Source organism: Streptomyces durhamensis (assembly GCF_000725475.1).
GTDB lineage: Bacteria > Actinomycetota > Actinomycetes > Streptomycetales > Streptomycetaceae > Streptomyces > Streptomyces filipinensis.
On the sequence record NZ_JNXR01000005.1, the window covers coordinates 167,031 to 281,371 of the forward strand.

Genomic DNA, 114,341 nt, shown 5'->3' on the forward strand with positions numbered 1-114,341 from the left:
TTGGCGTCCTCGATCATCTGCTCGATGCGGGCGCGGGACTCCTCGCTGAGGCTGACGCCCGCGTCCTCGATCTCGATGGCGATGCCGGCCTGCACCTCGGCGGCGGTGACGTGCACCTTGGTCGAGGGCGGCGAGTAGCGGGTGGCGTTGTCGAGGAGTTCGGCGGCGGCGTGGATGACCGGCTCGACGGCGGTGCCCTTGATGTTGATGTTGACGATGGAGTTCAGCTCGATACGGCGGTACTCCAGGATGCGCGACATGGCGCCGCGCAGGGTGCTGTAGAGGGAGACCGGCAGCGGCCACTGGCGGCCGGGGCGGCCGCCGCCGAGGACGGCGATGGTGTCGGCGAGGCGGCCGATCAGCGAGGTGCCGTGGTCGATGCGCAGCAGGTCGTCGAAGACCTCGGGGTTACGGCCGTGGTCCTCCTCCATCTCCCGCAGTTCGTTGGACTGCTGGTGGACGATGGCCTGGACGCGGCGGGCGATGCTCACATAGGAGCGCTCGGTCGCGTCGCGCATGTTGATCTCGTGGTCGGCACCGCGCAGCGCGACGCGGAACATCTCGCGGTACATCTCGGGCAGGCCGCGCAGTTCGGGGTCGGCGTCGTAGGCGTGGACCAGCACGTCCCGCAGGGGTTCGCCCGCGCGCAGCCGCTGCAGGCCGTACGGGATGACGTCGCCGGCGAAGCGCGCGATCAGCTGGTCGTGGGCGGCGAGCCGGTGCTCCAGATACGCGGTGTGACGGGCGTACCCGGCCTGTTCCTCGCGGAGTCTGCGGCCGCGGCGGGCGGCCTCCGCACCCGTGGCGAGGACCAGCAGCAGGGCCACTGCCCCGAGCGCGCCGACGGCGAGCCGGGCAGACGCCGGCGCCAGGGCGACGGCCGCCCCGGTTGCGGCGGCCATCACTATGGCCGGGGCCAACAGGACGCGCACATAGGGACGTTCACGGCCACCGGGAGGCTTCTGAACACTCACCATGGATGCCTTCTGGGACGAATCGGCTGGGTGTCGGGGGAGCTTTTGGGGGGAAGGTTCATGGAACTGATGGGATCTGTCGCACGTTTGGGAACAAGCGCACGAATTGCCTCAACTCGGTGCGCCGCGGGCGAGCTTAGTCCGACCGGATCATCGCCGTGTCATATTCGGCAAGCACCTGAAATCGCCCGCGCCACAGGAGTACGCTCAGATTCATTTATACGCTGAGCTGCTATTCGAACACGTTCGGTTACGGTGTCCGCGCATGCGAAAGTGACTCACCGTGATAAGTGAAAGGGGGGCCGAAACGGCCCCCCTCACTGACACCGGACAGGTGCCGGTCAGCCCACCGACGAGTAGGCGACCACACCCCGCAGCAACTGATCGACGGCCTTGCGCGCGGCCTTGGCCACGGTCGACCCCTCGACGGGAGCCGCTGCCGAGATCTGGCCCAGCACGTCGATGACCTGCTTGCACCACCGCACGAAGTCCCCCGCTGGCATCTCCGCCTCGCGCAGCACCTCGTCGAGCGCCTTGTCCGAGGCCCACATGTACGCGGCCCAGGCGAAGCCGAGGTCCGGCTCGCGCTGTCCGACACCCTCGGTCTGGTTGATCCGGAAGTCCTCCTCCAGAGCGTCGAGCCGGCCCCAGATCCGCACCATCTCCCCGAGCGCCGCCTTCGCCTTGCCGGAGGGCAGCTTGGGCGCCATCGCGTCGTCGCCGACCCGCGCCTCGTACACCAGCGCCGAGACGCAGGCGGCCAGTTCGGCCGGGCTGAGGCCCTCCCAGACCCGCTCGCGCAGGCATTCGCTGGCCAGCAGGTCGAGTTCGCCATACAGCCGGGCGAGCCGCTTGCCGTGCTCGGTGACCTCGTCGCCGCGCAGGTAGTCCAGCTCGGTCAGCAGGGCCACGATCCGGTCGAAGGTCCGCGCGATCGTGTTCGTACGGCCCTCGATCCGGCGCTCCAGCTGCGAGGTGTCCCGCAGCAGCCGGTGGTACCGCTCGGCCCAACGGGCGTGGTCCTCACGGTCGTTGCAGCCGTGGCAGGGATGGGCGCGGATCGCGGTCCGCAGCCGGGCGATCTCGCGGTCGTCGGCCGCCTGCGAACGCTTCTTGCGGGCCCGCTCCGGCGGGATGTGTCCCGCCTTGGTGCGCAGCGCGGAGGCCAGGTCGCGACGGGACTGCGGCGAGCGCGGGTTGAAGGACTTCGGGATCCGCATCCGGTCCAGCGGCTCGACCGGCACCGGGAAGTCCATCGACGCCAGCCGCTTGACCTGCCGTTCGGCGGTCAGCACCAGCGGGCGCGGGCCGTCGTGGTGGTCGAAGCCGCGATGGCCGTTGGAACGGCCCGCGGGCAGGCCGGGATCCAGCACCAGGGCCAGCCCGGCGTACTTGCCGGTGGGCACGTGGATGACGTCGCCGGGCTTGAGCCGCTCCAGGGCGCCGGCGGCCTCGGCGCGCCGCTGGTCCGCGCCCTGCCGGGCCAGCTCGGTCTCCCGGTCCTTCAGTTCGCGGCGCAGTCGCGCGTACTCCTCGAAGTCCCCGAGGTGGCAGGTCATGGAGGCCTGGTAGCCGGCCAGACCCTCCTCGTTGCGCTGCACCTGCCGGGAGATCCCGACGACCGACTTGTCGGCCTGGAACTGCGCGAAGGAGGTCTCCAGCAGCTCGCGCGAGCGATGCCGGCCGAACTGCTCGACCAGGTTGACCGCCATGTTGTACGACGGCTTGAAGCTGGAGCGCAGCGGGTACGTACGCGTGCCCGCGAGCCCGGCGAGGTGCTCGGGGCTCATCCCCCGCTGCCACAGCACGACCGCGTGGCCCTCGATGTCGATGCCCCGCCGGCCCGCCCGGCCCGTCAGCTGGGTGTACTCGCCCGGCGTGATGTCGGCGTGCTGCTCGCCGTTCCACTTGACGAGCTTCTCCAGCACCACCGACCGGGCGGGCATGTTGATGCCCAGGGCCAGGGTCTCGGTCGCGAACACCGCCTTGACCAGGCCGCGCACGAAGAGCTCCTCGACGACCTCCTTGAAGGTCGGCAGCATGCCCGCGTGGTGGGCGGCGATGCCCCGCTCCAGGCCCTCCAGCCATTCGTAGTAGCCGAGGACGTGCAGGTCCTCCTGGGCGATGTGGGCAGTGCGCTCCTCGACCAGGGCGCGGACCCGTTCCCTCGCCTCCTCGTCGTTGAGCCGCAGGCCCGCGTACAGGCACTGCTGGACGGCGGCCTCGCAGGCGGCGCGGCTGAAGATGAAGGTGATCGCCGGGAGCAGTCCCTCGGAGTCCAGGCGCTCGATGACCTCGGGCCGGCCCGGCGTCCACACGCGCGAGCGCTGTCTGCGCTCGCGTTCCCGGTCGGCCTCGCGCATCGCCCTGCCGCGCCGGCGGTCCTGGTACGAGGGCCTCGACGCCTCCATGCGGGCCAGCCGGACGAGGTCGGGGTTGACGGCCTTCTTGTGGCCCTCGCCCTCCTCGAACAGGTCGTACATCCGGCGCCCGGCGAGGACGTGCTGGAAGAGCGGCACGGGCCGGTGCTCGGAGACGATCACCTCGGTGTCGCCACGGACGGTGTCCAGCCAGTCGCCGAACTCCTCGGCGTTGGAGACCGTCGCCGACAGCGACACCAGGGTCACCGACTCGGGCAGGTGGATGATCACCTCTTCCCAGACGGCGCCGCGGAAGCGGTCGGAGAGGTAGTGCACCTCGTCCATGACCACGTAGCCCAGGCCGAGGAGGGTCTGGGAGCCGGCGTAGAGCATGTTCCGCAGGACCTCGGTGGTCATCACGACCACCGGGGCGTCGGAGTTCACACTGTTGTCGCCGGTCAGCAGGCCGACCTTCGCCGTGCCGTAGCGGCGGCACAGATCGGCGTACTTCTGGTTCGACAGCGCCTTGATGGGGGTCGTGTAGAAGCACTTCTTGCCCTGTTTCAGGGCGAGGTGGACGGCGAACTCGCCCACGATCGTCTTGCCCGAGCCGGTGGGGGCGGCCACCAGTACACCCTTGCCCGCCTCGAGTGCCTGGCAGGCCTCGATCTGGAAGGGGTCGAGGCCGAAGTCGTACATCTCGCGGAAGGACGCGAGCGCGGTGGCCTGCTCGGCTGCCCGACTGCGGGCCGCCGCGTACCGCTCGGCCGGTGAGAGGTCCTCTGTCATCGTGCTTTCGAGCGTACCGGGCCCCACTGACAACAGGACGATCATTATCCGGAACGTGCGCTGATCGACAGCGCCGGACCCGCGCGGGGGCGGTGAAGGCGGGCCGGTGAAGACGGATGCCCCCGCCCGGTGGGGGCGGGGGCATCGTGCGCGGGCTCGGTGCGGGCTCGGGCTCAGGTGACGTCGTCGTAGCCGTTGACCCGGTCCGTGCTCGGCTGCTCGGGCAGTGCCCGGGCGGCCGGTACGGGCTCGATCTCGCCGATGTCCTCGGGCGTGAGGTCCAGCTCGGAGGCCTCGTCGTCGGACAGGCCGCCTGCATCGCGGCGGGCCCGGCGCCGGTCGTTGAGCAGCGAGAAGGCCACGGCGATGAAGAACAGTGCCCAGATCGGCGCCGCCAGCGCCAGCATCGTTCCCGGGTCGGGGCTGGGCGTGGCCACGGCCGCGAAGGCGGCGATGCCGACGACCATGCCGCGCCACCAGCCGAGCATGCGCCGGCCGGACAGGATGCCGGTGAGGTTGAGCATCACCAGCAGCAACGGCATCTCGAAGGCGAGGCCGAACACGACGACCATGCGCGTGACCAGGTCGAGCAGGTCGTCCAGCGGGAGCAGGTTCTCCGCGCCACCCGGCGTGAGGTCGACCAGGAACTTCGCCGTCACGGGCAGCACGTGGTAGGCGAGGTAGCCGCCGACCAGGAAGAGCGGGAAGCCGAAACCGACGAACGCGTAGGCGTACTTCTTCTCGTGGCGGTGCAGGCCCGGCGCGACGAACGCCCACAGCTGGTAGAGCCACACCGGCGCCGCCAGCACCACGCCGGCCGTTAGCGCGGTCTTCAGAGCCAGGGTGAACGGCGCCAGCAGGCCGCTGACCGTGATGTGTGCGCAGTGGGCGTTCTTGGTCTTGGCCAGTTGCCCGAAGGACTGCCCGCAACCGACCGACTCGAGCACCGGCCGGGTGATGAAGTCGATGATGTCCTTGTAGAAGAAGGCGGACACCACCGCGACAACGACGATCGCCAGGACGCCCTTCGCGAGCCGGTTGCGCAGCTCACGCAAGTGATCCGCGAGCGGCATCCGCCCCTCGGGATCCTTCTCCTTATTGCGGGCAGACTTGAGCAACCCACATCCTCATCTCGTGCAACGGACCGGATGTCCCGGTCCTCGCGTCAGCGCTGGGTCGTGTCCGTCGGCTCGTTGACCGGCCGGGAGCTGGTCACGTCGCCGGGCGCGGCCTGGATGGTGCGCTGAGCCGGGGTCTGCTCCTCGGCGGGCTGGGCGGAGGTGGTGGACTGCTTGCTGCCGTCGTCCTTCATCGCCTTGGCCTCGCTCTTCAGGATGCGCGCGGACTTGCCCAGTGAACGCGCCATGTCCGGAAGCTTCTTGGAGCCGAAAACAAGGACGATCACCAGAACCAGGAGCACCAGGTGCCACGGCTCAAGTGCGTTGCGGAACATAAAGTCTTCACCTTCTCACTGAGGCGGGGCGGCGGGGCGTGTACGACCTGTCGGACAAGTGTCTGACCATCGTGCTGGCAGCGATCGTAACGCCCGGGGGTGAACGCAGGACAATCCCCGCGCGTACTCCCGCCGCCTCTGCGGACCGCGCCTCGTACTCCGGGCCGCGACCAGCAGCGTACCTGGCTGGACCGGCAAGGTGACAGGGCGAAGTGACCCAAAGCGCATGAGGTAAGGCAATCACAACGCGTCCACGGCCCGGCCCGCACGGACGGCCGCCCGCTCCAGGTCTTCCGCCGCCCTGGTGATACGGCGCCCGGAGTCCGCCACCTGCTGCCCGAGGCGCCGCGCCTCCAGGAAGACCCGGACGGCCAGCACCCCCAGCACCACGAGACCCAGGAAACCCAGCACTACCGCGCACATCGGCCAGAACATGACGTCGAGACTAGACGGTGGAGTACAGCCTCAGCGTCCGGACCCCGCCGCCGGTGAGCAGCTCGACGATGCGCTCCCCGGCGGGCTTGCGGACGGCGGCCCCGCACTCGGGGCAGGTGAAGGAGTAGAACGTCGTGCGGCTGCTGGCTCCGATGGCGAGGCGCAGCGCGCTCGCGGCGAGCTCGAAACGGCCCCGGCAGTCGGGGCAGCCCGCCGTGAACATCACGGGGGCCACTCTCTTCATCCCGGCGAAGGCGGCCGCCACCGTCATCTCACCCACACCGGACACCGGAGAGTCGCTCACAGGCCTCGCTCCTTCTCGTGGTCGTTCACCGGCCGGCGCCGCACGTTCTCGTCCGCGGCACCGTCGAGGCCGGCCGGGCCCCGTGGCGCAGCCGCCCCTCCAGGCCGGCCCACGCCCCGTGGGGGCGCCGCCTCAGGGGCACTGCCCCGCTTGCCCGGCGCCTGCCGACGGCTGCGTGTCATACGCCGCCAGGGCCTTTGCGGCCGCCCTGCGGGCGCTGTCGGCCAGCTCCGGCGGGGAGACGATCCGGCCGTCCCGGCCGAGCCGCAGCGCCAGCCGGCGCAGGGAGGCCGGATCGGGCGTACGCAGAGTGATACGCAGCCCGCCGTCGGGAAGCTCATCGGCGCTGTCGTGCGGGTAGTACTCGGCGACCCAGCGGCCGCCGGGGCCGACCTCCACGACGACCTCCGGGTCCTCGGCGGCCGGCTGCACCAGGGCCTCGGACAGGTCCCGCAACTCGATCTCGGGCGGCGCGGAGGGCTCGTCCAGGATCCTGATCTCCGCGACCCGGTCGAGCCGGAAGGTGCGCCGGGCCTCGGAGCGGCGGCACCAGGCCTCCACATAGGTGTGGCCGACGCTCACCAGACGGATCGGGTCGATCTCGCGCTCGGTGACCTCGTCCCGGGCCGGAGAGTAGTAGCGGATCCACAGCCGGCGCCGCTCGGAGATCGCCCGGTCCACGTCGGCGAACACCCCGCCCTCGGACTCGAAGGTCACCGACAGCCGGGAGCTGGCGCCGGCGGTCTCACCGGCGGCGGTCTCCACCTTGGCGGTGGCCCGCAGCAGCGCCTGGCGGTCGCCCTCGCGCAGCCCGGGCAGCGTGGCGACCGCGCGGGCGGCCACCAGCAGGGCCGTGGCCTCGTCGGCGGCGAGCCGCAGCGGCTCGGCCGCCTCCTCGCCGAGCGCGGCCGGGTTGTGCCACCAGATCCGCTCGCCGTCGGTGTCGATGTCCAGCAGATCGCCGCCGCGGAAGCTGGTGCCGCACATCGGCAGCAGATCGAGGTCGGCGACCAGCTCGTCCTCGGTGATGCCGAAGGCACGCGCGACGTCCGCGATCCGCGCACCCGGCCGCTCCCGGAGATAGGTCACCAGGGAGAGCATCCGCCGGGTCTGGTCGATGGCGTTCACCTGCCTGACCGGTTTGCCTGCCACAGTCCGCTCCCCCTCAGCCCTTCGCCACGGCACGCAGCCGGTCCACCACGTCCGCGCGCAGCTCGGCCGGCTCCAGGACCACCACGTCCGGTCCGAACTCCACCAGCCAGGCGTCCAGGCCGTGCCCGTACGGAATCTCCAACTCGTCCCAGCCGTCGCCGAGTTCCCGGACCCCGGTGGCCTTCGCCCGAAGCGGGTAACCGGCGCCGGAACGCAGCCGGATCAGGGCCGTACCCTCGGCGATCTCACCGGCCCAGCTCGCGACGGTCTCGCGCACCGTGACGACGTCGGGCACGGGAGCGGTGAAGCCCGTACCGCGCGCACGCACCCGGCCGGTGATCCGCGACAGCCGGAAGACGCGCTCGGCACCGCGGTCCCGGTCGAAACCGGCCAGGTACCAGTGCCCGCGCCAGCACTCCAGCGCCCACGGCTCCACGTGCCGGGGCTCGGGGTGGACGGCGGAGGCCTTGCGGTAGTCGAAGACGACCGGCCGGCGGTCCCGGCAGGCCAGCATCAGCGGCTCGAAGGCGGCCTCGTGCACCGGGATACGGGGCTCCAGGGCGCCGTGCGCCTCGTACGGGTCGACGTCCTCGGGGAGCCCCGCGGCACGCAGCTTCTGCAGGGCACCGCTGGCGGCACCGGCGAGGCGGGCCTGCTGCCACACCTTCGCGGCCAGCCCGAGCGCCGCCGCCTCCTCCGCGTCCAGGGTGATGGGCGGCAGACGGTTGCTGGCGCGGCGGGCGAGATAGCCGACCTCACCGTCCAGGTTCTCCACCGTCGCGATGACCAGGCCGAGCTCGCGCAGGTCGTCCTTGTCCCGCTCGAACATCCGGTTGAAGGAGTCGTCGCTTCCCGCTTCGAGGTAGGCCTCGATGGACTCGCGCAGCTCACGCTTGCTGAGCGGCCGCCGTGTGCCGAGCAGACACAGTGCGAGGTTCATCAGCCGCTCAGCCTTGGCAATGGCCATCGACGCCCTACGCCTTTCCTCCGGTGCTTCCGACCGATGACCGTACCGCTCCGCAGGGCGGTGGCAAAGCCGAGGGCCCATGCCCGTGCAGGCATGGGCCCCAGGTGATCGGATCCGGTCGCACCCGACCGGTCGACCGGACGGGAGGCGGCGTGGATCAGGCCGGCATCAGACGCCGAGCAGGTCCACCACGAAGATCAGCGTCTCGCCCGGCTTGATCGCCGGGGTCGGGCTCTGGTTGCCGTAGGCGAGGTGGGCGGGGATCGTCAGCTGGCGGCGGCCACCGACCTTCATGCCCTGCACACCCCGGTCCCAGCCCGCGATGACACGGCCCGCACCCAGCGGGAAACGGAACGGGGCGCCCCGGTTCCAGCTGGCGTCGAACTCCTCGCCGGTGCTGAAGGCGACACCCACGTAGTGCACGGTGACGGTCTGACCCGCCTGGGCCACCGGGCCGTCACCCTCCCAGATGTCCTTGATCTCCAGGTCCGCCGGGGGCTCGCCACCAGGGAAGTCGATCTCGGGCTTCTCGATGCTCACGTCAAAAGCTCCTGCTTGTGTACGACACGAAACGCGAACAGTCTTTCATCTCCGCACCCCCGCCGCCCGCCACGGACACCCCCGCTACATCGCCGCGAGAATGTCCACCGTGAACACCAGCGTCGAACCCTTCTTGATGACACCACCAGTGGGCGGGGTGTCGCCGTAACCCAGCTCCGGCGGCACCACCACCAGCACCCGGCTGCCCACCTTCTTGCCGGTCAGCCCCTGCGCCAGACCCTTGACCGCCTGCTGCATCTGCTCCAGCGAGAACTGGCTCAGCCGCCCCGAGCCGTACGTCCGCTGGAAGGTCTTCCCGCCCTCCCACACCAGCCCCTGGAACTGGCACAGCACCGCCTGGTCCGCCTTCAGCTCCGGACCGTCGCCCTCCAGCACATACGTCGACACCAGCTTCTTCGGCGGATCCGTCTTCGGGACGGTCACCTTGGGCACACCGCCGTCGGTGTTGGTGCCCACCTTGGGCAGCGCGGCGTCGGTCTGCGGGACCGGCTTGCCCGTGGCCGAGCTCTTGGAGTTGAACGACTCGATCACGTCGATCACGAACACCAGCGTGTCCGTGCCCTTGATACCCGCCTGCGCGTTGCCCTGCTTGCCGTACCCCCAGGTGGGCGGCACCGCGATCTGGACACGGCTGCCGACCTTCTTGCCCGCCAGCGCATACCGCCAGCCGTCGATCACGGTGCCCTGGGCGAGCTGCAGCACCAGCGGACGCTTCTTGTCGTAGGAGTTGTCGAAGACCTTGGCCGTGGCCCAGATCTGCCCCAGATAGTCCGCCCGGACGAAGTCGTTCTCCGCGATCGTCCGGCCGCTGCCCGCGATCACCGTCTTCACCGCCAGGTTCTTCGACGGCTCACCCGGCCCCTTGGCCACCGTCGGCTTCTCACCGAACTTCGTGCCCGCCGTGATCGCCGGCAACGGCCCCTCCACGATCTTCGGCGGAGGCGGCGTGGACACCGACGGCGACGGCGAGGCACTCGCCTTGCTGGAGTCGGACTTCCCGTCACCGCACCCGGCGACAGTGACCAGTCCTGCGGGTACGGCAGCGAGGAGGAGGGAGCGTCGGCGCACGGAAGAGCCTCGTAATCGGTCGATCCTGTGATGGCGTGCGCGCAACTCTACGGTGTGAGAAGGGCGCCGTACGGGAAACGTACGACGCCCGTGTGGCGTTCCGGCATTCACACCCGAAACGCTTGACTCACCCGCTTTCCGTTACATTCCGGCGATCAGCTTCTCCACCCGGTCGTCCACCGAGCGGAACGGGTCCTTGCACAACACGGTGCGCTGTGCCTGGTCGTTGAGCTTCAGGTGCACCCAGTCGACCGTGAAGTCCCGGCGCTGTTCCTGGGCCCGCCGGATGAAGTCACCGCGCAACCGCGCGCGAGTGGTCTGCGGCGGAACCGACTTGCCCTCGAAGATCTTCAAGTCGTTGCAGATCCGGGTCGCCTGACCCTTCTTCTCCAGCAGGTAGTACAGACCACGGCGGCGGTGGATGTCGTGGTAGGCGAGGTCTATCTGGGCGACCCGCGGATGCGACATGGTCATGTTGTGCTTCGCCCGGTACCGCTCGATGAGCTTGTACTTCATGACCCAGTCGATCTCGGTGGCGATCCGGTCGAGCTCCTCGCTCTCGATCGCGTCCAGCGTGCGGCCCCACAGCTCCAGCACCTGCGCGACCGTCCCCGTGCGGATCCCGCGGCGGTCGCAGAAGTCCACGGCCTTGTCGAAGTACTCGCGCTGCACCTCCAGCGCCGAGGCCTCCCGCCCACTGGCCAGACGCACCTTGCGGCGGCCCGTGATGTCATGGCTGACCTCGCGGATCGCCCGGATCGGGTTCTCCAGGGTCAGGTCCCGCATCACGGTGCCCGCCTCGATCATGCGCAGCACCAGGTCCGTGGCACCGACCTTCAGCAGCATCGTCGTCTCGGACATGTTCGAGTCCCCGACGATGACATGCAGCCGGCGGTAGCGCTCGGCGTCCGCGTGCGGCTCGTCACGGGTGTTGATGATGGGCCTCGAACGGGTCGTCGCCGAGGACACACCCTCCCAGATGTGCTCCGCGCGCTGACTGACGCAGTACACCGCACCGCGCGGCGTCTGCAGCACCTTCCCCGCCCCGCACAGCAGCTGCCGTGTCACCAGGAACGGGATGAGGATGTCCGCAAGCCGGGAGAACTCCCCGTGCCGCGCCACCAGATAGTTCTCGTGGCAGCCGTAGGAGTTGCCCGCCGAGTCGGTGTTGTTCTTGAACAGGTAGACGTCGCCCGCGATTCCCTCCTCGTGCAGGCGTCGTTCGGCGTCCACCAGGAGTCCTTCGAGAATGCGCTCGCCGGCCTTGTCGTGGGTGACCAGTTCGGTCACGTTGTCACATTCGGGTGTCGCGTATTCCGGATGTGAGCCCACGTCGAGATAGAGCCGGGCGCCGTTTCGCAGAAAGACATTGCTGCTGCGGCCCCATGACACGACACGGCGGAAGAGGTACCGCGCCACCTCGTCAGGAGACAGGCGCCGCTGTCCCCTGAACGTGCACGTGACGCCGTACTCGTTCTCCAGCCCGAAAATGCGGCGGTCCATGACTGAACATTACGCCCGATCCCCTGAGCTGAAACGGGGTTCGACAGCACGATTTGGATCATTTTCCGATGAAGACGCAACGACCCCGCCCCGCGCGGGAGCTGCGAGGACCCGCCCCGTGCCGAGCAGCACCAGCAGCGACACGGCCCCCGCCGCACCCGGAACCACGAAACCCCACACCGTGCCACCGGCCTGGACCACCGGCCCCGCCACCCCCGTGCCCACCGACGCACCCACCGTGAACGTCGTCACAAGCCAGGAGAAAGCCTCGGTGACCGTCCCGCTCGGCGCGTGCCGGTCCACGATGATGAACGCACACGCGATACACGGCGCCAGGAACACCCCCGACACCCCCGCCAGCAGCACCATGGCCACCGGACCCGGGGTCAGCGTCAACGGCAGATAACACACCGCCAGAAGCGCCACCAGCACCCGCAGTCGCCGCTCGGGCGCCCCCGCCCACTGACGAGCCCCGTACACCGTGCCGCCGACCAGCGCCCCCAGCCCGAGCCCCGCCAGCATCCAGCCGTAGACCGCGTCACCTCCATGACCGTCCGCGTACGACACCGACGCCACGGTGATCGAACCCAGCGCGACACCGACGAACAGGAACGCACCGAGCAGCACCAGCAGCCCCGGCGAGCGCAGCGCACCCAGCCAGTGCGCCTCACGCGGAGCCGACCGCCACGCGCGCGAAGGCGGCGAGGACACCACCGACAGCGCGCCCAGCACCCCCAGGAGATTCAGCACCAGCAGGGCGGCACGCTCGTCCCACAGTGCCGCGCACAGCGTCACCAGCAGCGGCCCCACCATGTACATGATCTCCTGCGCGATCGCGTCCATGGCGTACGCGGTGTGCACCTGCTCCTCCCGGCGCAGCACCGACGGCCACAACGCGCGCAGGCCGCCCTCCAAGGGCGGCGTGAACAGACCGGCCGCCGCCACCGCCCCGTACGCGAGCGGCAGCGGATCGGTGCCACAGAACGCGAAGAGCGTCATCGACAGCGCCGCCAGCACGGCCGCCGGCAACTGGACGCGCGGCTGGCCGTACAGGTCGACCAGCCGGCCCAGCACCGGCTGGCCCACGGCGTTCGCCACGCCGTAGACCGCGGCGAGAGCGCCCGCGAGGCTGTAGGTGCCGCCCTCGGCCCGGACGAACACCACCAGGGCGATCGCGGCGGTCGCGTTGGGCAGCCGGCCCACCAGCGTGCCGGTGAGCAGCCTCAGCGCGTGCCTCGCCCGGAGTATCTCCAGGTATCCCGTGGCCATGTGTGCTGCCCTCCAGCGGCTCACCCCGGGGCACTGGCACGCCCCGACGTTGTACGTATAACTTGCTCTCTCATACGTACCATGAGCGCTGTTCCCCGTCCAGACGAACAGGAGCAGGCCCACGGTGGCACGCAGCAGCACGCGCCCGACCAGCCGGGACGTCGCCCAGGCGGCCGGGGTCTCCCAGGCCGCCGTCTCACTCGTACTCGGCGACAAATGGCGCGGCCGCGTCTCCGAAACCACCGCCGAACGCGTCCGCGAAGCCGCACGCGACCTCGGCTACCGCCCCAACCTCGCCGCCCGCAACCTCCGCCTCGGCCACACCCGCACCGTCCTGCTGGTCGTCCCCGCACTGACGACGGAGTTCTTCGCCGGCGTCTACACCGGCGCCGCACGGGTCGCCGCCGAACACGGCTTCGGCGTCGTCCTCTACCCCTCCCCCGAGGGCATCGGCCCCGCCCGCGACCCCTTCGCCTCCGCGCAAGCCGCCCTGGACGGCGTCATCGCCTCCTCCATGGCCGCCGACGCCCTCACCGCGATCCGCGGCGACCAGCTGCCCCTCGTCATGCTCGACAGCGACCCCGCGGGCAGCCTCGGCGCCGCCACCGTCAACCTCGACATCACCGACGGCGTCCGCCAGATCACCGAACACCTCCTCGGCCTCGGCCACCGCCGTATCCTCCACCTCGCCGCCGACGTCCCCTCATGGACCTTCGAGATCCGCGCGAGCGAACTGGCGGCACGCATGGCGGCCGTACCCGGCACCGAGATCCGCACCACCCGCTCCCCCATCTCCATCGATGGAGCCCTGGCCGCCACCGAGGCCGCGCTCACCACACCCGGACCCCGGCCCACCGCCGTCGTCTGCGACGACGACAAACTCGCCGCCGGCGCCTACAAGGCCCTGCGCCGCCTCGGCCTGCGCATCCCCGACGACATCTCCGTCACCGGCTTCGACGACCTCGGCCTCGCCACCGCCATCGACCCGGAGCTCACCACCGTCCGGCTCGACGCCGAACGCTTCGGGGAACGCGGCATGCGCGCCCTCCTGGCCGTCCTGGAGGACCGCCGACCCGAAGCGGGGGACATCCCCGTCGAGCTCGTCGTACGGGCCTCCACAGCCCCGCCGAGCGCCGGCCAGGCCTGAGCGCCACGCCGCCGCCGCACAGCATGGTGCCCCGGCCGAAGACCCGGCCGGGGCACACACGAGCGGACGAAACCTCGGACTACTCCTCCTCGGAGTTCTCCTCCTCGGAGCTCTCCGCCTCCGTCGCCGCACCGTCCGCCTCCAGCAGACGCGCCAGCTGACGGCCGACGATCCGCTTGAACTTGCGCTTCTGCGGACGCGTCCGATCCAGCACCGCCACCTCCAGACGCTCCGCGGGAATCTCCCGCTCGCTGCCGTTGGTGTCACGCGACAGGGACTGGACGGCCAGCTTGAGCGCCTCCGCCAGACTCATGCCGTCACGGTGACGCTGGTCCAGGTAACCGCTGATCTGCTCCGCGTTACCGCCCACCGCGACCGAACCGTGCTCGTCCACGATCGACCCGTCGTGCGGCAACCGGTAGATCTGGTCGCCCTCCGGGGTCTCCCCCACCTCGGCCACGACCAGCTCCACCTCGTACGGCTTCTCGGCCGCCGAGGAGAAGATCGTGCCGAGCGTCTGGGCGTAGACGTTGGCCAGCCCACGCGCGGTCACATCATCACGGTCGTAGGTGTAACCACGCAGGTCGGCGTAGCGGACACCACCGATCCGCAGGTTCTCGTACTCGTTGTACTTGCCGGCGGCCGCGAAGCCGATCCGGTCGTAGATCTCGCTGAACTTGTGCAGCGCCCGGGACGGGTTCTCACCGACGAACACGATGCCGTCGGCGTACTGCATGACCACCAGGCTGCGGCCACGGGCGATGCCCTTCCGGGCGTACTCCGCCCGGTCGGCCATGGCCTGCTGGGGTGAGACATAGAACGGCGTCGACACCGGTTATCCGTCCCTTTCTGTCATGGTCACTGGATCACCTCGATAAAAACCGGGGCCCGCACTCAGAGCAGGGCGGCCTTGGGGCCGTCGGGCTCCTCCAGGCGCCTCTGCAGCACCGCGCGGGCGAGCTCGGAGGACTCGTCCTCCGTCAGCCGGCGGAAACCGTCCTCGGTGATCACGGTGATGATCGGGTAGATCCGGCGGGCGACATCGGGACCACCGGTCGCCGAGTCGTCGTCAGCCGCGTCATACAGGGCCTGCACCACCAGCGTGGTCGCCTGCTCCTCGGTCAGGTCTGCGCGGAACAACTTCTTCATCGCACCACGCGCGAAGATCGAGCCGGAACCCGTCGCCGCGAAGTTGTGCTCCTCGCTGCGGCCACCCGTCACGTCGTACGAGAAGATGCGGCCCCTCTCCCGGTCCACGTCGAACCCGGCGAAGAGCGGCACCACGGCCAGCCCCTGCATGGCCATGCCCAGATTGGACCGGATCATCGTCGACAGCCGGTTCGCCTTGCCCTCCAGCGACAGCTGGGCGCCCTCGACCTTCTCGAAATGCTCCAGCTCCAGCTGGAAGAGCTTGACCATCTCCACGGCCAGGCCGGCGGTGCCGGCGATACCGACGGCGGAGTACTCGTCCGCCGGGAACACCTTCTCGATGTCCCGCTGGGCGATCACATTGCCCATGGTCGCCCGCCGGTCACCGGCGAGCACCACGCCCCCGGGGAAGGTGACCGCCACGATGGTCGTGCCGTGCGGCGCCTCCAGCACACCCTGCGTGGGCGGCAGCTGCCGCTTGCCGGGCAGCAGCTCGGGCTGGTGCTCGGAGAGGAAGTCCATGAAGGAGGAGGACCCTGGCGTCAGGAAGGCAGCTGGTAGACGCCCGGTGCCACGAGAGTTGGCTTCCACAAGTTTCCTTCCAGATAGGCAACGGCCCGACGGCCAACCTCGGGTCGTCCCTCAAGTTGCCGATGGCCGAGTTGCAGTTGAAGCACAGTACGCCTCGGACCCTACCCGTCTTGTGGCAGTGATCCACATGCACGGGCGGAGCATCAAGACAGATCGCACAGAGGCCGTGCTGAGAGACGACCATCGCGTCGCGCTCGGCTTCGGTGAGGCCCGTCGGACGCGGTCGCGTTCCCATGCCACTCGCTGTGCGGCTTGACCTCTCCGCACATCCTGCAGAGCTTGTGCCCAGCCGGGACGTCCACCTGCTCCCGGACCGACTTCCCCATGGCCTCCCGGCAGCGCCGGTAGTGCGCGGCACTGTACTCCGCCACGCACTCCCGGCAGTGCGCCTGGAGGCCATCCCTGCGGTTCTTGTCCCGCGCGAAGGCCACGAGAGGCAGCTCCCGCCCGCATTTCGTGCATTGCTTCGCGTTCGGTTCCTCAGCCACCTAATTCCCCCGCAACCTTCACTTCGAAGGTAATGTGACCGATTCGCCTTTACTCTCCACCTTTTTGCACGAAGGACCGCACGAAGTCTTCGGCGTTTTCCTCGAGTACGTCATCGATTTCATCGAGGACGGAGTCCACGTCATCGCTCAGCTTCTCGTGACGCTCCTTGAGGTCTTCCGAAGCCTGCGCGTCCTGCGTCTGCTCCTCGACCTGGTCGGTGGAGTGCGTCGCCTTCTGCTGACCGCCGCCGGTGTCCTTGGTTGCCATAACCCTCACCCCGCTCAGTTCGCCTGCCGATCGGTGATGATCAGACCCTACAAGCCGGGTCCGACATCGGCCCCGCAGTTTCCACAACGTGCGGGGGCCATCTCGATGATTCCCGGGCGGGGGGATTTCCACCCTGTCCGCCCGGGGCGGTACGAGTACCCGCTGGTCTCGCCGTTGATCGCGCTCAGCCGCCCGACAGGACCCTGACCAGGTCTTCCGCCGTGCGGCAGCGGTCCAGCAGTTCCTTGACGTGATTTCGCGTTCCGCGTAGTGGTTCCAGGGTTGGGACGCGCTGGAGGGAGTCCCGGCCGGGCAGGTCGAAGATGACCGAGTCCCAGCTCGCCGCGGCCACGTCGTCGGCGTACTGCTCCAGGCAGCGGCCGCGGAAGTAGGCGCGGGTGTCCTCCGGGGGCTTCGTACGGGCCTGGTCGACCTCGGACTCGTCCAGGAGGCGCTTCATGCGGCCGCGGGCCGCCAGGCGGTTGTAGAGGCCCTTCTCGGCACGCACGTCGGCATACTGGAGGTCCACGAGGTGGAGACGGGCGGCGTCCCAGTCCAGGCCGTCCCGGCGGCGGTAGCCCTCCATCAGTTCGCGCTTGGCGACCCAGTCCAGTTCGCCGGCGAGGCTCATGGGGTCGTTCTCGAGCCTGGTGAGGGTGTCCTCCCAGCGGCTCAGGACGTCCTTGGTCTGTTCGTCGGCGTCGGCGCCGTAGCGTTCCTCGACGTACTTGCGGGACAGCTCGTAGTACTCCATCTGGAGCTGGACGGCGGTGAGGGTGCGGCCGCTGCGGAGGGTGACCAGGCGCTTCAGGCCGGGGTCGTGGGAGACCTGGTGGAGGGTGCGTACCGGCTGGTCCACGGCCAGGTCGACCGCGATGAAGCCGTCCTCGATCATGGACAGGACCAGGGCGGTCGTGCCCAGCTTGAGGTAGGTCGAGATCTCGGCGAGGTTGGCGTCGCCGATGATCACGTGCAGGCGGCGGTACTTCTCGGCGTCGGCGTGCGGTTCGTCCCGGGTGTTGATGATGGGCCGCTTCAGGGTCGTCTCCAGGCCGACCTCGACCTCGAAGTAGTCGGCGCGCTGGCTGAGCTGGAAGCCGTGCTCGTGGCCGTCCTGGCCGATGCCGACGCGGCCGGCTCCGGCGAAGACCTGGCGGGAGACGAAGAAGGGGGTGAGGTGGCGCACGATGTCCGAGAAGGGGGTTTCCCGCTTCATCAGGTAGTTCTCGTGCGTGCCGTAGCTGGCGCCCTTGTTGTCGGTGTTGTTCTTGTAGAGGTGGATGGGCTGGGCGCCGGGGAGCTGGGCCGCTCGTTCGGCCGCTTCGGCCATGATGCGTTCGCCGGCCTTGTCCCAGAGGACGGCGTCGCGGGGGTTGGTGACCTCGGGGGCGCTGTATTCGGGGTGGGCGTGGTCGACGTAGAGCCGTGCGCCGTTGGTGAGGATGACGTTGGCGAGGCCGATGTCCTCGTCGGTGAGCTGGCTGGCGTCGGCGGCCTCCCGGGCGAGGTCGAAGCCTCGCGCGTCTCGCAGCGGGTTCTCCTCCTCGAAGTCCCAGCGGGCCCGGCGGGCCCGGTGCATCGCCGCCGCGTAGGCGTTGACGATCTGGGATGAGGTGAGCATGGCATTGGCGTTGGGGTGGCCGGGGACGGAGATCCCGTACTCCGTCTCGATGCCCATTACTCGCCGTACGGTCATGCGGCCCTCCTTGCCCGGCGGCACCCTCGGTCGAGGGCGCCGCTCACGTACCGCTGGCGCTCCGGTGCGTGTGCGGTGCCCGTCCCCGCACTGCGCGACTCGGCGGTAGGAACGAGCCTAGAACGCCTTTGCGCTGGTGGGGAGATCATTTGCGTCATTGCCTGCTCCGGTCGTGGCCAGAAAAACAGTCGGCTGCGGGTACCCGGCGAGGGCACCCGCAGCCGCCCTGCTTTTACAGGTACTGACCGGTGTTCGCCACCGTGTCGATGGAGCGTCCGGTGTCCGCGCCCTGCTTTCCGGTGATGAGGGTGCGGATGTAGACGATCCGTTCGCCCTTCTTTCCGGAGATGCGGGCCCAGTCGTCGGGGTTGGTGGTGTTGGGCAGGTCCTCGTTCTCCTTGAACTCGTCCACGCAGGCCTGGAGGAGGTGGGAGACGCGAAGGCCTTTCTGGCTCTTTTCGAGGAAGTCCTTGATCGCCATCTTTTTGGCGCGTCCGACGATGTTTTCGATCATGGCGCCGGAGTTGAAGTCCTTGAAGTAGAGGACTTCCTTGTCGCCGTTGGCGTAGGTGACTTCCAGGAAGCGGTTCTCCTCGGATTCGGCGTACATCTGCTCGACCGCCGTCTGGATCATGCTCTGGACGGTGGTGGCCTTGTCGCCGCCGTGCTCGCCGAGGTCGTCGGTGTGCAGCGGGAGGCGCTCGGTGAGGTACTTGCCGAAGATGTCCTTGGCGGCTTCGGCGTCGGGGCGCTCGATCTTGATCTTCACGTCGAGGCGGCCGGGGCGCAGGATGGCGGGGTCGATCATGTCCTCGCGGTTGGAGGCGCCGATGACGACCACGTTCTGCAGGCCTTCCACGCCGTCGATCTCGGCGAGGAGCTGGGGGACGATGGTGTTCTCCACGTCCGAGCTGACGCCGGAGCCCCGGGTGCGGAAGAGGGATTCCATCTCGTCGAAGAAGACGATGACGGGGGTGCCCTCGCTGGCCTTCTCCCGGGCTCGCTGGAAGACGAGGCGGATCTGCCGCTCGGTCTCGCCGACGTACTTGTTGAGCAGCTCGGGGCCCTTGATGTTGAGGAAGAAGCTCTTGCCGGCGGCCTGGCCGGTGACCTCGGCGACCTTTTTGGCCAGTGAGTTCGCGACGGCCTTGGCGATGAGCGTCTTTCCGCAGCCGGGGGGGCCGTAGAGCAGGACGCCCTTGGGCGGGCGCAGCTCGTGCTCCTTGAAGAGGTCGGGGTAGAGGTACGGGAGCTCGACCGCGTCACGGATGGCTTCGATCTGGTTGCCGAGGCCGCCGATCTGCTCGTAGCCGATGTCGGGGACTTCTTCGAGGACGAGTTCCTCGACCTCGCTCTTGGGGACGACCTCGTAGACGTAGCCGGAGCGGGGTTCGAGCAGGAGGGCGTCGCCGGGCCGGATGGTGACGTCCAGCAGCGGCTCGGCGAGCCGTACCACCCGTTCCTCGTCGGTGTGCCCCAGGACGAGGGCGCGTTCGCCGTCCTCGAGGATCTCCTTGAGGGTGACGATGTCGCCGACGCGCTCGTACTCCATGGCTTCGACCACGTTGAGCGCTTCGTTGAGCATGACTTCCTGGCCGCGCCGCAGGTCGTCGAGGTCGACGCTGGGGCTGACGTTCACGCGGAGCTTGCGGCCGCCGGTGAAGATGTCGGCCGTGCCGTCCTCGTTGGCCTGCAGGAAGACGCCGAAGCCGGCGGGCGGCTGGGCGAGCCGGTCGACCTCTTCCTTGAGGGCCACGATCTGGTCGCGGGCCTCGCGGAGGGTGTTGGCCAGCCTTTCGTTCTGGGCGGACACGCCGGCCAGGTTCGTCTGCAGCTCGACGATCCGCTCTTCGAGAATCCTCGTGTGCCGCGGAGAGTCGGCGAGCTTGCGTCGCAGGACGGCGATCTCCTGCTCAAGGTAGGCGATCTGCCCGGCCGGGTCGTCGGACCCTCGTCCCGGGCGGATGCCGCGGTTCATGTCGTCGTCGTGGGCTGCCACGGTCCTCACCTCCTCCAAGGGGAGCTGGACGCTTCCAGACCCTACCTGGGTGGGTGTCGATTGAAACCCCTAGATCACAAAGACTGTCAAGGTGTGTCGTCGGTCACCCGGTGCGCTCTCCCTCGCACGGAGGGGATACCCACTCAACGTGATGGGGAAGCAGCTTGTTCCGGGCATTGCGTGGTCAAAACCCTTCAGGACTGGCCGGAGTTGTCCGGTGGGGCGGGTTGGCCCGGCGTGCGGGCAGCACTCGGCGCGCTCGCGCGTTCATCACGCAGAGCGACGGTTCGGGCGGGCGGTGTCACGGCCGGCCCGGCCGGAAGTGGTGGGTGCCGGGGCGGGGACGCCGTTGTGCTGGTCGGGCGCTGGTACCCGAGTGGGGCGGGAGGGAAACCCGTGGGCGGTGGAGTCCGGGTGGAGCGCGGGTGGAGAGCGGCCGGAGGTAGGGTCGGGGGTGTTCAACAGCCGCTGGTGCGGACCCGGCTGGCCCGTGCGGCGCCGGTTCCGTCCGGCGATTCGACGGCAGGAGAGGTGACCGTGCAGCAGGAGGCCCCGGGTGGGGAGGCGCTGGAGGTCTGGATCGATCAGGACCTGTGTACCGGCGACGGGATCTGCGCCCAGTACGCCCCTGAGGTGTTCGAGCTGGACATCGACGGGCTGGCCTATGTGAAGGGCGCGGACGAGGAGCTGCTGCAGGCCGCCGGGGCGACGACGCCGGTGCCGCTGCCGCTGCTCGCGGATGTGGTGGATTCGGCCAGGGAGTGTCCCGGCGAGTGCATTCATGTGCGCCGGGTCGGGGACGGGGTCGAGGTGTACGGGCCCGACGCGGAGTGAGTCCGGGCCGGGCCCGCTGTCAGACGCTGTGGGCGTCGGCGGGGGTGGAGCGGATGAACGCGCTGCCGTTCCAGTGCCATTCGACCGGGGTTTTCAGGTCGGGGCAGCAGTTGGGGACGGCGTCGGAGGAGTAGCCGAGCAGGGTGGCGCCGATGGTTCGTGCCCGCAGGGAGAAGTCGGTGACGGTGAGCCGGTCCTTGGGGTCGACGAGGGTGGCGACGATGCGTGGTGTGCCGTTGTCGGTGGCCCGGGTGAGGACGTAGACGCCGTCGGGCGGGGTGCCCATGGCGGAGTCGCAGTGCACGACCGCGACGGTTTCCGGTCTGCCGTCGCCGTCGAGGTCTCCGGTGGTCTTCTTGGCGACCACGGCTTTCACGGGTCCGCACTGGAGCGGGAAGTCCACGCCGGTGGTGCCGGGCGGTGGGACGGCGGCGTGGGCGGATGTGGTGTGTGTGCCGGGGGCGGCCTGGGCGGCCGTGGCCGAGCCGGGCTGTACGACGGAGGAGAGGGCCACGACACCGGCGACGGCTGTGGCGGTGGCGACCCAGTGGATGGGCCGGGTGTGGGTGTGGGCGAGCTCCGGAACGGCGGATTGCTGCACTAGGAGTGTCTCCTGTGAGGAGGGCTGTGCCGGTGGGGGGTGGCCAGCATGGTGCCACACGTCACAGTGCGGGGGAACGGCGGGGTCCGGGATTTCCGCAGGCGGGGGGCTCACCGGCGCTGCCGGGTGTTCTGGTGCTGTGTCAACGTGCGGGCGCCGTGCCCGAGTTCCCGTGTGCGGGGAACTCGGGCACGGCGCCCGTGCGTTGTGCGTCGTGCTGTGTGGGGGTCGGTCAGCGGCCGGTGCCGCCGTCGGCGTTGGGTCCGGCGTAGTCCTCGCCGTAGGCGCCCTTGGCGGGGCGGCGGCGGCGCATGGGGGGCTCGACGCCGTCGGCGAGGCGACGGGCGGTGAGCAGGAAGCCGGTGTGGCCGATCATGCGGTGGTCGGGGCGGACGGCGAGGCCCTCGATGTGCCAGTTGCGGATCATCGTCTCCCAGGCGGTCGGCTCGTTGAAGCAGCCGATCTCGCGGATGGACTCGACGGTCCGGGCGAGCTGGGTGGTGGTGGCCACGTAGCAGCAGAGGATGCCGCCGGGGACGAGGGCCTTGGAGACGGCCTCCAGGCATTCCCAGGGGGCGAGCATGTCGAGGATGACGCGGTCGACGTCGGTGTCGGACAGGTTGTCCTGGAGGTCGCCGACGGTGAGCTGCCAGGCGGGGTGCGGGCCGCCGAAGTAGCGCTCGACGTTCTGCTGGGCGATCTCGGCGAAGTCCTCGCGGCGCTCGTAGGAGTGCAGCATGCCCTGGTCGCCGATGGCGCGCAGCAGGAAGCTGCTGAGCGAGCCGGAGCCGACGCCGGCCTCGACGACGCGTGCGCCGGGGAAGATGTCGGCGAAGGCGAGGATCTGCCCCGCGTCCTTGGGGTAGACGACGGCTGCCCCGCGGGGCATGGACAGGACGTAGTCGGGGAGCAGGGGGCGCAGCGCGAGGTAGGCGACGTTGCCGGTGGTGCGGACAACGCTGCCCTCGGGAGCGCCGATCAGTTCGTCGTGCGGGAAGGAACCCTTGTGGGTGTGGAAGTTCTTCCCGGCTTCGAGCGTGAACGTGTAGTGGCGACCCTTGGGGTCGGTCAGCTGTACCTGGTCCCCGACCTTGAAGGGCCCGCGCCTGCGGGCGGCACCGGTCGGTTCGGACATGTGACCAGACTACCGGTTCCCTGCGGGGGTCTCCGACCAGTGGAGCGGGGGCGGGGGCCTGCGGTGCGTGCGCAGGGCGCGGGCCGCGGGTGGCCGGTCGCGCCCGTGCGGCGGTGCCCGTACGGGGGCACCCCCCCCGCGCCCGACGCGGGGCGCGCTCCGGTCGGGGGTGCTAGGGGGTGGGCCTTGCCATCGCCTTGACGAAGGCCCGCTCCACGTCTGCCGCCGACAGGACGCCGTAGATCTCGCCGGTCTCCTCGACCACCAGGTACTCGGTGGCGGGGGTCGCGCGCAGGACGTCCAGGAGTTCTTCTCCGGCCAGCTCGGCGGAGACCCGCATGCCGTCGCTCAGTTCCTGGGCGAGGCCGCTGACGGGGACCCATGGGCGGCGGTGTTCGGGTACGCCGACGATGGCGGACTCGCGGACCAGGGAGAGGGGGTTGCCGTGGGCGTCGACGACGACCAGGGCGCGGGCTCCGGCGGCGTTGGCGCGGCGCAGGGCTTCGGAGAGAGGGGTGTCGGTCTCGACCGGCACGGCGCGCCGGGTGAGGGCGCGGGCGCGCAGCTCGGGGAGGTGTTCGCGCAGGCGGGCCATGCGCAGGCTGTTGCCGGCGCCGGTCCAGATGATCGCGGCGAGGATGGCCGCGAGCAGGGCGTCGGTGACGGTGTCCATGCCGCGTGCGTCCGTGCTGTCGCCGCCGAGGGCGCCGGACTGGTTGAGCAGGGGCAGGCCGATCAGGACGCTGACGGCGAGGGCGCGGCCGACCCAGGCGGCGGCGACGGTGCCGCTCATGGGTTTGCCGGTGATCTTCCAGACGACGGCGCGGAGCATGCGGCCGCCGTCGAGGGGCAGGCCGGGCAGGAGGTTGAAGATCGCCACGATGAGGTTGGAGATCATCAGGCCGGCGAGCAGGACGCCGGGGACGGTGCCGGGCTCGACGGGCTTCATGGCGAGGTAGAACAGCCCGGCGAGGACGAGGGAGAGCAGGGGGCCGACGAAGGCCAGGACGAACTCGCGGCCTGGGGTCTCGGCCTCCTTCTCGATCTCGGAGACGCCTCCGAAGAACTGCAGCTGGATGCGGCGGACCGGGAGTTTGAAGCGGATCGCGGCGACCGTGTGGGCCAGTTCGTGGACCAGGACGGAGGCGTAGAAGGCGACGGCGAAGAAGAGGGAGACCAGGTAGCGGGCGGCGCCCAGCTCGGGCAGCACACGGTCGAGCTGGCCGCCGAAGACCCAGGTGATCAGGGCGGCGACGAGGAACCAGCTCGGCGCGACGTACACGGGCACGCCGAACGGCCGTCCCATGAGGATGCCCCCACCGGGCTCCTTGGGCCGCGGCTGCGGCGGCTCGCCCTTGGCGATCCCGGAGTGAGCGAGCGACCTGTGCTCGGGCTCCGGGCCGCGCGGGGTGCCGGTACCGGGTGCCGGGGCGTCTTCGGGAGGGGTGGGGGGCGGGGCGGGCGTGCCGTGGGCCTCGGTGCTCGTGCCGTCGGCCTGGGGTTTTGTGCTGCTGGTGTCGCCGGTCGCGGTGCCGGACCCGTCGGCGCCGGGGGTGCCGCCGGTGGTGTCGCCCGTCGCGCTGCCGATGCCGGTGTCTTCCGGGCCGTCGCCGTCGGGGGTCCGCTCCGCGGGCGGGGCGTCGCTGGTGCCCGTGGCCTTCGTGACGCCTGTCGTCCCGTCGGCAGCCGTGTCGGCGGTGGTTTCGGGGGCGCTCGGGTCACCGGTGTTCTCGGCGTCGGGTGCGGCGGCTGAGCGCGCGGGGGGCTCTTCGGGCTCCGGGCCGACGTGGTGGGTGGGGCCGGTCGTCGGGGCCGTCGGACCCGCGGGGTGCTCGGCCGGCTCGTCTTTGCCGGACCGCGGCTGCCCGCTCCCGCCGCTCACGTCCACGGTGTCCCCTCGTTCGAAGCGTCTTCCGCACCTGCCGGACGGAAGGGTCTCTGGTCGATGGTATGCGGCCGTGGTGGCGCGTTTCGCCCCGGCACCCCTTGTGTTCGCCCCGCGGTCGCGTGGCCGGGGCGGGCGACGAGCGGGTGACTGTCAGTGGTGGGCCGTAAGGTCTGTGGACATGGACAGCAGCATCGAGGACGCGGGAGCCCTGCCGGGCCGCGCCGAGCAGACGGATCCGGGCGAGGCGCGGCCGACGACGCCCATGACGGCTCCGACGGCCCCCGCGCCGGTGCCGAGCCCGCCGACGGCCGCGGAGGCGCACGGGGAGCCTCTGTCTGCGGACGTTTCCCCCGCTCCCGAGGGCGCATCCGCTTCGGAGGCCTCCCCCGCTTCGGGGGTGTGCCCCGCTCCGGAGGTGGCTCCTGACCCAGGTGCCGTAGCCGGGCCGGAGGTCGCGGTGGGGGGCGGGGCTGAAGGCGGTGCCGGGCGGGTGGCCGTGGCGCCGACGTCGCTGTCGCCTTCCCGGGCCAGTGACTTCATGCAGTGTCCGCTGCTGTACCGGTTCCGGGTGATCGACCGGCTGCCGGAGAAGCCGAGCGCGGCGGCGACCCGGGGCACGCTGGTGCACGCGGTGCTGGAGCGGCTGTTCGACGCGCCGGCGGCGGAGCGGACGGCGCCGCGGGCCAAGTCGCTGATCCCTGGTCAGTGGGACCGGCTGCGGGAGAGCAGGCCGGAGGTCACGGAGCTGTTCGCCGACGATCCGGACGGGGAGCGGCTGGCCGGCTGGCTGGCCGAGGCCGGGCGGCTGGTCGAGCGCTGGTTCACGCTGGAGGATCCGACGCGGCTGGAGCCGGCCGAGCGGGAGCTGTTCGTGGAGGCCGAGCTGGAGTCGGGGCTGCGGCTGCGCGGGATCATCGACCGGGTGGACGTGGCGCCGACCGGTGAGGTCCGGATCGTCGACTACAAGACGGGGAAGGCGCCGAGGCCGGAGTACGCGGAGGGCGCGCTGTTCCAGATGAAGTTCTACGCCCTGGTGGTGTGGCGGCTGAAGGGGGTCGTGCCGCGGCGGCTGCAGCTGGTCTATCTGGGCAGCGGGGATGTGCTGACGTACGACCCGGACCTCGCCGATCTGGAGCGGGTGGAGCGCAAGCTGCGCGCGCTGTGGGACGCCATCCGGCAGGCCACGGAGAGCGGGGAGTGGCGGCCGCGGCCGACCAAGTTGTGCGGTTGGTGCGATCACCAGGCGCACTGTCCGGAGTTCGGCGGCACTCCCCCGCCGTATCCGCTGCCGGTGCGGGCGGCCGAGTCCGGGACGGTGTGAGGCACGGAGCGCGGGCAGGGCAGAATGGTCCGGGACTAGCGAAGGAGTGTCACGTGGCCATCCGTGTCCTACTGGTCGACGACCAGCCCCTGCTGCGTACGGGTTTCCGGATGATCCTGGAGGCCGAGCAGGATCTCGCGGTCGTCGGCGAGGCCGGTGACGGCTTGCAGGCCCTCGATCAGGTACGGGCCCTGCAGCCGGACGTCGTGCTGATGGACATCCGTATGCCGCGGATGGACGGCGTGGAGGCGACCCGGCAGATCACCGGGCCGGGCCGGGACGGTCCGGCGAAGGTGCTGGTGCTGACCACGTTCGATCTGGACGAGTACGTGGTGGAGGCGCTGCGGGCCGGGGCGAGCGGTTTTCTGCTGAAGGACGCGCCGGCCAACGAGCTGGTGCAGGCGATCCGGGTGGTGGCGGCCGGTGAGGCGATGCTGGCGCCGAGCATCACGCGCCGGCTGCTGGACAAGTACGCCGGTCATCTGCCGTCCGGTGAGGAGCCGGTGCCGAACACGCTGAGCACGCTGACCGACCGTGAGGTGGAGGTGCTGAAGCTGGTGGCGCGCGGCCTGTCGAACGCGGAGATCGCGGCGGATCTGTTCGTCAGCGAGACGACGGTGAAGACGCATGTGGGGCATGTGCTGACCAAGCTGGGTCTCAGGGACCGGGTGCAGGCGGCGGTGTACGCGTACGAGAGCGGGCTGGTGCGTCCCGGCGCGCAGTAGCCGGACGGTCCGTCGTGACGGCGAAGGGCGCCCCTCCCGCGTGGAGAGGGGCGCCCTTCGGTGCTTCGGTGGCGTCAACCGGGTTCAGCTCTTGCTGAGTTCCCAGAACCGGAACACGGTGGAGGCGTCGAGGCAGTACTCCAGGCCGTAGACGCCGTCGCGGACGACCGCGTACTGCTTGGCCTGCCAGACGGGCAGGACGGGCAGTTCGGCGGCGACGATGCCCTGCAGGCGTGCGAAGTCCTTGTCGGTGGCGGACCGGTCGCTCTGCGCGGCGGTGGCGGGGATGAGGGTGCCGGTGATGGCGCGGTTGCGGTAGTTGTTGTCCAGCACGTTGCCCTGGCCGAAGAACGGCGCGGTGAAGTTGTCGGCGTCGGGGTAGTCCGGCACCCAGCCCTTCACGTAGACGCCGTACTTGCCGGCCGCGATGTCCTTCTCGTACTGGTCGAAGGCGGTGGACTTCACGTCGGCGTCGAACAGGCCGCTGGCGTTGAGCTGTCCGGCGATGGCCTTGAGTTCCTCGTCGGTGGCGGGGCCGTAGCGCGACGGGGTGGACCACAGGGTGAGCTTGACCTTGCCGGTGATGCCGTCGGCGCGCAGCGCGGCGGCGGCCTTGGCCTGGGAGGGGCGGGCGCCGTAGGTGTCGAAGAACGCGGTGTTGTGGCCGACGATGCCCGCCGGGATGATCGAGTACAGCGGGGTGGCGGTGCCCTGGTAGACGTTCTTGATGAGGGCGTCGCGGTCGATGAGGTAGGCCATGGCCTTGCGGACGCCGAGTTTCCCGGCGACCGGGTCCTTCATGTTGAAGACCAGGTGCTGGACTTCGGCGCTGGTGCCCTCGATGACGTCGACGCCCTTGCTGCCGTCCTGCTGGTCGAGGCCGGCGATGTCGGAGGCGGACAGGCCTCGGTAGGCGAGGTCGATGTCGCCGTCGAGGAGGGACTTCTTCAGGGCGGTGCGGTCGCCGTGGAAGAACTTCAGGGTGACGCCGGAGTTCTTGATCTTGGCGGTGCCCTTGTAGTTGCCGTTGACGGAGAAGACCGCCTGGTCCTTGTCGAAGGAGTCCAGCTCGTAGGGGCCGGAGCCGACGGCCTTGTCGTCGGTGCGCAGGCCGTTCGCGTCGTACTGGCGGTGGTCGACGACCGAGCCCGCGCCGGAGGCGATCTTGCTGGGGAAGGTGGCGTCGGAGGACTTCAGGTGGAAGACGACCGTCTTGGCGTCCGGGGTGTCGATGCCGCCGAGCATCGGGAACATGATCGCGGGCCCTGCGGGGTCGTTGATCTTCAGCATGCGGTCGAAGGAGAACTTCACGTCCTTCGAGGTGAGGGAGTCACCGTTGCTGAACTTCAGGCCGTCCTTGAGTACGCACCGGTAGACCGTGGCGCGGGAGTCGGTGAAGGAGCACTCCTTCGCCAGCTCCGGCTGCGGTTCGGTCGCACCCTTGGGGAAGCTGAGCAGCGACTGGAAGACGTTGTCGAACAACAGCCAGGAGCCGGGGTCGTAGCCGGATGCCGGGTCCGTGGCGAGGACGTCGTCGGACATCCCCATCACCACGGAGGAGCCGGTCCCCCCGGAATCACCGCTCTCCGAGCCGCAGCCGGTCAACAGGCCGGAGGCCAGCCCCGCCACGATGGGCAGGACTGGCCACTGGTTGCGCATGTTCACTTGAAATGTGCCTTGTCGTCGGTTCGTCACCCCAGGGCCGCCGTCCTGGCCCCGGGTTGTCCGGGGCAGCCGTCCCTGGCCCCCGGATGAGAGAGCCGTCAGCCGCTCACACCGCGGCCGAGCTCCCACAGCTGGAGCGTAGAGGAGGAGTTGAGGGCGTAGGCGACACCGGTGATGTCGTCCCGCGCGGCGACGTACTGCTTGCCCTGCCACAGCGGCAGGACGGGCACGTCCTCGGCGACGGTGTCCTGGATCTGCGTCAGGCTCTTGGCCGCGTTGAGCCGGTTGGCCTCGCGGCGCGACGCGGGGATCAGGGTGCGCTGGATGGCGCTGTTGGAGTACGGGGAGCCGAGGAAGTTGTCCTTGTCGAGGAAGGGCGCGAGGAAGTTGTCGGCGTCGGGGAAGTCGGGGAACCAGCCCATGCCGTAGACGTCGTACTGGCCCTTCTGCTCCGCCGGGCGGAAGGTTTCCCAGGTGTGGCCCTGGATGGAGACGTCGAACAGGCCGCTGTTGTTGAGCTGCTGCTGCAGGACCTCGAACTCCTTCTTGGTGGCGGAGCCGTAGTGGTCGGTGGTGTAGTGCAGGGTCAGCTTGACCGGGGTGGTGATGCCGGCCTTGGTCAGCAGGTCCTTGCCCTTGACGACACTGGGGTTGCCGTACTTGTTGAAGAACGAGTTGGAGTGGCCGGTGACGGAGGCCGGGACCAGCGAGTACAGCGGCTCGGCCTGGGTGCCGTAGACCTTGGAGACGAGGGCCGCGCGGTCGATGATCTGGGCCATGGCCTGGCGTACGGCCTTGGACTTCACGGTCGGCGCGTCGGTGTTGAAGGCCAGGTAGCGGATTTCCAGGCCGGGCATGTCGACGAGGTCGACGTTGTCGTCGCTGCCGGCGTCCAGCTTCTGGATCTGGGCGGGCGACATGGTGCGGCTCATGACGTCGATGTCACCCTTGTCGATCGCGGCGCTCATGGCGTCGGCGTCGGCGAAGGAGCGCAGTTCCACCTTGTCGTTGTTCACCTTCACGGCCCCCTTGTAGGCGGGGTTCTTGGTGAAGGTGGCGGTGGTGATCGCGTTGCCGCTGGTGTCGGCGTGGAAGGTGTACGGACCCGAGCCGTCGACGTCGAAGCCGTCGCGCAGCTTGCCCTTCTGGTAGTCCTTCGGGTTCACGATGCCCGCGACCGGGGTGGACAGCTTGTACGGGAAGGTGGCGTCGGCGGTCTTGAGGTGGAAGACGACCTCGCGGTCGCCCTGCGTCTCGATGGTGTCGATGGTGTTCAGCAGGGAGGACACACCGCTGCTCGCCTTGATGCGCAGGGCACGCTCGATGGAGAACTTGACGTCCTGGGCGGTCACCGGGTCGCCGCCGGCGAACGTCAGGCCGTCGCGGAGCTTGCACGCGTAGCGTTCGCTGCCGCTGTCGGTGAAGGAGCAGCTCTCGGCGGCATCCGGGACGGGGTCGCCCTCGCCCTTGGGCTGTGCCATCAGCGTCTGCACGGTCTGGCGCAGGATGTTCCAGGTGCCGACGTCGTAGGCGTAGGCCGGGTCGAGGGGCGCCGGGGCGTCGCTGGTGGCGGTGAACCGGTCCGTGGTGCCGACGACGATGGCGTCGCCGCTCTTGCTCCCGCCGTCGGATCCGCCGCACGCGGCGAGAACCGGGGTGAGCAGGCCGGCCACCGCCGGCAGCACCAAAGTCTTGCGGTTCATGCGGGGGTTTCTCCAGAGCTGTTCGGGTCCGTGTATCCGACACGCATGGGTGGTGCGGCGGATCACGGGGGGTTGCGGCGATGTTCTCGCGATGAGATTAGTCCGCGCCCGCAGGAGCGCTCACGGCCCCGCGAGTTGACCCGCCATCACGCAGTGAAACCAGGTGCGGACACACCGAAAACCCGACAGCGGCAGGATTAGTGCAGCTTCCCACCAATCGGGACACAAAGCCCCGCCACTTCCGCCTGAAGCGGGTCGGCCAGCACACTTGGCCCGGATTGTCGAGACCCCTGGGGGTGGGGAAGGTCACACTCCCAACTGTGTGGTGAGTCAGTGGAATTCGGCCGGGCGGCCTGGCCGGAATTCCACTCGGGTGTACTTCCCCGGAAATTTGTCCACCCGGGCCAATGGACATGGCACGCAGTGTGAACGGCTAGCGCATTTCCGTCATCAGGCCGCGCAGAAATGTCAGGTCGACCTCTTCCAGAGAGGTCACCACGGTGCGTCCCTCGGCCGGCGTGATGGGGGTGACGGAGGGGACGGCGACGACGCGGCAGCCCGCGGCCTCGGCGGCGGCGACACCGGTCGCGGTGTCCTCGACCACCGCGCATCTGTCCGGCCGTGCGCCGAGCCCGGCGGCGGCGAGCAGGTAGGGGTCGGGGAAGGGCTTGGTGCGCGAGACCTCGTCGCCGGCGACGGACAGGGCGAAGTGGTGCGGGCCGAGCACGCTCAGCACACGGTCGATGATGCGCCGGTGGGAGGCCGAGACCAGGGCCGTGGGGATGGCGTGCTCGTGGAGTTCGGCCAGCAGCCGCGCGGCACCCGGCATCAGCGGCAGGGCACGGTCGATGCGGTCCTCGAAACCCTCGTTGAGCAGCACGGTCAGTTCGGCGAGGGAGATGTCGGCGCCGGTGGCCTCCAGGAGGAAGCCCGCGCTGCGGGTCATGGGGCCGCCGACGACGACGTGCCGCCAGGACTCGTCCAGCGGGTGGCCGAGGCCGGCGAAGATCTCGGCCTCGACGTCCCACCAGAAGCCCTCGGTGTCCACCAGGGTGCCGTCCATGTCGAGGAGCACGGCCTGCAGGGCTGAGCCTTCCGCCGTACGGGTTCCGAGCGCGGGGACCGTGCTGGTCATCCGGGCGCACCTCCTTGAGGGACGAGCAGGCCGGCTCCCGGACAGGGAACCGGCCTGTGGTGGATCGACCAGTTTACGACTGTCGTGCCGGAAAGCGCCTCGTTTATCACTCGCGCCCAGGGGTATCCCTTGAAACACCCCCGGCGCAGCCCAGAGGGCCTTTGGCATGCCGGGTTGGGGGCGCCCCGAAGGGGCGCGGGGAACTGCGCGAGCAGCCACGCGCCCACCCGAGGTCGCACACGGCCTGACGCGACCCCCCGGGTGGGCGACCCGGCCGGCCCCCCGGAGGGCTCAGCGGGCGTTGAAGTACTTCGCCTCCGGATGATGGATCACGATCGCGTCCGTGGACTGCTCGGGGTGCAGCTGGAACTCCTCGGACAGGTGGACGCCGATCCGCTCCGGCCGGAGCAGGTCCGCGATCTTGGCGCGGTCCTCCAGGTCGGGGCAGGCGCCGTAGCCGAGGGAGAAGCGGGCGCCCCGGTACTTCAGGGCGAACATGTCCTCGATGTCGGCCGGGTCCTCGCCGGCGAAGCCGAGCTCGGAGCGGACCCGGGCGTGCCAGTACTCGGCCAGCGCCTCGGCCAACTGGACCGACAGACCGTGCAGTTCGAGGTAGTCACGGTAGGAGTTGGCCTCGAAGAGCTTCGCGGTCTCCTCGCCGATGCGCGAGCCGACGGTGACGACCTGCAGGCCGACGACGTCGGTCTCCCCGGACTCCTGCGGGCGGAAGAAGTCGGCCAGGCACAGCCGGCGGCCGCGGCGCTGGCGCGGGAAGGTGAACCGGGTCCGCTCGTTGCCGTGCTCGTCCAGGATGATCAGGTCGTCGTCCTTGGACACGCAGGGGAAGTAGCCGTAGACGACGGCCGCTTCCAGCAGGTTCTCCGTCTGGAGCCGGTCCAGGAGGCCGCGCAGCCGGGGGCGGCCCTCGGTCTCCGCCAGTTCCTCGTACGAGGGACCCTCGCCGGTGCGGGCCTGCTTCAGCCCCCACTGGCCCTTGAACAGCGCACCCTCGTCGAGCCAGCTCGCGTACTCCTTGAGCTGGATGCCCTTGACGATCCGGGTGTCCCAGAACGGCGGGGCCGGCACCGGGTTGTCGGTGGCCACGTCGGAACGGACGTTCCCTTCCTCCGGGCGCTCCTCGACCTCGGTGGCGGCCGTCGCGCGGACCCGCCGCTGCCTGAGTTCGGGCAGCTTGGCGCCGGGCAGGCCGCGCTTGACGCCGATGAGGGCGTCCATCAGGCGCAGGCCCTCGAAGGCGTCGCGGGCGTAGCGGACCTCGCCCTCGTAGATCTCGTGCAGGTCCTGTTCCACGTAGGCACGGGTCAGGGCGGCGCCGCCGAGGATGACCGGAAAGCGGGCGGCCAGTCCGCGCTGGTTCAGCTCCTCCAGGTTCTCCTTCATGATCACCGTGGACTTCACCAGGAGGCCGGACATGCCGATGACGTCGGCCCGGTGTTCCTCGGCGGCCTCCAGGATCGCGGAGACGGGCTGCTTGATGCCCAGGTTGACGACGTTGTAGCCGTTGTTGGACAGGATGATGTCGACGAGGTTCTTGCCGATGTCGTGCACGTCGCCGCGGACGGTCGCGAGGACGATCGTGCCCTTGCCCTCGGCGTCCGACTTCTCCATGTGCGGTTCGAGGTGGGCGACGGCCGCCTTCATGACCTCGGCTGACTGCAGGACGAACGGCAGCTGCATCTGGCCGGAGCCGAACAGCTCGCCGACGACCTTCATGCCGTCCAGCAGGGTGTCGTTGACGATGTCCAGTGCCGGACGGCCCGCGAGGGCCTCGTCCAGGTCGGCTTCGAGGCCGTTGCGCTCGCCGTCGATGATGCGGCGCTTGAGGCGCTCCTCCAGCGGCAGCGCGGCCAGCTCCTCGGCCTTGCCGGCCTTCAGGGACTTGGCGGTGGCGCCCTCGAAGAGCTGCATGAGCTTCTGCAGGGGGTCGTAGCCCTCGGACCGGCGGTCGTAGATCAGGTCCAGGGCCGTGCGGACCTCCTCCTCGCTGAACCGGGCGATCGGCAGGATCTTGGACGCGTGCACGATCGCCGAGTCCAGGCCCGCCTTCACGCACTCGTCCAGGAAGACGGAGTTGAGCAGGATGCGGGCGGCCGGGTTGAGGCCGAAGGAGATGTTGGACAGGCCGAGGGTGGTCTGCACGGCGGGGTGGCGCCGCTTCAGCTCGCGGATCGCCTCGATGGTGGCGATGCCGTCCCCCCGGGACTCCTCCTGGCCGGTGCAGATGGTGAAGGTCAGGGTGTCGATGAGGATGTCGTCCTCACGGATGCCCCAGTTGCCGGTCAGGTCGGCGATCAGCCGTTCGGCGATCTCGACCTTCTTCTCGGGGGTGCGGGCCTGGCCCTCCTCGTCGATGGTCAGCGCGATCAGGGCGGCGCCGTGCTCCTGGGCCAGCTGGGTGACCTTGGCGAAGCGGGAGTCGGGGCCGTCGCCGTCCTCGTAGTTCACGGAGTTGATCACCGCGCGGCCGCCGAGCTTCTCCAGGCCCGCCCGGATGACGTCGACCTCGGTGGAGTCCAGCACGATCGGCAGGGTGGACGCGGTGGCGAAGCGGCCGGCGAGTTCCTCCATGTCGGCGACGCCGTCGCGGCCGACGTAGTCGACGCACAGGTCGAGCATGTGCGCGCCCTCGCGGATCTGCTCGCGTGCCATCTCCACGCAGTCGTCCCAGCGGGCCTGGAGCATGGCCTCGCGGAACTTCTTGGAGCCGTTGGCGTTGGTGCGCTCGCCGATGGCCAGGTAGGAGGTGTCCTGGCGGAACGGCACCGACTGGTAGAGGGAGGCGGCGCCGGGCTCGGGGCGCGGGTCGCGCGCGGGCGGGGTGAGGCCCTGGACGCGCTCGACGACCTGGCGCAGGTGCTCGGGGGTCGTACCGCAGCAGCCGCCGACGAGGCACAGGCCGTACTCGCGGACGAAGGTCTCCTGGGCGTCGGCCAGCTCGGACGCGGTCAGCGGGTAGTGGGCGCCGTCCTTGCCGAGCACGGGCAGGCCCGCGTTGGGCATGCAGGACAACGGGATACGGGCGTTGCGGGCGAGGTAGCGCAGGTGCTCGCTCATCTCGGCCGGGCCGGTGGCGCAGTTCAGGCCGATCATGTCGATGCCGAGCGGTTCCAGCGCGGTGAGCGCGGCACCGATCTCGGAGCCGAGGAGCATGGTGCCGGTGGTCTCGACGGTGACCGACACGATGACCGGCAGGTCCAGTCCGAGGGCGGCGAGGCCGCGGCGGGCGCCGAGGACGGCGGCCTTGGTCTGCAGCAGGTCCTGGGTGGTCTCCACGAGCAGGGCGTCGGCGCCGCCGGTGACCAGGCCCTCGGCGTTGCGCTGGTAGGCGTCGCGCAGGGTGGTGTACGGGGCGTGTCCGAGGGTGGGCAGCTTGGTGCCGGGGCCGATGGAGCCGAGCACCCAGCGGGGGCGGCCGTCCTTGGCGGTGAACTCGTCGGCGACCTCGCGGGCGACCCGGGCGCCGGCCTCGGACAGCTCGTGGACGCGGTCGGGGATGTCGTACTCCCCGAGGGCGGAGTGGTTGGCCCCGAAGGTGTTGGTCTCGACGCAGTCGACGCCCACGGCGAAGTACGCCTCGTGGACGGAGCGGACGATGTCGGGGCGGGTGAGGTTGAGGATCTCGTTGCAGCCTTCGAGCTGCTGGAAGTCATCGAGCGTGGGTTCCTGGGCCTGGAGCATGGTGCCCATGGCTCCGTCGGCGACCACCACGCGGGTGGCGAGCGCCTCTCGGAGCGCGGACGCACGGGTCCGGCTGTCGGCGGAAGGGGACGGCGGCAACGAGGCCATGAAGGGGCTCCCTAGGTGCGACGGCTGTCGGCTATGCGGCGTCCCGGGCAGGCGGGGATGCCGCACGGCGCCAGAGTAACCGGGAGTCGGCGCGGATGGGCAGCGGCGTCCACGGGCCGGACGCGGATGGCCGTGCCGCCACGGCCGGACCACGTGTGATGTAACAGGTGTCGACCGACCATTAGCGGGAGGTCGACATGGACCGGTAGTGTTCGACATTGCCGAACGGCGGGTAACGAGACGTACGGCGGTGTACGACAGGTGTCGGCACCGATGGACGGCACGACTGCGTTCGGCGGCAGTCATAGGGGACGGAGGCAGGACGGCGATGGCACGGAACATCCAGTCGCTCGAACGGGCGGCCGCGATGCTGCGGCTGCTCGCGGGCGGCGAGCGACGGCTCGGCCTGTCGGACATCGCCTCGTCACTGGGCCTCGCCAAGGGCACCGCCCACGGCATTCTGCGCACCCTCCAGCAGGAGGGGTTCGTGGAGCAGGACGACGCCTCCGGGCGCTACCAGCTGGGCGCGGAGCTGCTGCGCCTGGGCACCACCTACCTGGATGTGCACGAGCTGCGGGCGCGGGCCCTGGTGTGGACCGACGACCTGGCCCGGTCCAGTGGCGAGAGCGTGTACCTGGGAGTCCTGCACCAGCAGGGCGTGCTGATCGTGCACCACGTCTTCCGGCCGGACGACAGCCGGCAGGTGCTGGAGATCGGCGCCATGCAGCCGCTGCACTCGACCGCGCTCGGCAAGGTGCTCTCGGCCTACGACCCGGTGGCGCACAGCGAGGCGCTGGAGGCCGACCGCAAGCCCTTCACGGACCGCACGGTGTGCGACATGGACGACTTCGAGCACCTGCTCGACATCACGCGTGCGCGCGGCTACGCGGCCGACGTGGAGGAGACCTGGGAGGGCGTGGCGTCCGTCGCCGCCCCCATCCACGACCGGCGCCGCATGCCCGTGGGCGCGGTCGGCGTGACCGGCGCCGTGGAGCGGCTGTGCCGGGACGGTGAGCTGCATCCCGAGCTGATCGCGGCGGTGCGCGACTGCGCCCGCGCGGTGTCCAGGGACCTGGGCGCGGGACGGTTCTGAGCCGCTGCGCGGCTCTCTGGTGGACAGACCGGGACGCCGGGCGGCGTTCCGGTTGTCGCCATACCCTGAAATGGACATATGGAGCAAAATCCATACGTCTGCGCGCGAAGAGTGATAACCGGCAGCGATCAATAACGATCCTGTTTTCGATAACAGAACCCTTGACGCATGCGTAACGCCGAAGCAAGACTCCCGTCCATCGGTCGGCATTGTCGAACACCTACCGGCAATACGCGCTAGAGTGTGACAACGCCAAGGACCGGCAATCGCTCTCACCCCCGAGGGCGCCAGAACCACCGGAGGGACCCGGGGTTCGGCTATCCCTGGACGAAGGACAAAGGAGTCGCGGGTGTCCAGCTCCGACATCTTCATCGGCGAGACCATCGGTACCGCCATACTCATCCTGCTCGGCGGCGGCGTCTGCGCGGCCGTCACACTGAAGGCCTCGAAGGCCCGTAACGCCGGCTGGCTCGCCATCACCTTCGGGTGGGGCTTCGCCGTCCTGACGGCCGTGTACATCTCCGGACCGCTGTCCGGTGCGCACCTCAACCCGGCCGTCACCGTCGCCCTGGCCATCAAGGACGGCGACTGGAGCAACGTTCCGACCTACCTCGCCGGCCAGCTGCTCGGCGCGATGATCGGCGCGACCCTGGTGTGGGTCGCCTACTACGGACAGTTCCACGCCCACCTGACCGACAAGGAGATCGTCGGCGGTCCGGGTGCGCAGGCCACCACCGCCAAGGCGGTCGAGGCCCAGGAGAAGGGCGCCGGCCCGGTCCTCGGTGTCTTCTCCACCGGTCCGGAGATCCGCAACGTGGCGCAGAACCTCGCCACGGAGATCATCGGCACCGTCGTGCTGATCCTGGCGGTCCTCACCCAGGGCCTGAACGACAAGGGCAACGGCCTCGGCATCCTCGGCGGTCTGATCACCGCGCTCGTGGTGGTCTCGATCGGTCTGTCCCTCGGCGGCCCGACGGGCTACGCGATCAACCCGGCCCGTGACCTCGGCCCGCGCATCGTGCACGCCCTGCTGCCGCTGCCCAACAAGGGCGGCTCCGACTGGGCTTACGCCTGGATCCCGGTGGTCGGTCCGCTGATCGGCGGCGCCATCGCGGCAGGCATATACAACGTCGCTTTCGCTTAGACACCACCTCGAAGCACGCGCCGTACGTAAAGCCCCTTCACCACGGATCTTTCAGGAGCACACAGTGACCGACGCCCACACCGCAGGCCCCTTCATCGCGGCGATCGACCAGGGCACCACCTCCTCGCGCTGCATCGTCTTCGACCGGGACGGCCGGATCGTCTCCGTCGACCAGAAGGAGCACGAGCAGATCTTCCCCAAGCCGGGCTGGGTCGAGCACAACGCCAACGAGATCTGGACCAACGTCCAGGAAGTCGTCGCCGGAGCCATCCAGAAGGCCGGCATCACCCGTGACGACATCAAGGCCATCGGCATCACCAACCAGCGCGAGACCACCGTGCTGTGGGACAAGAACACCGGTGAGCCCGTCTACAACGCCCTCGTCTGGCAGGACACCCGCACCGACGCCCTCTGCCGGGAGCTCGGCCGCAACGTCGGCCAGGACCGCTTCCGCCGCGAGACCGGCCTCCCGCTGGCCTCGTACTTCTCCGGCCCCAAGGCCCGCTGGCTGCTCGACAACGTCGACGGCCTGCGGGAGCGCGCCGAGGCGGGCGACATCCTCTTCGGCACCATGGACACCTGGGTCATCTGGAACCTGACCGGCGGTGTCAACGGCGGCAAGCACGTCACCGACGTTACCAACGCCTCCCGCACCCTCCTCATGAACCTGCACACCATGCAGTGGGACGAGAAGATCGCCGAGTCCGTCGGCGTGCCGCTGCAGATCCTGCCGGAGATCCGCTCCTCGGCCGAGGTCTACGGCGAGGTCACCGGCGGCAAGCTGGGCGACCTGCTCGGCGGCATCCCGGTGGCCTCCGCGCTCGGCGACCAGCAGGCGGCCCTGTTCGGCCAGACCTGTTTCTCCGAGGGCGAGACCAAGTCCACCTACGGCACCGGCACCTTCATGGTGATGAACACCGGTGACAAGATCATCAACTCCTACGCCGGTCTGCTGACCACGGTCGGCTACAAGATCGGTGACCAGCCGACGGTCTACGCCCTGGAGGGCTCGATCGCCGTCACCGGCTCGCTGGTGCAGTGGATGCGCGACCAGATGGGCCTGATCTCCACCGCCGCCGAGATCGAGACGCTCGCGCTCTCGGTCGAGGACAACGGCGGTGCCTACTTCGTGCCGGCCTTCTCCGGTCTGTTCGCCCCGCACTGGCGCTCCGACGCCCGCGGTGTGATCGCCGGTCTGACCCGGTACGTCACCAAGGCGCACCTCGCGCGCGCCGTCCTTGAGGCCACCGCCTGGCAGACGCGGGAGATCGCCGACGCCATGGTGAAGGACTCCGGCGACGAGCTGGTGACCCTCAAGGTCGACGGCGGCATGACCGCCAACAACCTGCTGATGCAGACCCTGTCCGACGTCCTGGACGCACCCGTGGTGCGCCCGATGGTCGCCGAGACCACCTGCCTCGGCGCCGCCTACGCCGCCGGCCTCGCCGTCGGCTTCTGGTCCAGCACCGACGAACTGCGCGCCAACTGGCGCCGGGCCGCCGAGTGGACCCCCCGTATGGACGCGGACACCCGCGACCGTGAGTACAAGAACTGGCTCAAGGCCGTCGACCGGACCATGGGCTGGATCGAGGACGAGGACTGAGCTGCCCCACGACAGCTCTGACGAGGAGTAAGTACCCGATATGACCAGTCAGTCCACCCTGCAGTCCGTGCCTGCCCTGGGGACGCACCCGGCCTCCGGCTCGAACCCGAGCCGGGCCGAGACCAGGGAGCAGCTCTCCAAGGCGTCGTACGACCTTCTGGTGATCGGCGGCGGCATCCTGGGCATCTCCACCGCCTGGCACGCCGCGCAGTCCGGCCTGAGGGTGGCTCTGGTCGACGCCGGCGACTTCGCCGGCGCCACCTCCTCCGCCTCCTCCAAGCTGCTCCACGGCGGTCTGCGCTACCTGCAGACCGGCGCGGTGAAGCTGGTGGCGGAGAACCACTTCGAGCGCCGTGCGGTCTCCCGCCAGGTGGCCCCCCACCTGGCGAACCCGCTCACCTTCTACCTCCCCGTGTACAAGGGCGGGCCGCACGGCGCGGCGAAGCTCGGCGCGGGCGTCTTCGCCTACTCCGCGCTCTCCGCGTTCGGTGACGGCGTCGGCCACCTGCTCTCCCCCGCCAAGGCGGCGCAGGACGTGCCCGAGCTGCGCACCGAGAACCTCAAGGCCGTGGCCGTGTACGGCGACGACCAGATGAACGACGCGCGCATGGCGCTGATGACGGTCCGCGCGGCCGTCGAGTCGGGCGCGGTCGTCCTCAACCACGCCGAGGTCACCGGCCTGCGCTTCACCAACGGCCGGGTCACCGGCGCCGACCTCAAGGACCGGACCTCCGGCGAGGAGTTCGGGGTCAACGCCCGTCTGGTGCTGAACGCGACCGGACCCTGGGTCGACCACCTGCGCAGGATGGAGGACCCGGGCGCGGCGCCGTCCATCCGCCTGTCCAAGGGCGCGCACCTGGTGCTGAAGCGCACCTCCCCCTGGAAGGCCGCGCTCGCCACCCCGATCGACAAGTACCGCATCACCTTCGCCCTCCCCTGGGAGGACATGCTGCTGCTCGGCACCACCGACGAGGAGTTCGAGGGCGACCCGGCGGACGTGTCCGTCAACGACAAGGACATAGCCCAGATCCTGGACGAGGCCGCGTTCTCCGTCCGGGACCAGCAGCTCAAGCGCGACCTGATCACCTACGCGTTCGCCGGCCTGCGGGTGCTGCCGGGCGGCCCCGGCGACACCGCCAAGGCCAAGCGCGAGACGGTGGTGACCGAGGGCAAGGGCGGCATGCTGTCCGTCGCCGGCGGCAAGTGGACCACGTTCCGGCACATCGGCCGTACGGTGATGCAGAAGCTGGAGGCGCTGCCGGGTCACCCGCTCGGCGACGACTTCGAGCCGATCTCGTCCCTGCCGAAGAAGCTGCCGCTGCCCGGCGTCGCCAACCCGCGCGCGGTCGCCCACCGCCTCCTGGTGGACCACCCGGCGCCCGGTCCGCGCATGGCCGCCGACACCGCCAAGCACCTGGCCACCCACTACGGCTCCCTGGCCTTCGACATCGCCCGCATGGCGAACGAGAACCCGGAGCTGGCCGAGCGGGTCCACCCCGACGCCCCGGAGATCTGGGCGCAGGTCGTCTGGGCCCGCGACCACGAGTGGGCCGAGACGGCGGACGACGTGCTGCGCCGCCGTACGACGCTGACCATCCGGGGCCTGGCCACGGACGAGGTCCGCGCGAAGGTGCAGGACGTGCTCGACAAGAAGTAGGCCCCGGTGCGGCCGGTCCGCCTCCCTGACCGGGACCGGCCGCACCGTGACGCCGGACCGCCGCACCGGGTCCGGACAACCGGGAGGGGCGCCCCCGCGCCGACGGGGGCGCCCCTTTCGCCTGCCCGGGAGAGCCGGGCCACCCGGCCCGCATAATGGGGCGGAGACATCCGATGTCTGAGGCTTCGGGGCGGGCGGCAGGAGGCCGGTCATGGCAGTCACCGATGAGGCGATCGAGAAGATCAAGGACATGATCGTCTCCGGTGCGCTGCGGCCCGGGGACCGGCTGCCCAAGGAGAGCGAGCTGGCCGCCGAGCTGGGGCTGTCGCGGAACTCGCTGCGGGAGGCCGTACGGGCGCTGTCGCTGATCCGGATCCTGGATGTGCGGCAGGGCGACGGCACCTATGTCACCAGCCTCGATCCCCAACTGCTGCTGGAGGCGCTCAGCTTCGTCGTGGACTTCCACCGCGACGACACCGTGCTGGAGTTCCTGGCGGTGCGCCGGATCCTGGAGCCGGCCGCGACGGCGATGGCGGCGTTCAGCATCGGCGAGCAGCAACTGGACGCGCTGTCCGCCCAGTTGGACGCCCTCGGTGCGGAACCCTCGGTGGAGGAGTTGGTCGCGGCCGACCTGGAGTTCCATCGCGGCATCGTGCGCGGCGCGGGCAACTCGGTGCTGTGCTCGCTGCTGGACGGACTGTCGGGGCCGACCACGCGGGCCCGGATCTGGCGGGGCCTCACCCAGGAGGACGCCGTCGGGCGCACCCTGCGCGAGCATCGGGCGATCCTCGCCGCGCTGCGCGACCGGGACGCGGAGGCGGCCCGCTCCTGGGCGACCGTGCACATCGCGAGCGTCGAGCAATGGCTGCGCAGCACGCTGTGAAACGCCTGTGCCGGGCGGTCCCCGCTCCCTGTTGACGCGGGGTGTTCCACGGTGGCGAACGGGGCAGTGATCCGTTCACTCCCCCACGCAAGGGGGCTGCGGGCGCCCCCGCCGGACGCCGTAAGGTTGGTGAGTCAAGCGAGGGCACGTCGGAAGGAGGCACTGGGTGATCGAGCTGGAGGGGGTTCCCGAGCTGATCGACCCAGTCATGGTGGCCGCGTTCGAGGGCTGGAACGATGCCGGCGACGCCGCCTCCACGGCGGTCGCGCATCTGGAACGCGAGTTCAAGGGCGAGGTGTTCGCCGCGCTGGACGCCGAGGACTACTACGACTTCCAGGTGAACCGGCCCACGGTGTTCATGGACGGCGGTGTGCGCAAGATCACGTGGCCGACGACCCGGCTGTCGGTGGTCCGCGTCGGCGGCGACAAGCCGCGCGATCTGGTGCTGGTCCGCGGCATCGAACCGTCCATGCGCTGGCGCTCGTTCTGCAACGAGCTGCTCGGCTTCGCGCACGAGCTGGGCGTGGAGCTGGTGGTCATCCTGGGCGCGCTGCTCGGTGACACCCCGCACACGCGTCCGGTGCCGGTCAGCGGGGTGACGTCCGACGCCGACCTGGCGCAGCGCATGGATCTGGAGGAGACCAAGTACGAGGGCCCGACGGGCATCGTCGGCGTCCTGCAGGAGGCGTGCGCGCACGCCGGTGTCCCGGCGGTGTCACTGTGGGCGGCCGTACCGCACTACGTCTCGCAGCCGCCCAACCCGAAGGCCACGCTGGCGCTGCTCAACCGTCTGGAGGATCTGCTGGACCTGCGGATCCCGCAGGGCGAGCTGCCCGAGGACGCGCGGGCCTGGCAGGTCGGCGTGGACCAGCTGGCCGCGGAGGACAGCGAGGTCGCCGAGTACGTCCAGACGCTGGAGGAGGCCCGGGACACCGCCGAGCTGCCGGAGGCGTCGGGTGAGGCGATCGCCCGCGAGTTCGAGCGGTATCTGCGACGCCGGGACGTAGGCCCTCCGGGCGGCAAGCAGAGGCCTCCGGCCGGTGGCGGGGGGCCCAGGGAGGATGACGAGGACGGCTCGGAGGACTGAGGGCACGACTGCGGTACGGCCAAGGGGCGGTTCCCGTGCGGGGAACCGCCCCTTCTTTTCGTCGCCGGTGCCAGGGCGTTTAGAGAGCCACCCCGAGCAGCGCGTCCACCGCCCGTGTGACCAGGCCCGGGGCGCCGGTGTCGGTGCCGCCCTCCTGCTCCTGCCGGGCCGCCCAGCCGTCCACAGCCGCGAGGGCGGCGGGGGCGTCCAGGTCGTTGGAGAGGGCCTCGCGGATCTCCTCCACCAGCGCGTCGGCGGACGGGCCGTCGGGGCGGGAGACGGCCGAGCGCCAGCGCCCGAGGCGGGCCACGGCGTCCTGCAGGACCTGGTCGGTCCACTCCCAGTCGGCGCGGTAGTGGTGGGCCAGCAGCGCGAGACGGATGGCGGCCGGGTCGACGCCGTCGCGGCGCAGCTTCGAGACGAAGACCAGGTTGCCCTTGGACTTGGACATCTTCTCGCCGTGCAGGGCGACCATGCCGGCGTGGACGTAGGCCTTGGCCATGGGGAACGCGCCGGTGAGCACCTGGGCGTGCGAGGCGCCCATCTCGTGGTGCGGGAAGGCCAGGTCGGAGCCGCCGCCCTGGACGTCGAAGCCCATGCCGAGGTGGTCCAGGGCGATGGCCACGCACTCGATGTGCCAGCCGGGGCGGCCCCGGCCGAGGGTGGCGCCGTCCCAGCTGGGCTCGCCCTCGCGGGCCGCCATCCACAGCATCGGGTCCAGCGGGTTCTTCTTGCCCGGGCGGTCCGGGTCGCCGCCGCGCTCGGCGGACAGCAGCCGCATCGCGGCCGCGTCGAGGTTCGAGACCCTGCCGAAGTTCGGGTCGGACTCGACGGAGAAGTAGATGTCGCCCTCCAGCTCGTAGGCGGCGCCGAGGTCGCGCAGCCGCTCCACGAGCGGGACGATGCCGGGTATCGCCTCGACGGCGCCTATGTAGTGCTGGGGCGGGAGCAGCCGCAGTGCGGTCATGTCCTCGCGGAAGAGGGCCGTCTGCTGCTCGGCGAGGGCGACCCAGTCGACGCCGTCCCGCTCCGCGCGCTCCAGCAGCGGATCGTCGACGTCGGTGACGTTCTGGACGTAGTGGACCTGCCGCTTGGTGTCGAGCCACACGCGCTGAACGAGGTCGAACGCGTTGTAGGTCGCCGCGTGACCCATGTGGGTCGCGTCGTACGGGGTGATGCCGCAGACGTAGATTCGGGCGACGGGACCGGGGTCGAGGGTGACCGGACCGCCGGTCGCGGTGTCGTGGATCCTCAGGTCGCGGCCCTGACCAGGCAGGGCGGGGACCTCGGAAGCGGGCCAGGCATGCATGTACATGAGCCTAACCGGCCACGAGCTGCGTATACGAACGGGATCGCGCTGGATGGCCGGTTGGGCCCTCTTGCGTCTCGGCACCTGATGTGCTCGCGGTGCTCATACCGGCGGCCAGGGGATGGCCGGCCACTCCCCGCTCGGCTCCGGGTGGACGGGCGCGCTGAGCAGGGTGTCGACACGCGCGCGCGTGGCGTCGGTCTCGGCCGGGGTGATCAGTCCGGCCAGCCGCTCGCCCAGCGGGCCGCCGAGGGCGTCGCGCAGTCCTTCGAGGACCTCGACGGCCTCGGCGGTCAGGGGCTCCCCGGCCCAGCCCCACAGCAGGGTGCGCAGCTTGTTCTCGACGTTGAAGGTGACGCCGTGGTCGATGGCGTAGAGCCGCCCGTCGGGCGTGGGCAGCAGATGGCCGCCCTTGCGGTCGGCGTTGTTGATCACCGCGTCCAGGACGGCGAGCCGCCGCAGCCGCTCGTCGTCGGCGTGCACGAGGAGCGCGGTGCGGCCCCCGCCGACGTCGGCGAGGCCGATCGCCTTCCAGCCGGGCTCCGGTTCCTCGGCGTCGACCAGGGCGAGCAGCTCCGCGTCGGCCTGGGCCTCGATCCACAGCTGGCACATGCCCTCGCCGTACGGCCCGTCGCGCAGCACGGTGGGCGGGACGAGCCCCCAGCCGGTGGCCTCGGAGACCTCGTAGGCGGCCACCTCGCGGCCGGCCAGGGTGCCGTCGGGGAAGTCCCACAGCGGCCGTTCCCCGGCCACCGGCTTGTAGATGCAGGACGCTTCCCGGCCGTCGAGGGCGACGGTGCAGAACAGCGCGGCGTTGGACGCCTCGCGGATCCGGCCGCGCACCGTCAGCTCGCCCCGCGCGAGCAGCTCGGCGGCGGCCGTGTCGGGGAGCGTCACGCCCCTCGGCGGTATCCGTTCTGGCGCGGACATACGTGTCCTTCCGGATCGAGCGGGAGGCTGCACAGCGGGCACGGCGGCCGCCCGGCGTTGACGACGTCGAGGGCGCGCTTGGCGAAGGCCCGGGCCTGCGCGCCGGTCAGCCGGACCCGCAGCATCGGGGGCCCGTTCTCCTCGTCCTGGAGCAGCCGCTCCTCGGCCTCGGCGAGGTCTTCCTCGGTGTCGGCGTCCAGCTCCACGAGAGCCTGCGCCTCCACGATCATGCGCTGTTCCTCGCCGTCCCAGGCCAGTGCCATGGTGCCGACGCGGAACTCCTCCTCGATGGGGGTCTCCAGGGGGGCGGAGTCGGCGATCTCGGTGGGCGCCACGGCGGGGACGGCGGCGCTGCCGCCACTACGCCGTACGACCTCGTCGAGCAGTTCGTCCATGCGCTCGGCGAGCGCGGCCACCTGGGTCTTCTCCAGAGCCACGCTGGTCACCCGGGGGCCTGCGGTGGCCTGGAGGAAGAACGTACGGCGCCCGGGCAGTCCGACCGTGCCGGCCACGAAGCGGTCCGGCGGGTCGTAGAGGAACACCTGACGGGACACGTCCTGTCTCCATTGAGAGTGAGAGGGGGAGTGAGTTCGGGGGTCGCAGCGGTGCGGACCGGTGCGGAGGGGGCGAGTGTGTGGATCGCTTCACCCTACTGCGGCCGACGATCACGGTGCGCCCGCACCACCCCCGACCGGTGCGTCGCCCTCACCAGGTTCCTCGCGGGGGGCCAGTGAAGCGAAATCCCCGGTGTCCCCGAGGCGGACGAGGAACGGCCGCAGACGGGTGTAGCGGATCGCGGTGACGGAACACGGCTCCACGGAGATCCGCTGGAAGAGGTCGAGGTGGAGGCCGAGGGCGTCGGCGACCAGGGACTTGATGATGTCACCGTGGGAGCACATGAGGTAGACGGCGTCGGCGCCGTGGTCGCGCTCCACGCGCGCGTTCCACTCGCGCACGGCCTCGGCGGCGCGCGTCTGCATGGCGCGCATGGACTCGCCGCCGGGGAACGCGGCGGCCGACGGGTGGGCCTGGACGACCTCCATCAGCGGCTCGTCCTTCAGCTCGGCCAGCTTGCGGCCGGACCAGTCGCCGTAGTGGCACTCCCCGATCCGCTCGTCGGTGTGGGCGCGCAGGCCCGGGCGGGCCTCGAGCAGCGGCCGTACCGTCTCCTGGCAGCGCTGCAGGGGACTGGTGACGACCTCGGAGAGCGGCAGTGCGGCGAGCCGTCCGGGCAGCGCGGCGGCCTGGGCCGCGCCGCGCTCGTCCAGGGCGACGCCCGGCGTCCAGCCGGCGAGCACCCCGGAAGTGTTGGCGGTGGAACGTCCGTGCCTGACGAGGATCAGCGTGGGCATGCGGCCCAGGGTAGGCGTATCAGCGCCTGCACCAGTGACCGGGCGAAGGGAGAATGCGCTCCGTGATCGTCGACTGTGCGATTTACCGGCATGGGCACCGCACCGAGGGCCCGGAGGACCTGTCCGACGCGCTCGGCGAGGCGCGGGCGGCCGGCGGATTCGTCTGGATCGGTCTGCACGAGCCGTCCGAGCGGGAGTTCGGACTGGTCACGCAGGAGTTCGGGCTGCATCCGCTGGCGGTCGAGGACGCCCTCAAGGCACATCAGCGGCCCAAGCTGGAGGTGTACGACGACTCGCTGTTCATGGTGCTGAAGCCGGTCGTGTACGAGCCGGAGGGCGACACCGTCTCGACCGGCGAGATCATGGTCTTCATCGGCGACTGCTTCGTGGTCACCGTCCGCCATGGCGAGGGCTCGCCGCTGGCCGCAGTACGGCGCCGCCTGGAAGAGGAGCCGGAGATGCTCGACAAGGGCCCCACCGCCGTGCTGTACGCGGTCTGCGACGCTGTCGTCGACCACTATCTGGAGGTGGCCACGGAGCTGGGGACCGATCTGGAGGAGCTGGAGGCGGAGGTGTTCCGGCCGGAGGGCGGCGGCTCGCGGGGCACCGCGTCCCGGATCTACGGATTCAAACGGCAGATCCTGGAGTTCCGCCGGGCCACCGGCCCGCTGGCACTGCCGCTGAGCCGGCTGGCGGGCACGGGGCAGTCCGGGGGCGGGGTGCCGTTCGTGCACGACAAGGCACGCCCGTTCTTCCGGGACGTGGGAGACCACCTGATGCGCGTGAACGAGTCCGTGGAAGCCCTGGACCGGCTGGTGTCGGACGTCCTGTCGGCGCATCTGGCGCAGATGAGCGTGCGGCAGAACGACGACATGCGGAAGATCTCGGCGTGGGCGGCGATGGCCGCGGTCCCCACGATGATCGCGGGGATCTACGGCATGAACTTCGACCACATGCCGGAGCTGCACTGGCTGTGGTCGTATCCGGCGGTGATCCTCGTGATGGCCGCGCTGGAGGTGCTGCTGTACCGGCTGTTCAAGCGGCGCGACTGGCTGTGAGGCCCGTCCACGGGTTCAGGGGGTTCAGGGCCCACGCGGGTACGGGTCCACGGGGCTCAGGCGAACTCGTGGGCGGGGGTGGCGGGACCGCCGAGGGCGTCGCGGCGGCGGGGCGTGCGAAGGCCGACCATGCGCCGCCAGCCGCCGAGGCGCTCATAGGCGTACACCGCGTGGACACCGGCCGCGAGCAGGGCGTACTTCGCCCCGGACCAGCCCAGGATGCGGCCCATGCGGGCCATGACGGCGAGGCTGACGTCCCGGTGGACGCGGATCTCGGCGAGGGCGCACGCGCGCAGGGTGCGCTGGATCAGCGGGCCGTGCCCGGCGGCGGCGAACCGCAGCAGTTCCTCGTGGGTGTAGGCGAGGTGGTTGTCCTCGTCGTGGGAGATCACGCGTACGGCCCTGCCGATGTCGGGGTGGTCGGCGAAGTGCCGCAGGAGCACCAGCATCTGGTCGGCGGCGCGCTGTTCGGTGACCCGGCTGTGCGCGAGGTAGACGACGATGTCCTCCGCGGTGAGCGGTTCGTCGCGCCGGAGCCGGTCGTGGGCGAGACCGATGCCGTGCTGTTCCAGAAGCATCGTGTAGTCGGTCTCGGGCGGTACGGCGACGGGGGTGAGCCCGCGCTTCTTCAGCAGAGCGGTGAAGATGCGTCCGTGCTTGTCCTCGTCGGCGCCGTGGCGGGCGATCTTCGGGGCGAGCGCGCGTTCGCTCTGCGGCACCAGCGCGGCGATCCGCCCGTTCTCCCAGCCGCCCTGGGACTCCCCGGCGGCGGCGATGGAGCAGAAGAGCCGGAACGACTCGTCGTTGTCGAGGATCTCCTGGAACAGACTCCTGGCCGACACCATGGACGCCACCTCTCCGCACGTTTCCCGGCATTCCGCCATATTCCGCAAAGAAGAAGTCAAATGCTGGCAGCAAGGAGGCGCAACACGGGTGTCGGAAGCATCCGCCGAACGGGTCGGCCGGCTCGGCCGGACGGGGGAAAGAAGGAGCGCTGGGGTCGTAACCGCGCGGCGCCCGACGCGTTGTAACCGGTGACGGCCGTGGCGGGGAAGACCCCCCGAGCCCCCACCACGGCCGCTGAAGCCCCCTAGGCCAGACCGGCGCGCTCCAGGGCCTCGCTGCCGGCCCGCAGGGAGGCGATCCGCTCCTCCAGCGTGAAGCCTGCCGGGGCCAGGCTGAGCGTGGTGACACCGGCGGCGGCGTAGGCCTTCATCCGGTCGGCGATCCGGTCCACGGAGCCCAGCAGCGTCGTCTTGTCGATGAGGTCCTGCGGGATCGCGGCCGCGGCGCCCTGCTTGTCGCCGGCCAGGTACTTCTGCTGGATCTCGGCGGCTTCCTTCTCGTAGCCCATGCGCTGGGCGAGCTGGTTGTAGAAGTTCTGCTTGGCGCTGCCCATGCCGCCGACGTACAGCGCGGTGTAGGGGCGGAAGGTGTCCGCGAGGCGGGCCACGTCCTTGTCGTCGCCGACGGCCAGCGGCAGGGTCGGGCACACGTCGAACCCGTCGAGGGTCTTGCCCGCCTTCTCGCGGCCCGCGCGCAGGTACTTCAGGGTGGTGTCCTCGAGGTGGTCGGCGGCGGGGAAGATCAGCAGGGCGCCGTCGGCGATCTCGCCGGTCTGCTCCAGGTTCTTCGGGCCGATCGCGGCGATGTACAGCGGGATGTGCTCGCGCTGCGGGTGCACGGTCAGCTTGATCGGCTTGCCCGGGCCGCCGGGCAGCGGCAGCGTCCAGTGCGCGCCCTCGTACGTCAGCCGCTCCCGCGTCATGGCCCTGCGCACGATCTCCACGTACTCACGGGTGCGGGCCAGCGGCTTGTCGAACTTGACGCCGTACCAGCCCTCGGAGACCTGCGGCCCGGAGACACCGAGGCCGAGCCGGAAGCGGCCGCCGGAGAGGGAGTCCAGCGTGGCCGCCGTCATCGCGGTCATCGCGGGCTGGCGGGCCGGGATCTGGAAGATGGCCGAGCCGACGTCGATGCGCTCGGTCTGCGCGGCGACCCAGGACAGGACCGTCGCCGCGTCGGAGCCGTACGCCTCGGCGGCCCAGCACACGGAGAAGCCCAGCCGGTCGGCCTCCTGCGCCACGGCCAGATTGTCGCCGTCCATTCCGGCACCCCAGTAGCCGAGGTTGATCCCGAGCTGCATGCGCGCATCCCCTTACCCGTGAGTAACGTCCCTGTGGGGGTGACCTTAGCGCGGGGATGAGGGCCGGGTCAGTATCCGCGCGGCCGCGCGAGCGGAACCCGCCCCCGGCCGGCCGCGGCACAGGGCGCCGGGCCGGCCGCGGCACAGGGCGCCGGGCGGCCGGGCCCCCGTTATCCACAGGCAACCCACCGCACCGGTTCTGGCCAGTAATCTCGCCCGCATGGAGCAGAGGCATCTCGGCCGTACCGGCCTGCGCGTGTCCCGGATCGGACTCGGCACCCTCACCTGGGGCCGGGACACCGACGAGCACGACGCCGCGGACATGCTGAAGGCGTTCTGGGAAGCCGGCGGCAGCCTCGTCGACACCGCGGACGTCTACGGCGACGGAGAGGCGGAGTATCTGCTCGGGCGGCTGATGGAGGGCCTGGTGCCGCGCCGGGACCTGGTGATCTCCACCAAGGCGGGCAGCGTGCCCGACCCGGACCGCCGCTTCGACGGCTCCCGCGGCCATCTGCTCGCCGCGCTCGATGCCTCCCTGGGCCGCCTGGGCACGGACCACGTCGACGTGTGGCACGTCCACGCCTACGACCCCGACACCCCGCTGGAGGAGACGCTCCAGGCCCTCGACATAGCGGTGAGCAGCGGCCGGGCCCGCTACGCCGGCGTCTCCAACTTCTGCGGCTGGCAGCTCGCCAAGGCCGCCACCTGGCAGCTCGCGGCGCCCGGCACCCGCACCCGGCTGGCCAGCACGCAGTTGGAGTACTCGCTGCTGCAGCGGGGCGTGGAGCGGGAGGTGCTGCCCGCCGCGCTGGACCTCGGCGTGGGTCTGCTGCCCTCCTCCCCGCTCGGCCGGGGGGTCCTGACCGGCAAGTACCGGCACACCACTCCCCCGGACTCCCGCGGCGCCTCCGAGCACCTGGCCCCGTTCGTGGAGCCGTACCTGGACGACACGGCGACCCGCATCGTGGACGCGGTGACGACCGCCGCCGACGGGCTCGCCGTCACCCCGCTGCAGGTCGCCCTCGCCTGGGTCCGGGACCGGCCCGGCGTGGCCGCGCCGATCGTCGGCGCGCGCACCGCGCAGCAGCTCACAGCGGCATTGTCAGTGGAGGCCCTTAGTCTTCCTGACGAGATCTGCCGGGCGCTGGACGATGTGTCGGCGCCCGTGCACCGCTATCCCGATCACGACTGGAGCACGCTGTGAGCACGGAGCCGGAGACCACGGAGGACGCCGGGCCGGGGACACCGGACACACCCGGGACCCCGGACCGGGACACCGCGCCCGAAGAAGGCCGTGCCACCGGCCCCGGCAGCGAAGGCGGGGGCACGGACGGCGTGAGCGGGACCACAGACACGGACGGTGACGGCGGCGCCGGGGGCGGCGACGGTACCGACGCGGACAGCAGCGCCGAGGGCGGGGACGCGGACGGCGACAGCGGCGCCGGGGGCGGCCAGGGCACCGGCAGCGCCGGGGGTGGCGACGGTACCGACGGGAGCGGTGTCGAAGGCTCGCACGACGGGAGCGGTGACGGCGGCGACACGGGTGGCCAGGGCGAGGACGCGGCCCGGTTGTCCGAGGCGGAGGCCGAGTTGGCCGCGCAGCGGCTGGAGCGGGAGCGGATCGAGCGGCGCAAGGCCGAGAAGAGCGGCCCGATCCAGAGCGGCACGAAGCTCAGCGGCAAGGCGGCCGACCTGCTCGCGGCGGTACGGGCCGTGGAGAGCGGCGAGAAGCCGGTGACCGCGCCCTTCGCCGGGCCCGCGCCGGCGCCACGCCGCCCGGCTCCGGAGCCCGTACACCGGCCGCAGCCCGCGCCCGCCCCGGCCGTCGCCGCAGCCGCCGCCCCGGCGCCGGAGTCCGTGGAGGGCGTCCGCCGGGTGCTGGCCGAGGGCGGCGCGCCCGAGGCCCTGGCCGCGCAGGTGGCCGCGGCGCTCGGCGAGGGCGCCGACGCGGCACTGCGCGAGGATCCGTGGCAGCTGCTGCGGATCAGCGGGGTACGGCCCGACCAGGCCGACGGCTTCGCACGCGCGCTGCTCGGAGCCGCCTGCGGCCCGGGCGACGAGCGGCGCGGCCGTGCGGTCACGGTGTGGCTGCTGGAGCAGGCGGCGCTGGCCGGGCACACCGCGCTGGACCTGCCCGCGCTCATCGCGGCGCTCGGCCGGCAGAACGTGCCGGACCCGGACGCGGCGGTGCAGGACACGCTCGCGGAGGGCGAGGCCCTGGCGTTCCAGGACGCCCTGGAGGAGCAGCCGGGAGCCGCCGCGCCCCCGGCGGCGGAGGAAGAAGAGGGCGAGCAGGAGCGGCCGGTCCGCGTCCTCGTCGGCCTGGAGCGGTACGCGCTGGCCGAGGAGAGCCTCGCCGACGGTCTGGCCCGGCTGGTCAACTCGTTGGCCAAGGAGACCGAGCAGGCCTGGCAGGCGGCCGCCGACGCGGTGTCCGGCGGGGCCGCCGAGCTGGTGCGCGCGGTCGCCGGGCACGGGGTGGTGCTGCACACCGGCGGGGAGGCGGCCCGCGCCGAGCCGGCCGCGCTGCTCGCCGCCGCGCGTACGGCGGGCCTGCGGGCGTTCGGCGTCTGCCACACGCCCGACGGACGCCACCGCTTCGCCGCGCTGCAGGGCGGCGACGCGGCGGAGCAGGGCGTGGGCACGCTTGCCGGTCTGCTGTCCGGCGCCGAGGGACCGGGCCGCGACGCGGACGGCGCGCTGGAACTGGACCTGCTGATCGTGCTGGACGCCCCGCAGCTCGACGTGGAGAGCGCCGCGATGCTGGTGGAGTCGCTGCCCGACGGGGCCCGGCTGCTGCTCAGCGGTGACCCTGCGGTGTTGTGGTCGGCCGGTCCGGGGCGGGTCTTCGCCGACCTGCTCGCCGCCCGTGTCTGCCCGCAGATCGCCTCCCGTGTCCCTGACCCGGGCCCGCTCGGCGAGCTGGTCTCCGGCATCGGCATCGGCGAGCTGAACCAGGTCGCCGCCCCCGGCAAGGAGATCGTCATCGTCCCGGTGCGGGACCCGGGCGAGGCCGTGCACCGGACGGTCCAGCTGGTCGCGGACTCGGTGCCGCGGGCGATCGGGGTCCCGGCCGACCAGACCGTGGTGATCACTCCGGGGCACGGCGGCGCCGCGGGCACCCGTGCCCTCAACTCCGCCCTGAAGGAACGCCTGAACCCCGGCCCGGGCCGCTTCGGCGGCTTCGACCCCGGCGACCGGATCGCCTACTCCCCCGCGCCGGGCCGTACGGTGCCGGGCGTGGTCGTGCACGCCGACGCGGAGGGGCTGCACCTGACGTGCGCGGGCGCCCCGGTGGTCGTGCCGCGCGAGCGGGTGGAGGGCGCCGTACGGCACGGCTGGGCGCTGACCGCGCACCAGGCGGTGGGCACCCGCTGGCCGGCGGCGGTCGTGGTGCTGCCCGGCGACGCGGCGCAGGCGCTCAGCAGACCCTGGGTGTACACGGCGTTCGGCCGGGCGGAGCGGCACCTGTCCGTGGTCCACGGGGTGGAACAAGCCCTGCCGAAGGCGGTGGCGGAAGCCCCGGCCAAGCCCCGCACGACCCGCTTGCAGACGCTGCTGCGCACGCAGGTGCCGGCGTAGCTCTCCGCACCCCGCCGACCGGCCCCGTGCGCCCGCTCCGCGGCGGCGGCGCTCGGCCACGACGGCGGAATCCGGCGGTGCCGTACGGGGCTCAGGCCCCGCGGCGCCGCCGGGCTCCGCTCACTTCTCGGAGTCCAGCGGCTCCAGACCCTCGTCCTCGACGAACTCGAGATCCTCGTCCTCGTCCGCTTCCTCGCCGTCGCCCTCGTCGTCCCCGGCGCCTTCTTCGTCCTCGTCGCCCTCGTCGTCCTCTTCGTCGAAGACGGCGCTGACGTCGAACCGGCACACGGTCTGCTGCGGATCGATGTGCTCGAACGGCGTCTCCAGCCATTCCCCGGCCTCGGGCGCCTCGTCCGTCGCGGTGACCCAGAGCGTGGAGTCGCCCTCCTCCAGGCCGAACTCCTTGTGCCGGGACGCGATCTCGTCCGGTTCGAACTCCCCGAACAGGATGCCCAGCGCGCCGGGAACCGTGCCGGCGGCGTCCTCGGCCAGTCCGCCGGCGGCCGAGTACTCCGCCGCCTCGACCCGCTGGGCCTGCGCCAGCAGCCGCTGGGGTTCCGCCACGGCGTAGTCGCGGCGGATCAGCACGCTGATCGCGTGGGGTTCCTCGGGACCCGCGTACGGCGGCAGCTCCTCCGCACCGGGGATCTCGAAGGGCGTGACCTCGTCGTAGCGGTCGTAGAGCAGCTCGTCGTACACCTCGGCGGCCGCGGCCAGCTGGTTGAACGCCTCCAGGACGGCGGGGTCGTCCTCACCCGACCTGCGTTCGACCGCGGCCAGATGACGGTCGAGCGCGGTCTTGATCGCCTCGGCGGCGGCGCGTACCTCGGCAGCGGTGGGCTGCGCAGCATCAGACATAGTGCAGACGCTATCCGTACCGGGCCCCAGCCCGCACAATAGATGCGATGCCGGAATACGAATTTGTCGACGTGTACGTGCCTCGCGGGGTGTCCCGCAAGGAGGCCACACGTCTGCTGACGGACCATGCCGAGTACGGACACTGGGAGTTGGACCGACTGAGCCTGCTGCGCGACGGCAGCCGCAGGGTGCGGTTGCGCCGGCGGATCATCCGCCAGGTGCGTGCCACGTGGTGAGGTCGGCGATCTGAAGCGGAGCGGGCCCCGTCCGACATGGCGGGGCCCGCTCCGTTCACCGTGCTGTGTGCGTCACCGCACCGCGCGCTCGGCCGTGCCGGCTACGCCGAGGCACGGGCCTTGCGGTAGAGCACCGCGCCCGCGAGCAGCGCGCCCGCGCCGACCGGCAGCACGAGGTCCAGCGGCAGCTCGCTGCCGGTGTGCGCCAGCTGCCCGTCGGTCAGCGGCTGGGTGGAGCGACCGCCGTGCTGTGTGACGTGGGTGGACCCATGGGGCCCCTGGGGCGTGTGACCACCCTTGCCGGGCGGGGTTGTCGGGCTTCCCGGGTGACCGGGATGTCCCGGCTGACCAGGGTGACCCGGGTGACCGGGCTGACCCGGGTGGCCGGGATGGCCCGGCTGCCCGGGGTGCCCCGGATGACCCGGGTGGCCCGGATGACCCGGGTGGCCGGGATGACCCGGGTGGCCGGGCGGGTTGCCGTGACCGCCGCCGCCGTTGGTGCAGTCGTTGCCCGCGGCGGCGTTGCCGACCCCGATGACGTCCACGCTGTTGCCGCAGACGTTCACGGGAACGTCGATCGGCACCTGCACCGTGTTGCCGGAGCCGACGCCGGGCGAGCCGCCGGTGTGGCCGCCCGCGTGCGAGCCGCCGGAACCGCCGGAGCCGCCGTGGTTGGCACACGTGTTGCCCACGGCCGGGTTGAACAGCCCGACGACGTTCACGCTGTTGCCGCACACGTTCACCGGTGCGTCGATCGGCGCCTGCACGGTGTTGCCGGAGCCGACTCCGGGCGAGCCGCCGGTGTGGCCGCCCGCGTGCGAGCCGCCGGAACCGCCGTGTCCCCCCGAAGCCCCGCCGTGGTTGGCGCATGTGTTGCCCGCGGCCGGGTTGAGCAGCCCGACGACGTTCACGGTGTTGCCGCACACGTTCACCGGTGCGTGCACCGGTGCCTGCACCGTGTTGCCGGACAGCACGCCGGGTGAGCCGGCGGCCGTACCGGCCGCGCCCGCGCCGGCGTGGGCATAGCCGCTCGCGGCGGCGATCACACCGGTGGCCGCCGCCATCGTCATCAGGCCCTTGCGGGTGCCCTGTCGCATTCTGGTTTCCCCTGCCTTCGATCCTGCTGTGCCTGCCTCGCGGATGCGTTGCGCATGGCGAGGCGTTGCGTTGCGTTGCGAACCTCGCGGCTCATGTCTCCGCGTGAGAGACCAGTCGGCCCCGGAGCGCATGGCGCGCGCTCCGGGGCCGACGGCTCGAAAAAGACGCCCCCCTCAGGAGGTCGTCGTCACTTGTTGACGCAGGTGTTGCCGAAGGCGGGGTTCAGGAGCCCGATCACGTTGACCGTGTTGCCACAGACGTTCACCGGGACGTGCACGGGCACCTGAATGACGTTGCCGGAGACGACGCCCGGCGAGTGCACGGCGGCACCCTGGGCTCCGGAGTCTGCGACGGCGAGGCCCGCGCCCGCGAGAACCAGCCCACCGGTGGCAGCCGCAGCAGCGACGACCTTCTTGATCATTATTCCTCCTTGTTGGCAATACGACTCCAAGGTGCGGAGTCACATCACCTGTAACGAGGAGGAACTAATGAAGCTACGAACCGATCGTCGCATTCACCCGTTCCAGGCGATCTCGTACGCCCGGCCGAATACCTCGGCCCAGGGCCTCACGAGGCGTCGATGAACCGGTCCAGCACGCGCACGCCGAACTGCAGCCCGTCCACCGGCACCCGCTCGTCCACGCCGTGGAACATGCCGGCGAAGTCCAGCTCCGGAGGCAGCTTCAGCGGGGCGAAGCCGAAGCCGCGGATGCCGAGGTCGTCGAAGGACTTGGCGTCCGTGCCGCCGGAGAGCATGTACGGGATGGCCTTGGCCGTGGGGTCCTCGGCGAGCAGCGCGGACTGCATGGCCTCCACCAGCGCCCCGTCGAAGCCGGTCTCGACCGCCTTGTCGGCGTGCACGTCCTCGCGGCGGACGTGGGGTCCGAGCAGCCGGTCGAGGTCAGCGAGGAACTCCTCCTCGTGGCCCGGCAGGAAGCGTCCGTCGATGTGCGCGGTGGCCTCGCCCGGGATGACGTTGACCTTGTAGCCGGCGTTCAGCTGGGTGGGGTTGGCGGTGTTGCTCAGGGTCGCGCCGATCAGCTTGGCGATGCCGCCGAGCTTGGCGAGGGTGGACTCCATGTCCTCCGGGTCCAGCTCGGTGCCGAGCGCGTCGCCCAGTTCGTCGAGGAAGGCCCGGGTGGTCTTGGTGACCCGCACCGGGAACTTGTGCCGGCCGACCCGGGCCACGGCCTCGGACAGCTCGGTGATGGCGTTGTCCCGGTGGATCATGGAGCCGTGCCCGGCGGTGCCGGCCACGGTCAGCTTCATCCAGTGCATGCCCTTCTCGGCCGTCTGGATCAGATAGAGCCGGCGCTGCTCGTCCACCGTGAAGGAGAAGCCGCCGACCTCGCTGATCGCCTCGGTGACGCCCTCGAACAGCTCGGGGTGGTGGTCGACCAGGTACCGGGCGCCGTAGGTGCCGCCGGCCTCCTCGTCGGCGAGGAACGCGACCACGATGTCCCGCGGGGGGCGCCGCCCGCTCCTGAGCCGGTCGCGCACGACCGCGAGGGTCATGGCGTCCATGTCCTTCATGTCGACGGCCCCGCGCCCCCACACGCACCCGTCGGCGACCTCGCCGGAGAACGGGTGGTGGGTCCAGTCGCCGGCGTTGGCCGGTACGACGTCCAGGTGGCCGTGGATCAGCAGCGCGGGCCGGGACGGGTCCTCGCCCTCGATGCGGGCCACGGTGGAGGCGCGGCCCGGGTGCGACTCGTAGATCTTCGGCTCCAGCCCGACCTCGGCGAGCTTCTCGGCGGTCCACTCGGCGGCCTGGCGCTCGCCGGGGCCGGAGTGGTCGCCGTAGTTGCTGGTGTCGAACCGGATCAGCTCGCGGCAGAGGTCCACGACCTCGTCCTCGCCGGTGACGCCCCTGGCCGTGTCCGTCTCGCTCACGTGCTTCCTCCCGCGCTGTCGCTGCTGGTGGTCCTCCTCATCCTCCCTCTCCCCCGCCCGCTGCCCAAGACCGGTCCCGGCCCGTCACACGCCGTTCATGCGTGACCGGCCCGGGGGCGGGGTGTGATCAGCCACCCCCGAAAGCCTGGTAATGTTTCCTTCGTCGCCGCGAGGGAAACCCCGCCGAGAGGAATCTCCCGCACGACAGACACCTTGTCCGGGTGGCGGAATGGCAGACGCGCTAGCTTGAGGTGCTAGTGCCCTTTATCGGGCGTGGGGGTTCAAGTCCCCCCTCGGACACCAGTGAGGACCCCTGCGAAAGCAGGGGTCCTTCGCGATTTCGCCCCCCGCCGCGCCGCCTGGACGGATCATGGTGCGGTGGCGGACGAGAAGCGTGTGGAAGCGGCGGCCCGGGAGTTCGACCGGAGCGTGAGCTCGGAGGCACTGGCGCGTGCCGAACAGGACCGGCTCAGGGTCGTCGAGCGATTCCCGCTCGGACACTGGCCCCGTCTGCCCTTGCACCGGTACGCGCTCGGCACGGCCAACGCCCTCGAAGACGGTCCCCCGTTCTGCTGGCTGATGGAGTACGGGACGGACGCGCTCGGCAGCATGCGCGGGGGCAGCGCGGCCAAGCACATCATCTACCGGAGCAGGCGCAGCGGTGAGTGGCGGCTGCCGGGGCCGCTGCAGTACGCGAGCCCGCAGGAGGCGTGGGAGCAGGTGCGCGGGGAGTTCGTCGCCGCGTTCGCCGCGGCGGGCGGCGGGGACTTCCGCGCCCTCGACGACCTCCGTGTCCTGTCCTACGGGCAGGCGCTGGTCACCAAGGCCCTGGCCGCCTACTTCCCGGACGCCTTCCTGCCCATCTACTCGGCCTCCCACCTCCGCCACTTCACCAATCTGCTGGGCGGCACCGGGCACCAGGCCTACGGGAACGTCCGCTCCTGGCAGGCCAACCGGGATCTGCTCGCTCTCGTGCGCGGCCGGCCGGAGTTCGACGGCTGGCACCCCGTGGAGGTCATGCGTTGCCTGTACGGCGCGTTCTCGCCGAAGCCGCGGCGCCGGGACGTCTGGAAGATCGCCCCGGGGCCGGGCGCCCGTCTGTGGGAGGAGTGCCGGGAGGAGCGGCACATCCGGGTCGGCTGGGACGAGGTCGGTGATCTCGGCGACTACGAGAGCGACACGGAACTCAAACAGGCGCTGGACGGCGTCTGGCCGCAGTCGGCGGGCGGGAACCTGCGGCTGGCCCGGCAGCTGCTGGCCTACCGCGACCTCGAACCGGGGGACCTCGTCGTCGCCAACCGCGGCAAGTCGGAGGTGCTCGCGCTCGGCGAGGTCACCGGCGGCTACACCTACGACGAGTCGTACGGCGAGTACCGGCACACGGTTCCCGTCGCCTGGGACGAGAGCTACGCCCAGGTCTTCCCGTCGCCCGAGAACGCCTGGCAGCCGACGTTCGCGAAGGTCCCCGAGAAACTCCTGCGGCGCATCCGGGACGCGCGCGGGGCCACGGCCCCGCTGCCGGCGGAGGTTCCCGGCGCGGTCCAGGACGTGCTCGACGCGCTGAGGCACAAGGGCCAGGTGATCCTGTTCGGTCCGCCCGGCACCGGCAAGACCAGGCTGGCCCTGAGTGCCGCGCTGGCGCTGGCCGGGCGGGCCGACGCCATCGACGCGCCGCCCGCCGAACGCGCGGCCGCCGTGGCGGGACTGCTTCCCGCCCCGGGGGCCTTCGAGGTGACGGGGCTCTCCCTGGTCACCTTCCATCCGTCGTACGGCTACGAGGACTTCGTCGAGGGATACAAGCCCGATGCGGACTCCGGCCAGGCGGGGCTGAACCTCAAGTGGCGCGCGGGGATCTTCCTGCGGATCTGCGCGGCGGCCTGGAAGCGGCCGGACCAGACGTTCCTGCTGATCATCGACGAGATCAACCGGGGCGACCTGCCGCGCGTCCTCGGCGAGCTCGTCACGCTGCTGGAGACCGACAAGCGGGCGATCCCGGTGACCCTGCCCATCAGCGGACGGCAGGTCGCCGTTCCGCACAACGTCCGGATCATCGGCACGATGAACACCGCGGACCGCAGCGTCGGCCATCTGGACGCGGCGATCCGGCGGCGCTTCGCGTTCCTGGAGGTGCCGCCGGATCTGGACGCGGTCGAGGGTTCCGTGGGCGCGCTGGACCTCGCCGCGTTCCTCGCCGGGCTGAACACGCGGCTGGTCCGCGAGTTCGGCCCCGACCACCAGATCGGTCAGGCCTTCCTGCTGCGGGAGGACCGGCCCGTGAACACGGAGGAGGAACTCGGCGCGGTCTTCTACCACGACATCGTGCCGCAGATCGAGGACCACGGGATGGGCCGGCCCGAACCGTTGCGGGCGGTCCTGGGCGACCTCGTCGACCCGGAGTCCGGCCGCATCGCCCGCGTCCCGGCGCAGGACCTGCCCAGGAAGCTGGCGGCCGAGTTCACGGAGCCGGACGATGCCGTCGAGCGGTGAACGCCGTCGGGAGCCCAGGGACGTGCCCGTCGAGGAGCACCGGTCCGTCTTCCTCGCACGCGACGAGTTGACCGAGGCCGACCGGCGGGTGCTCGCACCGCTCGTGGCCGGCAGGCGGCTGGTGCTGCGCGAGACCCGCACCGGCTGGCATCTGGAGGCCGTCTCCACGGTCGGGATCCTCCGGCTGGAGCGCGTGCGTCTGATCGTCACACCGAAGATGGCCATCTGCGGTGCCCGGCTGATGTCCTGGCTCTGTTACGCCCGCGGCATCCCCGTGCCGCACGATCCCACCCCCAGGAAGTGGCTGACGGGCCGGGCCGGTTACGCGGCCGTCGTCCCGCACGCCCTGCTCACCGAGTGCCGGGCGCTGCTCCAGGAGGGACTGCGCCGCGACTACCTCCGCACGGAGCAGGTGCAGCCGGTGCTGCGCGGGCAACTGGACCTGCGGGCGCAGCTGTCGCGGAGGTACGGCGCCGTGGACCGGCTCCATGTGCGGACCTTCGAGCGGCGCGCGGAGACCTGGGAGAACCTCGTGTGCTCGGCGGCGCTGCACGCGGCGATACCGCTGGCCGCGGATCCCGCGCTGGCCCGGGCCCTGCGGGAGACGGCCGGGCACTTCCCCCGGCCACGGCCCGCGGTGGCGGCGTCCCGGCTGCTGGCCCGCGCCCGCTACACCCGCCTCAACTCCCGCTACCGCAACGCCCACACGTGGGCACGGCTGGTGCTGGGCGGCGGTGGGGTCACCGACCTGCTGAGCGACCGGGGTCTGCCGTCGGGGAGCCTGCTGCTGTGGACGGACCGGCTGTGGCAACTGGTCGTGGAGCGGATGGCGGCGCGGGCGGCGGCCGAGTGCGGCGGGCGGAGCGTGACCGTCTCGGGCGGGCGCGCCATCAGGACGCGGGACGAGGCGGGCCCGTACCGCAAGCCCTTCGAGCCGGACGTCCTGCTGCGGTTCGAGGATCCGCGGGAGCGTTTTCTGCCCGTCGACGCCAAGTACATCGGGTACGACGGCAGGCGGCTGAGCGCCGGGAACCGTCATCAGCTCCTCACCTACATCGCGGGGTACACGACGTCCGACGCCCCGCTCGCCGTGCTCGTCCACCCCGCTCCGCAGGGCGCCACGAGCCGGACCGTGCGCGTCGACGGGCCGCGCGGGCACCTGGGGACGATCAGGGTCCTGGGCATCGACACCCGGCTGGACCCCGAGCAGGCGGCACAGCCGCTGCGGGACCTCGTCGCGGAGTTCACGGAGTTCGCGGCGGGCGGCGGCAGTTGACGGTCGCGCACGAATCGCGGGCTGTGACCGTTCCCTGACGGTGTGTGGGACATCTCTCGTCCGCCGTGAAGAACGGCAGGTCAGCGGCCCCGGGCGGGCATGTCCGCCTCACCCGGACGGCCCTCCCGGGCGGCTGCTCGCGGGGCCGGAGCCTAGCGTCGTACTAATATTTCCGGCTTGTCACGCAGCCGGACCGACGTGAGGACCCGATGGCAGCCACAGACGAGAGCAGCGCTCTCGGCCTGCTCGACGAAGAGATCCGCGCGCAGTTCGGCGACAGGGCACGTTTCTCCGCCGGGCCCGCCGCCTCGCCGCGCACGCTGGTCGACGTCTTCGACGCGACCGTGCGGTCCCACCCGGACGAGCCGGCGCTGGACGACGGTACGACGTGTCTGACCTACCGTGCGCTGGCCGGCGAGGTGGAGCGGCTGCGGCAGCGGCTCGCCGCCGCGGGGGTCGGGCGCGGGGACCGGGTCGGGGTGCGGGTCCCCTCCGGGACCAACGAGCTGTACGTCGCGATCCTCGCCGTACTCGCCGTCGGCGCCGCCTACGTGCCGGTCGACGCCGAGGACCCGGACGAGCGGGCCGCGCTGGTGTTCGGGGAGGCGGAGGTGCGGGCCGTCCTCGGGGCCGGGCACAGCCTCAGCGTGCAGGGGGTGTCCGGCTCCCCGGCCGCCCGCCCCGGCATCGAGGAGGACGCCTGGGTGATCTTCACCTCCGGGTCCACCGGGAAGCCCAAGGGCGTGGCCGTCACGCACCGCGGCGCCGCCGCGTTCGTGGACGCCGAGGCCGCCCTGTTCCTCACGGAGGAGCCGATCGGGCCCGGCGACCGGGTCATGGCGGGACTCTCCGTCGCCTTCGACGCGTCCTGCGAGGAGATGTGGCTGGCCTGGCGGTACGGCGCCTGTCTGGTGCCCGTGCCCCGGTCGCAGGTCAGGAGCGGTGCCGATCTCGGGCCCTGGCTGGTCGAGCAGGAGATCACCGTCGTCTCGACCGTGCCCACGCTGGCCGCGCTCTGGGAGCCCGAGACGCTGAACGACGTACGGCTGCTGATCTTCGGCGGTGAGGCCTGCCCGCCCGAGCTGGCGCAGCGGCTGGTCACCGAGGGGCGCGAGGTATGGAACACCTACGGGCCGACCGAGGCGACCGTCGTGGCCTGTGCGGCACTGATGACCGGCGAGGAGCCGGTCAGGATCGGGCTGCCGCTGAACGGCTGGGAGCTGGCCGTCGTCGACGAGGCCGGGGAGCCGGTGCCGATGGGCGGCAGCGGGCAGCTCGTCATCGGCGGAGTCGGGCTCGCCCGGTATCTCGACGCCGAGAAGGACTCCGAGAAGTACGCGCCGCTGCCGGCGCTGGGCTGGGAGCGGGCGTATCGCAGCGGTGACCTGGTCCGGGCCGATCCGGAGGGGCTCGTCTTCCTCGGGCGGGCCGACGAGCAGATCAAGCTGGGCGGGCGGCGGATCGAGCTGGGTGAGGTGGATGCCGCGCTGCAGGCCCTGCCCGGCGTCGCCGGGGCCGCTGCCGCCGTGCGCACCGCCCGCAGCGGCAACCAGCTGCTCGTCGGATACGTCGTCACCCAGGACGGCTGGGACCAGGCGGCCGCCGTGCAGAGGCTGCGCGCCGAGCTGCCGGCCGCGCTGGTGCCGCTGCTCGCGCCGGTCGACGAGCTGCCCACCCGTACGTCCGGGAAGGTGGACCGCAACGCCCTGCCCTGGCCCCTGGAGGCCGTGGAGGCCCCCAGGGCCGAGCTCTACGGCACCGAGGCGTGGCTCGCCGAGCAGTGGGCGGAAGTCCTCGGCATCCCGGTGACCAGCGCCTGCGACGACTTCTTCGCGATCGGTGGCGGCAGTCTGGCGGCCGCCCAGCTCACCACCCGGCTGCGCACCCGCTACCCGAGCGCCGCCGTCCTCGACCTCTACCAGCAGCCCACCCTGCGCAAGCTGGCCCGGCGCCTGGAGGCCTCGGTCCAGGACGACGGCAGGGCCCGTACGGTCGCGCGGGTCCCGGTCCGCGCCCAGGCGGTCCAGCTGCTCCTGCTTCTCCCGCTGGTCACCCTGCTCGGGCTGCGCTGGACGCTGGTGCTGGCCGCCGTCGGGAACCTGCTGCCCGGCTACGCCTGGCTGCCGACCGCGCCCTGGTGGCTGCTGGCGGCCGGCGGCCTGCTGTTCTTCACCCCGCCCGGCCGGATCGCGCTCGCGGCGGGCGGCGCGCGGCTGCTGCTGCGCGGTGTCGCGCCCGGGCGCTATCCGCGCGGCGGGAGCGTGCATCTGCGGCTGTGGACGGCCGAGCGGCTGGCCGAGGTCAGCGGGGCCACGGAGCTCACCGGATCCTGGCTGGAGCGGTATGCGCGGGCGCTGGGCGCCAGGGTCGGCCAGGACGTGGACCTGCACTCGCTGCCGCCGGTCACCGGCATGCTCAAGCTGGGCCGGGGCGCGGCCGTCGAGTCCGAGGTGGACCTGTCCGGGTACTGGCTGGACGGCGACCGGCTGGAGATCGGCGCGGTGAAGGTCGGCGCGCACGCCACCGTCGGCACCCGCAGCATGCTCTTCCCGGGCGCCCGCGTCGGCAAGCGGGCCGAGGTGGCCCCGGGCTCGGCGGTCGGCGGGCAGATCCCGACCGGTCAGCGGTGGGCGGGCGCGCCCGCGGTCAAGCTCGGCAAGGCCAAGCGCAACTGGCCGAAGGAGCGGCCGCAGCGCGGCACGTACTGGCGGGTGATGTACGGCGTCGCGGGCATCGGGCTCGGTGCCCTGCCGGTGTGCGCGGGGGTGGCCGCGCTGCTGGTCGCCGGGGTGTTCGTGACGCCCGGCGGCTCGCTCGCCCAGGCTCTGCGCGGGGCCGCGGTGGGGCTGGTCCCGGCCACGCTCGCCTACGGGCTGGCGTACGCGCTGCTGATCCTGGCCGGCGTACGGCTGTGCAGCCTGGGGCTGCGCGAGGGCACACATCCGACGCACAGCCGGGTGGGCTGGCAGGCGTGGACGGTGACACAGCTGATGGACCGGTCCCGGCAGGCGCTGTTCCCGCTGTACGCCGGGCTGGTCACGCCGGTGTGGCTGCGGCTGCTGGGGATGCGGATCGGGCGGGGCGCCGAGGTGTCGACCGTGCTCGCGCTGCCGAGCCTGACCACGGTCGGCGACGGGGCGTTCCTGGCCGACGACACGCTGACGGCGCCGTACGAGCTGGGCGGCGGCTGGGTGCGGATCGGGCGTGCGGAGATCGGGCGGCGGGCCTTCCTGGGGAACTCCGGGATGACCGCGCCGGGGCGGAGCGTGCCGGACGGCGGCCTGGTCGGCGTGCTGTCGGCGACGCCGAAGAAGGCGAAGAAGGGCACCTCGTACCTGGGGCTGCCGCCGGTGAAGCTGCCGCGCAGTGCGGCCGGCGGGGATCAGAGCCGTACGTACGACCCGCCCGCCCGGTTGCTGTGGGCGCGCGGGCTGGTGGAGCTGTGCCGGATCGTTCCGGTGCTGTGCGGTGCCGCGCTGGCCGTGCTGACGGTGGCGGCGCTGTGCGCGCTGGGCCGGTGGGCGTGGGCCCTGTCGGGCGGGGTGCTGCTCGGGGCGGGTGCGGTCGCGGCGGTCGTCTCGGTGCTCGCGAAGTGGCTGCTGGTGGGGCGGCACCGGGCCGGGGAGCATCCGCTGTGGAGTTCCCTCGTGTGGCGAGGCGAGCTGGCGGACACGTTCGTCGAGGTGCTGGCGGTGCCGTGGCTGGCCGGGGCCGTGCCGGGGACGCCGGTGATGACGGTGTGGCTGCGCGGGCTCGGCGCGCGCATCGGCAGGGGCGTGTGGGTGGAGAGTTACTGGCTGCCCGAGGCGGACCTGGTGACCCTGGAGGACGCGGCCACCGTCAACCGGGGCTGTGTGCTGCAGACGCACCTCTTCCACGACCGGATCTTGCGGACGGATACTGTGGTCCTCCGTGCGGGCGCCACGCTGGGCCCTGGCGGGATCGTGCTGCCCGGCAGCACGATCGGGGCTCGTACGACCCTGGGTCCCGCGTCGCTCGTCATGGCCGCGGAATCCGTCCCGGAGGACACCCGCTGGCTCGGCAACCCGATCGAGGCATGGCGTCCCTGAGCGCGGGCCGCCGTGGGTCACCCGCCGAAGGGACGCGCCGGAGGCGGAGGACGTCCGGGCGGGGCACCGGCACGCAGTGGTGGCACAGCGCAGGGAGCAGACACAGCAGTGGCAGTTCAGCAGCCGGCCGGTCCGGACCCGTACTTCCCGGACAACGGTGACGCCCGCTACCGGGTGCACCGCTACGAACTCGCGCTGGACTACCGCCCCGGCCCGAACCGGCTGTCCGGCACGGCCCGGATCAACGCCATCGCCGGCCCGGCACCGCTCGCCGAGTTCCAGCTCAACCTCGCGGACTTCAGGATCGGCCGGGTGCGGGTGGACGGCCGGCAGCCGCACTACACGCACCGGGGCGGCCGGCTGCGCGTCCGCCCGGCCAAGCCCCTGCGGGCCGGGGCGGCCTTCACCGTGGAGGTGCACTGGTCGGGCAACCCCGGGCCGGTGCCCAGCCCCTGGGGCGGGCTCGGCTTCGAGGAGCTGGCGGACGGGGCGCTGGTGGCGAGCCAGCCGGTCGGGGCGCCGTCCTGGTACCCGTGCAACGACCGGCCCGCCGACAAGGCGTCGTACCTGCTCTCGGTCACCGCGCCGTCCGCGTACGCGGTGGTCTCGGGCGGGCGGCTGCTGACCCGCACGACCAAGGCCTCGACGACGACCTGGGTGTACGAGCAGTCCGCGCCCACGTCCAGCTATCTCGTCGGCCTGGCGATCGGCAGGTTCCAGACGGTGCTGCTGGGCGACCCGGGACCGGCGGGCGTGCCGCAGCACGGGCACATACCGGCGCAGCTGCTGCCCCGGTTCTCCCGGGACTTCGCGCGGCAGCCGGCGATGATGGAGCTGTTCCAGGAGCTCTTCGGTCCGTACCCGTTCGACGAGTACGCGGTCGTGGTGACCGAGGAGGAACTGGATGTGCCGGTCGAGGCACAGGGGTTGTCGCTGTTCGGCTCCAACCACGTGGACGGCGCGCGGGGTTCGGAACGGCTGGTGGCGCACGAGCTGGCGCACCAGTGGTTCGGCAACAGCGTGTCGATCGCCGACTGGCGGCACATCTGGCTGAACGAGGGCTTCGCCAAGTACGCGGAATGGCTGTGGTCGGAGCGTTCGGGCGGCCGCGGTGCCCAGCAACTGGCCGCCGCGGCACACCGGTCGCTGGCCGGGCTGCCGCAGGACCTGCGGCTGGCCGACCCGGGCCGCAGGTCGATGTTCGACGACCGGCTCTACGAGCGGGGCGGCCTGACCGTGCACGCGGTGCGCTGCGCGCTGGGTGACGACGCGTTCTTCCGTATGCTGCGCGACTGGGTGCGGCTGCACCGGAACGGGTCGGTGACGACGGCGGCGTTCGCCGAGCATGTGGCCCGGTTCGCCGACGAGCCGCCGGCCGGACTGTTCGAGGCGTGGGTGTACGGGACGGCGCTGCCGCCGCTGCCGGTGCTCGGGGACCGTCCCTAGACTTGAGGGGTGGCCCGGCCCAATGACGAGGTCGAGGCGCTCCTGCGGGAGTACGCGGACCTCATCGCGATCACGGGAGGCGACGCCTTCAAGGCGCGCGCCTACGAGAAGGCGGCGCGTGCCATCGGCGGGTATCCGGCCGACATCGCGAAGCTGGACGAGCACGGGCTGAAGGAGATCCCGAACGTGGGCCGGTCGATCGCCGACAAGGTGATCGAGTATCTGCGCACCGGGAAGATGGCGGTGGTCGAGGAGCGCCGGGCGAAGATCCCCGCCGGGGTGCGGGAGCTGATCACGATCCCCGGTCTGGGCCCGAAGAAGGCGCTGCGGCTCTACGAGGACCTGCGCATCTCGTCGGTTGGCGAGCTGGCCGCGGCGATCGAGGCGGACGCGCTGGCCGATCTGAAGGGCTTCGGCGTGAAGACGCAGGACAACATCCGGCACGGCATCGAGCTGCTGCGGCAGGCGGGCGCCCGGGTGCCGCTGGCGACGGCCCTGGACACCGCCGAGGAGATCGTCGCCGAGCTGTCCGCGGTGACCGGGTGCAGGCGCTGTGCGTACGCCGGGTCGCTGCGCCGGATGCGGGAGACCGTCGGGGATCTGGACGTCCTGGTCGCGGCGCAGCGGTCGGAGCCGTTCATGGCGGCGCTGTGCGAGCTGCCGGCCACCGCGGAGGTCATCGCGCGGGGCTCGAAGAAGACGTCCGTGCGCACCGCCAGGGGCCTCCAGGTGGATCTGCGGGTGGTGCCGCCACCGTCGTGGGGGGCCGCGATGCAGTACTTCACGGGTTCGAAGGCGCACAACATCCGTACCCGCACCATCGCCGTGCACCAGGGGCTGAAGCTCTCCGAGTACGGCCTGTTCGACGCGGAGAGCGGGGACTCGCTGGCCTCCCGCACCGAGGAGGAGGTGTACGCGCGGCTCGGGCTGCCGTGGATCGCGCCGACGCTGCGGGAGGACCGCGGGGAGATCGAGGCGGCCCTGCGCGGCGAGCTGCCCGCGGTCGTGACCGAGAAGGACATCCGAGGGGACCTGCACACCCACACCGATCTCACGGACGGCCTGGCCCCCTTGGAGGAGATGGTGGCGGCCGCCGCCGCACGCGGTTACGCGTACTACGCGGTCACCGACCACGCCCCGGGCCTCTCCATGCAGCGCATGACCGAGGAGAAGATCCTCACCCAGCGGGAGCGGCTGCGGGAGCTGGACGGCGCGCACCGCGGGATGCGGCTGCTGCACGGCACGGAACTCAACATCGATCCCGACGGCGGCGTGGACTGGCCGGCGGACTTCCTGGCCGGCTTCGATGTGTGCGTGGCCTCGCTGCACTCGCACTTCGACCTCGGCCGCGAGGCGATGACCCGGCGGCTGGTGCGGGCCTGCGAGAACCCGTACGTCCATGTCATCGGGCACCCGACGACCCGGCTGATCGGCAGGCGCCCGGGCGTCGACGCCGACTGGGACGAGGTGTTCGCGGCGTGCGCGCGTACCGGCACCGCGCTGGAGGTCAACGCCCAGCCGGACCGTCTCGACCTGCGCGACGAGGACATCCTGCGGGCCAGGGAGCGCGGAGTGAGGTTCGCCGTGAACACCGACGCGCACTCCGTTCCGCATCTGGCGCAGCTGCGCTACGGGGTGGGCACGGCGCAGCGCGGCTGGCTCACCCGGGACGACGTGATCAACACCTGGCCGCTGACCCGGCTGCGCCGGTTCCTGCGCAAGGGCCGGTGACGGGGGTCGTCAGGGGTCATTCCCGGGCCAGCCACAGGGGCGTGGCGTCCTCGATGTCGTCGGCTCCCACCGCCTTGATGTCCCCGTCGGCGGCCCGCAGCAGCCGGCGGCCCATCGCGATGAGCGCCCGTCCGGCCGCGAGTTCGTCGCCGATCTCCGGTACGTCCGGGTCGTAGGGGTTGCGGCGGGCCTCGGCGTGGCTCTCCAGGACGTTCTCGCCGGTGTCGAGGATGATCCGGGCGGTGGTGTCCGGGTCGTGCTCGGAGAGGTACAGGTTCAGCCGCCATTCCTTGACGGCGGGGGGACGGCTGCGCACGGGTCGGGTCATGGTCCGCCTCCTGCTCCGCGTGGTGCACCACGACGGGCGGTCGGTCGTCCGCGGGTCCGTCGTGGCCGCTCGCGCCCACGCGGCGGAGCCGCACCCCGATACGGCCCCGCGCCCCCGCGGGACGCTGCCCTCTCACTGTACGGGCAGAATGTCGCCCATGACCTCGCGCGCCTGCCCCTGCGGACTCCCCCAGCCCTACGACGCCTGCTGCGGCCGCTTCCATGCGGGGACCGGCGCCGCGCCGACCGCCGAGCTGCTGATGCGCTCCCGGTACAGCGCGTTCGTGACCGGGAACGCGGGGTATCTGCTGCGCACCTGGCATCCGCGGACCCGGCCCGAGCGGCTGGACCTCGACCCCCGGATGTCGTGGACGGGCCTGGAGATCCTGGAGGCCGCCGACGGTTCCGCCTTCCACACCACGGGCACGGTGACCTTCCGCGCGTCCTACCGGGGCGGTTCGCTGCACGAGCGGAGCCGGTTCGAGCGGGTGGACGGGGCGTGGGTGTACGTGGACGGGGACTTCCTGGACTGACGGGCACCGGCCGGCTAGGGCGCCAGGATGTCCAGTTCCTGCAGGGCGCCCACGGTGATCTCCCTGGTCAGCTGTTCGGCGCGGGTCGCGTCGCCGGCGCGGACCGCCTCCGCCACCTGCACGTGCAGGGTGACCGCCGCCGGGTCGGGGTCCTCGAACATGACCTCGTGATGGGTGCGGCCGGCCAGCACCTCGGCGACGACGTCGCCGAGCCGGGCGAACATCTCGTTGCCCGAGGCGGCGAGGACGACCCGGTGGAAGGCGACGTCGTGGACCAGATACTCCTGCAGCCGGTGGCCGCGTGAGGTGGCCACCATGCCGAGCGCGCACTCGGTGAGTTCGGCGCACTGCTGTGCCGTGGCGTGCCTGGCGGCGAGGCCGGCCGCGACCGGTTCCACGGCCGAGCGCAGCACGGTCAGCGAGCGGAGCTGGTGCGGGCGGTCGGCGCCGGCCAGCCGCCAGCGGATGACCTGGGGGTCGTAGACGTTCCACTCGGCCTTGGGGCGGACGGTCACGCCGACCCTGCGGCGGGACTCGACCAGGTGCATGGACTCCAGCACGCGGACCGCCTCGCGCATCACGGAGCGTGACACCTCGAAGTGCTGAGCGAGTTCGTCCGTGCGCAGAACGCTCCCCGGCGGGTACTCGCCCGCCGTGATCGCGGGGCCGAGGGTGTCCAGTACATGGCCGTGCAGCCCCCGGCCCGGTGTGGTCATGCACTCAGCGTACGGCGTGGATCACAGAGACAAAAAGTCAGACTTATAAGTCACAGAGTCTTGAATTCGTCGTACCTAATGGGTTTCAGTGTGGCGACGCCGTCGTGGCGTCGGATGTCGAGGAAGACAGCGAGGCAGTACATGCGAACCCCCCAGGTCGTCGTCGTGATGGGCGTCGCGGGGACGGGCAAGACCACGATCGGTCCCCTGCTCGCCGCGCGGCTGGGCGTCCCGTACGCCGAGGGCGACGACTTCCACCCGCAGGCCAACATCGACAAGATGTCGGCCGGGATCCCGCTCGACGACAGCGACCGCTGGCCCTGGCTGGACGCCATCGGCCACTGGGCGCACGCGCGGGCCGGACTGGGCGGGGTGGTCAGCAGCTCGGCGCTGAAGCGGTCCTACCGCGACCGGCTCAGGGCCGCCGCCCCCGGGGTGGTGTTCGTGCACCTCACGGGCGACCGGGAGCTGATCGAGGGCCGGATGAAGCAGCGTCAGGGGCACTTCATGCCGACGGCGCTGCTGGACTCCCAGTTCGCCACGCTGCAGCCCCTGGAGCCGGACGAGGCGGGCGTCGCCGTGGATGTGGACGGCAGCCCGCAGGAGATCACCGAGCGTTCCGTACGGGCCCTGGACGCGCTTCCCGTCGCATCCGAGTAACACCTCACCCCCGTCCCCCGTCACCGCAAGGGATCCCCCGTGACCAGACTCAGCGTCGAGATGCTGGCAGCGGACGCACCTCCGCCGATCACCTCCGCCGGACACGCCCAGCTGGGCATCGCCGTCCTGGTGGGCATCGCCGTGATCGTCCTGCTCATCACCAAGTTCAAGCTCCATGCCTTCCTGGCCCTGACCATCGGTTCCCTGGTGCTCGGGGCGGTCGCCGGAGCACCGCTCGACAAGGCCATCACCAGCTTCACCACCGGGCTCGGCGCCACCGTCGCCGGCGTGGGTGTCCTGATCGCGCTCGGGGCGATCCTGGGCAAGCTGCTCGCCGACTCCGGTGGCGCCGACCAGATCGTCGACACGATCCTCGCCAAGGCCGGGGGCCGTGCGATGCCCTGGGCGATGGTCCTGATCGCCTCCGTGATCGGTCTGCCGCTGTTCTTCGAGGTCGGCATCGTGCTGCTGATCCCGGTCGTGCTGATGGTCGCCAAGCGCGGCAACTACTCCCTGATGCGCATCGGCATCCCGGCCCTGGCCGGTCTGTCCGTGATGCACGGCCTGATCCCGCCGCACCCCGGCCCGCTGGTCGCGATCGACGCGGTCAAGGCCAACCTGGGCGTGACCCTGGCGCTCGGCATCCTGGTGGCCGTCCCGACGGTGATCATCGCTGGTCCGCTGTTCTCCAAGGTCGCGGCCCGCTGGGTGGACGTCCCCGCCCCCGAACGCATGCTGCCGCAGCGCGCCTCGGAGGAGCTGGAGCGCCGCCCCGGCTTCGGCGCGACCCTGGCGACCGTGCTGCTGCCGGTGGTGGTCATGCTGGCCAAGGCGCTGGTGGACATCGTCGTCGACGACCCGGCGCACCCCACCCAGCGCGTCTTCGACGTCGTCGGCTCCCCGCTGATCGCGCTGCTCGCCGCCGTGATCGTCGGCTTCTTCACGCTGGGCCGGCCCGCCGGGTTCGGCAAGGACCGGCTGCAGCAGACCGTCGAGAAGGGCCTGATGCCCATCGCCGGCATCCTGCTGATCGTCGGCGCGGGCGGCGGCTTCAAGCAGACGCTGATCGACTCCGGCGTGGGCCGGATGATCCTGGACGTCTCCCAGGACTGGTCGATACCGGCGCTGCTGCTGGCCTGGCTGATCGCGGTGGCGATCCGGCTGGCGACGGGCTCGGCGACGGTGGCGACGGTCTCGGCGGCCGGCCTGGTCGCACCGCTCGCGGCCGACATGTCGACCACCCACACCGCCCTGCTCGTCCTCGCGATCGGCGCGGGCTCGCTCTTCTTCAGCCATGTCAACGACGCCGGTTTCTGGCTGGTGAAGGAGTACTTCGGGCTGAGCGTCGGGCAGACGGTCAAGACCTGGTCGGTCATGGAGACGATCATCTCGGTGGTCGCCGGCGGCCTGGTCCTGCTCCTCTCACTGATCCTCTAGGGGTACGGGCATGAGTCACCCGCTCTTCGACATCAGCGGCCGTACGGCCCTGGTCACCGGCGCCGGCCGGGGCATCGGCCACGCGCTGGCCCGGGGCCTGGCCGAGGCGGGCTGCACGGTGGTCCTCAACGGGCGTGACGCCGGCCGGCTGGCCCGGGCCGCGGCGGGCCTGCCCGGTGTCACGCACACGGCGGTGTTCGACGTGACCGACGGCGCCTCGGTGGCCGCCGGGATCGCGGACGTCGAGGAGCGGGTGGGCCCGCTCGACATCCTCGTGAACAACGCGGGCGTGCAACTGCGCGCCCCGCTCCTGGAGTTCAAGGACTCCGACTGGCACCGCGTCCTGGACACCAACCTCACCGGCGCGTTCCTGGTCGGCCGGGAGGCGGCCCGCCGGATGACCGCGCGCGGCCACGGCAAGATCGTCAACATCTGTTCGCTGCAGAGCGAGGTCGTCCGGCCCGGCATCGCGCCGTACGCGGCGGCCAAGGGCGCGCTGAAGATGCTCACCAAGGGCATGTGCGCCGACTGGGGACCGTACGGCGTCCAGGTCAACGGCCTCGGCCCCGGCTACATCGAGACCGAGCTGACCCGGTCCCTGGTGGCGGACGAGGAGTTCAGCGCCTGGGTCCGCGGGCGTACCCCGGCCGGCCGCTGGGGCCGTACCGAGGACCTGGTGGGCGGCCTGCTCTTCCTCGCCTCACCCGCCGCCGACTTCGTGAACGGGCAGATCCTGTACGTCGACGGCGGCATGACGAGCGTGCTCTGAAAGGGGCTGCGGCCATGCTGGGTTGTGTGATCCACGGGGCCGGCGATCTGCGGGTGGCGGAGCTGCCGGTGCCCCGGCCCGGGGCCGGTGAGGTCCTGGTGGCCGTCCGCTACGGCGGGATCTGCGGGTCCGACCTGCACTACTGGCGGCACGGCGGGGTCGGTGACTTCCGGCTGCGCGAGCCGATGGTGCTCGGGCACGAGGTGGTGGGCACGGTGATGGCCCACGGCACCGGGGCCGGGGGACCGGCGCCGGGTACGGAGGTCGCCGTACACCCCGCCACACCGTGCGGGCGCTGCCCGGAGTGCGCCGGCGGGCGGGCGAACGTGTGCCGGGACACCCGCTATCTGGGCAGTGCGGCCCGCTTCCCGCATGTCCAGGGCGGGTTCGCGGCGCGGATCGCCGTACCGGCCGGGCAGGTGAGGGCGCTGCCGGAGGGGCTGGGGCTGCGGCGGGCCGCGCTCGCCGAGCCGTTGTCGGTGGCGCTGCACGCGCTGCGGCGGGCCGGGGACGTGACCGGCCGGCATGTGCTGGTCACCGGGGCGGGGCCGATCGGGTGCCTGGTGGTCGCGGCGGCGAAGGCGGCCGGCGCGGCACGGGTGACGGTGACGGACCTGGTGCCCGAGGCGCTCGGGTACGCGGCGGTGGCCGGGGCCGACACGCTGGTACGGGCCGACGACCCGGGGGACGCCGGGTGGCCCGAGGAGGTGGACGTGGCCGTCGAGGCGTCCGGGGTCACGGCCGGGCTCGGCACCTGTCTGCGGCTGGTGCGGCGCGGCGGTGTGGTCGTCCAGCTCGGGATGCTGCCGCCGGGGCGGAGTCCGTTCGCCGGGAATCTGCTGGTGAGCCGGGAGATCGAGCTGCGCGGGGCGTTCCGCTTCGATGCGGAGTTCGACGACGCGCTGCAACTGCTGGCCGCGAGCGGGGAGTTCGACGCTCTGATCAGTTCCGTGCTTCCCCTGCGGGACGCGGGCGGCGCCGGGGCCGCGTTCGAGCTGGCCGCGGATCGGGGGCGGTCCTGCAAGGTGCTGCTGGAGTTCACGGGTTAGGGGCGCCACAGCGGGTGTTCCCGCTCGGCCCACTCCCGGCTCACCGTCCCCGTGCGCAGGCCTCGCCTCGCCTCCGGGTCGCCCAGGGCCATGCCGATGTGGCCGGCCAGGACCACGCCGATGGTCAGGGCGAGCCAGTCGTGGACGAAGGTGGCCGAGGTGCGCCACATCAGGGGGGTCAGGTGGGTGAACCACATCATCAGGCCGGTGCCGAGCATGACCGGCACGGCGCCGGCGATCCACGCGGCGTAGACCTTCTGGCCGGCGTTGAACTTGCCCGCCGGGCGGGAGGAGCGGCGCTTGTCCCGGCTCAGCGCGGCCCACAGCCACACCCGGTCGTGCGGGCCGAAGCGGTTGAGGAAGCGCAGGTCGGCCCGGAAGGCGCGGGAGGCGAGGCCCAGCAGGACCGGCACCGGGAGGGCGATCCCGGCGCACTCGTGGATGCGCACGACCAGTTCGCGGCGGCCGACCATGACCGCCAGCTGGGGGATGTACAGGACGGCCGCCGTGACCACGCAGACGCCCATGAGCACGGCCGTCGTGCGGTGCACCCAGCGTTCGGCCCGGCTGAAGCGGCGGATGCGGGCAGCGGGCGGGGCCGGGGCGTCAGCTCGTAGGCTCATCGGTCCGTCCGTTCGACCGGCCGACCCAGGCGTCGACGTCGTAGCCGAGGCGCTCCCAGTAGCCGGGATCGACCCGGTCGGTGACCGTGATCCCGGAGAGCCACTTGGCCGACTTGTAGAAGTACATGGGGGCGACGTAGAGGCGGACCGGGCCGCCGTGGTCGTGGGAGATGTCCTTGTCCTGCATGCGCAGGGCCACGAGGACGTCGGGGCGGCGGGCCTGGGCCAGGGTGAGGCTCTCGGTGTAGGTGCCGTCGAAACAGGTGAAGCGGATCGCCTTGGCCGTGGACCGCACCCCCGCCATGTCCAGCAGGTGGGAGAGCCGCACGCCCTCGAAGGGGGTGCCGGGGACCCGCCATCCGGTGACGCACTGGACGTCCTTGACCAGCCGGGTCTGCGGCAGGGCGCGCAGCTCGGCCAGCGTGTGGGTGCCCGGGCGGTCGACCAGTCCGTCGATCGTCAGCCGGTAGTCCGCGGCGTCCTGGTGCGGCACGGACGCGGCGACGGAGTAGTAGCGGAAGCCGCCGCCGTTGGGCAGCAGGCCGGTCAGTCCGGTGGGGTCCTTGCCGGCGACGGCGCCGAGGAAGCCCTCCAGGCCGCGTTGCAGCGCGGGCGCGGCGACGACACCGAGCGCGCCCAGGCCGAGGGTGCCGAGGAAGACGCGGCGGCCGACGGGTGTGCCGTTCCGCTCCTCGGATCGTTCAGGGTTCACGTTGCCATTCGAGCACTCGGGGCCTTGCGGGGCCAGGGAACCGGGTCACAGGTAAGACTTCCGTCATCACTTCTCCTGTGGGTCTCGCCCACCCGTACGGCTGGGCGGCCCCCGCCGTTCAATGCCCGAGCGCGCGGGCGCGGGCCGCGTGGAAGGCCGCCAGGGGGTCGCGGTGCAGGCAGGACCAGGGGGCCGGGGTGGCGTGGCGGCCGATGCGCTGGAACAGGGCCGCGGCCTCGGCCGGGCGGCCGGCGCAGGACAGGGCGAAGGCGAGGTGGTTGAGGTCGACGTGGCGGCGGGGGTGTTCGTCGTGTTCCCACTCCAGCCACCAGTCGAAGCCGGCGCGCAGGATCCGGCGGGCCCGCGGGCCGGACCAGTGTCCGCGGGCCGCCGGGTCCGCGGGGGCCAGGCCCGCGGCGACGAGGACCCGGTGGCGCTCGGCGTGGGCGACGACCGGCAGGAGGGCGAGCGGGGAGTCGGCCGGGGCCTCGGCGGCGGCCAGCTCGGCGAGGTCGTACACCTCGTGGTCCTCGGCGCCCCGGCCGGCGGAGGGCCGTTCGGCCAGGCGGGCGAGGAGCAGATGGTGGGCGTGGTGGTGTTCGGGGTGGCGGCGGCGCAGCTCGGCGAAGACACCGAGCGCCTCGTGCTCGGGGCCGAGGGTGCGGGCCAGCAGGAGTAACCCCAGCCAGGGGGTGGGGTCCGCGGGGGCCAGTGCGGCGGCGTCGGCGCAGGCCGCGCGGGCCCGGTCGGGCTCCTCCTTGCCGCGCAGGGCGCGCTGCACCTGGGCGAGGGCGTACAGCGTGGCGGCGTCGGCGGAGCCGGGTTCGGCGTGCAGCCAGTCGTCGGCCCACGCCGCGGCGTACGGCTCCTGGGCGAGCACGGTGAGGCGGTGGCCGCGGCGGTCCCAGTCGTCGCCGGTGTGCAGCAGCAGGGAGCGGGCGGCCTGGCGCCTGCCCTGGGCCAGCGCGGCGCGCGCGGTGTGCAGTGCGGCGTCGCCGAGGGTGTCGTCGAAGGCACCGCGGTCGTCCGGGGCGGTGTCGCCGGGCTGGTCCGTAGGGGCACGGCGGGCGCCGAGCACGGGTGGGAGAGGGGGCACCGCGGGACTTCCTGTTTCTCGCTGCCATCAGCCGATCACGGACAGCAAACCCTCAGCCAAGGGTCGCGTCAAGCGGAACGGGCCTGTTGCCGGGTTCAACCACCCTTGCACACAGGGAACTTGGGCAACTCCACGCAGGTGGGCCGGGACGCCACAGGGGTGGCCGGCGGACCGCTGTGGCGTACGCCATGGCGCCGGGCCGCCCGGCCACCGACCATGGCGAGTCAACCGCCCGGTTCCGGGTACTTCCGGGTGCATCGAGTCCCCGGAGCGCTACAGTCGGCCACTACGCACCCGTGGTCCGGCCGGATGATCGAGGTACGCAGCGTGTCCGTTCTGGTTCTCCTTCTCGCCGTGAGTGCGGCCTGCTGTCTGGGCTTCGGATTCGTGCTCCAGCAGAACGCCGCGGAGAAGGCACCGCTGAGCGACTTCCTGTCCTTCCGGCTGCTGCTCGACCTGATGCGGGTGCCGCGCTGGCTGGGCGGGCTCGGCCTGATGGTGGCCGGCATGGTGCTCGGCGCGATCGCCCTCGGCGAGGGGGAGATCTCCCTGGTCGAACCGCTGCTCGCGACCAATCTGCTGTTCGCGCTCGCCCTCTCCCGGCACCAGACCAGACAGCCGCTGGGCCGCCAGGGCTGGGCGGGGCTGGCCCTGCTCGCCGGCGGGGTGAGCGCGTTCATCCTGGCGGGCGAGCCGCGCGGCGGCCACGCGATCGCCGATCCGCTGCGCCACTGGCTGATCATCGGCGCGATGGTGGGCGCGGCCCTGGTGCTCACGACGTACGGCAAGCGTTCCCGGCTGAGCTGGGGCCCGGTGCTGCTGGCCACCGCGGCCGGGCTGCTGTACGGCGTGCAGGACGCGCTGACCCGGGTGAGCGGCACCCGCTTCGCCGAGGGCGGGCTCACCGAGCTGTTCACCGGCTGGCAGCCGTACGGCGTGCTGGCGTGCGGGGTCACCGGGCTGGTCCTGGTGCAGAGCGCGTTCGAGACGGCCCCGCTGCGCATGTCGCTGCCCGCGCTGACGGCCGCAGAGCCGCTCGCCGGGATCCTGTGCGGCGTAGGGTTCCTCGGCGACCGGCTGCGGACCGACACCGGGGCGCTGGCCTGGGAGGCGGCCGGGCTCGCGGCGGTGGTGGCGGGCATCATGCTGCTCGGGCTGCACCCGGCGATGCCGTGCGGCGCGGCGCGGACGGAGCCGTCGGCCCGGGACCTCCAGCGGCGCTGAGCAGCGGTCGCCTGCTTGGATGGGGCCATGAACCCCGCGGACGAAATCCTCGACATCGTCGACGAGAACGACCAGGTCGTCGGCCGGCACCCGCGCGGCGAGGCGTACGCGAAGGGCCTGCGCCACCGCTGCGTGTTCATCCAGGCCCAAGACGCGGCCGGCCGGCTCTTCGTGCACCGGCGCACCGCCACCAAGCTGGTCTTCCCGGCCCTGTACGACATGTTCGTCGGCGGGGTGGTCGGGGCGGGCGAGTCCTACGACGAGGCGGCCCTGCGGGAGGCCGAGGAGGAACTGGGCGTGCGCGGACTGCCGCAGCCGGCCTTCCTCTTCAAGTTCCTGTACGACGACGGCGCCGGGAACAGCTGGTGGTCGGCGGTGTACGAGGTGCGCTGCGAGCTGCCCGTGAACCCCCAGGCCGAGGAGGTCCAGTGGCATGACTTCCTGCCCGGGGAGGAGGTCGAGCGGCGGCTCGGCACCTGGGAGTGGGTGCCGGACGGGCTGGCCGCGTACGAGCGGCTGAAGGCGTTCCGAAGCGGCCGGTGAGGCGCCGGTAGGGTCGGCGGCGTGAGCGACTTCGTACGGAACATCCGGCTGTGGTTCGCGCCTGAGCAGGTGCGCGAGGAGGGTGGCACGCCCGACTACCGGTTCTCGCTGGCCAACGAGCGCACCTTTCTCGCCTGGCTGCGCACCGCGCTCGCGCTGATCGGCGGCGGGTTCGCGGTGGACCAGTTCCTGCCGGACCTGCGCTGGGCCTGGCGGGCCGGTCTCGCGCTCGCGCTGCTCGGAGCCGGTGTGCTGTGCTCGCTGCGCGCGGTGAACCACTGGGTGCGCTGCGAGCGGGCGATCCGGCGCGGCGAGGACCTGCCCGTGTCCCGGTTCCCGGCGCTGCTGAGCCTGGTCGTCGCGACAGTGGCCGTGGCGATGGTCGTGGTGGTGCTGGTCGGATGGGCGGGGTGAGCCCCGCGCCGGGGCCCGTGGACCGGGACCCCGGACTGCAGCCCGAGCGCACCCGGCTGGCCTGGCGCCGTACGACGCTCTCGGCGACCGTGGCGGCCGTACTGGCCGTGAAGACCGCGCTGCACGGCGGGGCCTCGGCCGCCGGGGCCGTCGGGTGCGCGGTGTGCTGTGCGCTGTGGCTGGGGTTCCTGTGGGTGGCCCACCGGCGCATCCGCACCCTGGCCTCCGGGGAGCGGCCGCCCGCGCTGGTTCCCCGGCAGGCGACGACGGCGGTGCTGTGCGCGGTGGCGCTGGCGGTCTGCGCCGCCGTACTCGTCGTCTAGCCGGTTAGCCCGCCGTGCCCGCCGTGCCCGCCGTGCCCTCCTCGGACTCCCAGTCCACCGTGACCACGATCTTCCCCCGGGTGCGGCCCTCCTGGTTCAGCCGGTGCGCGTCCGCCGTCCGCTCCAGCGGGAAGCTCTCCTGGACATGCACGGAGACCACCCCCGCCTCGGCCAGCCGGACCAGCTCGGCGAGGTCCTCGGGGTCCGGGCGGACGAAGCAGTAGCGCCCCCCGTAGCCCACCACCTCCGGGTCGGCGATCGAGGCCAGCCGGCCCTCCGGGGCGAGCAGGTTCGCCGAGGTCTTCAGGGTGTCGCCGCCGACGGTGTCGAAGACCGCGTCCACGCCCTGCGGGGCGAGCCCGCGCACCCGCTCGGCCAGGCCCTCGCCGTAGGTCACCGGCTCGCCGCCGAGGCCGCGCACGTACGCGTGGTTCGACTCGCTCGCCGTACCGATGACGCGGGCGCCGAGGTGGGCGGCGATCTGGACGGCGAGGGAGCCGACCCCGCCGGCCGCCGCGTGCACCAGCAGGGTCTCGCCGCGCCCGACCTCCAGCGCCCCGACGAGCACCTGGTAGGCGGTGAGGCCGGCGAGCGGGAGGCCCGCGGCCTCCTCGAAGGACAGGGTGCGCGGCTTGCGGGCCAGCGTGCGCACGGGCGCGGCGATGTACTCGGCGAAGGTGCCGCGGGACAGGAAGTCCTCGCGGCAGTAGCCGATGACCTCGTCGCCGACGGCGAACTCCGTGACCGCGGCGCCGGGCTGGACGACCACCCCGCTGACGTCCCAGCCGGGGATCACCGGGAAGACGGCGTCGAGGACCGCGTCGAGATAGCCCTCCCGGCACTTCCAGTCGACCGGGTTGACGGCCGCCGCCCGAACCTTGACCAGCACCTGGTCCGGGCCGACCTTCGGATCGCGCACCTCGCCGTACTCCAGTACGTCGGGGCCGCCGTAGTGGCGGTAGCTGATGGCCTTCATGCCCTAGACCCTCCGGGGTACTCGTGCGCCACGCAACCGTTATGCGCCGATATGCGCCGTTCGCGCGCGTAGCCTGTCCGTCGCCACACCCCCGTACCCCGCCGTACACCCCCGTACCCCGCCATCCGCACCGAAGGTGAGCACCATGACCACCCTTCACCAGGAACACACCGCACACGGCACGCACAGCCACGGTCCGGGCTGCGGGCACAACGCCGTGCCGCACGGCGACCACCTGGACTACGCGCACGACGGGCATCTGCACCGCGAGCACGACGGCCACTGGGACGAGTGCGAACCGGCCGGGCACACCGTCCACGAGGGCCACGGGCACGTGCACTACGACGAGTGCGGACACGCGCAGGTGCCGCACGGCGACCATGTCGACTATCTGCACGACGGACACCGGCACGCCGAGCACGACGGCCACTGGGACGACCACTGACCGACCGCACAGCACGGACCGACGGCTCCCCGGGCGGCGCGCCGGGGAGCCGTCGGCCTTATCGTGGCTCCGGTCACGTTTCACCTCCTCTTGGGCAGACACACTGGACGACATACCGACCGGTCGGCATCATGGGTCGAGTCCTGTTCACCCGTTCGTAGGAGTGATGTATGAGCGCCGACCACCCGCCCGGACTCGACCTGGACCGGCTGCGTTCCCTGCTGCAGCGCGAGCGCCCCGGTCTGGTGACCGGCCCCCTGACCGGCCGGCTGATCGAGGGCGGACGGTCGAACCTCACCTACGCGGTCTCCGACGGCACCTCGAAGTGGGTCGTGCGCCGGCCCCCGCTCGGCCATGTCCTGGCCACCGCGCACGACATGAAGCGCGAGCACCGTGTGATCAGCGCCCTGCACCCGACCTCCGTGCCGGTGCCGCGCCCGGTGGTGCTGTGCGAGGACGAGGAGGTGCTCGGGGCGCCGTTCTACGTGATGGAGTTCGTCGACGGCACCCCCTACCGCACCGCCCAGCAGCTCGCGCCTCTGGGCGCCGAGCGCACCCGGAACGCGGTGCTGTCCCTGGTGGACACGCTGGTCGAGCTGCACGCGGTGGACCCCGCCGGGGTGGGCCTTGAGGACTTCGGCCGGCCCGAGGGCTTCCTGGACCGGCAGCTGCGCCGCTGGGGCAAGCAGCTGGACGCCTCCCGCAACCGTGAGCTGGCCGGCATCGACGAACTGCACGCCGCGCTCGGCCGGTCCCTGCCCGTCTCCCCCGCCCCGGCCGTCGTCCACGGCGACTACCGGCTCGACAACGTCCTGATCGGCGAGGACGACACGATCAAGGCGATCCTCGACTGGGAGATGTCGACCCTCGGCGATCCGCTGACCGACCTGGGCCTGCTGGTGATGTACAGCCGCCCGCTCGGCATGCCCGACTCCCCCGTCTCCACGACCGCCGAGGCACCGGGTCACCCCTCCCCGCAGGAGCTGATCGAGCGCTACGCCGCGCGCTCGGGGCGTGATGTCTCGGCCGTCGCCTGGTACGAGGCGTTCGCCTGGTTCAAGCTCGCCGTGATCCTGGAGGGCATCCACTACCGGTACACCCTCGGCCAGACCGTCGGACAGGGCTTCGACCGGATCGGCGACCTCGTCCCCGTCTTCATCGACCACGGACTGACCACTCTTCAGGAAGGCTGACCGGTCATGGACTTCGCGTTCGACGCCCGCACCGAGGAACTCCGCGCCACACTCCTGGCCTTCATGGACGAGCACGTGTACCCGGCGGAGGCGGTGGCGGAGGAGCAGCGTGCCGCGCTGGCCTCCCCGTGGGACACCCCGGCCGTGGTGGCGGAGCTGAAGGCCGAGGCCCGCAGGCAGGGCCTGTGGAACCTCTTCCTTCCCGACGCCGAGCACGGCGCCGGACTGACGAACCTCCAGTACGCGCCGCTCGCCGAGATCACCGGCCGCTCCCCGCATCTCGCGCCCACCGCGACGAACTGCGCGGCGCCGGACACCGGGAACATGGAGGTGCTGGCGCAGTTCGGCAACGAGCAGCAGAAGAAGCAGTGGCTGGAGCCGCTGCTGGCCGGTGAGATCCGCTCGGCGTTCGCGATGACCGAGCCGGAGGTGGCCTCCTCGGACGCCACCAACATCACCACGCACATCGAGCGGGACGGCGACGAGTACGTCATCACCGGCCGCAAGTGGTACATCTCCGGCGCGATGAACCCGGACTGCGCGATCTTCATCGTGATGGGCAAGACGGACCCGGACGGCGCCGACATCCGCCGGCAGCAGTCGATGGTGCTGGTGCCGCGCGACACGCCGGGCGTCACCATCCGGCGCGCGATGCAGGTCTTCGGCTACGAGGACCACTCCCACGGCGGCCACGCCGAGGTGATCTTCGACCACGCGCGGGTGCCGGTCGGCAACCTGATCGGCGAGGAGGGCGGCGGCTTCGCCATCGCCCAGGCCCGTCTCGGCCCCGGCCGTATCCACCACTGCATGCGGCTGATCGGCATGGCCGAGCGGGCGATCGAGCTGATGTGCCGGCGGGCGGTGTCCCGGACGGCCTTCGGCAAGGCCCTCGCCCAGCAGGGAGTGGTCCAGAACTGGATCGCCGACGCCCGGGTCACCGTCGAACAGCTGCGCCTGCTGGTGCTGAAGACGGCCTGGCTGATGGACACCGTCGGCAACAAGGGCGCCCACACGGAGATCCAGGCCATCAAGATCGCCACACCGCGCGCGGTGGTCGGCATCCTGGACCGCGCGATCCAGCTGCACGGCGCGGGCGGCGTGAGCCAGGACTTCCCGCTGGCCGAGCTGTACGCGAGCGCCCGCACCCTGATGCTCGCCGACGGCCCGGACGAGGTGCACCAGCGGTCGCTGGCGCGGCGGGAGCTGAAGAAGTACCTGTAGGAGGGTGCGGGTGAGGGGCGGTCGCCCTGGGCGACCGCCCCTCACCCGGCTGCCGTCACGGCCGCAGCGCCCGCAGCAGCAGGTCGGCGAGGTGGTCGGCGACCTGCTGGGGGGTGAGGGGGCCGTCGGGGCGGTACCAGGTGGACAGGTGGTGGACGGAACCGAAGTGGTAGTCCACGACCAGGTCGGCCGGCGTCGCCGTGGAGAAGACGCCCTCCTTCTGGCCCTCCTCGATGAGCGCGCGGAACCGTTCGTGGTAGCGCCGGCGCTCGGCGCGGACCTGCTTGTTCTTCTCCGGGCTGAGATGGTGCATGGACCGGAAGAAGATCATCGCGTCGTCGAGGTTCTCGATCGTCGTGACGACCACGTCCGCCGCGGCGCCTCTGAGCCGCTGGTCCACCGGGGCGTCCATGTCGGCGTAGTGGTCCAGCCGCTCCTGCTGGACGCGCAGCACACGCGCGTACACCTCGTGCAGGAGGTCGTCCTTGGAGCCGAAGTAGTGGTAGAGCGCCCCCTTGGTGACGCCGGCCGCCTCCACGATCTCCTGCACGGAGGTGCGGTCGTACCCCCGCTCGGCGAAGAGCCGGGTGGCGGCGGCCAGCAGCCGCTGCGGAACGGGCGTCCCGTCCCCGTCCGTCGTCCTGGGCACTGCCGCCACCTGCCTTTCCTCGTCGCCTACTGACCGGCGTTGCTGTTGTCGTGCGCGCGGGAACGCAGTTCCCGACGGAGGATCTTCCCACTCGCCGTCTTGGGCAGGTCGGGGAGGATCTCCACCTGGCGCGGGTACTTGTACGCGGCCAGTCTCTCCTTGCAGTACACCGCGAGTTCGTCCGGGGCCGCGTCGGCGCCCGGACGCAGGCTGATATAGGCCTTGACGGTCTCGCCACGATAGCCGTCGGGGACACCGACGACGGCCGCCTCGCGCACCGCCGGGTGGGTGTACAGCACGTCCTCGACCTCTCGGGGCCACACCTTGAAGCCGGACGCGTTGATCATGTCCTTCTTGCGGTCGACGACGTACAGCCAGCCCTGGGCGTCCATGAAGCCGATGTCGCCGGTGCGCAGCTCGCCCGCCGGGAAGGTCTCGGCGGTGGCGTCCGGGCGCCGCCAGTATCCGGGGATGACCTGGGGCCCGCGTACGACGATCTCGCCCTGCTCCCCGAAGGGCACCTCCGCGCCCTGCTCGTCCACGATCCTGACGAGCGTGTCGGCGCCGGGCACGCCCACCGACAGCGTCCCGGAGACGGGGTCCACGGGCGCCTCCAGGCCGGGCGGGACGGCGGCGCACGGGCCGGAGCACTCGGTGAGGCCGTAGCCGACGCGGATGTACGGCCCGAAGCGGTCGCGGAACCTCTCCACCAGGGCCGGCGGCACGGGCGCGCCGCCGGAGGACAGGTTCACGAAGGAGGCGAAGTGCGCGGGGCCGGCGTCCGGGTGGGCGGCGAGCGCCATGTAGGCGGTGGAGGGGCCGACCGTGTAGTGCGGGCGGTGCTCGGCGAAGGCCTCCAGGACGAGTCCGGGTTCGAAGCGGTAGGCGAGCACCAGGGTGCCCGCGCTGTTCAGACAGGCCGCGAACTGGCACACCATGCCGGTGATGTGGAACAGCGGCGCGAGCGCGTAGTAGACGGGCGCCTCGGGCAGCGCGAGCCCGGTCCGCTGCCGCTCGGCGTTGTGCATGATGTTGCCGTGGGTGTTGGTGGCGCCCTTGGGTGTGCCGCTGGTGCCGGAGGTGTAGCTGATCAGCGCGACGTCGTCCGGGCCGGGGGCGCCGCCCTCGGGGGCCTTGCCGCCCTGGCGGGCGACGGCCACGAGGTCGTCGGTGTCCGGCGCCTGCGGCAGCCGCTCGAATCCGAGCACGCGCGCGTCGTTGCGTGTCTGGAAGTCCAGCTCGCAGGCGGTGAGGACGACCCGCACGGGCGAGTCGGCGGCCGTGGCCCGCAGATACGACTCCCAGGCGCGGTCGGAGCAGACCAGCGCCGCCACCTCGCCGTCCCGCAGGACATGCCCGACCTCGCCCGACTTGTACATGGGGTTGACCGGGACGACGGTCGCGCCGGCCTTCCAGGCGCCGAGGACGGCGAGCACGAAGTGCGGGGTGTTCTGGAGCAGCACCGCCACCCGGTCGCCGCGCGCCAGTCCGCGTGCGGCGAGGTGGGCGGCGACGGAGTCGCTCAGCTCGTCCACCTCGCGGTAGCTGAGCCGGGCGTCGAAGTAGGCGAGGAAGGTGCGGTCGGGCGCCTCGGCGACGGCGGCCCGCAGGGCGTGCACGAGGGAGTCGGCCGGGTCGACCGGACCGCGCTGGACGTCGTCGAGCAGGGCCAGCCACGGCCGGTCCGCGTACCGGGCGGCGCTCACCGGGCCTCCTCCCACCGGCGCTGGAGGTGGTTCATGCCGCCCAGCCAGCGATCCGGCTCGGTGGCCCGCGCCTGGTAGTACTCGGCCACCTCGGGGTGCGGCAGGATCAGGAAGCGGTCCTCCTCGATGCCCCGGAACAGGGCGTCGGCGACGGCCGCCGGCTCGATCGCGGTCGGCTGGAGCACCAGGTCGCCCGCGCTGCCGGTCGCGGCCAGCATGTCCGTCCGCACGCCCTGCGGGCAGATCGCGTGCACCTTCAGGCCCCGGTGGCGGTAGGTCAGCGACAGCCACTCGGCGAAGGCCAGGGCGCCGTGCTTGGTGACGCTGTAGGAAGGTGCGCCGATCATGGTGAGCAGTCCGGCCGCCGACACGGTGGACACGAACCGCCCGGCGCCCCGCTCCAGCCAGCCGGGCAGCAGCTCGTGGGCCGCCCGGACGTGTGCCATGACGTTCACGTCCCAGGACGTCGCCCAGGACTTCTCGTCGAGCGGCCCGCCCGCGCCCCCGTCCTCGAAGGCGACACCGGCGTTGGCGCAGTAGACGTCGACCGTGCCGCCGAGCGCGTCCCGGGCGTCGTGGACGACCGCGGAGGCGTCGCCCGGCACCGCGATCCCGCCGATCTCCTCGGCCACCGCCTTGGCCTTCTCGGCATCCAGGTCGTTCACGACGACCCGGGCTCCCTCGGCGGCGAACCGCCGGGCCAGCGCGGCCCCGATCCCACCGCCGGCCCCGGTGACGACCACTCCCGCATCCTGCAGGGCTTCCACCATCGGTCTCCTTCGACACGACTTCGCGCGACGCGCATCGCCTCTGATCGGGTCAGACTAACCGGTCGGTATGTGTGAAGGAAGGGCCACGGCACCAACCTCCAGCCATGGACCTGTCCCGACGCAACCTCCTCACATCGGCAACGGTGGCCGCCCTACCGGCCGCCCCCGGACACCGCGAAGCCCTGCGCACCGGCTTCGACAGACTCGCGGCCGACGGCTACTCCCTGCTGCAGGGCCGGCGGGTCGGCATCGTCACCAACCCCACCGGCATCACCACGGACACCAGCCACATCGTCGACGTGATGCACAAGGACCCCCGCGTCAGGCTGACGGCGGTCTTCGGACCCGAGCACGGCTTCCGCGGCACCGCCCAGGCCGGCGGCTCGGAGGGCCGCTACGACGACCCGGCGACGGGCCTGCCGGTCTACGACACGTACCTGAAGAGCGGCAAGCCGCTCGCCGACATCTTCACCACCTCCGGTGTCGACACGATCGTCTTCGACATCCAGGACGTCGGGGCGCGTTTCTACACGTACATCTGGACGCTCTACGACTGCATGGAGGCCGCGCGGCTCGCGGGCAAGCGGTTCGTCGTCCTCGACCGGCCCAATCCGGTGACCGGCCGCGAGGCCCAGGGGCCGGTCCTGCACAAGGAGTTCGCGACCTTCGTCGGCCGGCAGCCCGTCGCGCAGGCGCACGGGATGACCGTCGCGGAGCTGGCGCGGCTGTTCAACGGGGAGTTCCTGAGCAAGCCGGTCGCGCTGGACACGGTCCTGATGACCGGGTGGAAGCGGTCGGACTGGTACGACGCCTCCGCGCTGCCATGGGTGCCGCCGAGCCCGAACATGCCGACCCCGGACACGGCCCTCGTCTACTCCGGCACCTGCATGTTCGAGGGCACGAACGTGTCGGAGGGGCGGGGCACGACCAGGCCCTTCGAACTGCTCGGCGCCGAGGGCCTCGACGGCCGCTGGGCCGCCGCCGTGAACGGACTCGGGCTGCCGGGGGTGCGGTTCAGGGAGGCCTACTTCGCGCCCACCTTCTCCAAGTTCCAGGGCAAGACCGTCGGCGGGGTGCAGATCCATGTGGCCGACCGGGCCGCCTACGACCCCGTGCGCACCGGTGTCGCGCTGCTGGTGACCGTCCGCAAGGCCTGGGACGGCTTCGCGTGGCGCTCGGACAACTGGATCGACAAGCTCACGGGTTCCGCCCGGGTGCGCACGATGATCGACGCGGGGGCGGACACCGACGAGGTGACCGGCGCCTGGCAGGAGGAGCTGACCGCCTTCCGGCGGATCCGAAAGGAATATCTCCTCTACAGGTGAGGCGCGGTGTATGGCCAACCTTGCCCCCGAGCAGGACGATACGTCCGCAACGCATCGTTTCAGGGGGGACGAGGGAGCCTGACATGGCGGATCCTGGGATGAGCGTGACTCCCTACTGGGAGCTGACCTTCGACGCGGACGGGGACGTGGAGCGCCCCGAACGCGACCGTCTGCTGACCCAGGTCACGGAGCACGGCGTCCGTGACCTGGTCGTCTTCGCACACGGCTGGAACGACGACCGCTCGGGCGCCACCGCGCTCTACCGCCGTTTCTACGCGCCGTTCCCGGCGCTCGCCCCCGGGGCCCGCCTCGGGTACGTGGGCGTGATCTGGCCGTCGATGCGGTTCAGCGACGAGCCCATCCCCGACTTCCCGAAGTCGGCGGCGGCCGCGGCGGCGGAGGCCGCACCGAGTCCGGCGCTGGACAAGGACACCCGGCGCGCGCTGCTGGGCACCTTCCCGGACCGGGCGTCCGTGATCGACCAACTGGCCCGGATGCTGGACGAACGGCCGGACGGCACCGAGGCGTTGACGGAGTTCGGGCGGCTGGTGCGGCTGCTGGTGGACGCGGAGCCGCCCGGTGTGGCCGACACCGGGGAGGAGGGCGAGCCGGCCGTGTTCACCGGGGACCCGGTGACCGTCTGCGCCGCGTTCGCCGACGCGCTCGCCGCGGTGCGGTCGTCCGGCGCACCGGCCGGGTTCAGCATCCCGAACCCCTGGGAGGGGGCCAAGGAGCTGCTGCGGCAGGCGGCGTACTACACGATGAAACGGCGCGCCGGAACGGTCGGCGAGCACGGGCTCGGGCCGGTGATCGGGCAGTTGGCGCAGGCGGCGCCCGGGCTGCGGGTGCATCTGACCGGGCACAGCTTCGGCGGGCGGCTGGTGTCGTTCGCGCTGCGCGGGCTGCCCGACGCAGTGCGCGCGGTGAAGTCCGTGACCCTGCTGCAGGGGGCCTTCTCGCACTACGCGTTCGCCGACGGGCTGCCGCAGGACCCGGGCAAGGCGGGCACGCTCAAGGACCGGCAACGGCGGATCGACGGGCCCCTGGTGTGCTGCCACTCGCACTTCGACTCGGCCCTCGGCACGTTCTATCCGCTGGCCTCCCGTCTGGCCGGGGACGACCGCTCCTGCGCGGGCAGCGAGATCGCGGCCGTGCTGGGACCGCGGTGGGGTGCGATGGGCCACGACGGGGTGCAGGCGGTGCCGGGGACCCGCCGGCTGGACCTCGCGGCGGCCCTGGCCGGACCGCTGCCGGCGACGGGGTGCGTGAACGTCGACGCGGCGGCCGTGGTCCGGCGCGGGGGTCCGCCGACCGGGGCGCACAGCGACATCCTGCACCCCGAACTGGCCCGGCTGTTGCTGGCGGCGGGCCGTGTCACCTGACCCGCCGCCCGCGTCAGCCGGTCGGCTCACCGGTGCGAGGTGTACTCCACCACCTGCTGGAACGTCGGCCGGTTCTGCCAGCTGATCTTGCCGTGCTTGATGCCGCCCAGGGTGCGCTGGACGATCGAGTCGGCGCACCACTGGTCGCCGGCCGAGCACTGGTCGTCACCCGGGTAGACCTGGGCGGCGGTCGCCTGGGCCGCCTGCTTCAGCGTGCTGATCAGAACATCCCGGCAGGCGCCGAGGCTGCCGCCGCCGCAGTACTTCTCGGCGAGCCCGCCCTGCACGTTCTCGCCGAGAACGGCCCGGATGTCCTTGTCGACATAGCTCCACCAGCCGTACTGGAAGGAGCTTCCGGCGTGCGAGCCGGTCGGGCCGTGCCCGGCGGACGGTGCCTCGTCCACGGGGATGTCGTTGGTGAACGCGGTGTACAGGCCGCTGCCGAGACCGGGCTCGAACTCGGCCTTGACGAGAAGCGGCCACCAGGCGTCGAGGATGCGGATCGCGTCGGCGTCGGCGTACGTCTTCGAACCGGCGGACGTCTCCGTGCGCTTGGCGCCCGCGGTCACCCAGGCCTGCAGCTTCTTCACCGCGTCGGCGGCCGTGGGGTCGGTCACCGGCGAGGAGTTGACCACCTTGAGCAGCTTGGGCAGCACGTCCTCGGCCCGCAGGTCGGCGAGGGCCGCGTCCGCCATGGCCTGCACCAGCTTCGCGCGGGTCACCCCGCCGGCCGCGACCAGCTTCTTCACCCGGTCCTGCAGCAGGTTGCCGCGGTGCACGGACCCGTCGCCCCAGGACGCGGTCGTGTAGTCCTGGGCCTGCTTGTTGTTCCAGGAGACGTAGTAGTCCTGGTCGACGGAGTTCGGGTGCGCGGAGGCCGGGGTGTAGTCGGCGGTGTTGCCGGCCGGGTCCCAGTTCCGCCACTCGTACGCCGGCTGCGCCCAGACCGGGAACTCGGCGTCGACGCCGTCGGCCCGGACCGGGTTGTCACCGCTGTTGTAGTACGCGGTGTGCTGGGAGTCGGCGTAGAACCAGTTGAAGGTGTAGTTGATGTGCTGGGCCGCGCTCTGGAAGTCCTTCGGGCCCTTGACGTAGCCGGGGTCGTTCAGCATCTGGAAGCCGATGATCGAGTCGGCCTCGTGCAGGTAGGAGGAGCGCAGCGAGGTGTAGGCGACCTTCTTGCCGCCGACGGTCGCGCGGTACTCCACCGGGCCGTACTTCGTGCGCCAGACCCGCATGGTGTACGACCCCGCCGGCGTGCTGTCCGCCATGGTCGGCGACCAGGAGTTCTTCTGCTCGATCTTGTCCATCGCCGTACAGGTGCCGTGGTAGAGGTAGTGGTAGTCGTCCTGGCACAGTTCGACGGCGTAGGTGTCGATGATGTCCTGGCCGGAGGTGGTCGCGCTCCAGGAGTAGTCCTGGCCGCGGCCGAGTTCGACGTACATGCCCAGACCCGCGAAGGAGGCGCCGCGGGCGCTGATGCCCGGGCCCTGGATCTCCTGGAGCATGAGCAGCTGCGGGGCGAAGTAGCCGGTCTGCGGGCCGAAGACGGCGATCGGATGGCCGCCGGCGGTGTACTTTCCGCCGACCACGAGCGCGTTGGACATGCCCCGCTTGGCCGAGCCGAGCGCGGTCTTCGCGGCGCCGGCCGAGGTGCTCCTGGCGGCCGCGGTGGCGGCGCTGCCCGTACGGTCGTGGACCAGCGGTTCCTCGGTGACCGAGCCGGGGTCGGGCAGCGCCTCGCCCTTGGCGTCGGCGGGTTTGGTGGCGTACGGGAAGCTCTCGCCGTCATGGACGGTCAGGGCGGCCTCGGGGTCGTTGCGCTCCCGGAAGGACTCCCAGACCTTGGTGCCCTCCTCGACGCCGTACTTGGACTGGGCGGCGATCAGGGAGAGGGCGTTGCTGACCTCACCGCCCCCGCCGGAGCCGAACAGCGAGCCGATCACGGAGGCCAGCGCGACGAGGTCGGTGACCTTGAAGTGCTCGATGGTGCCGGAGTTGGTGATCGGGTCCTTGTGGCCGGTCAGGTCGTACTCGCCGGGGAAGTAACGGCCGCTGTCGGAGGCGTCGATGTAGGCGTTGACACCGTCGAGGTAGGCCTTGACGTCGCCGAGGGCCTGCTGGCCGCGGGCGCCGTTCTTGGCCACGGCGTTGTCGATCTGCGCCTGGAGGTCGGCCTCGGTGTAGGGCGCGTTGCGGTAGAACTGCTGCTCCAGGCCCTGGTTGGCGGCGGCGCCGCCGGCGAAGGAGGTCAGCTGGCCGCGGCCGACGTGCCGGAAGACGTCCATCAGCCACAGCCGGTCCTCGGCGGCGGCATAGCCCGCGCCGTACTCCGTGCCGTACCGGGTGGTGCCTGTGATGTGCGGCACACCGGTCTTCTTGTCCCGGACGATCGTCACGTCGCCGCGCCCGCCCGGTTTCTCGCTGGAGGCGACCTGGTCGGACGGGACGCCGAACGAGGCGTCGTCGAAGAAGGAGTTGATCTTCGCATCGGTCAGGCCCGGGTAGCCGGTGGCGAGGCCGGCGTACGGGCCGAGCTGGTCCTCGGCGTGTGCGGGCTGGGTGCCGAAGGCCTGGTTGAGGAGGATCTGCGCGAGGGTCGCGTTGCCGTTCTCGCCGGGCGGCAGGATGTCCGAGCACTGGCCGCCGCAGTAGTCGTTCGACGCGGTGGCGTCGGCGGCGGCCGGGGTCTGGGTGAGAGGGGAGAGAAGTCCGGCGACGAGGACGCATATCGACGCGGACTTCAGGAACCCGGTGAAGCAGCGGGACGTTCTCAGTCTGACAAAGGCGGTACGTGGGGTTCGCCGTGGCATGGCGGCTCCTAGCGACAAGGGTGGCCGAACGTTACCGCCGGTATCCCCAGGATTAAAGATGAGCATGCGTCACTTTCCGGAGTGCACAAGCAGGATCACGAGAAGAGATGGAGCCGATTCGCCTGTCGATACGTCTATTCGGCGACGTCCGTGCGACGACGCCGAAGTGACCGAAGTACAGGTGCAGGTGTGACGGAGGTGCAGGGCGATGGCCGGTTTCCGGAGTCTGGCGAGACAGGTACGCGATCCGGACTGCGATCTGGCACTGCGGCGGTACTCGCTGCGCAAGTGCCTTGAGAAGTTCGCCCCTTACGGGCATCGGGCGACCTGGGACCATCTGTGCTCCCGGGCGGGCTTCGGTCCGGAGGACCGCTCCCCCGACCCGGTGCGGCTCGTGGCCGCGCTGGAGGAACTGGAGGAGGCCCGTTCCGTCTGGCTCGCCTACGAGACCGATTTCACCGAGCGGCGCAGGAAGGAGAAGCACGACGGGCTGCGCAGGCCGGGCAGCGTGGACGACTGGCACCGGCTGACCTGGGGCGGCTTCGGGGTCGCCTGGTGCGACGACCCGCGCATCCACCCCGGCGAGGCGCTGGCGGAGGTGCTGCGCCGGCTGATCGCCGCCCTGGAGCGGGAACCGGGCTCGGGCTGCCCGGTGTGCGACGGTGACCGGCTGATCTGGCGGTACGGCCTGGACCACGAGCCGTCGTCCGGCCCGGTCTGCACGGAGTGCGGGATACTCGTCCCGCGTCCCGTGCTCACCGCGCGGGCCCTGGAGTACGCGCGGCGGGAACGGCTGCTGATGTCGGCCTGAGCGGTGGGGTTCCAACGGGGGGTTGTTCCGGGGGGTGCGTAGGGGATGCCGCGCCCCCTGTTGTGCGGCGGCCGGGACCGTTGTCCGCGGCGGCTGGCACCATCGAGGCATGGTGCAGGTGTGTCTGAACGGGAGCCGCTGCGCGGCGGACGGCGTGAGCGTACCGCTGTCGCCCCAGGACCTGGCTCGTTCCGCGGCGGATGCCGTGACGGCCGGAGCCACCTCGGTCCATGTCCATCCCAAGACGCCGTGCGGCCACGACAGTCTCTCCCCGAGGGTGCTCGCGCCGGCGCTGGAGGCGATCCGGGCACGGGTGTCCGTGCCGGTGGGGGTGACCACCGGCGCCTGGGCGGAACCCGATCCGGCGGCCCGGTTCGCACGGGTGCGTTCCTGGACGGTGCTGCCCGACTTCGCCTCGGTCAACTGGCATGAGCCGGGCGCCGAAGCGGTCGCCGAGCAGCTGTTCGGCATGGGCGTGGGCGTCGAGGCGGGCATCTGGTCCGGCACCGACGGCGCGGCCCGGTTCACCGCCTCGCCGCTCGGGCCGAGGGTGCTGCGGGTCCTGGCGGAGGTGACCGACCCGGACCCGGCGACCGCCGAGGCCTCGGCGCGGGCCCTGCTGGCCGGCCTGGGCGAGGCGTTCGGCCGCCCGGTGCTGCTGCACGGCGAGGAGGGCGGCACCTGGCCGGTGCTGCGGCTGGCCGGCCGGCTGGGCCTCGCCACACGGATCGGCCTGGAGGACACGCTGTTCCTGCCGGGCGGCCGACGGGCGGCCTCCAACGCCGAGTTGGTGACGGAGGGGCTTGCCCGGTACGGGCCGGTCCAGCGCTCCTCGCAGGGCGGACGGGGTACCGGTCCGACCGGGTGAAGGGCCACCCGTCGCCCATCCGGTCGTATCGGTGGGAGTCCGCGGAGCCGAGGCCACCGGGCGAGGACGAACGCCTGCGGCGCCGAGGCCTGTTCGGCCGGGCGCGGGCCGTCGAAGGGGCCGACGCTACCAGCGGCAAATCCGCTCGCTCCAGCCGTTTCCCGCCCGGACAGTGGAGGCGATGAAACCGAACCGAGGAACACGGGGAGTCCCATGTCCACCCTGCGGGTCACCGCCGAAGTGCTGACCGTCCACGAGCATCCGAACGCCGACGCGCTCGAACTGGCCCAGGTGGGCCTGTACCGGGCCGTCGTCGCCAAGGGCGCCTACCGGACCGGCGAGGCCGCCGTCTACGTCCCCGAGCAGTCCGTGCTCCCGCCCGCGCTGATCGAGGAGCTGGGCCTGACCGGACGGCTGGCGGGCGGCGAGTCCAACCGGGTCAAGGCGGTGCGGCTGCGCGGCGAGCTGTCGCAGGGCATCGTGTGCCGGCCGAAGGCCCTGGCGGACGTGGACCTGGCGCGGGCGGCGGCCGAGGGGACGGACTTCGCCGAGCGGCTGGGCATCACCAAGTGGGTGCCGCCGATCCCGCCCACCATGGCCGGCGAGGTCGAGCCGGCGCCGGATCTGCTGCCGTGGGTCGACATCGAGAACATCCAGCGCTACCCGGACGTCTTCACGCCGGGCGAGCCGGTCGTCCTGACCGAGAAACTCCACGGCTCCGCCTGCCTGTTGACGTATGTCGCCGACGAGGGGCGGGTGTACGTCTCCTCCAAGGGCTTCGGCGCCAGGTCCCTGGCACTGAGAGAGGACCCGCGGAACCTGTACTGGCGTGCGGTGCGCGGGCACGGCGTCGCCGAGGTGGCGGCGAGGCTGTGCGAGCGGCTGGGCGCACGGCGGGTCGGGATCTTCGGCGAGGTCTACGGCGCCGGGGTGCAGGACCTGTCGTACGGCGCCGACGGGCGGCGGGACACGCTGGGGTACGCGGCGTTCGACGTCTCGGCGGAGGTGGACGGCGCCGTGCGCTGGCTGGACGCGGCGGAGGTCCTGGACGGGGAGCTGCCGGTGGTGCCCCGGCTGTACGCGGGACCGTACGACATCGAGCGGGTGCTGGAGTTCGCGAGCGGGCGCGAGACGGTGTCCGGACGGGGGCTGCATCTGCGGGAGGGCGTGGTCATACGTCCCGCGGTGGAGCGGCACAGCGCGGTGACCGGCGGCCGGGCCATCGCCAAGGCGGTCAGTCCGGCGTACCTGACACGCAAGGGTGGCACCGAGTACGAGTGAGGTGCCGGCGGCGGGGAACGCCCCGAAGGGGCGCGGGGGAACCGCGCGACGAGCCACCACGACCCGCGCGGGGCGGACGGCGGAACCCCCTTCCCCGCAGCCGGATGTCAGCGGCCCTCGGCCAGCAGCCTCGACCCCGTCAGCCGCTCGCCGAACACGTCGTCCGGGTTGGACAGGACGCAGTTCTCCAGGGACAGGCACCCGCAGCCGATGCAGTCGGTCAGGTGATCGCGCAAGCGGTTGAGCTGCTTGATGCGTTCGTCGAGCTCCGAGCGCCACTTCTCCGACAGCCGCGCCCAGTCCTCCCGGGTCGGCGTCCGTTCCTCGGGCAGCTCCGCCAGGGCGTCCCGGATCGTGGCCAGCGGGATCCCGACCCGCTGCGCCGCGCGGACGAAGGCGACCCGGCGCAGGGTGTCACGCGTGTAGCGGCGCTGGTTGCCGGAGGTGCGGCGGCTGCTGATCAGGCCCTTGGCCTCGTAGAAGTGCAGCGCGGAGACGGCGGCGCCGCTGCGCGCGGACAACTGGCCGACGGTCAGCTCGTGGATCTTCTCGGGAATCTGCGGCACTCCTCAGAGCCTAGCGGCCCGCAACCGGTCGCGGTCCGTTGACAGGCGCCCCGCACCCGACCATGCTAAGCAGTTGCTTAGACATGCGAGCGAGAGGCCGGGAACATGGCAGAACCGAGGACCTTCACCTCCCCCGACGAGCTGCGGGCCGCCGTGGGCGAGCAGCTGGGCCACACCGAGTGGCTGGAGGTCGACCAGAAGCGCATCGACCTGTTCGCCGAGGCCACGGGCGACCACCAGTGGATCCACGTGGACCCGGAGAAGGCCGCCGCGGGGCCGTTCAAGACCACCATCGCGCACGGTTACCTGACCCTCTCGCTGCTCCCGCTCTTCGGCCCGCAGCTGATCCGGGTCGAGGGCGTGAAGATGGGCGTGAACTACGGCACCAACAAGGTCCGCTTCCCCGCCCCGGTCCCCGTCGGCTCCCGGCTGCGCGCCACCGCGACGATCACCGGCGTCGAGGACGTCACCGGCGGCGTCCAGGTGACGGTCGCCTTCACCGTGGAGCGCGAGGGCGGCGACAAGCCGGTGTGCGTCGCGGAGTCGGTCGCCCGGTACTACCTGTAGGCCGGACGGGCGGCTACTTCGCGCCCACCATCCGCAGGACCAGGTCGGCGTAGAGCGCGCCGACCTCCTCCGGGGTGCGCGGGCCGTCGACGGTGAACCAGCGGGCCACGTCGATGCACAGCGACAGCACGGCGAGCGTGGTGCCGTGGACGTCCAGCACGTCGAACTCGCCCGAGGCCACGCCGTCCTCGACGATCCCGCGCACCTCGGCGTCGACCTGGCGGCGCAGCGCGACGATCTCGGCGCGCGCCTCGGGACCGAGCGCGTCGAGTTCGTACTGCACGACCCGCGCGGTGGTGCGCCGGCCGGCGTGCCAGCGGACGAAGGAACTGACCGCGTCGGCCAGCCGCTCGGCCGCGGTGCCCTCCCGCCGCGCAGCCGTCCGCAGGATGTCGAGGGCCTTGTCGTGGCCGATCCGGCTGATCCGGTGGAGCAGCTCTTCCTTGGTCTTGTAGTGGATGTAGAGCGCGGCCGGGCTCATGCCGGCGCGGCCCGCGATGTCGCGGGTCGTCGTCGCGTGGTAGCCGCGCTCGGCGAAGGCCTCCACGGCGGCGATCAGCAGTCGCCGGGCCGCGTCCGGGGTGACCTCGTCCCACGGCTCCACTTCGCCGCCGGTCGTCTCCTCCGCCGTACTCATCGCTTGCTCGCCCCTCTCGGTGACAGGAGCACCACCATACCGCCGACGGTGAGCGGGCGCTTAGTGCGGCCTGGTCAGAGCTTCTCGAAGGGGTCGTGTTCGGCCAGCAGCTTCTCCAGGCGCGCCTGGTCGACGCGGCTGACGATCCGCCCGGCCTCCTGGCGGTCGCGGATGACCTTGGCGAGGGTGAAGGCGGAGGTGACCAGGTACAGGACGGCGATGGCGAGGAACGCCCGCACCCAGGCGTCGGCGTCCAGCCGGAAGATGCCGATGGCGGTGGCCGCCATGGCGATCGAGAAGGAGGCGACGGCCTGCCCGTAGAAGGCGGCCGTGCTCTGCTGCTTGACCGGTGTGTCGCTCATGGCAGACAGCATCGGCGGATGTGGTGCGCGCCACATCCGCCGAAGTACTCAGACGTGTACTCAGCCCGAGGTGTGCTCAGAACGCCGAAACCCCGGTCAGCGAACGGCCGATGAGCAGCTTCTGGATCTGGCTGGTGCCCTCGTAGAGGGTCATGACGCGGGCGTCGCGCAGGAGTTTGCCGGCCGGGTACTCGTCGATGTAGCCGTAGCCCCCGAAGACCTGCAGGGCGTTGTTGGCGGCGCGGACGGCGGCCTCGGAGGCGAACAGCTTGGCCTTGGAGGACTCCACGGCGAACGGCAGGCCGCGGTCGATCAGGTCGGCGACCCGCCAGGTGAGCAGCCGGGCGGCGTCCACGTCGACGGCGATGTCGCTGATCAGCTCCTGCACCAGCTGGTGACGGGCGATCGGCTTGCCGAACTGCTCGCGCTCACCGGCGTACCTGACGGCCGCGTCCAGGGCGGCCTGGGCGATGCCGACACAGCCCGCGGCCACCGACATCCGCCCCTTGGCCAGCGCGGACATGGCCACCGAGAAGCCCTTGCCCGGCTCCCCGACCATCGCCGAGGCGGGCACCCGCACGTCCTCAAGGACGAGTTCGGCGGTGGCCTGGCCGCGCAGTCCGAGTTTGCCGTGGAGGGGACGGCGGGTCAGGCCGGGGGTGTCGGTGGGCACGAGGAAGGCGGACACGCCCTTGTGCCCGGGGGCGTCGGTGGAGCGTGCGAAGAGCAGGACGACGTCGGCCCACGTCCCGTTCGTGATGAACATCTTGGTGCCGCTGATGACATAGTCGTCGCCGTCGCGCACGGCACGTGTGGTGAGGTTGCCGGCGTCGGAGCCGGTGCCGGGCTCGGTCAGGCCGAAGCAGCCGACGTACTCGCCCGCGGTGAGTCCCGGCAGCCAGCGCCGCTTGTGCTCCTCGGTCCCCCAGGCGGCGATCGTCTTGGCCACGAGCCCGAGGGAGACGGACACGATTCCACGGACCGACGAGTCCCCGCGGCCCAGTTCCTCGGTGACCAGGCAGTACGCGAGGTGGTCGCCGCCGGAGCCGCCGTACTCCTCGTCGACGGTCAGGCCGAGGAAGCCGACCTCGCCGAGCTTCTTCACGATGCCCCGGTCGACCTCCTCGGCCCGGTCCCAGGCGACCACGTGCGGGGCTATCTCGCGCTCCACGAAGTCCCGGGCGAGCTGCCGTACGGCGGCCTGTTCCTCGCTCAGTTCCAGGTTCACCACGCGATCACCCCACAGAAGAGGACGGATACGGCGGAGACCCGGAGGATCTTGAAAGCCGTACATTTAAATTAGCACTGCTAGTTTCTGTTCGCAGCCCTACTATGTGCGCCATGGCCCGACCGCGCAAGCCTCTCCTCAGCACCGACCGGATCGTCGAGACGGCCCGGGAACTCGTGGACCGGGAGGGACTGGCGGCCGTCTCCACCCGCCGGCTCGCCGCCGAGCTGGGGGTGAGCGGGCCCTCGCTCTACAACCACTTCCGCACCAAGGACGAGATCCTGGAGGCGGTCGCCGACTCGGTGAGCGCTCTGGTGGACCTGTCGATGTTCGAGGACGGCCGCGACTGGCGCACCGCGCTGCGCGACTGGGCCGTCTCCTACCGGGCCGCCCTGCGCGACCACCCGAACATCGTCCCGGTCCTCGCGCGCGGGCCGGGCCGCCGCCCCGCCGCGCTGCGGCTGGCGGACGCGGTGTACGGGGCGATGGTCGACGCGGGCTGGCCGCCGGCCCAGGCGACCTCCATCGGCGCGCTGATGCGGTACTTCATCATGGGCTCCGCGCTCGGTTCGTTCGCCGGGGGCTTCGTGGACGACGCGAGCGCCTACGACCCGGCCGACTATCCCCATCTGGGCCAGGCCCATCTGCTCGCCGAGCAGCAGGAGAAGATCGACGAGCGGGCCTTCGAGACCGGGCTGGCGGCGCTGCTGGACGGGCTGACGCAGCAGTACGAACAGGCGCGGCAGAGCGTGTGAGAACAATTCGGTGGGCACCGAAGCGTCGGTGCCGCATGCTGGCCGCATGACCACCAGGGATCCCCGGGCGACCGGGCTCGCCTCGCTGGCGGCGCTGCTCGCCGACGAGACCCGGGCCGCGTGTCTGCTGGCGCTGCTCGACGGACGGGCCTGGACCGCCGGTGAGCTCGCCCGGCACGCCGGGGTCGCCGCGTCGACGCTCAGTGAGCATCTGGGCAAGCTGGTGGCCGGCGGCCTGCTCGCGGAGGAACGGCAGGGCCGGCATCGGTATGTACGGCTGGCCGACGCGCGCGCGGCGGGGCTGGTGGAGGAGCTGGCCGCGCAGGTGCCTCCGGCGGCCGTACAGCCGCGTTCGCTGCGGGAGTCGAGCGCCGGGTCCGCGATGGCGCCGGGCCGTACCTGTTACGACCATCTCGCCGGACGGCTCGGGATGGCGGTCACGGACGCGCTGACCCTGCGCGGGCTGCTGCGGCAGGACACGGGGTTCGCGCTCACCGAGGCGGGGGTGGAGTGGTTCGCCGCGGCGGGCATCACGCTCGACCTGTCCGGCCGGCGTCCGCTGGCCCGTGCGTGCCTCGACTGGACCGAGCGGCGTCCGCATCTCGCGGGGGCCGCGGGGGCCGCGCTGTGCGGGCACGCGCTGGATGCGGGGTGGTGCGTGCGCATCGGCTCGGCGCGGGCCGTGCGGGTGACCGGGTCGGGGGAGCGGGAGTTGTCGGCGCTGCTGGGTATCCCGCCGGGGGCGCTGCGGTGACGTTCGGCTACGGGGGCGGGGGGCGTGCCGTGCGCCGCGCGCGGGTCCGTTCCGGTCGCCCGCGCGGTTCCCCGCACCCTGTGGGGCGCTCCCCCCACCGCCGCGGCCTGCGGGCAGTCGTGCCGCTGCGGCGGCACGGGTGGGCGCAGGCGGCACCCCACGAGCGCGGGCAAGCACTCCGACGCCCGGGCCGCAGCGGCACCGGTGCCCTGTCCGATATCCGCCAGCCGTCAGCCGGCTCCTCCACCTAGCCTCGGGAGCATGATGAACGTCGCCCCCCGTCACCGTCTGCTGCCCGCCGGCGCAGCCGTCGTCAGCGTCGTCCTGTGGGCCTCGGCCTTCGTGGCGATCCGGAGTGCGGGCCAGGAGTACTCCCCCGGTGCGCTGGCCCTCGGCCGGCTGGCGTCGGGCACCCTCGCCCTGGCGCTCGTCTGGGCCGTACGCCGGGAAGGACTGCCGCCCAGGGCCGCCTGGCGCGGGATCCTGCTGTCCGGGGTGCTGTGGTTCGGGTTCTACATGGTCGTCCTGAACTGGGGCGAGCAGCAGGTGGACGCCGGAACCGCGGCCCTCGTCGTGAACATAGGCCCCCTGCTGATCGCCCTGCTCGGCGCCCGCCTGCTCGGCGACCCGATGCCGCCGCGGCTGCTGGCCGGGATGGCCGTGTCGTTCGCGGGCGCGGTGACCGTGGGCCTGTCGATGTCGGGCGGGGACGGGTCCTCCGTGCTCGGTGTGGTGCTGTGCCTGCTCGCCGCGGTGACCTACGCCGCCGGCGTCGTCGCGCAGAAGCCGGCCCTGGGGCACGCGAGTGCCCTGCAGGTGACGATGTCCGGGTGCCTGGTCGGCGCCGTGTGCTGTCTGCCGTTCGCCGGGCAGCTGGTGCACGAGGTCGCCCACGCGCCCGTGCCCGCGACCCTGAACATGGTCTACCTGGGCGTCTTCCCGACCGCGCTCGCCTTCACGACCTGGGCCTACGCCCTCGCCCGCAGCACCGCGAGCCGGATGGGCGCGACGACGTACGCCGTGCCCGCGCTGGTGGTGCTGATGTCGTGGGTGGTGCTCGGCGAGGTGCCGGGCGTGCTCACGCTGGCCGGCGGTGTGCTGTGTCTCGCGGGCGTGGCGGTGTCGCGGTCCCGGGCGCGCGGGGGCCGGACGGTCCGGGTCGCGGCCGGCGAGCGGCCGCGACCCGAGAAGGTCACCTGAGGCGCCGGGGATCCGAGGACGAGGATCACCGGCACCGGACGACCGGGGTCAGAACACCACCAGCGCCCGGCCGCCCTTGCCCGCGAGCATGTTCTCGAAGGCGGCCGGGATGCCCTCCAGGGCGATCCGCTCGGTGACGAGCGCGGAGAGGTCCAGTCGGCCCTCCCGCACGTGCCCGGCGAGCACCGGCAGGTCGCGGGCCGGGTCGGTGTTGCCGTAGACGCAGCCGGACAGGGTGCGGCCCCAGTGGAAGATCTCCAGGGCGTTGAAGGTGACCTCCTGGTCCTTGCCGCCGATGCCGACGACCGTCGTACGGCCGCCCCGGCGGGTGGAGTCCCAGGCGGCGCGGATGCTGACCGCGCGGCCCACACACTCCACGGAGACGTCGACGCCCTGCTTGCCGGTCAGGGCGCGGATCTCGCGGGGGGTGTTCTCGGAGGCCAGGACGTAGTCCGTGGCGCCGGCCGCACGGGCGAGCTCCTCCTTCTCCGGCGAGACGTCGACCGCGATGATCCGGGACGCGCCCGCGATCCGGGCCGACTGGAGGGTGGCGAGGCCCACGCCGCCCGCGCCGAAGACGGCGACCGTCTCGCCCTCGCGGACCTTCGCCGAGTGGTGGACGGCGCCGTAGCCGGTGAGGACGGCGCAGCCGAGGAGGGCGGCGTCCACCAGCGGCACCCCCTTCGGCAGGGGCAGCACGCAGGGCGCGGAGACGACGGTCTCCTCGGAGAAGGCGGCCACGTTCAGGCCGGGGTGCAGCTCGGTGCCGTCGGTGGTGCGGGCGTAGACGTCGGCGGCGCCGTTGAGGGCGTTCGCGCACAGCCAGACCTCGCCGAGCGCGCAGGCGTGGCAGCGTCCGCAGGAGGGGGCCCAGTTGAGGACGACGGGGTCGCCCTCGCCGACGTGGGTGACGCCCTCGCCGACGGCCAGGACCGTGCCGGCGCCCTCGTGGCCGAGGACCGCCGGGACCGGCACCCGCATGGTGCCGTTGGACAGGGACAGGTCGGAGTGGCAGACGCCGGCGGCGGCGAGGCGGACCCGGACCTGTCCGGGGCCGGGGTCGGGCAGCTCTATGCCGGTGATCTCCAGCGGGGCGCCGATGGCGGGCAGGACGGCGGCTCGTACGGCCATGACTCGCGTACTTCCTTAGAACTGGAGGGACTTGGTCTGGAGGTACTCGGCGAGTCCGTGCGTGCCGAGTTCCCTGCCGACCCCGGACTGCTTGTAGCCGCCGAAGGGGGCGAGGGGGTTGAACCGGCCGCCGTTGACGTCGACCTGTCCGGTGTCCATGCGGCGGGCGAAGGCCACCGCCTCCGCCTCGTCGCCGGCCCAGACGGCCCCCGCGAGGCCGTAGACCGTGCCGTTGGCGATGCGCAGGGCGTCCTCCTCGTCCTCGTAGCGGAGGATGGTGAGGACCGGGCCGAAGATCTCCTCCTGGGCGATGGTCATCTCCGGCGTCACGTCGGCGAAGACGGTCGGGCTGACGAAGTAGCCCTTCTCGCGCGGGGATTCGGGGCCGCCGGCCACCAGGCGGGCGCCCTCGGCGACACCCTTCTCGATGTAGCCGCGCACCCGCGTCTGCTGCTTGGCGCTGACCACGGGGCCGATCCGGTCGCCGTACCTGGCGGCGGCCGCCGCGGCCAGCTCGACGGCCTCGTCGTACTGGTCGCGGTGGACCAGCATGCGGGTCCAGGCGCTGCACGTCTGGCCGGAGTTGGACATCACGTTGGCGACCCCGACGTTCACCGCCTTGGCGAGGTCGGCGCTGGGCAGGATGACGTTGGCGGACTTGCCGCCGAGTTCGAGGGCCACCTTCTTGACGGCCGCGCCCGCCACCGCGCCGATCTGCCTGCCGACCGCGGTGGAGCCGGTGAAGGAGACCAGGTCCACCCCCGGGTGCTCGGCGAGGGCCTGGCCGGCGACCGGCCCGAGGCCGGTGACCAGGTTGAACACGCCGGCCGGCACGCCCGCCTCGTGCACCGCCTCGGCGAACAGCTGGGCGGTGAGCGGGGTGTCCTCGGCGGGCTTGAGGACGACCGTGCAGCCCGCGGCGAGCGCCGGGGCGACCTTGGCGACGATCTGGTGGAGGGGGTAGTTCCAGGGGGTGATCGCGCCGACCACGCCGATCGGCTCGTGCAGGACGGTGGAGTTGCCGACCTTCTCCTCGAAGGGGTGGGCGGCGGCCAGCTCGGCGTAGGACCCGGCGACCGCGATCGGCACCGCGGCGTGCACGGCCTGGGAGAACTGCGGCGGGGAGCCCAGCTCTTCGGTGACCGTCTCGGCGATCTCGTCCTTGCGGGCCACGAGGACGTCCCGGAGGGCGGTCAGACGTGCGGCGCGCTCGGCGGGGGGCGTGGCCGCCCAGCCGGGGAGGGCGGCGCGGGCGGCACGGACGGCGGTGTCGACGTCCAGCGCACCGCCCGCCGGGACCCGGGCGACGAGCTGCTCGTCGGCCGGGTTCACGACCTCGATGACCTCCGTGCTTTCGGCGGGGCGCCAGGCGCCGTCGATGTACAGGCCGTCGTGTGCCTTCATGCTGCTTCCTCCCGGCGGGTCCGCGTCGTCCGGCACACAAACTAGCGGCGTTAGTTTTTCGGCGCCAGACGTACCAGGACATCATCGCCGGGGCGGCCGGGGCTCATGCACCGGGCCGGGTGGTCCGTGTCACCTGGTGGCGGTGAGATGGGCGAAGACCACCACGTTGCTGGTGTAGCCGGTCCGCCGGCTGTAGAGGCCGCCGCAGGTCAGCACGCGCAGTTCCGGCCGCCCGACCGGGCCGTAGACTTCCTTGTCCGGGAAGCCCGCCTTGTCGAAGACCTTCATCCGGTCCACGGTGTAGACGGCGGTGCGGCCGTCGGCGCGCCTGACCTCGATGAGCTTGCAGGGTTTGACCTGGGCGAGCGCGGCGAAAACGGCCGGACCGGTCAGGGTGTCCCGGTGGCCGACGGCGATCGCGGTGCCGGACTCGCCCGGTGTGGGGCCGGCCTGGTACCAGCCGACCAGCGTGGGCCTGTCCACGGGCGGGGTCTCCAACTGCCGGTCGGCGTCGAGCCGGAGGGCCGTGACCGGGGCGTCGACACCCAGCGAGGGGATACGGAAGGACGTCGGCCGGGACCGGGGCAGCGGTCGGGGCGAGGGGCCGGAAGGGGGCTTGCAGGACTTCTCCCCGCCCGGGCCCTCGCCGGCGGCCGCCACCGCGTCCGGGTCGTCCGCCCGGCCAGGCCCGGCGTGCCCGCCCCACCACCGGTTCCCCGCCATCACCAGGACGGTCACCAGCAGGGCCGTCCTGATGAGGCGGTAGGCGCGGGTCCGGTGCCAGGGCCTGCGTCTGCGCCTACGCGGCACCATGGGGCCGCCGGCGGATCAGCCGGATGTACGCGACACCGCTGACCGCGACCAGGCCCACGGCCGCCGCGGCGGCCACCGGCGAGTATCCCGCGGCCGTGTCGATGAGACCGCCTCCGCCCGCGTGCACCCCGCCCTTCGGCGGGTCGTGGTCACCACCCTGGCCCCAGCCCGGACCGTCCTGGTCCTGGCGGTCGTGGTCCTGGTCCTGCCGGTCGTGGTCCTGGTCCTGGCGGTCGTGGTCCTCGATCTGGCCGTTCGGACCGTGCGCCCCGTCCTGCCGGCCGTCGTGGCAGTTGACGCGGAAGAGCTTCTCCTTGGGGGCGCCCGCTGCGACCCAGGTGAGCTTGTACTGCCCGTCCGTCAGGCTGATCGGGTCGGTGTGCCCGGCGCCGCCGGCGAGCTGGATGATGCCGGTGATCGTGGCGGCGGTGGGCAACGGGGGCTGCGCCTGGATGATGTAGGCGATGTTGGGCAGGATGTCGAAGTTGACGGCGTCGAGGTAGAACCTGCAGACCGCCGGGTCATCCTTCGAGACACCGTAGGGCACGCCCTCGCGGTGCACCCTGATGTCGCCGTTTTCCCCTTGGGCAGCCGCGTTCGGCGCCGAGACCCATGACGCGCCCGCCACGGCGAGGGCGGTGAGGACGACGGCGGCGCCCGCGCGGGAGCCGACGGCACGTGGGAGTGTCAGGCTGGGCATGCGCAATCCTCCGCGAGTTCAGACGATTTTCATACAAATCGCTCTTTCGTCTGGACTCTCCGTCATACGCACCGCCCGTCCGGGCAAAAACGCCCGGCGCGTCGTCAGATATCGCTCGTGCGGCGCAACACCGAGCGCTTCGGCCGCTCCCGCCCCGCTCCCCCGGGCTTCTCGGGCCGCCCCGGCGACACGTCAGGTCCCGTCGACCGGCGTCAACAAGATGTCGACGTGTGAGCAATAGGCGCGAAAGCCCAGGTCACGGGCTTGCGGCGAGCTGGACGGGGACGCCGTTGAGGACCGCGTTGCCCGAGAGCGGGTCGAGCAGGCTGCCGTCGAGGAGCTGGTTGACGTTGACGCCGGGGGCGGTGCTCGCGTGGCCGAGGCGGGTCCCGGGGCGGTCGTGGCCCCAGCCGTGCGGCAGGCTCACCACGCCGGGCCGCACGGCGTCGGTGACCTCGGCGGGCGCCACCACCTCTCCCCCGGCTCCCTTGACGCGTACGTCCGCCCCGTCCCGGACCCCGAGCCGGGCCGCGTCCTTTGGGTGGATGTGCAGGGTGCAGCGGTTGGAGCCGCCGGTCAGCGCGGGCACGTTGTGCATCCAGCTGTTGTTGGAGCGCAGGTGGCGGCGGCCGACGAGGACGAGCTCCGCGGGGCGTTCGCGCAGGGCCTCACCCAGCCGGGGAAGGTCGGCGGCGATCGGCCCGGGCAGCAGCTCGACCTTGCCGCTGCGGGTCTTCAGCGGCTGGGGCAGGCGGGGGCGCAGCGGGCCGAGGTCGATGCCGTGCGGGTGGGCGAGCAGCCGGGCCAGGCTCAGGCCGTCGGGGCGGGCGCCGAAGCCGTCGCCGTACGGGCCGAGGCGCAGCATCATGTCCAGCCGCCGCTCGGGTCCGCTCTCGCCGGTGAGCTGCCCGGCGAGTTCGCGCGGGTCGCGGCCGTGCACCGGGGAGTACGGCTCGGTCACGGCCTTGCCGAGGGTCTGGTCGATCACCAGGGCGTCGACGGCGGCCGGGTCGGCGCCGTGCATGCCGGTGGCCGCGAGGACCAGCCGGGCGAGGATCTCGCTCTCGGCCATGCGGCCCGGCTCCAGCGGGACGGCGGGGCGGGTGTAGCGGACCTGGTTGCGCACGGCGAGGGTGTTGAAGGCGAAGTCGTGGTGCGGGCTCTGGGAGGGCGGGGGCGGCGGCAGCACGACATGGGCGTGGCGCGAGGTCTCGTTGAGGTACGGGTCGACGCTGACCATGAAGTCCAGGGAGCCCAGGGCCTTGTCGAGGCGGTTGCCGTCGGGCGCGGACAGCACCGGGTTGGCGGCCACGACGATCAGCGCGCGGACCGGTTCGCCCTCACCGGTGGCGGTGTCGATCTCCTCGGCGAGCGCGGAGAGCGGCAACTCGCCCTTGGCCTCCGCAAGCCGCCGTACCCGGGAGTGCCAGCGGCCGAGCGCGAAGCCGCGGCCGGGCCCCGCCGGGCGGGGGGGTCCGGTCGGTGGCCGCCTGCGGGAAGAGGGCGCCGCCGGGCCGGTCCAGGTTGCCGGTGAGGATGTTGAGGACGTCCACCAGCCAGCTGGCCAGGGTGCCGTGCGCGACGGTACAGCTGCCGATGCGGGCGTAGACGGCGGCGGTGGGGGCGGCGGCGAGTTCGCGGGCGAGGGTGCGGATGACATCGGCGTCCAGGTCACAGGCCTCGGCGACGGCTTCCGGGGTGAACTCCCCCATGGCTGCGCGGAGTTCGTCGAGGTCCTGGACGTGCGGGGCGAGGTGGGCGAGGTCGGCCAGGTCCTCCGCGAAGAGGGTGTGGACCATCGCCGCGAGCAGCAGGGCGTCGGTGCCGGGACGGATCGCCAGGTGCCGGTCGGCGAGCTTCGCGGTGCGGGTGCGGCGCGGGTCCACCACGGTCAGGTGTCCGCCGCGGGCCTTGAGCGCCCTGAGCCTGCCGGGGAAGTCGGGGGCGGTGCACAGACTGCCGTTGGACTCCAGGGGGTTGGCGCCGATGAGGAGCAGATGGTCGGTGTGGTCCAGGTCCGGCACCGGGATGGCGTTCGCGTCGCCGAAGAGCAGGCCGCTGGAGACGTGCTTGGGCATCTGGTCGACCGTGGAGGCGGTGAACAGGCTGCGGGTGCGCAGTCCGGCGAGCAGCACCGGCGGGTAGAGGGCGCCTGCCACGGTGTGCACGTTGGGGTTGCCGAGGACCACGCCGACGGAGTCCGCGCCGTGCCCCTCCACGACGGGGCGGAGCCCTGCGGCGACCGCGTCGAAGGCCTCCTCCCAGGTGGCCTCGCGCAGCTCGCCGTCCCGGCGCACGAGCGGGGTGCGCAGCCGGTCGGGGTCGGAGTCGACGGCCCCGAAGGAGGCGCCCTTGGGGCAGATGAAGCCCTTGCTGAAGACGTCCTCGCGGTCGCCGCGGGCGCCGGTGACACGGGTGCCCTCGATGGTGAGGGTCAGGCCGCAGGTGGCCTCGCACAGGGGGCATATGCGCAGGGCGGTGCGGGACACGGGTCCTCCCGGGGGTCGGCGGCGGTGCCGGGCGTGCGCGGACGGCTCGGGGTGAGCATACCGACCGGTACGCATGATGGGGAGGTGTCTCGTGTGAAGGTGGGACGGCTGAAGGGGGGACGACGGCCGAAGGTCAGTCCAGCACGCGCGCCAGATACGCCCGCAGCAGTGCCCGTGTCTCCGCGATGATCGCCTCGTCCCCGTCGGGGTCGGTGCGGAAGGCCAGCTGGACGAGGGCGTCCGCGCTCTCCACTGCGACGAGGAAGACCCGGCGCAGCGCGTCGTCGGGGGTGCGGTCCAGATAGCCGGAGAGCAGGTTGGTGAGCCGGTCGGCGACGCGGGTGTTGGGCTCGCACCGGCGGGCGCCGACCGGTATCTGGTTGCCGAAGTCGACCAGCGAGAACCCGGGGGCGGTGCGCTTCATGGCCAGGTACTCGTCGAGGACCGCGTCCATCGCGGCCCGCCAGTCGCCCTGCCGCGCCTGCTCCAGCCGCTCGGTGACGCGCTCGGTGTACCGCTCCAGGTTGCGCTGGGCGAGGGCGTCGGCCATCTGCCGCTTGTTGCCGAAGAAGCGGTAGACCGATCCGATGGGCACCCCGGCGCGCAGGGCGACCGCGCGGGTGCTCAGGTCGTCGTAGCCGACCTCGTCGAGGAGTTCGGCGCAGGCGTCGAGGATCCTGGTCAGCCGTTCGGCGCTGCGCCGCTGGACGGGCGCGCGGCGGAGCGTTGTCGCATGGGGCACGGGCTTCATGATGCCTCTCCGCCGCGGTCCGGTGAACCTCGCCCTCCCGTACGGACACGGGTGGCCGGTGCACTCATTTTCCGGCGGGCGGGGCCGACGGCTGGGCCGTCGCCGTCTCCGCGTCCGAGACGGTTATGTCGGCGGTGCTCTGCACCGGCTTGCCGTGTACGGCCCACGCGGTGCCGTCGTCGGCGTACAGGCGCGCGGTGACGTGGTGGGTGCCGTGCGGGACGAGCCGGTCGGCCAGCTGGTACCGGGGGGAGCGCAGCCGGGTGACCCGGTGACCGTCGACGAAGAGGTACGCGAGCCCGCGCCCGGTGACCGCCGCCGGCCCGGCGCCGGACGCGGAGCAGCGGAAGCGGTGGAAGGCCAGCCGGACGTCCCAGCCGCCGCCGGAGTGCGGGGTCACCTCGACACCGACCTCCGGCGCGCTCTTCGGGTCGACCTCGCGCAGATGCCGGCCGGTGTCGTCGGTGTCGTCCAGAACCTGGCCGATGGGTGAGGTCGTGACGGTGCCGGCTTGGGCGCGACCGGTCGTACAGCCCGCCGCGCCGAGCGGCAGCAGGACGCACGCCGTGAGCGCGGCGAGCGTCCTGCGGGTCCATGACGTACTTGGCATGTCCGCGAGAGTAGAACAACGCTCCGGTCCGCCGGATCCGTCTGAAGTCGGGTTCCGCCCGTCCCGCGACATCCCTCCGAGGTAGTACCCGGCGCCCTCTTGCGCTCCGCCCCCGCTCATTCCTACGGTGTTCCATAGGAATCGGGAAGCGCAAGGGAGCGATCATGAGCGGGGACGCGCGGAAGACCGCCGCGGGGCTGTCGTATCTGACCGGGTTCGGCAACGAGCACGCCTCGGAGGCGGTGCCGGGCGCCCTGCCCGAGGGCCGCAACTCGCCCCAGCGGGCACCGCTCGGGCTGTACGCGGAGCAGCTGAGCGGTACGGCGTTCACCGAGCCGCGGGCGCACAACCGCCGCTCCTGGCTGTACCGCATCCGCCCGTCGGCCGCGCACCCGGCGTTCACCCGCACCGACAACGGCGCGATCCGCACGGCCCCCTTCACCGAGGCCGTGCCCGACCCCAACCGGCTGCGCTGGAACCCGCTGCCCGAACCCGGGGCGGGCACCGACTTCCTGGCCGGCCTCTGGACGCTCGGCGGCAACGGGGACGCGACCCAGCGCGCCGGGATGGCCGTGCACCTGTACCACGCCAACACCTCGATGGAGCGCGTCTTCTCCGACGCCGACGGCGAGCTGCTGATCGTGCCGGAGCGCGGCGGACTCCTGCTGCACACCGAGTTCGGCCGGCTGGCCGTGGAGCCCGCACATGTGGCGCTGATCCCGCGTGGGGTGCGCTTCCGTGTGGAGCTGCTGGACGAGTCCGCCCGAGGATATGTGTGCGAGAACTACGGGGCGCCCTTCCGGCTGCCCGACCTCGGCCCGATCGGCGCCAACGGCCTCGCCAACACCCGGGACTTCCGGGCGCCGGTCGCCGCGTACGAGGACGTGACCGGCCCGGTGGAGGTCGTGAACAAGTTCTGCGGCAACCTCTGGACGGCCACCTACGACCACTCCCCGCTCGATGTGGTCGCCTGGCACGGCAACTATGTGCCGTACGTCTATGACCTTCGCCGTTTCAATGTGATCGGCACCATCTCCTACGACCACCCCGACCCCTCCATCTTCACGGTGCTGACCTCACCGTCGGACACCCCCGGCCTGGCCGGCGTCGACTTCGTCGTCTTCGCGCCGCGCTGGCTGGTGGGCGAGGACACCTTCCGGCCGCCGTACTTCCACCGGAACGTGATGAGCGAGTACATGGGCCTGATCGAGGGGGCCTACGACGCCAAGGCGGAGGGCTTCGTGCCGGGCGGCGGCTCACTGCACAACATGATGTCGGCGCACGGCCCGGACCGGGAGACGTTCGACAGGGCGAGCGCGGCCGAGCTGAAGCCGCAGAAGATCGACGACGGGCTGGCCTTCATGTTCGAGACCCGCTGGCCGGTGACCCTCGCCCCGCACGCGGCCGCCGCCGACCACCTCCAGCGGCGCTACGACGAGGTGTGGCAGGGGCTGGAGCGCCATTTCCGCGGGTGACGCCGCCGCTGTTGCGCCACACGTTCATCGACAGGTACGGATAGCCGCGTGACCTCCTTCGCTCCGGATTCGATCGTCCTGAACCGCAAGCTGCCGCTGTGGTACCAGGTGTCGCAGTCGCTGCGTGCCTCGATACTCGGCCGCTCCCCCGAGGACCCGCTGCGGCTGCCCACGGAGGAGCAGCTGGCGGAGCACTACGGCGTGAGCGTGCTGACCATGCGGCAGGCGCTGAAGGAGCTGGAGGACGAGGGGCTGATCAGCCGGCACCGGCGGCGTGGCACGTTCATCGAGCCGGACGCCCGGCGGGGGGCGCCGGTCCGCCTGCTCGGCTCGGTGGACGCCATCGTGGCCCAGCAGTCCGGGATGACCACGGAACTGCTGGACCACGGCCCGGTGCCCGTACCGCCCCATCTCGCCGAGTACTTCCCCGGCCTCCCGGAGGTGGCGGCCTACCACCGCCTCCGCTGCGACGAGAAGACCGGCGAGCCGACCAACCACGCCGTCAACCACATCCGACCCGACCTCGCCGCGCGCATCGACCTGGACGACCTGATCCGCTGGCCGATGACCAAGGTGCTGCGGGACGTCGTGAAGGCGGACATCAGCCGGATCACGGACACCGTGCAGGCCCGGCTCGCCGACCCGGAGACCGCCCGGCTCCTCCAGGTGCCGCTGCTCAGCCCGATCCTGCACTACACGGGCGTGACGTACGACAGCGGCGGGCGGGTGCTGGACGTGGCGGTGATCCAGTACCGGGGGGACCGGTTCTCGTTCACCGTCACGCTGGACGCGTGAGCGCGCCGTGCCGCTCCGTGCCGCGGGGCGGCCGCGGGCCCCTTCGGGGGCTCGGTCCGCTGTCGTAGCATGCCCTGCGTGACGCACGACGACGCTCCGCTGCTGGCGGACCTCATGCCGTGGTCCGTCGCACCGCTGCGGCCGGGCCGCGCCTGGCCGACGGCACCCGACGCCGGCTCTCTGCGGGCCCGCTGGGACGCCCTGCTGAAGGCCGAGGGCCCCGCCCGGCAGGCCCTGTTCGAGCCGACCCGCTCCCGCACCCTCGACTCGGCGGTGGGCCAACTGCCCGGCCGGTCCACCGGCACCGAGCGGCTGGCGCGCGCCACGGGCCCCTGCGCGGAGCCGGCCCGTGTCCTGGCGGCGCCCTTCGACGAGCAGTGGCTGATCCCGGACCAGCGGCTGATCGACACCGCCCGCCCGGAGCTGTGGCGGGTGGCGGACGCGCACCAGGTCTTCACGGTGGAGACCGGCGACGCGGAGACCCCGCTGCTGGCCACCTCGCTCCTGCCCACGCTGCGCCCCGGCCTCGTCCGCCCCCTGCACCGCCGCCCCGGCGGCACCGAACCGAACCTGGCCCCGGGCCTCCTGGACCACCTCTCCGCCCGCCTGTCCGACCGCCCCACGGCGCCGGACGTGCTGGCCTGGATCCTGGCGACGATCCGCCCGGACCTCACCGTGCCGCTCACCGACGACACCCGACTGTGGTGTGCGGGCGTCGAGTTGGGTCGCCGCATGCTGTGGCTGATGCGCCGCGACGGTCCACGCCCCAAGCTGCCGGGGGGCCGCCGCCCCTACGTCCGCGCGCCGCTGCCGGCCCGGCCGCTGACCCTGCGCTACGACGGGGACGAGGAGACCCTCCACCTGGACGAGGGCCGCATCTCCCCCGTCCCGCCGCAGGCCTGGGACTACGAGGTGGCCGGGGTCCGGGTCCTGGAGTCCTGGTTCACGTCCCGCACCACCCCGGCCGCCCCGGGCACCCTCAGCGCGATCCGCCCGGCGACCTGGCCGCAGGCCTGGACGTCGGAGCTCCTGGAGCTGATCACGGTCCTGGCCCTGCTGGCGGAACTGCGGCCGCAGCGGGCCGGCCTGAAGGCGACCTCCGCGATCACGACGGGCGATCTGAGCGAGGCCGGCGTTCTCCCGGTCCCCGGCCCGGCCCGCCGTCCGGCCTCCGTCCTGGACCACCACGAGGAGGGCCCGGAGGGCCAGTTCGCGCTGATCTAGCGGCGCTCCAGGGCGGCCTCCCCAGGCCTCCGGAGCCTGATCCCGGCCCGGGCGCGAGGACCGGCGATCGGCACCTCGACGGCGTCGGGGCGCCCCGGCCCGGCACCCGGTGACCCTCCCCGGTTCACCGGCCGGCGCGCCGCGGATCGAAGGCGTCCAGCACCCGCTCCAACGCCCGCTCGAACACCGCCTCCAGATCGATCGGCCCCGGATCCTCCGCGAAGGCCGCCGCCATCCTCGGGTACGCGCCGGAGGCGATCTGGCTCCCCAGGTAGGCGATCCGCACGGCGTTCTCCTGCTCCTCGGACCACGGCAGGGCACGTACGCGCTCGGCGGTGTCCAGCTCGTTGCGGACGTAGGCGGTGACCACCCCGTTCAGCATCGCGATCAGCTCCAGCTTGGTGCCGTACGCCGCCTCCAGCGGATCCAGGCAGGCCAGGCAGTGCTCCAGGTACCGCAGGGCATGCGGGCTGAAGCCGTACACCGGGGACATCAGCCGCGGCAGCCAGGGGTGCCGGTGCATCAGCGAACGCGTCTCGCGGGCCATCCGGCCCAGGTCGGCCCGCCACTGCCCGCTCGGCTCCCACCGGACGTGCTCCGCGCTGGCCGCGTCCACCATCAGCTCGTACAGGTCCTCCTTGCGGGGCACGTAGTTGTACAGCGACATGGTGCCGCAGCCCAGCTCCGCCGCCACGTGCCGCATCGACACCGCGTCGAGCCCCCGCTCGTCGGCGATCCGGACGGCGGCGGCCGCGATGTCGTCGCGGGTGTACGCCGGCTTCGGGCCCCGGCCGGTGCGCTCGGGGCGCGCCCAGATCACTTCGGGGACGGCCCCTCGGAGTGCCATTGATCATCACCTCGGCCACCATCCTAGTTACGTACAGCGTACGTAGTGCGGTACGGTCAGGGCATGACAACTACGTACGCCGTACTTAGTGAGGGTCTGGAGAAGCGCTTGGGCGCTGTGCACGCCCTGCGGGGGCTGGATCTGGCGGTGGCCGAGGGGACCGTCTGCGGGCTGCTCGGGCCCAACGGAGCCGGCAAGACGACGGCCGTGCGGCTGCTGACCACGCTGCTGCGCCCGGACGCCGGCTCGGCCCGCGTCGCCGGACACGACCTCGTCCGGGAGGCCGCCGCCGTACGCCGCCGGATCGCCGTCACGGGGCAGTACGCCTCGGTCGACGGCGACCTCACCGGCCGGGAGAACCTGCGGCTGTTCGCCCGGCTGCACCGGGTGCGCGGACCGGCCGCCCGGGCCGACGAGCTGCTGGAGCGCTTCGGCCTGACCGAGGCCGCCGGCCGCAAGGCCTCGAGCTACTCCGGCGGCATGCGGCGCCGGCTGGACCTCGCCGCCAGTCTCATCCGCCGCCCCGGTGTGCTGTTCCTGGACGAACCGACCACCGGACTCGACCCGGCCAGCCGCACCCGCATCTGGAACGCGGTGCGCGAACTGAAGGCGGACGGCACGACCGTGCTGCTGACCACCCAGTACCTGGAGGAGGCGGACCGACTCGCCGACGACATCGCCCTGGTGGACCGGGGACGCGTCGCGCACACCGGCTCGCCCGCCCAGCTCAAGGCGCTCATCGGGTCGTACGCGCAGGCCGTGGTGGCCGACAGCGGTGCGCTGACGCGGGCCGCGGGCGTGCTCGACCAGCTGACCGGCAGCGCACCGGTGTTCGATCACGAGCGCAACGCCGTCGGCGCCGTCACCACCGACGCGACGCTCACCCTGCCGCGTCTCGTGCGCGCACTCGACGCGGCGGGCATCCCGTTGCTGGACGCGAGCCTGCGTCCGCCCACCCTCGACGACGTGTTCCTGCGGCTCACCTCAGAGCCCGCCGAAAGGGACGAGGACAGCAAGGAGCCCGCCGCATGAGCGCGTTGGCGTACGACGGCCTGGCCATGACGGGACGGCAGCTGCGCCGCGTCCGCAACAGTCCGGGCCTGGCGGTCCTGACCCAGCTGATGCCCGTCAACATGCTGCTGTTCTTCGGCTACGTGTTCGGCAGCGCCCTGGCCGTGCCCGGCCGTGAGTACCGGTCCTTCCTGGTGCCGGGGCTGCTGGTGGCGACCGCGGCCGGCGGCCTGATGACCGGCATGTTCCAGGCCGCCGCGGACACCCACCGAGGCGTGATGGACCGGTTCCGCACGCTGCCGGTGAGCCGCGCCGCCGTACCGCTCGGACAGGCGGTCGCCGACCTCGTCGTGACGGCCCTCGGTACCGTGCCGCTGCTGCTGGTCGGGCTCGCCGTGGGGTGGCAGATCAGGGGGTCGGCGATGGACGCGGCCGGTGCTCTGGGGCTGCTGCTGCTCTTCCGGTTCGCGTGCACCTGTGCCGGGATCTTCCTCGGGCTGCTCACCCGCAGCGAGGACGCCGCCGGGCAGCTCGGCGCCTCCTCCTTCGTCCTGCCCCTGCTGTCCAACGCCTACATCCCGACCGGCAACCTGCCGGGCTGGCTGCGCACGCTCGCCGAGTGGAACCCGATCAGCGCGGTGACGACCGCGCTGCGGGACCTCTTCGGCAACGCGCCCGTCCCCGCGGACTCCGCCTGGCCGGTGGCCCACCCGGTCGCCGGGTCGCTCGCCTGGAGCCTCGCCCTGACCGCGGTGTTCCTGCCCCTCGCCGTACGCCGGTACGCGCACGGGGAACGCTGAGGCAGCGCGGCCGGGCTGCTGACAAACCCGCCGGTCGCGGGCCATGATCCGGTCATGGAACAGCCCACGGATCAGCAGCCCCTGCCCCTCGCGGGCATCACCGTCGTCGCCGTCGAACAGGCCGTGTCAGCGCCCTTCGCGACCCGGCAGCTCGCCGACCTGGGTGCCCGGGTCATCAAGGTGGAGCGGGTCGACGGCGGCGACTTCGCGCGCGGTTACGACACCGCGGCCCGCGGTCTGGCCTCGCACTTCGTGTGGTGCAACCGCGGCAAGGAGTCGCTGGCGCTGGACCTGAAGGACCCGCGCGGCCTGGACGTCGTACGGCGGCTGATCGCGGACGCCGACGTGTTCGTGCAGAACCTCGCCCACGGCGCGGCGGCCCGGCTCGGTCTGGACGCGGCCACGCTGTGCGCGGCGCATCCCCGGCTGA

The 114,341-nt window shown here is 71.8% G+C and carries 101 protein-coding genes, 1 tRNA gene and 2 pseudogenes (2 of these 104 cut by a window edge); 47 read left to right on the forward strand and 57 right to left on the reverse strand.

All coding sequences use genetic code 11. From position 1 onward, the window contains the following. The 12 genes from IO33_RS0108530 to IO33_RS0108585 all read right to left on the reverse strand — a co-directional run. Positions 1-977 carry the 5' portion of a sensor histidine kinase gene (locus tag IO33_RS0108530; protein ID WP_209438830.1) on the reverse strand. 682 nt of this gene lie to the left of the window's left edge, so 977 of the gene's 1,659 nt are visible here — the first part of the coding sequence; the start codon lies at positions 975-977; the stop codon falls past the left edge of the window. Positions 978-1,315: 338 nt separating this feature from the next. Next, positions 1,316-4,168, reverse strand: a complete 2,853-nt coding sequence (locus tag IO33_RS0108535) for a DEAD/DEAH box helicase (protein ID WP_031162074.1) — start codon at positions 4,166-4,168, stop codon at positions 1,316-1,318. 128 nt (positions 4,169-4,296) lie between these two features. Then, on the reverse strand, positions 4,297-5,241 hold the full coding sequence (gene tatC / locus IO33_RS0108540) for a twin-arginine translocase subunit TatC (protein ID WP_031162076.1): 945 nt from the start codon (positions 5,239-5,241) through the stop codon (positions 4,297-4,299). A gap of 47 nt (positions 5,242-5,288) precedes the next feature. Next, complete coding sequence (tatA, locus tag IO33_RS0108545) at positions 5,289-5,576, reverse strand: Sec-independent protein translocase subunit TatA (protein WP_031162078.1); 288 nt, start codon at positions 5,574-5,576, stop codon at positions 5,289-5,291. 240 nt (positions 5,577-5,816) lie between these two features. Further along, the gene (locus IO33_RS0108550; RefSeq protein WP_031162080.1) at positions 5,817-6,011 is read right to left on the reverse strand and encodes a hypothetical protein; all 195 of its coding nucleotides are present in this window, start codon (positions 6,009-6,011) and stop codon (positions 5,817-5,819) included. A gap of 10 nt (positions 6,012-6,021) precedes the next feature. Next, positions 6,022-6,282: a hypothetical protein gene (locus IO33_RS0108555; RefSeq protein WP_037685138.1), complete on the reverse strand. Its 261-nt coding sequence runs from the start codon at positions 6,280-6,282 to the stop codon at positions 6,022-6,024. A gap of 165 nt (positions 6,283-6,447) precedes the next feature. Next, positions 6,448-7,467, reverse strand: coding sequence for a helix-turn-helix transcriptional regulator (locus tag IO33_RS0108560; RefSeq protein WP_031162084.1), 1,020 nt, complete (start codon positions 7,465-7,467; stop codon positions 6,448-6,450). A 13-nt stretch (positions 7,468-7,480) separates the two neighbouring features. Beyond that, on the reverse strand, positions 7,481-8,434 hold the full coding sequence (locus IO33_RS0108565) for a helix-turn-helix transcriptional regulator (RefSeq protein WP_031162086.1): 954 nt from the start codon (positions 8,432-8,434) through the stop codon (positions 7,481-7,483). A 168-nt stretch (positions 8,435-8,602) separates the two neighbouring features. Next, entirely contained in the window at positions 8,603-8,974 is a 372-nt protein-coding gene (locus IO33_RS0108570; RefSeq protein WP_031162088.1) for an FKBP-type peptidyl-prolyl cis-trans isomerase, read from the reverse strand. Between the two features lie 84 nt (positions 8,975-9,058). Further along, entirely contained in the window at positions 9,059-10,063 is a 1,005-nt protein-coding gene (locus tag IO33_RS0108575) for an FKBP-type peptidyl-prolyl cis-trans isomerase (RefSeq protein WP_031162090.1), read from the reverse strand. Positions 10,064-10,204: 141 nt separating this feature from the next. Beyond that, complete coding sequence (gene pafA, locus IO33_RS0108580; RefSeq protein ID WP_031162092.1) at positions 10,205-11,566, reverse strand: Pup--protein ligase; 1,362 nt, start codon at positions 11,564-11,566, stop codon at positions 10,205-10,207. A gap of 9 nt (positions 11,567-11,575) precedes the next feature. Continuing rightward, complete coding sequence (locus IO33_RS0108585) at positions 11,576-12,835, reverse strand: MFS transporter (RefSeq protein WP_031162095.1); 1,260 nt, start codon at positions 12,833-12,835, stop codon at positions 11,576-11,578. Between the two features lie 124 nt (positions 12,836-12,959). On the opposite strand from IO33_RS0108585, the gene IO33_RS0108590 reads away from it, so the two are divergent. Next, a complete protein-coding gene (locus IO33_RS0108590) occupies positions 12,960-13,982 on the forward strand; it encodes a LacI family DNA-binding transcriptional regulator (protein ID WP_031162097.1) in 1,023 nt (340 codons plus the stop codon). A 79-nt stretch (positions 13,983-14,061) separates the two neighbouring features. Here IO33_RS0108590 and prcA read toward each other — a convergent pair whose 3' ends face one another. The 6 genes and pseudogenes from prcA to arc form a co-directional block, all read right to left on the reverse strand. Further along, on the reverse strand, positions 14,062-14,814 hold the full coding sequence (gene prcA / locus IO33_RS0108595) for a proteasome subunit alpha (RefSeq protein WP_031162099.1): 753 nt from the start codon (positions 14,812-14,814) through the stop codon (positions 14,062-14,064). A 62-nt stretch (positions 14,815-14,876) separates the two neighbouring features. Then, entirely contained in the window at positions 14,877-15,722 is an 846-nt protein-coding gene (gene prcB, locus IO33_RS0108600; RefSeq protein WP_031162102.1) for a proteasome subunit beta, read from the reverse strand. Then, positions 15,674-16,210: pseudogene (locus IO33_RS47100) on the reverse strand (endonuclease VII domain-containing protein). The gene prcB and the pseudogene IO33_RS47100 overlap by 49 nt, the downstream one beginning before the upstream one ends. A 49-nt stretch (positions 16,211-16,259) precedes the next feature. Then, the gene (locus tag IO33_RS0108610) at positions 16,260-16,478 is read right to left on the reverse strand and encodes a ubiquitin-like protein Pup (RefSeq protein WP_031162104.1); all 219 of its coding nucleotides are present in this window, start codon (positions 16,476-16,478) and stop codon (positions 16,260-16,262) included. Positions 16,479-16,662: 184 nt separating this feature from the next. Continuing rightward, on the reverse strand, positions 16,663-18,174 hold the full coding sequence (dop, locus tag IO33_RS0108615) for a depupylase/deamidase Dop (RefSeq protein WP_342448263.1): 1,512 nt from the start codon (positions 18,172-18,174) through the stop codon (positions 16,663-16,665). Between the two features lie 232 nt (positions 18,175-18,406). Further along, positions 18,407-20,173, reverse strand: coding sequence for a proteasome ATPase (arc, locus tag IO33_RS0108620; RefSeq protein WP_031162109.1), 1,767 nt, complete (start codon positions 20,171-20,173; stop codon positions 18,407-18,409). Between the two features lie 531 nt (positions 20,174-20,704). Here arc and IO33_RS0108625 point away from each other — a divergent pair. Further along, positions 20,705-21,007, forward strand: coding sequence for a ferredoxin (locus tag IO33_RS0108625; protein ID WP_031162112.1), 303 nt, complete (start codon positions 20,705-20,707; stop codon positions 21,005-21,007). A 19-nt stretch (positions 21,008-21,026) separates the two neighbouring features. On the opposite strand, the gene IO33_RS0108630 is transcribed toward IO33_RS0108625, so the two are convergent. From IO33_RS0108630 to IO33_RS0108640, 3 genes are all read right to left on the reverse strand, one after another. Further along, positions 21,027-21,608, reverse strand: a complete 582-nt coding sequence (locus IO33_RS0108630; RefSeq protein WP_031162113.1) for a hypothetical protein — start codon at positions 21,606-21,608, stop codon at positions 21,027-21,029. Positions 21,609-21,840: 232 nt separating this feature from the next. Then, positions 21,841-22,743, reverse strand: coding sequence for a tRNA (adenine-N1)-methyltransferase (locus IO33_RS0108635; protein WP_031162116.1), 903 nt, complete (start codon positions 22,741-22,743; stop codon positions 21,841-21,843). A 172-nt stretch (positions 22,744-22,915) separates the two neighbouring features. Further along, a complete protein-coding gene (locus IO33_RS0108640; protein WP_031162118.1) occupies positions 22,916-24,631 on the reverse strand; it encodes a site-2 protease family protein in 1,716 nt (571 codons plus the stop codon). 397 nt (positions 24,632-25,028) lie between these two features. Here IO33_RS0108640 and IO33_RS0108645 point away from each other — a divergent pair, with 397 nt between their 5' ends. Both IO33_RS0108645 and IO33_RS0108650 read left to right on the forward strand, forming a co-directional pair. Next, the gene (locus IO33_RS0108645; protein ID WP_078963426.1) at positions 25,029-25,952 is read left to right on the forward strand and encodes a RecB family exonuclease; all 924 of its coding nucleotides are present in this window, start codon (positions 25,029-25,031) and stop codon (positions 25,950-25,952) included. 53 nt (positions 25,953-26,005) lie between these two features. After that, complete coding sequence (locus IO33_RS0108650) at positions 26,006-26,677, forward strand: response regulator (RefSeq protein ID WP_031162123.1); 672 nt, start codon at positions 26,006-26,008, stop codon at positions 26,675-26,677. Between the two features lie 84 nt (positions 26,678-26,761). On the opposite strand, the gene IO33_RS0108655 is transcribed toward IO33_RS0108650, so the two are convergent. The 4 genes from IO33_RS0108655 to metH all read right to left on the reverse strand — a co-directional run bounded on the left by IO33_RS0108655 (position 26,762) and on the right by metH (position 34,987). Then, entirely contained in the window at positions 26,762-28,342 is a 1,581-nt protein-coding gene (locus IO33_RS0108655; protein WP_031162126.1) for an ABC transporter substrate-binding protein, read from the reverse strand. A gap of 98 nt (positions 28,343-28,440) precedes the next feature. Then, a complete protein-coding gene (locus IO33_RS0108660; RefSeq protein ID WP_031162128.1) occupies positions 28,441-30,045 on the reverse strand; it encodes an ABC transporter substrate-binding protein in 1,605 nt (534 codons plus the stop codon). A gap of 433 nt (positions 30,046-30,478) precedes the next feature. Continuing rightward, positions 30,479-31,180: an HAD family hydrolase gene (locus IO33_RS0108665; RefSeq protein WP_031162130.1), complete on the reverse strand. Its 702-nt coding sequence runs from the start codon at positions 31,178-31,180 to the stop codon at positions 30,479-30,481. A gap of 291 nt (positions 31,181-31,471) precedes the next feature. Further along, positions 31,472-34,987 carry a methionine synthase gene (gene metH, locus IO33_RS0108670; protein WP_031162132.1) on the reverse strand — a complete coding sequence of 1,172 codons (3,516 nt, stop codon included), beginning with the start codon at positions 34,985-34,987 and terminating at the stop codon, positions 31,472-31,474. A 328-nt stretch (positions 34,988-35,315) separates the two neighbouring features. On the opposite strand from metH, the gene IO33_RS0108675 reads away from it, so the two are divergent. The 6 genes from IO33_RS0108675 (at position 35,316) to IO33_RS0108700 (ending at position 42,454) form a co-directional block, all read left to right on the forward strand. Continuing rightward, a complete protein-coding gene (locus IO33_RS0108675) occupies positions 35,316-36,080 on the forward strand; it encodes an IclR family transcriptional regulator (RefSeq protein ID WP_031162135.1) in 765 nt (254 codons plus the stop codon). Between the two features lie 349 nt (positions 36,081-36,429). Next, complete coding sequence (locus tag IO33_RS0108680; protein WP_031162136.1) at positions 36,430-37,224, forward strand: MIP/aquaporin family protein; 795 nt, start codon at positions 36,430-36,432, stop codon at positions 37,222-37,224. A 64-nt stretch (positions 37,225-37,288) separates the two neighbouring features. Beyond that, positions 37,289-38,827 (forward strand): glycerol kinase GlpK, encoded by a 1,539-nt coding sequence (glpK, locus tag IO33_RS0108685; protein WP_031162138.1) that lies wholly within the window; start codon positions 37,289-37,291, stop codon positions 38,825-38,827. Positions 38,828-38,867: 40 nt separating this feature from the next. Then, positions 38,868-40,484, forward strand: a complete 1,617-nt coding sequence (locus IO33_RS0108690) for a glycerol-3-phosphate dehydrogenase/oxidase (RefSeq protein WP_031162140.1) — start codon at positions 38,868-38,870, stop codon at positions 40,482-40,484. Between the two features lie 211 nt (positions 40,485-40,695). Beyond that, positions 40,696-41,367, forward strand: coding sequence for a FadR/GntR family transcriptional regulator (locus IO33_RS0108695; RefSeq protein WP_031162142.1), 672 nt, complete (start codon positions 40,696-40,698; stop codon positions 41,365-41,367). Positions 41,368-41,533: 166 nt separating this feature from the next. Next, a complete protein-coding gene (locus IO33_RS0108700; protein ID WP_031162144.1) occupies positions 41,534-42,454 on the forward strand; it encodes a PAC2 family protein in 921 nt (306 codons plus the stop codon). 79 nt (positions 42,455-42,533) lie between these two features. On the opposite strand, the gene mshC is transcribed toward IO33_RS0108700, so the two are convergent. From mshC to IO33_RS0108720, 4 genes are all read right to left on the reverse strand, one after another. After that, complete coding sequence (gene mshC / locus IO33_RS0108705) at positions 42,534-43,763, reverse strand: cysteine--1-D-myo-inosityl 2-amino-2-deoxy-alpha-D-glucopyranoside ligase (protein ID WP_031162146.1); 1,230 nt, start codon at positions 43,761-43,763, stop codon at positions 42,534-42,536. 102 nt (positions 43,764-43,865) lie between these two features. Beyond that, a complete protein-coding gene (locus IO33_RS0108710) occupies positions 43,866-44,693 on the reverse strand; it encodes an SCO1664 family protein (protein ID WP_078963409.1) in 828 nt (275 codons plus the stop codon). Beyond that, complete coding sequence (locus IO33_RS0108715) at positions 44,657-45,247, reverse strand: DUF3090 domain-containing protein (RefSeq protein WP_031162150.1); 591 nt, start codon at positions 45,245-45,247, stop codon at positions 44,657-44,659. The genes IO33_RS0108710 and IO33_RS0108715 overlap by 37 nt, the downstream gene beginning before the upstream one ends. Positions 45,248-45,358: 111 nt before the next feature. Continuing rightward, positions 45,359-46,045 (reverse strand): histidine phosphatase family protein, encoded by a 687-nt coding sequence (locus tag IO33_RS0108720; protein WP_031162152.1) that lies wholly within the window; start codon positions 46,043-46,045, stop codon positions 45,359-45,361. 62 nt (positions 46,046-46,107) lie between these two features. On the opposite strand from IO33_RS0108720, the gene corA reads away from it, so the two are divergent. Next, entirely contained in the window at positions 46,108-47,103 is a 996-nt protein-coding gene (corA, locus tag IO33_RS0108725; RefSeq protein WP_031162155.1) for a magnesium/cobalt transporter CorA, read from the forward strand. A gap of 56 nt (positions 47,104-47,159) precedes the next feature. Here the strand turns inward: corA and IO33_RS0108730 are convergent, their stop codons facing one another. Beyond that, positions 47,160-47,948 (reverse strand): ferritin-like domain-containing protein, encoded by a 789-nt coding sequence (locus IO33_RS0108730; RefSeq protein WP_031162158.1) that lies wholly within the window; start codon positions 47,946-47,948, stop codon positions 47,160-47,162. A 245-nt stretch (positions 47,949-48,193) separates the two neighbouring features. After that, positions 48,194-49,249: an LLM class F420-dependent oxidoreductase gene (locus IO33_RS0108735; RefSeq protein WP_031162160.1), complete on the reverse strand. Its 1,056-nt coding sequence runs from the start codon at positions 49,247-49,249 to the stop codon at positions 48,194-48,196. 220 nt (positions 49,250-49,469) lie between these two features. Here IO33_RS0108735 and IO33_RS0108740 point away from each other — a divergent pair, with 220 nt between their 5' ends. Then, a complete protein-coding gene (locus IO33_RS0108740) occupies positions 49,470-50,453 on the forward strand; it encodes an aldo/keto reductase (RefSeq protein ID WP_031162162.1) in 984 nt (327 codons plus the stop codon). Beyond that, positions 50,450-52,831: a helix-hairpin-helix domain-containing protein gene (locus IO33_RS0108745; protein ID WP_031162164.1), complete on the forward strand. Its 2,382-nt coding sequence runs from the start codon at positions 50,450-50,452 to the stop codon at positions 52,829-52,831. Before IO33_RS0108740 ends, IO33_RS0108745 begins: the two co-directional genes overlap by 4 nt. Positions 52,832-52,951: 120 nt before the next feature. Here the strand turns inward: IO33_RS0108745 and IO33_RS0108750 are convergent, their stop codons facing one another. Continuing rightward, on the reverse strand, positions 52,952-53,689 hold the full coding sequence (locus IO33_RS0108750) for a hypothetical protein (RefSeq protein WP_031162166.1): 738 nt from the start codon (positions 53,687-53,689) through the stop codon (positions 52,952-52,954). 47 nt (positions 53,690-53,736) lie between these two features. Here IO33_RS0108750 and IO33_RS0108755 point away from each other — a divergent pair, with 47 nt between their 5' ends. Further along, positions 53,737-53,925: a DUF5703 family protein gene (locus IO33_RS0108755; protein ID WP_014671721.1), complete on the forward strand. Its 189-nt coding sequence runs from the start codon at positions 53,737-53,739 to the stop codon at positions 53,923-53,925. Between the two features lie 101 nt (positions 53,926-54,026). Here IO33_RS0108755 and IO33_RS0108760 read toward each other — a convergent pair whose 3' ends face one another. From IO33_RS0108760 to IO33_RS0108770, 3 genes are all read right to left on the reverse strand, one after another. Continuing rightward, positions 54,027-55,022 (reverse strand): chaplin, encoded by a 996-nt coding sequence (locus tag IO33_RS0108760; protein WP_031162170.1) that lies wholly within the window; start codon positions 55,020-55,022, stop codon positions 54,027-54,029. Positions 55,023-55,210: 188 nt separating this feature from the next. Further along, positions 55,211-55,444, reverse strand: a complete 234-nt coding sequence (gene chpH, locus IO33_RS0108765; protein WP_031162172.1) for a chaplin ChpH — start codon at positions 55,442-55,444, stop codon at positions 55,211-55,213. Between the two features lie 146 nt (positions 55,445-55,590). Beyond that, positions 55,591-56,916: a M20/M25/M40 family metallo-hydrolase gene (locus IO33_RS0108770; RefSeq protein ID WP_031162174.1), complete on the reverse strand. Its 1,326-nt coding sequence runs from the start codon at positions 56,914-56,916 to the stop codon at positions 55,591-55,593. A 215-nt stretch (positions 56,917-57,131) separates the two neighbouring features. Between IO33_RS0108770 and IO33_RS0108775 the strand changes: the two genes are divergently transcribed. The 6 genes from IO33_RS0108775 to polX all read left to right on the forward strand — a co-directional run bounded on the left by IO33_RS0108775 (position 57,132) and on the right by polX (position 67,926). Then, positions 57,132-57,219: transfer RNA gene (locus tag IO33_RS0108775), tRNA-Leu, on the forward strand. A gap of 75 nt (positions 57,220-57,294) precedes the next feature. Next, positions 57,295-59,403, forward strand: a complete 2,109-nt coding sequence (locus IO33_RS0108780; RefSeq protein WP_031162177.1) for an AAA family ATPase — start codon at positions 57,295-57,297, stop codon at positions 59,401-59,403. Further along, positions 59,387-60,679, forward strand: a complete 1,293-nt coding sequence (locus tag IO33_RS0108785) for an McrC family protein (RefSeq protein WP_063765748.1) — start codon at positions 59,387-59,389, stop codon at positions 60,677-60,679. Before IO33_RS0108780 ends, IO33_RS0108785 begins: the two co-directional genes overlap by 17 nt. 209 nt (positions 60,680-60,888) lie before the next feature. Further along, the gene (locus IO33_RS0108790) at positions 60,889-64,749 is read left to right on the forward strand and encodes a Pls/PosA family non-ribosomal peptide synthetase (protein WP_031162181.1); all 3,861 of its coding nucleotides are present in this window, start codon (positions 60,889-60,891) and stop codon (positions 64,747-64,749) included. A 108-nt stretch (positions 64,750-64,857) separates the two neighbouring features. Next, the gene (locus IO33_RS0108795; RefSeq protein ID WP_031162183.1) at positions 64,858-66,195 is read left to right on the forward strand and encodes a M1 family metallopeptidase; all 1,338 of its coding nucleotides are present in this window, start codon (positions 64,858-64,860) and stop codon (positions 66,193-66,195) included. Positions 66,196-66,204: 9 nt separating this feature from the next. Beyond that, a complete protein-coding gene (gene polX / locus IO33_RS0108800) occupies positions 66,205-67,926 on the forward strand; it encodes a DNA polymerase/3'-5' exonuclease PolX (protein ID WP_031162185.1) in 1,722 nt (573 codons plus the stop codon). Between the two features lie 16 nt (positions 67,927-67,942). On the opposite strand, the gene IO33_RS0108805 is transcribed toward polX, so the two are convergent. Then, on the reverse strand, positions 67,943-68,254 hold the full coding sequence (locus IO33_RS0108805) for a dsRBD fold-containing protein (RefSeq protein ID WP_031162187.1): 312 nt from the start codon (positions 68,252-68,254) through the stop codon (positions 67,943-67,945). Between the two features lie 157 nt (positions 68,255-68,411). On the opposite strand from IO33_RS0108805, the gene IO33_RS0108810 reads away from it, so the two are divergent. Then, entirely contained in the window at positions 68,412-68,786 is a 375-nt protein-coding gene (locus IO33_RS0108810) for a YchJ family protein (protein ID WP_031162189.1), read from the forward strand. Between the two features lie 14 nt (positions 68,787-68,800). Here IO33_RS0108810 and IO33_RS0108815 read toward each other — a convergent pair whose 3' ends face one another. Continuing rightward, positions 68,801-69,502, reverse strand: a complete 702-nt coding sequence (locus tag IO33_RS0108815) for a FadR/GntR family transcriptional regulator (protein ID WP_031162192.1) — start codon at positions 69,500-69,502, stop codon at positions 68,801-68,803. Between the two features lie 141 nt (positions 69,503-69,643). Between IO33_RS0108815 and IO33_RS0108820 the strand changes: the two genes are divergently transcribed. Genes IO33_RS0108820 through IO33_RS0108835 form a run of 4 tightly spaced genes read left to right on the forward strand, consistent with a single transcriptional unit; the run spans position 69,644 to position 73,417 of the window. Beyond that, complete coding sequence (locus tag IO33_RS0108820; protein WP_031162194.1) at positions 69,644-70,162, forward strand: gluconokinase; 519 nt, start codon at positions 69,644-69,646, stop codon at positions 70,160-70,162. 39 nt (positions 70,163-70,201) lie between these two features. Continuing rightward, positions 70,202-71,599, forward strand: a complete 1,398-nt coding sequence (locus IO33_RS0108825) for a GntP family permease (protein ID WP_031162196.1) — start codon at positions 70,202-70,204, stop codon at positions 71,597-71,599. Positions 71,600-71,609: 10 nt separating this feature from the next. Then, positions 71,610-72,368 carry an SDR family oxidoreductase gene (locus IO33_RS0108830; RefSeq protein ID WP_031162199.1) on the forward strand — a complete coding sequence of 253 codons (759 nt, stop codon included), beginning with the start codon at positions 71,610-71,612 and terminating at the stop codon, positions 72,366-72,368. A 14-nt stretch (positions 72,369-72,382) separates the two neighbouring features. Next, positions 72,383-73,417, forward strand: a complete 1,035-nt coding sequence (locus IO33_RS0108835) for an L-idonate 5-dehydrogenase (protein WP_031162201.1) — start codon at positions 72,383-72,385, stop codon at positions 73,415-73,417. On the opposite strand, the gene IO33_RS0108840 is transcribed toward IO33_RS0108835, so the two are convergent. The 3 genes from IO33_RS0108840 to IO33_RS0108850 all read right to left on the reverse strand — a co-directional run bounded on the left by IO33_RS0108840 (position 73,414) and on the right by IO33_RS0108850 (position 75,848). Then, positions 73,414-74,040 (reverse strand): cytochrome b/b6 domain-containing protein, encoded by a 627-nt coding sequence (locus IO33_RS0108840; RefSeq protein ID WP_031162204.1) that lies wholly within the window; start codon positions 74,038-74,040, stop codon positions 73,414-73,416. The two genes, IO33_RS0108835 and IO33_RS0108840, sit on opposite strands and share 4 nt — an antisense overlap. Continuing rightward, the gene (locus IO33_RS0108845; RefSeq protein ID WP_031162207.1) at positions 74,024-74,752 is read right to left on the reverse strand and encodes a molybdopterin-dependent oxidoreductase; all 729 of its coding nucleotides are present in this window, start codon (positions 74,750-74,752) and stop codon (positions 74,024-74,026) included. The genes IO33_RS0108840 and IO33_RS0108845 overlap by 17 nt, the downstream gene beginning before the upstream one ends. Positions 74,753-74,870: 118 nt before the next feature. Further along, complete coding sequence (locus tag IO33_RS0108850; RefSeq protein ID WP_031162209.1) at positions 74,871-75,848, reverse strand: hypothetical protein; 978 nt, start codon at positions 75,846-75,848, stop codon at positions 74,871-74,873. 327 nt (positions 75,849-76,175) lie between these two features. On the opposite strand from IO33_RS0108850, the gene IO33_RS0108855 reads away from it, so the two are divergent. Genes IO33_RS0108855 through IO33_RS0108870 form a run of 4 tightly spaced genes read left to right on the forward strand, consistent with a single transcriptional unit; the run spans position 76,176 to position 78,352 of the window. Further along, positions 76,176-77,072 (forward strand): DMT family transporter, encoded by an 897-nt coding sequence (locus IO33_RS0108855; RefSeq protein WP_051926570.1) that lies wholly within the window; start codon positions 76,176-76,178, stop codon positions 77,070-77,072. Positions 77,073-77,099: 27 nt separating this feature from the next. Then, positions 77,100-77,615, forward strand: coding sequence for an NUDIX domain-containing protein (locus tag IO33_RS0108860; protein ID WP_031162213.1), 516 nt, complete (start codon positions 77,100-77,102; stop codon positions 77,613-77,615). A 21-nt stretch (positions 77,616-77,636) separates the two neighbouring features. Beyond that, the gene (locus IO33_RS0108865; RefSeq protein WP_031162215.1) at positions 77,637-78,029 is read left to right on the forward strand and encodes a YidH family protein; all 393 of its coding nucleotides are present in this window, start codon (positions 77,637-77,639) and stop codon (positions 78,027-78,029) included. Next, complete coding sequence (locus tag IO33_RS0108870; RefSeq protein ID WP_031162218.1) at positions 78,017-78,352, forward strand: DUF202 domain-containing protein; 336 nt, start codon at positions 78,017-78,019, stop codon at positions 78,350-78,352. Before IO33_RS0108865 ends, IO33_RS0108870 begins: the two co-directional genes overlap by 13 nt. Positions 78,353-78,356: 4 nt before the next feature. Here IO33_RS0108870 and IO33_RS0108875 read toward each other — a convergent pair whose 3' ends face one another. Then, entirely contained in the window at positions 78,357-79,328 is a 972-nt protein-coding gene (locus IO33_RS0108875; RefSeq protein WP_031162219.1) for an NADP-dependent oxidoreductase, read from the reverse strand. Between the two features lie 145 nt (positions 79,329-79,473). On the opposite strand from IO33_RS0108875, the gene IO33_RS0108880 reads away from it, so the two are divergent. From IO33_RS0108880 to IO33_RS0108890, 3 genes are all read left to right on the forward strand, one after another. Continuing rightward, a complete protein-coding gene (locus IO33_RS0108880; RefSeq protein WP_031162222.1) occupies positions 79,474-79,773 on the forward strand; it encodes a hypothetical protein in 300 nt (99 codons plus the stop codon). A 170-nt stretch (positions 79,774-79,943) separates the two neighbouring features. Beyond that, positions 79,944-80,966: a phosphotransferase family protein gene (locus IO33_RS0108885; protein ID WP_031162224.1), complete on the forward strand. Its 1,023-nt coding sequence runs from the start codon at positions 79,944-79,946 to the stop codon at positions 80,964-80,966. A gap of 6 nt (positions 80,967-80,972) precedes the next feature. Next, positions 80,973-82,187: an acyl-CoA dehydrogenase family protein gene (locus IO33_RS0108890; protein ID WP_031162226.1), complete on the forward strand. Its 1,215-nt coding sequence runs from the start codon at positions 80,973-80,975 to the stop codon at positions 82,185-82,187. Between the two features lie 55 nt (positions 82,188-82,242). Here the strand turns inward: IO33_RS0108890 and IO33_RS0108895 are convergent, their stop codons facing one another. Genes IO33_RS0108895 through IO33_RS0108905 form a run of 3 tightly spaced genes read right to left on the reverse strand, consistent with a single transcriptional unit; the run spans position 82,243 to position 85,312 of the window. Continuing rightward, entirely contained in the window at positions 82,243-82,836 is a 594-nt protein-coding gene (locus tag IO33_RS0108895) for a TetR/AcrR family transcriptional regulator (protein ID WP_031162228.1), read from the reverse strand. A 26-nt stretch (positions 82,837-82,862) separates the two neighbouring features. Further along, complete coding sequence (locus IO33_RS0108900) at positions 82,863-84,542, reverse strand: class I adenylate-forming enzyme family protein (RefSeq protein ID WP_031162230.1); 1,680 nt, start codon at positions 84,540-84,542, stop codon at positions 82,863-82,865. Next, on the reverse strand, positions 84,539-85,312 hold the full coding sequence (locus IO33_RS0108905; protein WP_031162233.1) for an SDR family oxidoreductase: 774 nt from the start codon (positions 85,310-85,312) through the stop codon (positions 84,539-84,541). The genes IO33_RS0108900 and IO33_RS0108905 overlap by 4 nt, the downstream gene beginning before the upstream one ends. A gap of 104 nt (positions 85,313-85,416) precedes the next feature. Between IO33_RS0108905 and IO33_RS0108910 the strand changes: the two genes are divergently transcribed. After that, positions 85,417-86,637: an exo-beta-N-acetylmuramidase NamZ family protein gene (locus tag IO33_RS0108910; protein ID WP_031162235.1), complete on the forward strand. Its 1,221-nt coding sequence runs from the start codon at positions 85,417-85,419 to the stop codon at positions 86,635-86,637. A gap of 83 nt (positions 86,638-86,720) precedes the next feature. After that, a complete protein-coding gene (locus tag IO33_RS0108915; RefSeq protein WP_031162237.1) occupies positions 86,721-88,019 on the forward strand; it encodes a hypothetical protein in 1,299 nt (432 codons plus the stop codon). 26 nt (positions 88,020-88,045) lie between these two features. Here the strand turns inward: IO33_RS0108915 and IO33_RS0108920 are convergent, their stop codons facing one another. Next, positions 88,046-90,832 carry a penicillin acylase family protein gene (locus tag IO33_RS0108920; RefSeq protein ID WP_031162239.1) on the reverse strand — a complete coding sequence of 929 codons (2,787 nt, stop codon included), beginning with the start codon at positions 90,830-90,832 and terminating at the stop codon, positions 88,046-88,048. A gap of 208 nt (positions 90,833-91,040) precedes the next feature. Here IO33_RS0108920 and IO33_RS0108925 point away from each other — a divergent pair, with 208 nt between their 5' ends. The 3 genes from IO33_RS0108925 to IO33_RS0108935 all read left to right on the forward strand — a co-directional run bounded on the left by IO33_RS0108925 (position 91,041) and on the right by IO33_RS0108935 (position 93,792). Next, positions 91,041-91,643: a hypothetical protein gene (locus IO33_RS0108925; RefSeq protein WP_031162241.1), complete on the forward strand. Its 603-nt coding sequence runs from the start codon at positions 91,041-91,043 to the stop codon at positions 91,641-91,643. Between the two features lie 109 nt (positions 91,644-91,752). Further along, positions 91,753-92,511, forward strand: coding sequence for a 3-keto-5-aminohexanoate cleavage protein (locus IO33_RS0108930; protein ID WP_031162243.1), 759 nt, complete (start codon positions 91,753-91,755; stop codon positions 92,509-92,511). Positions 92,512-92,724: 213 nt separating this feature from the next. Beyond that, positions 92,725-93,792, forward strand: coding sequence for an RNA ligase (ATP) (locus tag IO33_RS0108935; RefSeq protein ID WP_031162246.1), 1,068 nt, complete (start codon positions 92,725-92,727; stop codon positions 93,790-93,792). A 107-nt stretch (positions 93,793-93,899) separates the two neighbouring features. On the opposite strand, the gene soxR is transcribed toward IO33_RS0108935, so the two are convergent. Further along, on the reverse strand, positions 93,900-94,358 hold the full coding sequence (soxR, locus tag IO33_RS0108940; protein WP_031162248.1) for a redox-sensitive transcriptional activator SoxR: 459 nt from the start codon (positions 94,356-94,358) through the stop codon (positions 93,900-93,902). Positions 94,359-94,463: 105 nt separating this feature from the next. Between soxR and IO33_RS0108945 the strand changes: the two genes are divergently transcribed. Further along, complete coding sequence (locus IO33_RS0108945; protein ID WP_031162250.1) at positions 94,464-94,925, forward strand: MaoC family dehydratase; 462 nt, start codon at positions 94,464-94,466, stop codon at positions 94,923-94,925. Positions 94,926-94,938: 13 nt separating this feature from the next. Here IO33_RS0108945 and IO33_RS0108950 read toward each other — a convergent pair whose 3' ends face one another. The 3 genes from IO33_RS0108950 to IO33_RS0108960 form a co-directional block, all read right to left on the reverse strand. Then, positions 94,939-95,562 (reverse strand): TetR/AcrR family transcriptional regulator, encoded by a 624-nt coding sequence (locus tag IO33_RS0108950; protein ID WP_031162252.1) that lies wholly within the window; start codon positions 95,560-95,562, stop codon positions 94,939-94,941. 74 nt (positions 95,563-95,636) lie between these two features. Continuing rightward, entirely contained in the window at positions 95,637-95,924 is a 288-nt protein-coding gene (locus IO33_RS0108955) for a YiaA/YiaB family inner membrane protein (protein ID WP_031162254.1), read from the reverse strand. 76 nt (positions 95,925-96,000) lie between these two features. Then, positions 96,001-97,152, reverse strand: coding sequence for an acyl-CoA dehydrogenase family protein (locus tag IO33_RS0108960; RefSeq protein ID WP_031162255.1), 1,152 nt, complete (start codon positions 97,150-97,152; stop codon positions 96,001-96,003). A gap of 113 nt (positions 97,153-97,265) precedes the next feature. Here IO33_RS0108960 and IO33_RS0108965 point away from each other — a divergent pair, with 113 nt between their 5' ends. From IO33_RS0108965 to IO33_RS0108975, 3 genes are all read left to right on the forward strand, one after another. Then, complete coding sequence (locus IO33_RS0108965) at positions 97,266-97,907, forward strand: TetR/AcrR family transcriptional regulator (protein WP_031162257.1); 642 nt, start codon at positions 97,266-97,268, stop codon at positions 97,905-97,907. A gap of 46 nt (positions 97,908-97,953) precedes the next feature. Continuing rightward, on the forward strand, positions 97,954-98,661 hold the full coding sequence (locus tag IO33_RS0108970; RefSeq protein ID WP_031162259.1) for an ArsR/SmtB family transcription factor: 708 nt from the start codon (positions 97,954-97,956) through the stop codon (positions 98,659-98,661). Positions 98,662-98,922: 261 nt separating this feature from the next. Beyond that, positions 98,923-99,861 (forward strand): DMT family transporter, encoded by a 939-nt coding sequence (locus tag IO33_RS0108975; protein WP_031162260.1) that lies wholly within the window; start codon positions 98,923-98,925, stop codon positions 99,859-99,861. Between the two features lie 48 nt (positions 99,862-99,909). On the opposite strand, the gene IO33_RS0108980 is transcribed toward IO33_RS0108975, so the two are convergent. From IO33_RS0108980 to IO33_RS0109010, 7 genes and pseudogenes are all read right to left on the reverse strand, one after another. Continuing rightward, positions 99,910-100,992, reverse strand: coding sequence for a Zn-dependent alcohol dehydrogenase (locus IO33_RS0108980; protein ID WP_031162262.1), 1,083 nt, complete (start codon positions 100,990-100,992; stop codon positions 99,910-99,912). Between the two features lie 15 nt (positions 100,993-101,007). Then, positions 101,008-102,396: an aldehyde dehydrogenase family protein gene (locus IO33_RS0108985; RefSeq protein ID WP_031162264.1), complete on the reverse strand. Its 1,389-nt coding sequence runs from the start codon at positions 102,394-102,396 to the stop codon at positions 101,008-101,010. Positions 102,397-102,525: 129 nt separating this feature from the next. Beyond that, positions 102,526-103,209 carry a class F sortase gene (locus tag IO33_RS0108990; RefSeq protein WP_031162266.1) on the reverse strand — a complete coding sequence of 228 codons (684 nt, stop codon included), beginning with the start codon at positions 103,207-103,209 and terminating at the stop codon, positions 102,526-102,528. Next, positions 103,196-103,909: a hypothetical protein gene (locus IO33_RS0108995; protein ID WP_031162268.1), complete on the reverse strand. Its 714-nt coding sequence runs from the start codon at positions 103,907-103,909 to the stop codon at positions 103,196-103,198. Before IO33_RS0108995 ends, IO33_RS0108990 begins: the two co-directional genes overlap by 14 nt. 256 nt (positions 103,910-104,165) lie before the next feature. Next, positions 104,166-106,398 (reverse strand): annotated as a pseudogene (locus tag IO33_RS43975) (molybdopterin oxidoreductase family protein). Positions 106,399-106,531: 133 nt separating this feature from the next. After that, on the reverse strand, positions 106,532-107,149 hold the full coding sequence (locus tag IO33_RS0109005) for a TetR/AcrR family transcriptional regulator (protein WP_031162270.1): 618 nt from the start codon (positions 107,147-107,149) through the stop codon (positions 106,532-106,534). A gap of 64 nt (positions 107,150-107,213) precedes the next feature. Next, positions 107,214-107,759, reverse strand: coding sequence for a hypothetical protein (locus tag IO33_RS0109010; protein ID WP_031162273.1), 546 nt, complete (start codon positions 107,757-107,759; stop codon positions 107,214-107,216). Between the two features lie 164 nt (positions 107,760-107,923). On the opposite strand from IO33_RS0109010, the gene hmgA reads away from it, so the two are divergent. From hmgA to IO33_RS0109025, 3 genes are all read left to right on the forward strand, one after another. Continuing rightward, positions 107,924-109,234: a homogentisate 1,2-dioxygenase gene (gene hmgA, locus IO33_RS0109015; protein ID WP_031162275.1), complete on the forward strand. Its 1,311-nt coding sequence runs from the start codon at positions 107,924-107,926 to the stop codon at positions 109,232-109,234. Positions 109,235-109,282: 48 nt separating this feature from the next. After that, complete coding sequence (locus tag IO33_RS0109020) at positions 109,283-110,029, forward strand: GntR family transcriptional regulator (protein WP_031162278.1); 747 nt, start codon at positions 109,283-109,285, stop codon at positions 110,027-110,029. 69 nt (positions 110,030-110,098) lie between these two features. After that, positions 110,099-111,253, forward strand: a complete 1,155-nt coding sequence (locus IO33_RS0109025; RefSeq protein WP_031162280.1) for a type ISP restriction/modification enzyme — start codon at positions 110,099-110,101, stop codon at positions 111,251-111,253. A gap of 124 nt (positions 111,254-111,377) precedes the next feature. Here the strand turns inward: IO33_RS0109025 and IO33_RS0109030 are convergent, their stop codons facing one another. Further along, complete coding sequence (locus IO33_RS0109030; protein WP_031162283.1) at positions 111,378-112,100, reverse strand: TetR/AcrR family transcriptional regulator; 723 nt, start codon at positions 112,098-112,100, stop codon at positions 111,378-111,380. Positions 112,101-112,163: 63 nt separating this feature from the next. On the opposite strand from IO33_RS0109030, the gene IO33_RS0109035 reads away from it, so the two are divergent. The 3 genes in view from IO33_RS0109035 to IO33_RS0109045 are tightly spaced (at most 54 nt apart) and all read left to right on the forward strand, a layout consistent with a single transcriptional unit that may run on beyond the window. Continuing rightward, positions 112,164-113,132 carry a daunorubicin resistance protein DrrA family ABC transporter ATP-binding protein gene (locus IO33_RS0109035; RefSeq protein WP_037685114.1) on the forward strand — a complete coding sequence of 323 codons (969 nt, stop codon included), beginning with the start codon at positions 112,164-112,166 and terminating at the stop codon, positions 113,130-113,132. Then, positions 113,129-113,911, forward strand: a complete 783-nt coding sequence (locus tag IO33_RS0109040) for an ABC transporter permease (RefSeq protein WP_031162287.1) — start codon at positions 113,129-113,131, stop codon at positions 113,909-113,911. The genes IO33_RS0109035 and IO33_RS0109040 overlap by 4 nt, the downstream gene beginning before the upstream one ends. Positions 113,912-113,965: 54 nt before the next feature. Beyond that, on the forward strand, positions 113,966-114,341 hold the start of the coding sequence (locus tag IO33_RS0109045) for a CaiB/BaiF CoA transferase family protein (RefSeq protein WP_031162289.1). Its footprint extends 833 nt past the window's final position; the window shows 376 of its 1,209 coding nt (coding positions 1-376); its start codon is at positions 113,966-113,968; the stop codon falls past the right edge of the window.

Excerpts from the sequence above, each read along its gene's own strand:
- IO33_RS0109040 (WP_031162287.1), top strand. The coding sequence starts at position 113,129 with ATGAGCGCGTTGGCGTACGACGGCCTGGCCATGACGGGACGGCAGCTG.
- IO33_RS0108815 (WP_031162192.1), bottom strand. The coding sequence starts at position 69,502 with ATGACCACACCGGGCCGGGGGCTGCACGGCCATGTACTGGACACCCTC.
- IO33_RS0108660 (WP_031162128.1), bottom strand. The coding sequence starts at position 30,045 with ATGAACCGCAAGACTTTGGTGCTGCCGGCGGTGGCCGGCCTGCTCACC.
- metH (WP_031162132.1), bottom strand. The coding sequence starts at position 34,987 with ATGGCCTCGTTGCCGCCGTCCCCTTCCGCCGACAGCCGGACCCGTGCG.
- IO33_RS0108740 (WP_031162162.1), top strand. The coding sequence starts at position 49,470 with ATGGAGCAGAGGCATCTCGGCCGTACCGGCCTGCGCGTGTCCCGGATC.
- hmgA (WP_031162275.1), top strand. The coding sequence starts at position 107,924 with ATGAGCGGGGACGCGCGGAAGACCGCCGCGGGGCTGTCGTATCTGACC.
- IO33_RS0108695 (WP_031162142.1), top strand. The coding sequence starts at position 40,696 with ATGGCAGTCACCGATGAGGCGATCGAGAAGATCAAGGACATGATCGTC.
- IO33_RS0108860 (WP_031162213.1), top strand. The coding sequence starts at position 77,100 with ATGAACCCCGCGGACGAAATCCTCGACATCGTCGACGAGAACGACCAG.
- IO33_RS0108890 (WP_031162226.1), top strand. The coding sequence starts at position 80,973 with ATGGACTTCGCGTTCGACGCCCGCACCGAGGAACTCCGCGCCACACTC.
- IO33_RS0108875 (WP_031162219.1), bottom strand. The coding sequence starts at position 79,328 with ATGAAGGCCATCAGCTACCGCCACTACGGCGGCCCCGACGTACTGGAG.
- IO33_RS0108920 (WP_031162239.1), bottom strand. The coding sequence starts at position 90,832 with ATGCCACGGCGAACCCCACGTACCGCCTTTGTCAGACTGAGAACGTCC.
- IO33_RS0108975 (WP_031162260.1), top strand. The coding sequence starts at position 98,923 with ATGATGAACGTCGCCCCCCGTCACCGTCTGCTGCCCGCCGGCGCAGCC.
- tatA (WP_031162078.1), bottom strand. The coding sequence starts at position 5,576 with ATGTTCCGCAACGCACTTGAGCCGTGGCACCTGGTGCTCCTGGTTCTG.
- IO33_RS0109030 (WP_031162283.1), bottom strand. The coding sequence starts at position 112,100 with ATGGCACTCCGAGGGGCCGTCCCCGAAGTGATCTGGGCGCGCCCCGAG.
- IO33_RS0109005 (WP_031162270.1), bottom strand. The coding sequence starts at position 107,149 with ATGAAGCCCGTGCCCCATGCGACAACGCTCCGCCGCGCGCCCGTCCAG.
- IO33_RS0108970 (WP_031162259.1), top strand. The coding sequence starts at position 97,954 with ATGACCACCAGGGATCCCCGGGCGACCGGGCTCGCCTCGCTGGCGGCG.
- pafA (WP_031162092.1), bottom strand. The coding sequence starts at position 11,566 with ATGGACCGCCGCATTTTCGGGCTGGAGAACGAGTACGGCGTCACGTGC.
- IO33_RS0108930 (WP_031162243.1), top strand. The coding sequence starts at position 91,753 with ATGGTGCAGGTGTGTCTGAACGGGAGCCGCTGCGCGGCGGACGGCGTG.
- IO33_RS0108810 (WP_031162189.1), top strand. The coding sequence starts at position 68,412 with ATGACCTCGCGCGCCTGCCCCTGCGGACTCCCCCAGCCCTACGACGCC.
- IO33_RS0108990 (WP_031162266.1), bottom strand. The coding sequence starts at position 103,209 with ATGGTGCCGCGTAGGCGCAGACGCAGGCCCTGGCACCGGACCCGCGCC.
- IO33_RS0108945 (WP_031162250.1), top strand. The coding sequence starts at position 94,464 with ATGGCAGAACCGAGGACCTTCACCTCCCCCGACGAGCTGCGGGCCGCC.
- IO33_RS0108835 (WP_031162201.1), top strand. The coding sequence starts at position 72,383 with ATGCTGGGTTGTGTGATCCACGGGGCCGGCGATCTGCGGGTGGCGGAG.
- IO33_RS0108760 (WP_031162170.1), bottom strand. The coding sequence starts at position 55,022 with ATGCGACAGGGCACCCGCAAGGGCCTGATGACGATGGCGGCGGCCACC.
- IO33_RS0108730 (WP_031162158.1), bottom strand. The coding sequence starts at position 47,948 with ATGGTGTCGGCCAGGAGTCTGTTCCAGGAGATCCTCGACAACGACGAG.
- IO33_RS0108880 (WP_031162222.1), top strand. The coding sequence starts at position 79,474 with ATGACCACCCTTCACCAGGAACACACCGCACACGGCACGCACAGCCAC.
- IO33_RS0108910 (WP_031162235.1), top strand. The coding sequence starts at position 85,417 with ATGGACCTGTCCCGACGCAACCTCCTCACATCGGCAACGGTGGCCGCC.
- IO33_RS0108965 (WP_031162257.1), top strand. The coding sequence starts at position 97,266 with ATGGCCCGACCGCGCAAGCCTCTCCTCAGCACCGACCGGATCGTCGAG.
- IO33_RS0108885 (WP_031162224.1), top strand. The coding sequence starts at position 79,944 with ATGAGCGCCGACCACCCGCCCGGACTCGACCTGGACCGGCTGCGTTCC.
- IO33_RS0109025 (WP_031162280.1), top strand. The coding sequence starts at position 110,099 with ATGCCCTGCGTGACGCACGACGACGCTCCGCTGCTGGCGGACCTCATG.
- IO33_RS0108785 (WP_063765748.1), top strand. The coding sequence starts at position 59,387 with ATGCCGTCGAGCGGTGAACGCCGTCGGGAGCCCAGGGACGTGCCCGTC.
- IO33_RS0108550 (WP_031162080.1), bottom strand. The coding sequence starts at position 6,011 with ATGTTCTGGCCGATGTGCGCGGTAGTGCTGGGTTTCCTGGGTCTCGTG.
- IO33_RS0108565 (WP_031162086.1), bottom strand. The coding sequence starts at position 8,434 with ATGGCCATTGCCAAGGCTGAGCGGCTGATGAACCTCGCACTGTGTCTG.
- IO33_RS0108935 (WP_031162246.1), top strand. The coding sequence starts at position 92,725 with ATGTCCACCCTGCGGGTCACCGCCGAAGTGCTGACCGTCCACGAGCAT.
- IO33_RS0108955 (WP_031162254.1), bottom strand. The coding sequence starts at position 95,924 with ATGAGCGACACACCGGTCAAGCAGCAGAGCACGGCCGCCTTCTACGGG.
- IO33_RS0108555 (WP_037685138.1), bottom strand. The coding sequence starts at position 6,282 with ATGACGGTGGCGGCCGCCTTCGCCGGGATGAAGAGAGTGGCCCCCGTG.
- IO33_RS0108585 (WP_031162095.1), bottom strand. The coding sequence starts at position 12,835 with ATGGCCACGGGATACCTGGAGATACTCCGGGCGAGGCACGCGCTGAGG.
- IO33_RS0108840 (WP_031162204.1), bottom strand. The coding sequence starts at position 74,040 with ATGAGCCTACGAGCTGACGCCCCGGCCCCGCCCGCTGCCCGCATCCGC.
- IO33_RS0108820 (WP_031162194.1), top strand. The coding sequence starts at position 69,644 with ATGCGAACCCCCCAGGTCGTCGTCGTGATGGGCGTCGCGGGGACGGGC.
- IO33_RS0108915 (WP_031162237.1), top strand. The coding sequence starts at position 86,721 with ATGGCGGATCCTGGGATGAGCGTGACTCCCTACTGGGAGCTGACCTTC.
- IO33_RS0108710 (WP_078963409.1), bottom strand. The coding sequence starts at position 44,693 with ATGTCCGCGCCAGAACGGATACCGCCGAGGGGCGTGACGCTCCCCGAC.
- IO33_RS0108950 (WP_031162252.1), bottom strand. The coding sequence starts at position 95,562 with ATGAGTACGGCGGAGGAGACGACCGGCGGCGAAGTGGAGCCGTGGGAC.
- mshC (WP_031162146.1), bottom strand. The coding sequence starts at position 43,763 with ATGCATGCCTGGCCCGCTTCCGAGGTCCCCGCCCTGCCTGGTCAGGGC.
- IO33_RS0108690 (WP_031162140.1), top strand. The coding sequence starts at position 38,868 with ATGACCAGTCAGTCCACCCTGCAGTCCGTGCCTGCCCTGGGGACGCAC.
- IO33_RS0108675 (WP_031162135.1), top strand. The coding sequence starts at position 35,316 with ATGGCACGGAACATCCAGTCGCTCGAACGGGCGGCCGCGATGCTGCGG.
- IO33_RS0108905 (WP_031162233.1), bottom strand. The coding sequence starts at position 85,312 with ATGGTGGAAGCCCTGCAGGATGCGGGAGTGGTCGTCACCGGGGCCGGC.
- IO33_RS0108635 (WP_031162116.1), bottom strand. The coding sequence starts at position 22,743 with ATGTCCGAACCGACCGGTGCCGCCCGCAGGCGCGGGCCCTTCAAGGTC.
- IO33_RS0108995 (WP_031162268.1), bottom strand. The coding sequence starts at position 103,909 with ATGCCCAGCCTGACACTCCCACGTGCCGTCGGCTCCCGCGCGGGCGCC.
- IO33_RS0109035 (WP_037685114.1), top strand. The coding sequence starts at position 112,164 with ATGACAACTACGTACGCCGTACTTAGTGAGGGTCTGGAGAAGCGCTTG.
- IO33_RS0108790 (WP_031162181.1), top strand. The coding sequence starts at position 60,889 with ATGGCAGCCACAGACGAGAGCAGCGCTCTCGGCCTGCTCGACGAAGAG.
- IO33_RS0108925 (WP_031162241.1), top strand. The coding sequence starts at position 91,041 with ATGGCCGGTTTCCGGAGTCTGGCGAGACAGGTACGCGATCCGGACTGC.
- IO33_RS0108980 (WP_031162262.1), bottom strand. The coding sequence starts at position 100,992 with ATGGCCGTACGAGCCGCCGTCCTGCCCGCCATCGGCGCCCCGCTGGAG.
- IO33_RS0108610 (WP_031162104.1), bottom strand. The coding sequence starts at position 16,478 with ATGGCAACCAAGGACACCGGCGGCGGTCAGCAGAAGGCGACGCACTCC.
- IO33_RS0108750 (WP_031162166.1), bottom strand. The coding sequence starts at position 53,689 with ATGTCTGATGCTGCGCAGCCCACCGCTGCCGAGGTACGCGCCGCCGCC.
- IO33_RS0108665 (WP_031162130.1), bottom strand. The coding sequence starts at position 31,180 with ATGACCAGCACGGTCCCCGCGCTCGGAACCCGTACGGCGGAAGGCTCA.
- IO33_RS0108755 (WP_014671721.1), top strand. The coding sequence starts at position 53,737 with ATGCCGGAATACGAATTTGTCGACGTGTACGTGCCTCGCGGGGTGTCC.
- IO33_RS0109010 (WP_031162273.1), bottom strand. The coding sequence starts at position 107,759 with ATGCCAAGTACGTCATGGACCCGCAGGACGCTCGCCGCGCTCACGGCG.
- IO33_RS0108870 (WP_031162218.1), top strand. The coding sequence starts at position 78,017 with ATGGGCGGGGTGAGCCCCGCGCCGGGGCCCGTGGACCGGGACCCCGGA.
- IO33_RS0108535 (WP_031162074.1), bottom strand. The coding sequence starts at position 4,168 with ATGATCGTCCTGTTGTCAGTGGGGCCCGGTACGCTCGAAAGCACGATG.
- IO33_RS0108985 (WP_031162264.1), bottom strand. The coding sequence starts at position 102,396 with ATGAAGGCACACGACGGCCTGTACATCGACGGCGCCTGGCGCCCCGCC.
- IO33_RS0108720 (WP_031162152.1), bottom strand. The coding sequence starts at position 46,045 with ATGCCCACGCTGATCCTCGTCAGGCACGGACGTTCCACCGCCAACACT.
- dop (WP_342448263.1), bottom strand. The coding sequence starts at position 18,174 with ATGACCGTACGGCGAGTAATGGGCATCGAGACGGAGTACGGGATCTCC.
- IO33_RS0108830 (WP_031162199.1), top strand. The coding sequence starts at position 71,610 with ATGAGTCACCCGCTCTTCGACATCAGCGGCCGTACGGCCCTGGTCACC.
- IO33_RS0108805 (WP_031162187.1), bottom strand. The coding sequence starts at position 68,254 with ATGACCCGACCCGTGCGCAGCCGTCCCCCCGCCGTCAAGGAATGGCGG.
- chpH (WP_031162172.1), bottom strand. The coding sequence starts at position 55,444 with ATGATCAAGAAGGTCGTCGCTGCTGCGGCTGCCACCGGTGGGCTGGTT.
- IO33_RS0108735 (WP_031162160.1), bottom strand. The coding sequence starts at position 49,249 with ATGCAGCTCGGGATCAACCTCGGCTACTGGGGTGCCGGAATGGACGGC.